92 protein-coding genes, 1 rRNA gene and 1 riboswitch are annotated in these 98,340 nt (G+C 69.7%); of the genes, 51 read left to right on the top strand and 42 right to left on the bottom strand.

Going from position 1 to position 98,340, the window contains the following annotated elements; all coding sequences use genetic code 11:
• The first annotated feature begins 299 nt into the window (after window positions 1-299).
• Entirely contained in the window at window positions 300-1,238 is a 939-nt protein-coding gene (locus GVY64_RS30295; RefSeq protein ID WP_236567361.1) for an endonuclease/exonuclease/phosphatase family protein, read from the top strand.
• 153 nt (window positions 1,239-1,391) lie between these two features.
• On the opposite strand, the gene meaB is transcribed toward GVY64_RS30295, so the two are convergent.
• From meaB to GVY64_RS30280, 3 genes are read right to left on the bottom strand one after another with little or no spacing between them, the layout of a single operon-like run.
• Entirely contained in the window at window positions 1,392-2,435 is a 1,044-nt protein-coding gene (gene meaB, locus GVY64_RS30290) for a methylmalonyl Co-A mutase-associated GTPase MeaB (protein WP_159848925.1), read from the bottom strand.
• A complete protein-coding gene (gene scpA, locus GVY64_RS30285) occupies window positions 2,432-4,711 on the bottom strand; it encodes a methylmalonyl-CoA mutase (RefSeq protein ID WP_159848922.1) in 2,280 nt (759 codons plus the stop codon). Before scpA ends, meaB begins: the two co-directional genes overlap by 4 nt.
• On the bottom strand, window positions 4,711-6,567 hold the full coding sequence (locus GVY64_RS30280; RefSeq protein WP_159848919.1) for a methylmalonyl-CoA mutase family protein: 1,857 nt from the start codon (window positions 6,565-6,567) through the stop codon (window positions 4,711-4,713). The genes scpA and GVY64_RS30280 overlap by 1 nt, the downstream gene beginning before the upstream one ends.
• A gap of 245 nt (window positions 6,568-6,812) precedes the next feature.
• On the opposite strand from GVY64_RS30280, the gene GVY64_RS30275 reads away from it, so the two are divergent.
• On the top strand, window positions 6,813-7,490 hold the full coding sequence (locus GVY64_RS30275) for a TVP38/TMEM64 family protein (protein WP_442939648.1): 678 nt from the start codon (window positions 6,813-6,815) through the stop codon (window positions 7,488-7,490).
• 6 nt (window positions 7,491-7,496) lie between these two features.
• On the opposite strand, the gene GVY64_RS30270 is transcribed toward GVY64_RS30275, so the two are convergent.
• From GVY64_RS30270 to GVY64_RS30260, 3 genes are all read right to left on the bottom strand, one after another.
• The gene (locus GVY64_RS30270; RefSeq protein ID WP_201298224.1) at window positions 7,497-8,399 is read right to left on the bottom strand and encodes a S1C family serine protease; all 903 of its coding nucleotides are present in this window, start codon (window positions 8,397-8,399) and stop codon (window positions 7,497-7,499) included.
• Between the two features lie 146 nt (window positions 8,400-8,545).
• Complete coding sequence (locus GVY64_RS30265) at window positions 8,546-8,914, bottom strand: nuclear transport factor 2 family protein (RefSeq protein WP_159848913.1); 369 nt, start codon at window positions 8,912-8,914, stop codon at window positions 8,546-8,548.
• Between the two features lie 135 nt (window positions 8,915-9,049).
• The gene (locus GVY64_RS30260) at window positions 9,050-9,979 is read right to left on the bottom strand and encodes a CorA family divalent cation transporter (RefSeq protein ID WP_159848910.1); all 930 of its coding nucleotides are present in this window, start codon (window positions 9,977-9,979) and stop codon (window positions 9,050-9,052) included.
• 691 nt (window positions 9,980-10,670) lie between these two features.
• Between GVY64_RS30260 and GVY64_RS30255 the strand changes: the two genes are divergently transcribed.
• Entirely contained in the window at window positions 10,671-10,991 is a 321-nt protein-coding gene (locus GVY64_RS30255; protein ID WP_236567360.1) for an ArsR/SmtB family transcription factor, read from the top strand.
• 42 nt (window positions 10,992-11,033) lie between these two features.
• Here the strand turns inward: GVY64_RS30255 and GVY64_RS30250 are convergent, their stop codons facing one another.
• Window positions 11,034-12,059 (bottom strand): hypothetical protein, encoded by a 1,026-nt coding sequence (locus tag GVY64_RS30250; protein ID WP_159848904.1) that lies wholly within the window; start codon window positions 12,057-12,059, stop codon window positions 11,034-11,036.
• Between the two features lie 115 nt (window positions 12,060-12,174).
• Between GVY64_RS30250 and GVY64_RS30245 the strand changes: the two genes are divergently transcribed.
• The 5 genes from GVY64_RS30245 (at window position 12,175) to GVY64_RS30225 (ending at window position 17,962) form a co-directional block, all read left to right on the top strand.
• Window positions 12,175-12,792: a TetR/AcrR family transcriptional regulator gene (locus GVY64_RS30245; protein ID WP_159848901.1), complete on the top strand. Its 618-nt coding sequence runs from the start codon at window positions 12,175-12,177 to the stop codon at window positions 12,790-12,792.
• Window positions 12,793-13,149: 357 nt separating this feature from the next.
• Entirely contained in the window at window positions 13,150-14,445 is a 1,296-nt protein-coding gene (locus GVY64_RS30240; RefSeq protein WP_159848898.1) for a hypothetical protein, read from the top strand.
• Between the two features lie 71 nt (window positions 14,446-14,516).
• Window positions 14,517-14,966, top strand: a complete 450-nt coding sequence (locus GVY64_RS30235; protein ID WP_159848895.1) for a helix-turn-helix transcriptional regulator — start codon at window positions 14,517-14,519, stop codon at window positions 14,964-14,966.
• A gap of 5 nt (window positions 14,967-14,971) precedes the next feature.
• Window positions 14,972-15,382 carry a VOC family protein gene (locus GVY64_RS30230; protein ID WP_159848892.1) on the top strand — a complete coding sequence of 137 codons (411 nt, stop codon included), beginning with the start codon at window positions 14,972-14,974 and terminating at the stop codon, window positions 15,380-15,382.
• A 186-nt stretch (window positions 15,383-15,568) separates the two neighbouring features.
• The gene (locus tag GVY64_RS30225) at window positions 15,569-17,962 is read left to right on the top strand and encodes an ATP-binding cassette domain-containing protein (RefSeq protein ID WP_159848889.1); all 2,394 of its coding nucleotides are present in this window, start codon (window positions 15,569-15,571) and stop codon (window positions 17,960-17,962) included.
• 108 nt (window positions 17,963-18,070) lie between these two features.
• Here the strand turns inward: GVY64_RS30225 and GVY64_RS30220 are convergent, their stop codons facing one another.
• The 3 genes from GVY64_RS30220 to GVY64_RS30210 are packed head-to-tail and all read right to left on the bottom strand — an operon-like array spanning window position 18,071 to window position 19,341.
• Window positions 18,071-18,514 carry an SRPBCC family protein gene (locus GVY64_RS30220; RefSeq protein WP_159848886.1) on the bottom strand — a complete coding sequence of 148 codons (444 nt, stop codon included), beginning with the start codon at window positions 18,512-18,514 and terminating at the stop codon, window positions 18,071-18,073.
• Window positions 18,515-18,550: 36 nt separating this feature from the next.
• The gene (locus tag GVY64_RS30215) at window positions 18,551-18,892 is read right to left on the bottom strand and encodes an ArsR/SmtB family transcription factor (RefSeq protein ID WP_159848883.1); all 342 of its coding nucleotides are present in this window, start codon (window positions 18,890-18,892) and stop codon (window positions 18,551-18,553) included.
• Window positions 18,889-19,341 carry an SRPBCC domain-containing protein gene (locus GVY64_RS30210; protein WP_159848881.1) on the bottom strand — a complete coding sequence of 151 codons (453 nt, stop codon included), beginning with the start codon at window positions 19,339-19,341 and terminating at the stop codon, window positions 18,889-18,891. The genes GVY64_RS30215 and GVY64_RS30210 overlap by 4 nt, the downstream gene beginning before the upstream one ends.
• Window positions 19,342-19,512: 171 nt before the next feature.
• On the opposite strand from GVY64_RS30210, the gene GVY64_RS30205 reads away from it, so the two are divergent.
• Window positions 19,513-20,121, top strand: coding sequence for a TetR/AcrR family transcriptional regulator (locus GVY64_RS30205; protein WP_159848878.1), 609 nt, complete (start codon window positions 19,513-19,515; stop codon window positions 20,119-20,121).
• On the opposite strand, the gene GVY64_RS30200 is transcribed toward GVY64_RS30205, so the two are convergent.
• Window positions 20,099-20,278 (bottom strand): hypothetical protein, encoded by a 180-nt coding sequence (locus GVY64_RS30200; protein WP_159848875.1) that lies wholly within the window; start codon window positions 20,276-20,278, stop codon window positions 20,099-20,101. The two genes, GVY64_RS30205 and GVY64_RS30200, sit on opposite strands and share 23 nt — an antisense overlap.
• A 52-nt stretch (window positions 20,279-20,330) precedes the next feature.
• A complete protein-coding gene (locus tag GVY64_RS30195; protein ID WP_236567357.1) occupies window positions 20,331-20,954 on the bottom strand; it encodes an LppP/LprE family lipoprotein in 624 nt (207 codons plus the stop codon).
• A gap of 182 nt (window positions 20,955-21,136) precedes the next feature.
• Here GVY64_RS30195 and GVY64_RS30190 point away from each other — a divergent pair, with 182 nt between their 5' ends.
• On the top strand, window positions 21,137-22,726 hold the full coding sequence (locus GVY64_RS30190) for a bifunctional phosphatase PAP2/diacylglycerol kinase family protein (RefSeq protein ID WP_236567354.1): 1,590 nt from the start codon (window positions 21,137-21,139) through the stop codon (window positions 22,724-22,726).
• A gap of 14 nt (window positions 22,727-22,740) precedes the next feature.
• Here the strand turns inward: GVY64_RS30190 and GVY64_RS30185 are convergent, their stop codons facing one another.
• A complete protein-coding gene (locus tag GVY64_RS30185) occupies window positions 22,741-23,307 on the bottom strand; it encodes a hypothetical protein (protein WP_159848872.1) in 567 nt (188 codons plus the stop codon).
• Window positions 23,308-23,444: 137 nt separating this feature from the next.
• On the opposite strand from GVY64_RS30185, the gene GVY64_RS30180 reads away from it, so the two are divergent.
• Window positions 23,445-23,987 carry a YaeQ family protein gene (locus tag GVY64_RS30180; protein WP_159848869.1) on the top strand — a complete coding sequence of 181 codons (543 nt, stop codon included), beginning with the start codon at window positions 23,445-23,447 and terminating at the stop codon, window positions 23,985-23,987.
• A gap of 169 nt (window positions 23,988-24,156) precedes the next feature.
• On the opposite strand, the gene GVY64_RS30175 is transcribed toward GVY64_RS30180, so the two are convergent.
• The 7 genes from GVY64_RS30175 to GVY64_RS30145 all read right to left on the bottom strand — a co-directional run bounded on the left by GVY64_RS30175 (window position 24,157) and on the right by GVY64_RS30145 (window position 29,949).
• Window positions 24,157-24,630 carry a hypothetical protein gene (locus tag GVY64_RS30175; protein ID WP_159848866.1) on the bottom strand — a complete coding sequence of 158 codons (474 nt, stop codon included), beginning with the start codon at window positions 24,628-24,630 and terminating at the stop codon, window positions 24,157-24,159.
• Window positions 24,631-25,041: 411 nt separating this feature from the next.
• Window positions 25,042-26,763, bottom strand: a complete 1,722-nt coding sequence (locus GVY64_RS30170; RefSeq protein WP_159848863.1) for an urease subunit alpha — start codon at window positions 26,761-26,763, stop codon at window positions 25,042-25,044.
• Between the two features lie 47 nt (window positions 26,764-26,810).
• Window positions 26,811-27,122: an urease subunit beta gene (locus GVY64_RS30165; RefSeq protein ID WP_159848861.1), complete on the bottom strand. Its 312-nt coding sequence runs from the start codon at window positions 27,120-27,122 to the stop codon at window positions 26,811-26,813.
• A 50-nt stretch (window positions 27,123-27,172) separates the two neighbouring features.
• A complete protein-coding gene (locus tag GVY64_RS30160; protein ID WP_159848859.1) occupies window positions 27,173-27,475 on the bottom strand; it encodes an urease subunit gamma in 303 nt (100 codons plus the stop codon).
• Between the two features lie 75 nt (window positions 27,476-27,550).
• Entirely contained in the window at window positions 27,551-27,997 is a 447-nt protein-coding gene (locus GVY64_RS30155; protein ID WP_159848857.1) for a PaaI family thioesterase, read from the bottom strand.
• Window positions 27,998-28,039: 42 nt separating this feature from the next.
• Complete coding sequence (locus GVY64_RS30150) at window positions 28,040-28,855, bottom strand: carbonic anhydrase (protein ID WP_236567353.1); 816 nt, start codon at window positions 28,853-28,855, stop codon at window positions 28,040-28,042.
• Between the two features lie 386 nt (window positions 28,856-29,241).
• The gene (locus GVY64_RS30145) at window positions 29,242-29,949 is read right to left on the bottom strand and encodes a hypothetical protein (protein WP_159848855.1); all 708 of its coding nucleotides are present in this window, start codon (window positions 29,947-29,949) and stop codon (window positions 29,242-29,244) included.
• A 149-nt stretch (window positions 29,950-30,098) separates the two neighbouring features.
• On the opposite strand from GVY64_RS30145, the gene GVY64_RS30140 reads away from it, so the two are divergent.
• The 13 genes from GVY64_RS30140 (at window position 30,099) to GVY64_RS30080 (ending at window position 44,901) form a co-directional block, all read left to right on the top strand.
• Entirely contained in the window at window positions 30,099-31,127 is a 1,029-nt protein-coding gene (locus GVY64_RS30140; protein ID WP_442939647.1) for a FecCD family ABC transporter permease, read from the top strand.
• Window positions 31,124-32,215 carry a FecCD family ABC transporter permease gene (locus GVY64_RS30135; RefSeq protein ID WP_236567351.1) on the top strand — a complete coding sequence of 364 codons (1,092 nt, stop codon included), beginning with the start codon at window positions 31,124-31,126 and terminating at the stop codon, window positions 32,213-32,215. The genes GVY64_RS30140 and GVY64_RS30135 overlap by 4 nt, the downstream gene beginning before the upstream one ends.
• The gene (locus GVY64_RS30130) at window positions 32,212-33,114 is read left to right on the top strand and encodes an ABC transporter ATP-binding protein (protein ID WP_159848851.1); all 903 of its coding nucleotides are present in this window, start codon (window positions 32,212-32,214) and stop codon (window positions 33,112-33,114) included. Before GVY64_RS30135 ends, GVY64_RS30130 begins: the two co-directional genes overlap by 4 nt.
• 71 nt (window positions 33,115-33,185) lie before the next feature.
• Window positions 33,186-33,584, top strand: coding sequence for a BlaI/MecI/CopY family transcriptional regulator (locus GVY64_RS30125; protein WP_040866505.1), 399 nt, complete (start codon window positions 33,186-33,188; stop codon window positions 33,582-33,584).
• A 43-nt stretch (window positions 33,585-33,627) separates the two neighbouring features.
• Window positions 33,628-34,566 carry a M56 family metallopeptidase gene (locus GVY64_RS30120; protein ID WP_159848849.1) on the top strand — a complete coding sequence of 313 codons (939 nt, stop codon included), beginning with the start codon at window positions 33,628-33,630 and terminating at the stop codon, window positions 34,564-34,566.
• 180 nt (window positions 34,567-34,746) lie between these two features.
• Entirely contained in the window at window positions 34,747-36,342 is a 1,596-nt protein-coding gene (locus GVY64_RS30115) for a DEAD/DEAH box helicase (protein WP_159848847.1), read from the top strand.
• A 4-nt stretch (window positions 36,343-36,346) separates the two neighbouring features.
• Window positions 36,347-37,192, top strand: coding sequence for a DMT family transporter (locus GVY64_RS30110; RefSeq protein WP_159848845.1), 846 nt, complete (start codon window positions 36,347-36,349; stop codon window positions 37,190-37,192).
• Between the two features lie 254 nt (window positions 37,193-37,446).
• Window positions 37,447-38,883, top strand: a complete 1,437-nt coding sequence (locus GVY64_RS30105; protein ID WP_159848842.1) for a GuaB1 family IMP dehydrogenase-related protein — start codon at window positions 37,447-37,449, stop codon at window positions 38,881-38,883.
• A 244-nt stretch (window positions 38,884-39,127) separates the two neighbouring features.
• Complete coding sequence (locus tag GVY64_RS30100) at window positions 39,128-40,510, top strand: hemolysin family protein (RefSeq protein WP_159848943.1); 1,383 nt, start codon at window positions 39,128-39,130, stop codon at window positions 40,508-40,510.
• A complete protein-coding gene (locus GVY64_RS30095; protein WP_159848839.1) occupies window positions 40,503-41,567 on the top strand; it encodes a hemolysin family protein in 1,065 nt (354 codons plus the stop codon). The genes GVY64_RS30100 and GVY64_RS30095 overlap by 8 nt, the downstream gene beginning before the upstream one ends.
• A gap of 46 nt (window positions 41,568-41,613) precedes the next feature.
• Window positions 41,614-42,543 carry a 3-methyladenine DNA glycosylase gene (locus tag GVY64_RS30090; protein WP_159848940.1) on the top strand — a complete coding sequence of 310 codons (930 nt, stop codon included), beginning with the start codon at window positions 41,614-41,616 and terminating at the stop codon, window positions 42,541-42,543.
• A 142-nt stretch (window positions 42,544-42,685) separates the two neighbouring features.
• Window positions 42,686-44,260 (top strand): LVIVD repeat-containing protein, encoded by a 1,575-nt coding sequence (locus GVY64_RS30085; RefSeq protein WP_159848836.1) that lies wholly within the window; start codon window positions 42,686-42,688, stop codon window positions 44,258-44,260.
• 14 nt (window positions 44,261-44,274) lie between these two features.
• The gene (locus tag GVY64_RS30080) at window positions 44,275-44,901 is read left to right on the top strand and encodes a DUF305 domain-containing protein (protein ID WP_236567348.1); all 627 of its coding nucleotides are present in this window, start codon (window positions 44,275-44,277) and stop codon (window positions 44,899-44,901) included.
• 8 nt (window positions 44,902-44,909) lie between these two features.
• Here the strand turns inward: GVY64_RS30080 and GVY64_RS30075 are convergent, their stop codons facing one another.
• Complete coding sequence (locus GVY64_RS30075; protein ID WP_159848830.1) at window positions 44,910-45,668, bottom strand: NAD(P)H-dependent oxidoreductase; 759 nt, start codon at window positions 45,666-45,668, stop codon at window positions 44,910-44,912.
• Window positions 45,669-46,071: 403 nt separating this feature from the next.
• Between GVY64_RS30075 and GVY64_RS30070 the strand changes: the two genes are divergently transcribed.
• Window positions 46,072-46,806 carry a PaaI family thioesterase gene (locus tag GVY64_RS30070; RefSeq protein ID WP_159848827.1) on the top strand — a complete coding sequence of 245 codons (735 nt, stop codon included), beginning with the start codon at window positions 46,072-46,074 and terminating at the stop codon, window positions 46,804-46,806.
• A gap of 121 nt (window positions 46,807-46,927) precedes the next feature.
• Here the strand turns inward: GVY64_RS30070 and GVY64_RS30065 are convergent, their stop codons facing one another.
• A complete protein-coding gene (locus GVY64_RS30065; protein WP_159848824.1) occupies window positions 46,928-47,434 on the bottom strand; it encodes a hypothetical protein in 507 nt (168 codons plus the stop codon).
• Window positions 47,435-48,094: 660 nt separating this feature from the next.
• Entirely contained in the window at window positions 48,095-50,275 is a 2,181-nt protein-coding gene (locus GVY64_RS30060; protein ID WP_159848822.1) for a malate synthase G, read from the bottom strand.
• Window positions 50,276-50,519: 244 nt separating this feature from the next.
• Between GVY64_RS30060 and GVY64_RS30055 the strand changes: the two genes are divergently transcribed.
• The 4 genes from GVY64_RS30055 to GVY64_RS30040 are packed head-to-tail and all read left to right on the top strand — an operon-like array spanning window position 50,520 to window position 54,233.
• Entirely contained in the window at window positions 50,520-51,260 is a 741-nt protein-coding gene (locus GVY64_RS30055) for an SDR family NAD(P)-dependent oxidoreductase (protein ID WP_159848819.1), read from the top strand.
• Window positions 51,257-52,306: a zinc-binding dehydrogenase gene (locus tag GVY64_RS30050; protein WP_159848816.1), complete on the top strand. Its 1,050-nt coding sequence runs from the start codon at window positions 51,257-51,259 to the stop codon at window positions 52,304-52,306. The genes GVY64_RS30055 and GVY64_RS30050 overlap by 4 nt, the downstream gene beginning before the upstream one ends.
• Window positions 52,303-52,941 (top strand): TetR/AcrR family transcriptional regulator, encoded by a 639-nt coding sequence (locus tag GVY64_RS30045; RefSeq protein ID WP_159848813.1) that lies wholly within the window; start codon window positions 52,303-52,305, stop codon window positions 52,939-52,941. The genes GVY64_RS30050 and GVY64_RS30045 overlap by 4 nt, the downstream gene beginning before the upstream one ends.
• A gap of 2 nt (window positions 52,942-52,943) precedes the next feature.
• Window positions 52,944-54,233, top strand: coding sequence for an acyl-CoA dehydrogenase family protein (locus GVY64_RS30040; RefSeq protein WP_159848810.1), 1,290 nt, complete (start codon window positions 52,944-52,946; stop codon window positions 54,231-54,233).
• Window positions 54,234-54,248: 15 nt separating this feature from the next.
• Here GVY64_RS30040 and GVY64_RS30035 read toward each other — a convergent pair whose 3' ends face one another.
• A complete protein-coding gene (locus GVY64_RS30035) occupies window positions 54,249-54,947 on the bottom strand; it encodes a winged helix-turn-helix transcriptional regulator (protein ID WP_159848807.1) in 699 nt (232 codons plus the stop codon).
• Between the two features lie 89 nt (window positions 54,948-55,036).
• On the opposite strand from GVY64_RS30035, the gene GVY64_RS30030 reads away from it, so the two are divergent.
• The 7 genes from GVY64_RS30030 to GVY64_RS30000 all read left to right on the top strand — a co-directional run bounded on the left by GVY64_RS30030 (window position 55,037) and on the right by GVY64_RS30000 (window position 60,685).
• The gene (locus GVY64_RS30030) at window positions 55,037-56,179 is read left to right on the top strand and encodes an acyl-CoA dehydrogenase family protein (protein WP_159848804.1); all 1,143 of its coding nucleotides are present in this window, start codon (window positions 55,037-55,039) and stop codon (window positions 56,177-56,179) included.
• Window positions 56,180-56,297: 118 nt separating this feature from the next.
• Window positions 56,298-56,834 carry a DM13 domain-containing protein gene (locus GVY64_RS30025; protein WP_159848801.1) on the top strand — a complete coding sequence of 179 codons (537 nt, stop codon included), beginning with the start codon at window positions 56,298-56,300 and terminating at the stop codon, window positions 56,832-56,834.
• Between the two features lie 313 nt (window positions 56,835-57,147).
• On the top strand, window positions 57,148-57,693 hold the full coding sequence (locus GVY64_RS30020; RefSeq protein WP_159848798.1) for an HNH endonuclease: 546 nt from the start codon (window positions 57,148-57,150) through the stop codon (window positions 57,691-57,693).
• Window positions 57,694-57,721: 28 nt separating this feature from the next.
• A complete protein-coding gene (locus tag GVY64_RS30015) occupies window positions 57,722-57,994 on the top strand; it encodes a WhiB family transcriptional regulator (RefSeq protein ID WP_063019924.1) in 273 nt (90 codons plus the stop codon).
• Window positions 57,995-58,113: 119 nt separating this feature from the next.
• Window positions 58,114-59,775 carry a VWA domain-containing protein gene (locus tag GVY64_RS30010; RefSeq protein WP_201298223.1) on the top strand — a complete coding sequence of 554 codons (1,662 nt, stop codon included), beginning with the start codon at window positions 58,114-58,116 and terminating at the stop codon, window positions 59,773-59,775.
• An 89-nt stretch (window positions 59,776-59,864) separates the two neighbouring features.
• A complete protein-coding gene (locus tag GVY64_RS30005) occupies window positions 59,865-60,206 on the top strand; it encodes an ArsR/SmtB family transcription factor (RefSeq protein WP_201298222.1) in 342 nt (113 codons plus the stop codon).
• Window positions 60,203-60,685 (top strand): SRPBCC family protein, encoded by a 483-nt coding sequence (locus GVY64_RS30000; protein WP_159848792.1) that lies wholly within the window; start codon window positions 60,203-60,205, stop codon window positions 60,683-60,685. Before GVY64_RS30005 ends, GVY64_RS30000 begins: the two co-directional genes overlap by 4 nt.
• A gap of 26 nt (window positions 60,686-60,711) precedes the next feature.
• Here GVY64_RS30000 and gcvP read toward each other — a convergent pair whose 3' ends face one another.
• The 8 genes from gcvP to GVY64_RS29960 form a co-directional block, all read right to left on the bottom strand.
• Window positions 60,712-63,522: an aminomethyl-transferring glycine dehydrogenase gene (gcvP, locus tag GVY64_RS29995; RefSeq protein WP_201298221.1), complete on the bottom strand. Its 2,811-nt coding sequence runs from the start codon at window positions 63,520-63,522 to the stop codon at window positions 60,712-60,714.
• 157 nt (window positions 63,523-63,679) lie between these two features.
• A riboswitch (glycine riboswitch) is annotated at window positions 63,680-63,779 on the bottom strand.
• Between the two features lie 93 nt (window positions 63,780-63,872).
• A complete protein-coding gene (locus tag GVY64_RS29990) occupies window positions 63,873-65,225 on the bottom strand; it encodes a M14 family zinc carboxypeptidase (RefSeq protein ID WP_159848786.1) in 1,353 nt (450 codons plus the stop codon).
• Window positions 65,226-65,364: 139 nt separating this feature from the next.
• Entirely contained in the window at window positions 65,365-65,922 is a 558-nt protein-coding gene (locus tag GVY64_RS29985; RefSeq protein WP_039797830.1) for a MerR family transcriptional regulator, read from the bottom strand.
• A gap of 187 nt (window positions 65,923-66,109) precedes the next feature.
• Window positions 66,110-66,583, bottom strand: coding sequence for a bifunctional nuclease family protein (locus GVY64_RS29980; RefSeq protein ID WP_159848783.1), 474 nt, complete (start codon window positions 66,581-66,583; stop codon window positions 66,110-66,112).
• Between the two features lie 159 nt (window positions 66,584-66,742).
• The gene (ftsR, locus tag GVY64_RS29975) at window positions 66,743-67,546 is read right to left on the bottom strand and encodes a transcriptional regulator FtsR (RefSeq protein WP_159848934.1); all 804 of its coding nucleotides are present in this window, start codon (window positions 67,544-67,546) and stop codon (window positions 66,743-66,745) included.
• 95 nt (window positions 67,547-67,641) lie between these two features.
• Window positions 67,642-68,127: an oxoglutarate dehydrogenase inhibitor Odhl gene (odhI, locus tag GVY64_RS29970; protein ID WP_043690204.1), complete on the bottom strand. Its 486-nt coding sequence runs from the start codon at window positions 68,125-68,127 to the stop codon at window positions 67,642-67,644.
• Window positions 68,128-68,295: 168 nt separating this feature from the next.
• Window positions 68,296-68,694 carry a glycine cleavage system protein GcvH gene (gcvH, locus tag GVY64_RS29965; RefSeq protein WP_159848780.1) on the bottom strand — a complete coding sequence of 133 codons (399 nt, stop codon included), beginning with the start codon at window positions 68,692-68,694 and terminating at the stop codon, window positions 68,296-68,298.
• Between the two features lie 42 nt (window positions 68,695-68,736).
• Complete coding sequence (locus GVY64_RS29960) at window positions 68,737-69,384, bottom strand: CDP-alcohol phosphatidyltransferase family protein (RefSeq protein ID WP_159848777.1); 648 nt, start codon at window positions 69,382-69,384, stop codon at window positions 68,737-68,739.
• A gap of 164 nt (window positions 69,385-69,548) precedes the next feature.
• Between GVY64_RS29960 and GVY64_RS29955 the strand changes: the two genes are divergently transcribed.
• The 3 genes from GVY64_RS29955 (at window position 69,549) to GVY64_RS29945 (ending at window position 73,701) form a co-directional block, all read left to right on the top strand.
• Window positions 69,549-71,243, top strand: a complete 1,695-nt coding sequence (locus tag GVY64_RS29955; RefSeq protein WP_159848774.1) for a GMC oxidoreductase — start codon at window positions 69,549-69,551, stop codon at window positions 71,241-71,243.
• A gap of 50 nt (window positions 71,244-71,293) precedes the next feature.
• Complete coding sequence (locus GVY64_RS29950) at window positions 71,294-72,691, top strand: DUF2252 domain-containing protein (RefSeq protein ID WP_159848771.1); 1,398 nt, start codon at window positions 71,294-71,296, stop codon at window positions 72,689-72,691.
• A gap of 113 nt (window positions 72,692-72,804) precedes the next feature.
• Entirely contained in the window at window positions 72,805-73,701 is an 897-nt protein-coding gene (locus GVY64_RS29945; protein ID WP_159848768.1) for a nuclease-related domain-containing protein, read from the top strand.
• 31 nt (window positions 73,702-73,732) lie between these two features.
• Here the strand turns inward: GVY64_RS29945 and GVY64_RS29940 are convergent, their stop codons facing one another.
• Complete coding sequence (locus tag GVY64_RS29940; RefSeq protein ID WP_159848765.1) at window positions 73,733-75,685, bottom strand: acyl-CoA dehydrogenase family protein; 1,953 nt, start codon at window positions 75,683-75,685, stop codon at window positions 73,733-73,735.
• Between the two features lie 102 nt (window positions 75,686-75,787).
• On the opposite strand from GVY64_RS29940, the gene GVY64_RS29935 reads away from it, so the two are divergent.
• The 3 genes from GVY64_RS29935 to GVY64_RS29925 are packed head-to-tail and all read left to right on the top strand — an operon-like array spanning window position 75,788 to window position 79,004.
• Window positions 75,788-76,441, top strand: coding sequence for a TetR/AcrR family transcriptional regulator (locus GVY64_RS29935; RefSeq protein WP_159848762.1), 654 nt, complete (start codon window positions 75,788-75,790; stop codon window positions 76,439-76,441).
• Window positions 76,441-77,373, top strand: coding sequence for an ABC transporter ATP-binding protein (locus tag GVY64_RS29930; RefSeq protein ID WP_159848759.1), 933 nt, complete (start codon window positions 76,441-76,443; stop codon window positions 77,371-77,373). Before GVY64_RS29935 ends, GVY64_RS29930 begins: the two co-directional genes overlap by 1 nt.
• Window positions 77,370-79,004, top strand: coding sequence for an ABC transporter permease (locus GVY64_RS29925; RefSeq protein ID WP_159848756.1), 1,635 nt, complete (start codon window positions 77,370-77,372; stop codon window positions 79,002-79,004). Before GVY64_RS29930 ends, GVY64_RS29925 begins: the two co-directional genes overlap by 4 nt.
• 144 nt (window positions 79,005-79,148) lie before the next feature.
• Here the strand turns inward: GVY64_RS29925 and GVY64_RS29920 are convergent, their stop codons facing one another.
• Window positions 79,149-80,003: an LLM class F420-dependent oxidoreductase gene (locus tag GVY64_RS29920; protein WP_159848931.1), complete on the bottom strand. Its 855-nt coding sequence runs from the start codon at window positions 80,001-80,003 to the stop codon at window positions 79,149-79,151.
• 138 nt (window positions 80,004-80,141) lie between these two features.
• Between GVY64_RS29920 and GVY64_RS29915 the strand changes: the two genes are divergently transcribed.
• The 4 genes from GVY64_RS29915 to GVY64_RS29900 all read left to right on the top strand — a co-directional run bounded on the left by GVY64_RS29915 (window position 80,142) and on the right by GVY64_RS29900 (window position 86,535).
• The gene (locus GVY64_RS29915; protein ID WP_159848753.1) at window positions 80,142-81,662 is read left to right on the top strand and encodes a threonine/serine exporter family protein; all 1,521 of its coding nucleotides are present in this window, start codon (window positions 80,142-80,144) and stop codon (window positions 81,660-81,662) included.
• Window positions 81,663-81,769: 107 nt separating this feature from the next.
• Window positions 81,770-82,426: a biliverdin-producing heme oxygenase gene (locus GVY64_RS29910; RefSeq protein ID WP_159848750.1), complete on the top strand. Its 657-nt coding sequence runs from the start codon at window positions 81,770-81,772 to the stop codon at window positions 82,424-82,426.
• An 84-nt stretch (window positions 82,427-82,510) separates the two neighbouring features.
• Entirely contained in the window at window positions 82,511-84,205 is a 1,695-nt protein-coding gene (locus GVY64_RS29905) for a bifunctional metallophosphatase/5'-nucleotidase (protein WP_159848747.1), read from the top strand.
• Window positions 84,206-84,504: 299 nt separating this feature from the next.
• A complete protein-coding gene (locus GVY64_RS29900; RefSeq protein ID WP_159848744.1) occupies window positions 84,505-86,535 on the top strand; it encodes an SDR family oxidoreductase in 2,031 nt (676 codons plus the stop codon).
• Between the two features lie 63 nt (window positions 86,536-86,598).
• Here GVY64_RS29900 and GVY64_RS29895 read toward each other — a convergent pair whose 3' ends face one another.
• Together GVY64_RS29895 and GVY64_RS29890 are read right to left on the bottom strand one after the other, a co-directional pair.
• Window positions 86,599-87,255 carry a cutinase family protein gene (locus tag GVY64_RS29895; RefSeq protein ID WP_159848741.1) on the bottom strand — a complete coding sequence of 219 codons (657 nt, stop codon included), beginning with the start codon at window positions 87,253-87,255 and terminating at the stop codon, window positions 86,599-86,601.
• A 146-nt stretch (window positions 87,256-87,401) separates the two neighbouring features.
• On the bottom strand, window positions 87,402-88,406 hold the full coding sequence (locus tag GVY64_RS29890; protein WP_159848928.1) for a zinc-binding alcohol dehydrogenase family protein: 1,005 nt from the start codon (window positions 88,404-88,406) through the stop codon (window positions 87,402-87,404).
• Window positions 88,407-88,615: 209 nt separating this feature from the next.
• Here GVY64_RS29890 and GVY64_RS29885 point away from each other — a divergent pair, with 209 nt between their 5' ends.
• Together GVY64_RS29885 and GVY64_RS29880 are read left to right on the top strand one after the other, a co-directional pair.
• Complete coding sequence (locus tag GVY64_RS29885; protein WP_159848738.1) at window positions 88,616-89,254, top strand: TetR/AcrR family transcriptional regulator; 639 nt, start codon at window positions 88,616-88,618, stop codon at window positions 89,252-89,254.
• On the top strand, window positions 89,251-90,930 hold the full coding sequence (locus tag GVY64_RS29880) for an FAD-binding dehydrogenase (RefSeq protein ID WP_201298220.1): 1,680 nt from the start codon (window positions 89,251-89,253) through the stop codon (window positions 90,928-90,930). Before GVY64_RS29885 ends, GVY64_RS29880 begins: the two co-directional genes overlap by 4 nt.
• A gap of 3 nt (window positions 90,931-90,933) precedes the next feature.
• Here the strand turns inward: GVY64_RS29880 and GVY64_RS29875 are convergent, their stop codons facing one another.
• The 3 genes from GVY64_RS29875 to GVY64_RS29865 form a co-directional block, all read right to left on the bottom strand.
• Window positions 90,934-91,737 carry an expansin EXLX1 family cellulose-binding protein gene (locus GVY64_RS29875; RefSeq protein ID WP_159848732.1) on the bottom strand — a complete coding sequence of 268 codons (804 nt, stop codon included), beginning with the start codon at window positions 91,735-91,737 and terminating at the stop codon, window positions 90,934-90,936.
• A gap of 158 nt (window positions 91,738-91,895) precedes the next feature.
• Entirely contained in the window at window positions 91,896-92,633 is a 738-nt protein-coding gene (locus GVY64_RS29870) for an IclR family transcriptional regulator (RefSeq protein ID WP_328821023.1), read from the bottom strand.
• Window positions 92,634-92,775: 142 nt separating this feature from the next.
• On the bottom strand, window positions 92,776-93,036 hold the full coding sequence (locus tag GVY64_RS29865) for a three-helix bundle dimerization domain-containing protein (RefSeq protein WP_159848726.1): 261 nt from the start codon (window positions 93,034-93,036) through the stop codon (window positions 92,776-92,778).
• A 243-nt stretch (window positions 93,037-93,279) separates the two neighbouring features.
• On the opposite strand from GVY64_RS29865, the gene GVY64_RS29860 reads away from it, so the two are divergent.
• A complete protein-coding gene (locus tag GVY64_RS29860) occupies window positions 93,280-93,756 on the top strand; it encodes a nuclear transport factor 2 family protein (protein WP_159848723.1) in 477 nt (158 codons plus the stop codon).
• 84 nt (window positions 93,757-93,840) lie between these two features.
• Window positions 93,841-94,893, top strand: a complete 1,053-nt coding sequence (locus tag GVY64_RS29855) for an aminotransferase class V-fold PLP-dependent enzyme (protein WP_159848720.1) — start codon at window positions 93,841-93,843, stop codon at window positions 94,891-94,893.
• Window positions 94,894-95,080: 187 nt separating this feature from the next.
• Here GVY64_RS29855 and GVY64_RS29850 read toward each other — a convergent pair whose 3' ends face one another.
• Entirely contained in the window at window positions 95,081-96,157 is a 1,077-nt protein-coding gene (locus GVY64_RS29850) for an NAD(P)H-dependent amine dehydrogenase family protein (RefSeq protein ID WP_159848717.1), read from the bottom strand.
• Between the two features lies 1 nt (window position 96,158).
• Window positions 96,159-96,950: an SDR family oxidoreductase gene (locus GVY64_RS29845; protein ID WP_159848714.1), complete on the bottom strand. Its 792-nt coding sequence runs from the start codon at window positions 96,948-96,950 to the stop codon at window positions 96,159-96,161.
• A 100-nt stretch (window positions 96,951-97,050) separates the two neighbouring features.
• Between GVY64_RS29845 and GVY64_RS29840 the strand changes: the two genes are divergently transcribed.
• Window positions 97,051-97,932 carry a helix-turn-helix domain-containing protein gene (locus GVY64_RS29840; RefSeq protein WP_159848711.1) on the top strand — a complete coding sequence of 294 codons (882 nt, stop codon included), beginning with the start codon at window positions 97,051-97,053 and terminating at the stop codon, window positions 97,930-97,932.
• Window positions 97,933-98,033: 101 nt separating this feature from the next.
• On the opposite strand, the gene rrf is transcribed toward GVY64_RS29840, so the two are convergent.
• Window positions 98,034-98,150, bottom strand: a 5S ribosomal RNA gene (gene rrf, locus GVY64_RS29835).
• Window positions 98,151-98,340 lie beyond the last annotated feature (190 nt).

The following is a 98,340-nucleotide window of genomic DNA, read 5'->3' as shown; positions in this document are numbered from 1 at the left end:
ACAACGCCGCCCTCATCTGCCTGGCCCGGCGACGCTGCGACGTCCTCTACGCGATGCTCAAACACGGCGAACTCTACCGATCACCCACGACCTCAGCGGCTTGACGAACACCATAGGGACACCCCCCAGCGACAGCACCGCAGTGCGCACGGGCGTTTCCGCTTCGCGCCCCGGGCGCGGTCCGGTCGCGCCACCACCCACCGCCTCGGCACAGTTCACCGGCCGGAACACCCGCCCGAGCGTCGACATGTAATGTGCCGCCGGTGTATTCACGCGCGCTATCGAAGCCGGTTCGGGCCGTGGTCCACCTGCCGGCATGGTTTGCGGTCCTCGCGGCAGCCATCGGAGTCGCTCTGCACTTCTCCGAATCCTCGGCTCGGGTGCTGGTGCTGGCGGCTTCGGTGGCGCCCTATCTGATGGGCTCCGCGCTGGTGGCAGCGGTGGCTTTCCTCGCGATGCGGCGCTGGAGTGGTGTGGCGGTGGCGGTCGTCGTCCTGGCGACCGGGATCGGGACCCAAGCGCCGCTGTACGTCGGGCGCTCCGGCCACGAGAACGGACGAACGATCACGGTGATGCAGGCCAATCTGCTCTTCGACGGAGCCGATCCGGCAGCGCTGATCGAGCAGTTGCGCGCGCGGGACGTCACCGTGCTCACCGTCGAGGAGCTCACGCCCGCGGCGATCGAGGATCTCGGCCGTGCGGGCATCGACCGATTGCTGCCCTACCGGCATCTCTCCCCGGGGAGGACGGCAGCCGGCACCGGCATCTGGAGCCGCCATCCCCTGTCGGAGACCGTCGAGTACGACGGCTATGTGCTGAACCAGCTCTCGGCGACCACCGACATCCCGGGCATCGGGCCGGTCACGGTCTACGCTTTCCATCCGGTGCCGCCGGTGTACGACACGCAGGTCTGGGCCGACGAATTAACGCGCCTGGGGACGATTCTCGACCGATCACCCGCCGATCGACCGGCGATCGTAGGCGGCGACTTCAACGCGACCTACGATCATCGGCAGTTCCGCGCGCTGCTCACCGGCCGCTTCGCCGACGCCGCCGAGCAGGCCGGGGCAGGACATCTGGTCACCTATCCCACCGACAAGCGCTGGCCACCTCTCGTCGGCATCGACCACATCCTCGTTGCCGGCGGTAGCGCGGTCACGGTGGAAACCGTAAGCCTTCCGGGAGCGGATCACCGCGCGCTGGTAGCGCAGGTCCGCTTGCACGGTGAGCAGCGGTAAGGCGCACCGCGCCATCGGCGGGTCATCGATCCGAATCCGTCGCGTGCCGCTGCTCGAACGCGTCACGCGGGTCGAAGTGTCCCACGTGCGCGCCGACGCCCCGCGAGCACGCTGCCGTAAGGCGCGGCGTTCCCTACGGCCCTGACGCGCGCGTCAGCGTCCGTCGAAGGCGCGCAGTAGCTCCTCGGCGGCGAGCGCGGCGGTGAGGGTGCCGTCGCGAACCTGCTTTTCCACCTGCGTCCGAATGGCTTTCACCTGCGGGTTGTCCGCCAGCCTGCGCAGCAACTGGTCGTGCACCATGGTCCAGGTCCAGTCGACCTGCTGCCGACGGCGCTTCTCGGCGAACTCGCCGGCGTCGGTGAGCACGCGGCGGTGTTCGAGCACCGTGTCCCAGAACCGGTCCAGCCCGATACCTTCCAGACCGCTCATGGTCAGCACCGGCGGCCGCCACATCGCGTCGTGCGGATGGATCAGGCGCAGCGCACCCGCGAGTTCCCTTGCGGCGGACCGGGCCTCGACCTCGTGTTTGCCGTCGGCCTTGTTCACCGCGACCAGGTCGGCGAGTTCGAGCACGCCTTTCTTGATGCCTTGCAGCTGGTCACCGGTCCGGGCCAGGGTCAGGAAGCAGAACACGTCGACCATGTTCGCGACGGTGACCTCCGATTGCCCCACCCCGACGGTCTCCACGAGGATGACGTCGTAGCCCGCCGCTTCCAGCAGCACGATGGTCTCGCGCGTCGCCTTGGCCACGCCGCCGAGCGTGCCCGCCGTGGGCGACGGCCGGATGTAGGCGTCGCGTTGCACCGACAGCCGCGCCATCCTGGTCTTGTCGCCGAGGATCGAGCCGCCGGTCCTGGTAGAGGACGGATCCACCGCGAGCACCGCGACGCGGTGCCCCTGCTCGATCAGGTACATGCCCAGCGCGTCGATGAAGGTGGACTTGCCGACGCCGGGAACGCCCGTGATGCCGACGCGGTTGGAGGGCGCGTTGCCCGCGCCCGCCTCCGGCGACACCTTCAGCAGCAGTTGCTGCGCCAGCGCCCGGTGATCGGCCCTGGTCGACTCGACCAACGTGATCGCCCGCGCCAGGGCGGCCCGCTCGTTGGCGCGGACCGCCGCGGCGAGGGCGTCGACGTCGATGGTCCGGCGCGCGGCCGCCGCACGGGTAGGACGCGCCGCGGAACCCGCTTCGCTCATTCCGTCGCGGCGGAATCCGCGGCGCCGCTGCCGAGTTCGTGGCCGAGTTCGGCGCCGAGCTTCTTCAGCAGGTCGATCGCCGCGTCCGCGATCACCGTGCCGGGCGGGAAGATCGCCGCGGCGCCCGCCTGATAGAGCTCGTCGAAGTCACCGGGCGGGATCACGCCGCCGACGATGACCATGATGTCGGGACGCCCGACATCGGCCAGCGCCTGCCGCAGAGCGGGCACCAGCGTGAGGTGGCCCGCCGCCAGCGACGACACACCGACGACGTGCACGTCGTTGTCGGCCGCCTGCTGCGCCACCTCTTCCGGAGTCTGGAACAGCGGGCCCACGTCGACGTCGAAGCCGAGGTCGGCGAAGGCCGTGGCGATCACCTTCTGGCCCCGGTCGTGGCCGTCCTGACCCATCTTCGCGACGAGGATGCGCGGCCTGCGGCCCTCGGCCTCGGCGAATTCCTCGACCAGCTCGCTCGCCTTGGTGATGTTGGTGACCTTCCCTGCCTCGTCGCGGTACACACCGGAGAGCGTACGGATCTCCGCCTGGTGCCGGCCGTACACCTGCTCCAGCGCGTCGGAGATCTCGCCGACCGTGGCCTTGGCCCTGGCCGCGTCGATGGCCAGCGCGAGCAGGTTGTTCGCCATGCCGCCCTCGGAAGAGGCCGCGGCACGGGTCAATTCGGCCAGTGCCCGGCGCACCGCGTCGGGGTCGCGCTCGGCGCGCAGGCGTTGCAGCTTCTCGATCTGCTCGGCGCGCACCCGCGAGTTCTCGACCTTGAGGACCTCGACCTGCTGATCCTCCTCGACCTGGTACTTGTTGACGCCGATCACCGGCTGCTGACCGGTGTCGATACGCGCCTGGGTGCGCGCCGCGGCTTCCTCGATGCGCAGCTTCGGGATGCCCTCGCCGATCGCCTGCGCCATGCCGCCGTGCGCCTCGACCTCCGCGATATGCGCGCGGGCGCGGTTGGCCAGCTGGTGGGTGAGCCACTCGACGTAGTAGGAACCGCCCCACGGGTCGATCGGGCGGGTGGTGTTGGACTCCTGCTGGATCAGCAGCTGGGTGTTGCGGGCGATGCGCGCGGAGAAGTCCGTGGGCAGCGCCAGCGCCTCATCGAGCGCGTTGGTGTGCAGCGACTGCGTGTGGCCCTGGGTGGCGGCCATCGCCTCGATGCAGGTGCGCGCGACGTTGTTGTAGGCGTCCTGTGCGGTGAGCGACCAGCCGGAGGTCTGCGAATGGGTGCGCAGCGACAGCGATTTCGCGCTCTTCGGATTGAACTTCGCGACCAGCTCGCTCCACAGCAGCCGCCCCGCGCGCAGCTTCGCCACCTCCATGAAGAAGTTCATGCCGATCGCCCAGAAGAACGACAGCCGCGGCGCGAACTTGTCGACCTCCATGCCCGCGTCGATGCCGGCGCGGATGTACTCGACGCCGTCGGCGAGGGTGTAGGCCAGCTCCAGATCCGCGGTCGCGCCTGCCTCCTGGATGTGGTAACCGGAAATGGAGATCGAATTGAACTTCGGCATCTTCGCGCTGGTGTAGGCGAAGATGTCGGAGATGATCCGCATCGAGGGCTTCGGCGGGTAGATGTAGGTGTTGCGGACCATGAACTCCTTCAGAATGTCGTTCTGAATGGTTCCGGCCAACTGCTCGGGCGCGACGCCCTGCTCTTCGGCGGCGACGACGTAGAGCGCCAGAATCGGCAGCACCGCGCCGTTCATCGTCATCGAGACGCTGACCTGGTCCAGCGGGATGTGGTCGAACAGCTGGCGCATGTCCAGGATGGAGTCGATGGCCACCCCTGCCATGCCGACGTCACCTTGCACCCGCGGGTGATCGGAGTCGTAGCCGCGATGGGTCGCCAGATCGAACGCGACCGACAGGCCCTTCTGGCCCGCCTGCAGATTGCGGCGATAGAAGGCGTTCGAATCCGCGGCGGTGGAGAAGCCGGCGTACTGGCGGATGGTCCACGGCTGGTTGACGTACATCGTGGGGTACGGCCCGCGCAGGAACGGCGCCACGCCGGGCACGCTGTCGAGCGGATACCCTTCGGCCGCCACGGCGTCGCGGTCGGCCTTGGTGAACACCGGCGGCACGTCGATGCCTTCGGGCGTCGACCACACCAACTGGTCGGGTGCGTACCGGTTGGCCGCCGCGGCCGCGCGCACGTACTCCGTCACCTGCGCCGGGTCGACGGCGGCGGGCTCCGGCGCCCGCTCGGCCAGCGGCACGTCGGCGAAACTGCCGATCGCGTGCTTGATCTCACGAGTAGTCATCAGGCTCCCACCTTCTCCAGCAGGTCGGACAGCGCGGCGACGGCGTCGATGCGCGCGGCGAGGAATCCGTCCGGGCGCTGCGCGTCGTCCAGATCGGCGACGGCTTTCGCCGAGCCGGCCAGCAGCACGGTGGCCACACCCGCGGCCCGCAGTTGCGTCACCGCCGCACCGGCTTCGGATTCGTAGCGCGCATCCGATCCACACAGCACCGCGATCGGCGCCCCGGCGTCGGTGGCGGACGCGGCGATCGCGTCCACCGCGAGCGGTCCGGGATTGATCGACTCGATGCCGCCGGAGGCAAGCAGGTTCGCGATGAAGGTGACCCGAACGTTGTGCTCGGCCACCGAACCGAGCGGCACCAGCAGCGCTTTCGGCCGCGTCCCATGTGCGGCGAGATAGGCGTCGGAGCGGTTGCGCAGCTCCTCGAACGCGGCGCCGTAGCGGGCGACGCGACCGGCCTGGCGCGCCGCTTCGGACAGCGGCTGCTCGGCCAGGTTCGGGAATTCGTTCACGCCGGTGACGGCGGTCTTGCGATGCGCGACATCGGCGTCGCGGGCGGTCTTCGTCTCCGCGACGCGTTCGGCGAGCAGCCCGGACTCCAGCGCGGCGAGGTAACCACCCGCCGCCTCGATCTCCTGGAGGAATTCCCACGCCTTCGCCGCCAGCGCGGCGGTGAGGTCCTCGACGTACCAGGAGCCCGCACCCGGGTCCAGCACGTGACCGAGATGCGATTCCTCGAGCAGCAGCAGCTGGGTGTTGCGGGCCATGCGGTCGGCGAACGACTTCGAGACGCCGAGTTCACCGGGCGGCAGGGCGCAGTCGAACGGCAGCACGGTCACGGTGTCGGCGCCGCCGATGCCCGCGCCGAAGGCGGCAAGCGTGGTGCGCAGCATGTTCACCCACGGATCGCGCTGACTCATCATGGCGGCCGAGGTGACAGCGTGCTGCGGCGCGCCGCCGAACTCCGGTGCGCCGCAGACCTGCGCGACCCGTGCCCACAGCTGCCTGGCGGCGCGGAACTTCGCGATGGTGGCGAACTGGTCGTCGGTGGCCGCGAACCGGAATTCCAGCTGGCCCAGCGCGTCGGCGAGATCCAGGCTCTCGGTCAGCGACCGCAGGTAGGCCAGGCCCGCGGCGACGGCCGCGCCCAGTTCCTGAGCATCGGACGCGCCCGCGTCGTGGAAGACCGTGCCGTCCACGGTGATCGCGCGGATTGTTTCCGGCCGCACCGCCGCCCGTCCGGCCAGCGCGACGGCCTCGGCGAGACCCACATCGGCCAGATCGGCGAAACGGCTGGTCAAGGGAGCAGCGCCCAGGGCGATCCGGATGTCCTCGCGGGCGGGGGCAGGGTAGGCGTCGAGCACCGCGAACACTTGCGCCGCCGCGTCGGCGACGTCGCCGCCCGCATCCAGCGTGAGCGGGGCCAATTCGAACAACAGGCCGTTCAACGCGGCGGGCAGGTCGGCCACCGGCACGCCGCGTTCGCCCGCGCCGAGCCAGACGGCGCTGATCCCGTTCTCCAGCCCGGCCAGGATCTCCCGGTTGGCAGCGGCGGCGTCGCGCTGGGCGACCTGCGCGCCGACGAACCAGCCCCGGTGCACATCGCGGGTGGCGTCCCGGCCGCGCACAAAGGGGAAAGTTCCCGGCAGCGGCTGCTCCGGCAGCTCGTCGCGCCGGGTGTAGAGCGGGGCGATGGTCAGCCCGTCGTAGGTGGTCTCGTCGAGCAGCCGCTCGGGCTCCTCGGGAAGTTCGCTGACCTCGACGCGGCGGGCCTTCGCCAGCACCCCGGCAACACCCTTGCGCCATGCACCGTATTCGGGCACCGGGTCGGCCCCGGGATCTGAAGCAATCGGCATAGCTTGCTGTTCCTCTTCCTCACCACGGGCGCACCGACAGTGCGCGCCCGATACCCTCACATTCGCCCAGCTCAGCGACTACTTCGGTTAACGGGCATTCGTCCCGCTTCCACTGATGCTAGCGGGCGCATCCGCAGCCGTTACCCCTGCCCGCCACTACCAACCGGTAACCTGTCGCGGTGATCGACCGCAGCATCGAGGGGCACGACGCAGCCGAGCGCAGGCGCGGCGGCGTCGCGGCCAGGCTGATCCGTGACCCGCGTTTCGTCGCACTGGTCGTCGGCGCGGTGGCATTGTTCGGCGCGGCCCTTCTGGTTCCGCTGCCTTCTCCCCGTCAGGTGCAGGAGTGGGCGACGTCGGTCGGCCCGGTCTTCCCGCTGGTGTTCTTCTTGGTGCACGCTGTGGTGACGGTGGCGCCGATTCCCCGCACCGTGTTCACCGTCAGCGCCGGGCTGCTTTTCGGCCCGCTGCTGGGCATCACGCTGGCGGTCAGCGCGACGACCGTGAGCGCGGTGCTGGCGATCCTGCTCGTGCGCGCGCTGGACCGGGAGCAGGTCGCCGCCCGGCTCACCCATCCCGCGGTGCGCGCGATCGATGAACGTCTCGCGCGACGGGGCTGGCTTGCGGTCGGCTCGCTCCGGCTCATCGCGGCGGTGCCGTTCTCGGTGATCAACTACTGCTGCGGACTGTCCTCGATCCGGTTCTGGCCCTACCTCGTCGCCACGGTGCTCGGCGTGCTGCCCGGCACGATCGGCACCGTCGTCCTCGGCGACGCGCTCACCGGCACAACCCATCCGGCGATGCTGATGCTGTCCGGCGTCTGCCTGGCCATCGGCCTGGCGGGTCTTGTCGTCGACGCACGCTGGAGGACGGCGCCACCTGTCCCGGTGGACGTCCCCGAGCCCGTCCCGGCCGCCGACTGACGACGCTCAGTCGGCTACCAGTTCCACCGGAACCGCGATCACGTCCACCATCGCCCCGTTGCGCAGCACCGTGACGGGCAGCTGCACGCCGATCGCCTCGGCGAAAAGCTGCCGCTGAATGCCCTGAGCGTCCCGCACTTCCGACCGCGCCACGCTCAGTACCAGATCACCGCGGCGCAGGCCCGCTTCCTCGGCGGGGCCACCGCGGACCACCTCCACGATGCGCACCCCGGCCGCCTGCCCGGTGCGCGCGGCGACCGGCTCGGGCAGCGGCGCGGGCACGCCCACCAGGCCCAGATACGCGCGCCGCACCCGCCCCTCGGTGTGCAACGTTCCGATGATCCGGCGCGTCGTCGCGTTGATCGGGATGGCCAGGCCCAGACCGATCCCGGCGACCGCGGTGTTGATGCCGACCACCCGGCCCGCCGAATCCGACAGCGCACCGCCGGAGTTACCCGGATTGAGCGCCGCGTCGGTCTGGATCACGTCTTCGATGACTCGCCCGGCGCGGCGGGAAGCCACCGGAACCGCCCGCCCGAGCGCGCTGACCACGCCCGCGGTGACCGAGCCCGCCAGACCCAGCGGACTGCCGACCGCCACCACCAGCTGGCCGACCACCAATCGATCGGCGTCGCCGAGCGGCACCGCGTCCGGCGCGCCGTCGCGGGCGCGCAGCACCGCCAGATCCGACAGCGGATCCACCCCGACCACCTGGAATCGGGATTCCACCCCGTCGGCGAAGACCACTTCGCCCTCGCGCGCCGCGCCGATGACGTGCGCGTTCGTGAGCAGGAATCCGTCGTCGGTGAAGACCACCGCCGATCCGCTCCCCCGCCTGGTCCGCACACTCGCGACGTGCGGCGTCACCGACGCCGCCACCGCGATCACCGTGCGGGAGTAGGCATCCATCGCGGCGTTGTCCACGCCGACCACCACCCTGTTGCCGGAACTGCACTACTGCGTCCAGGATGCCCCCGCGGCGCCCACGACGCACCGTGTTCGCCGCAGGCGCAAACGGACTCCGGTGCGCCGGGCGTGTCGCGGACCGACGGCCGTCAAGCCGACGGCACCCGGTCCAGAAAACCGTGCACACTCGCGATCCGGCCGTCGGGCCCGAGGGTGATCACGTCCGAGCCCGCGACCGGGGCGCTACCGTCGGCCGCCGAGACCAGCTCCCAGGAGAAGCGGGCGATGTCGTGGTGGCCGTCGACCGCGCCGAGGCGGCGGAACTCGAAGCCGGGGAACTGCGCCTGCACGCCACCGATGGCCGCCGTCAGCTGGGCGTGCCCGCGAACCTCCGCGAGCGGATCGGTGTACGCGCCGTCCTCGGCCCAGGCGGCCGCGACCGCGGCGGCCCTGGCGTCCTCGTCGGTGGCGTTCCACGCGGCGAAGTACCGATCGACCGCATCCTCGTAGCGCGACATGTTGAACCTCCTGTGCTGCAATGGTTTCCGTCAGCCGAATCGGGTTCTCCGATCGGCTGTCCCCAACCTTGCCGTGCCGCGCGTCCCGCGTCGATTACGCGCGAGGTAATGATCCCGGGACGCGAGCGACGGGTCTCAGCGCAGCAAGCCCTTGTTCTTCAAGTAGGCGAGGGGAATCAGCGCGGCCGCCAGCGTGAGCAGACAGGTCACCAAAAGACCGGTTTGCCAGGACAACTCGGAGATCAGATCCACGGCGTAGCAGGTGGCGATCAGCGTGGGCGGCAGGAACACCGCGGTGACGGCGAACGCCTTGACGATCTCGTTCTGCCGGGCGTCCAGCCCCGCCAGCGCGGACTGCTGCCGGTACCGAACCTTGTCGTACGCCACACCCGCGTGCTGCCCCACCCCGTCGATGTCCGCGAGCAGCACGCCGATCGCGCCGTCCAGTTCGACGCGGGCGGACGGGGCGTCGGCCCGCAGGTGGCGTGCCGCGCGAGCCAACTGCAGTTGCGTCTCCCGAGTGCGCGCGATGATTCGCTCGGTCGCGTTCAGCCGCGACAGCGCGCCGCGCACGTCCGAGGTCGCGAAGTCGCGCCGGTCGCCGGTGGAGATCGCCCGCTCGATCTCTTCGCCCGTCGCCGCCAGCGCGTCGCCGGCGTGGTGGAGTACCCGCTCCGACGCCTCGTTCAGTGCCCACAGCAGCGCGTACATCACGCCGTGCGCGGAGCCGGCGAGTTCCGGGTTGCGGCGCATCTTGGCGACCGCCTTGTCGAACGGGACGAAATGCTCGGACGGCTGCAGCGTCACCAGGAACTCTCCGCCCAGGGCGAAGATGATTGTCGCCTGTTCGATGGTCTCGCCGAGCTGATAGTTGGCGACCACCGGCAGATAGACGAAGTTGCCTGCCTCCCAGACCTGGTTGTGTGCGGCGGTGAAGTCGATGCCGAGCCGTTCCCGGAGCACGGCCGCGGTGTCGGCGTCGTCGGCGGCGACGGGAATCCAATGCTGCTGAAGCACTTCCGTGTCGAAGTGATCGGCGGTCACAGCGCTGAGAAAGGTCGTCATCGACTACCGCTGCCCGGAGAAGGGTCGCACGGGCGAGTCCGGGAGAAAGCCGGTCTGCTTGTGCTCCGGACCCGGTGGGCGAGAGAGTGTTTCGTCTTTCTCGGGCGGTATGGCCATAGCGGGGGCTCCAATACTTACTATCGTGCGGGGGTGGCGCACCCCTGCTGGACAGAGGACGCGCACACGGGCGGGGCAGCGTCGATCCGCGACGAGACCATCGGTGCGGACCCAGAAGACCACGCATCGGTCGAACCCGGACGCGCCGCCCTCACGCGTCGGAACAACGAAGGTGGAAGTACGTGCCGCGTCGGCCGATCAGGGCACCGTTGCCCGGTCGCCGATCACACACGCGGATCAACGGCGCGGCGGCGCAACCCGTTTCTCGAGGGTGGCCCGGCTGTAGATGTCGATACTGTCATCCGGCACCTGCCGCTCACCTCGCTTCGTTGGTCGACCGGCGCACGAATTGCGCCATCCATCATTAGAAACCCGCCGATCGGGGTACGTCAATCAGTTGCGCAAGTATTCGACAGCGCGCCACCCGGTGGAAATCTTGCGGCACGGATGGAGCCGGACGCGGGCGCACGACAGCGGTTTTCGGTCCGATGCCGCGCGGGCCGGACACCGGCGGCCACACGGTTGCACAGCCGGATACGGCCGTGTCACCCTACCGACAGCTATGGAGGCGGACGTGACGCAGCAGGGCGAGCCGCCGGGACCCATCCCGGCGGACCGATTACAGGACGCGGCGGCCGTTTTCGGCATGCTCGCGGCCACCGCGCGCCTGCAGATACTCTGGCTCCTCGCCCAGGGTGAGCGCGACGTCGGCTCGCTCGCCGCCGCCGTCGGCCAGTCCGTGCCCGCCGTGAGCCAGCACCTGGCCAAGCTGAAACTCGCCGGTCTGGTCCACGCGCACAAGGACGGCAGGCGTCACGTCTACGCGATCGCCGACCCGGACATCGCCGACCTCGTCCGCCTGGCCTTCCGCCACCACCGCGCCCACCACGACTGACCCGCCCTCACTCCGCCACGATCGGCCGATACCTCTTGGGGCTCACCGACTCCGGTAATAGTCGGCGAGGGTGGTGAACGCGGCTTTGGGTTCCCAGGGGAGGTCGGGGTAGGTTTCGCCGGGGCGGTCTTCGAGGACCTTGACCACACCGTAGCTGGCCAGGTCCAAGTCGTCGCGTGGGTCGCCGCCGGGGCGGTGTACGTGGTCGTAGAGCGCGAGGACGAAGACGAATGCGCTGTCGACGCCCTCCGCGTCGAAGATCTCCAGCAGCTCGCGCAGATACCGCGCCTGCCCGGCCTCGTCGCGGGCGTACTCGCCGTTCAACCGGACCGGCCCGCGGGTGTCGTCGTATTCGACGATCCGCAGGCCTTGCGCTCCGAGATCACCCGCGCCCGCGAAGGTCGCCGCACCGAATTCGGTGATCGCGAGCGGCTTTCCCGTGGCGACGAGGGTGCGAACGCCCTCGCCGAATCGGTCGGCGATCTCCGCCGTCCGGTACAGGTCCACCGACACGATGTCGAACGGCGTCCAGTCGACGCGCTCCAGGGGGACGGAAGCGTAGGTGACAAGGCCGCCGAAACGCTCGCGAACGGTCGCTACGGCCTTGTCGAGGAAGTCGTTCACGCGCCTGCTCGCCTCGCCGACGAGTTCACCCAGGTCATCCGGCCGGGCGGTCAGCAACCGCACACGGTCGTCGATGCTGTCCCCCGGGAGGAACCCGGGGTGCATCAAGCTCAGCTCGGCGCCGGTCACGAAGACCACCTCGGCTCCGCGCTGCCGGATCCGCTCGGCCCGCTCGGCACAATCCGCGAACAGGGCCGACATCTCCTCCGTTGTCGATTCGAGAGGGTACGGCGAGAACCATATTTCGAGCCCGAGATCGGCGGCTATGTCAGCCGCGATTTCCAGCCGTCCCGGATCACCCCCGATGACGCGAACCGCGTTGCAGTGCAGATCGTCACGAATGACGCGCAGTTCTTCGGTCACCGTTTCGGCGTCGAACCGAACGCGGGAGAATCGTCCGCCATGGACGAATCCGGTCTCGTAGCTGATGCCTTTGGCACGCATCGACTCCGTCCTTCCAACGTGAAATAGAGTACTCCAAGTACCTTAAAGCTTCGAATGTGGTCGAGCAAGCACGCCCGGCAAGTAGGATCGGCGTCGATCGCGGAAAGGGGCCGAGGTGGAAGATGCGGTCCGGCAGCCGAGCGCCGGGCAGACGCGCCGACGTGGGGCCGCTCTCGAAGAGGCGATCCTGGGCGCCGCGGCGGACGAACTGCTCGAATCCGGATACGCCGCGCTGACCATGGACAAGGTCGCCGCCCGGGCCGGAACCAACAAGAACGCCATCTACCGCCGCTGGCCGAACCGCCTCGCGCTCGGCATCGCCGCCTACCGGCAGCTGGCCACGACGACACCACCGCCGGACACCGGCAGCCTGCGCGAAGACGCGCTGGAGCTGCTACGGCGCGTCAACCGCCATTGGAGCTCACCCTCGGGCGCGATCCTGCGCGAACTCCTGGCGGCCACCGGCGGCGCATCCGAACTCCTGGCACAGCTGCCGGATCAGTCCGGCGACGCCGCCGCAGCCCCGTGGCTCACCCTGCTCGGCCGTGCCGTCGCCCGGGGTGAAGCCGCTCCCGAGGCGCTGCATCCGCGCGTCGCCACCGTGGCCCTGGTCCTGCTCCGCAACGAATTCGTCATGCGCGGCGCGCCGACCGCGCCCGACGACGTCCTGGTCGACATCGTGGACGAGGTCTACCTGCCGCTGATCCGCGGGCGCGATCCGGCCGCGCGCTGACCGCGCCCGCACCGCCGGCTCGTTGCTGAAGTGGTCGCCCGTCCAGCTCCGCTGCCGGTATCCGGCCGGTTCGCCGCATCGGTTGGCCCCTGCCCCGCTTCCCGCGCAGGTGGCGAGCGGATTCTCGTCGGCGCAGCACAGCGGACCAATAGGTACCGTTCACACCGCACCGCCGGGCCGCCACCACCGAACCCGCGAGTAGGGTTGACCATGGCGTTGCCAGGCCGGATGCTCTTGGTTGGCCGAACAGCTCGAACCGGACATTCGAACGATCCTCATCGTCGTAGCGCCGAGTTGTGGCGGCGACGACGCCGGCGCGGACCCGCCCCGGCGTCCGGAACTCGAGGGGAGATTCGCGTGACCTACCGCCTGACCGATATCGATTGCGTGAGTGCACGGGGGCACTCCGCGCTAGGGGGAACCCTGGCGATACAAGCGGTCTGGCGTTACGACCGTCCGGTGGATGTCGCGGCGCTGGAGCGATTCCACGAGACATTGCGCCACGGCAGGCTGGGCAGGGCGGTCGCGCCCGCGACGATCCCCGCCGCCGGTGATCGCTGGACCACCCGAGTCGAATTCAGCCCGCTCGAGGTCGCGGACGAACCTATTCCCTCCGATGCTCTGGAGGCCTGGATCGCCGAACAGGGGCATGCCGAGTTGCGCACCTTCGGCGGGCCCGCATGGCGACTGGCGGCGACCCACCTCGACAACGGGGAAAGCGTGGTGTCGCTGTTGGTTTCGCACACTCTCGCCGATGGCCACGCGTTCTGCGCCGCGGTCACGGACGCGGTCGCGGGAAAGCGGCTCGACTTGGCGTACCCGAGTGACGAATTCGGCCGGATGCGCTTGTTCGCCGACGATCTTCGCGATGCCGCGCGGCGAGCCCGGTCGTTGCCCTCGGCGGCCGGTCTGGCGCTGCGGTTGGCCACCGCAAGGCGCGGCGGGCCCACCGGCGACGCACCGGACTTCCGCCTGCCGACGATCACCGCGACAGTCCCGGCGCAGCCATGGCATGCGGCGGCACGGGCGCGGGGCGGCACCGGTACCACCTTGGCGGTGGCGATGATGGCCGCCATCGCCACCGAGCTCGGCCGCACCGACGAGGCGGGCCGGGTTCGCATGATGATGCCGGTCAGCACCCGCACCGCCGATGATCTCCGCGCGAACGCGCTGACCTCGATCGCCTTCGAGCTGGACGCTCGCGAGGGTGAACCGGCCGATCTCGCCTCGCTGCGCGCTGTGATGAAGGAGAAGCTCGCGGCAGCCGCGGCGAGCGGGCAGGATGTCCCGCCGCTGGTTCCGGTCGCGGTGGCGCTGCCGCGCGGGCGCTATGCCCACCTGGCGCGGCAAGCCGCCACCGACCCCATCTCCACGGTCTGTTCCAGCCTCGGCAAGCTCGACCCGGAGATCCTCCGCATCGACGGCCGCCCGGCTTCGGCGATGATGCTCGGCTTGGTCAATCAGAGCTTGAACTCGCGAGCCGTCGTGACCGAACGCGGCGGCACCCTCTATGTCGCGCTGATCGAGGCCGCGGAGACGATCACGCTGCGCGTCATGGGCTTTCACCCACCGACCCTGCTCGACGCCGAGCGGCTCACCGAGCTGGCGCGGTCCGCGCTCGCCGAGTACGAGCTCTCGGCGACCTTCTGGTAGCGCCGGGCGTCCCGCGAGAGGCGCGGGCCGGCATCGGCCGCTTGTCACCGCGATGTGGCACCATCTGGTGAGTGACCAGTAGACCCGCCGCGGCGCAGCACCTGCACGACCTCGCGCGGCTACGCAGGGTCCGCGACCGCATCGATCGGGAGTACGCGCAGCCCTTGGACGTGGAGGCGCTCGCGCGCGACGCGCACATGTCGGCCGGGCACCTCAGCCGCCAGTTCCGGCTCGCCTACGGCGAGTCGCCGTACTCCTATCTGATGACCCGGCGCATCGAGCGTGCGATGTCGCTGCTGCGCCGGGGCGACCTGAGCGTCACCGAGGTCTGTTTCGAGGTCGGCTGCTCCTCGCTGGGCACTTTCAGTACGCGCTTCACCGAGCTGGTCGGCATACCGCCCAGCGTCTACCGGCGCGAGGCGGCGCGTGCGACGGCGGGGATACCGTCCTGCGTGGCGAAACAGGTGACCAGACCGATCAGGAATCGAGAAGCGCCGGTTACCGAGCCGCAATTAGCCTGACTGCCATGGACATCACCATTCACGCGAGCTTCCTGCCGCACGACGATCCGGACGCGGCGCTGGCCTTCTACCGTGACCTCCTCGGCTTCGAGGTCCGCAACGACGTCGGATACGAAGGGATGCGCTGGCTCACCGTCGGCCCCGTCGGCCAGCCCGGGACCTCCATCGTGCTGCACCCGCCGGGCGCCGACCCCGGCATCACCGACGACGAGCGCCGCACCATCGCCGAGATGATGGCCAAGGGCACCTACGGCGGCATCCTGCTGGCAACCAAGGACCTGGACGGCGCCTTCGAGCGCCTGGTGGCCGGCGACGCGGAAATCGTCCAGGAACCCACCGAGCAGCCGTACGGGGTTCGCGACTGCGCCGTCCGTGATCCCGCGGGCAACCTGATCCGCATCCAACAACTGCGCTGAACCCCCCGGCGCGCTCAGCCGCGACCGCGCACCGGCCCGATTGCCGTCGCCGGCCACGGCAGAAGCGGCTGGCCGCCGGGCGGCCCGCAGACAAGTCAGCAGCCATATCGGTCACCTGGTTGGATCGAGCCAGGCGACGCCGACCCAGGACCGCCCACGCGGCCCCGCCCGACAGATGGAGACCCGATGAGCACGGCCACGACGCCGGACACGCAGTCGCCCGCGCTGCCCGCTGCCGACAGCCACGACCTGATCCGCGTGCACGGCGCGCGGGAGAACAACCTGAAGGATGTCAGCATCGAGATCCCGAAGCGGCGGTTGACGGTGTTCACCGGCGTCTCCGGCTCGGGCAAGAGTTCGCTGGTGTTCAGCACCATCGCCGCGGAGTCGCAGCGGCTGATCAACGAGACCTACAGCGCCTTCGTCCAGGGCTTCATGCCGACGCTCGCCCGGCCCGATGTCGACGTGCTCGAGGGCCTGACCACCGCGATCATCGTCGACCAGCAGCGCATGGGTTCCGACCCGCGCTCGACGGTCGGCACCGCCACCGACGCCAATGCCATGCTGCGGATTCTCTTCAGCCGGCTCGGGAAGCCGCACATCGGCTCCCCGCAGGCGTACTCCTTCAACGTCGCCTCGATCAGCGGCGCGGGTGCGGTCACGACCGAGCGCGCCGGAAGGACCGTCAAAGAGCGCCGCAGCTTCAGCGTCACCGGCGGCATGTGCCCGCGCTGCGAGGGCAGGGGCTCGGTCTCCGATATCGACCTGACCCAGCTCTACGACGACTCCAAGTCGCTCGCCGAGGGCGCGTTCACCATTCCCGGCTGGAAGTCGGACAGTTTCTGGACGGTGCGGGTCTACGCGGAGTCGGGTTTTCTCGACCCGAACAAGCCGATCCGCAAGTTCACCAAGAAGGAGATGCGGGACTTCCTCTACAAAGAGCCCACCAAAGTGAAGGTCGAGGGCGTCAACCTCACCTACGAGGGGCTGATTCCCAAGATCCAGAAGTCGTTCCTGGCCAAGGACCGGGAGGCGATGCAGCCGCACATCCGGGCGTTCGTCGACCGGGCGGTCACTTTCACCACCTGTCCCGAGTGCGACGGCACCCGGCTCACCGAGGCGGCCCGCTCCTCGAAGATCGCGGGCATCAGCATCGCCGACGCGTGCGCGATGCAGATCAGCGACCTGGCCGAGTGGGTGTCCGGTCTCGATGAGCCGTCGGTCGCGCCGCTGCTGGCCGCGCTGCGGCACACCCTCGACTCGTTCGTGGAGATCGGCCTGGGCTACCTGTCGCTCGACCGGCCGTCGGGCACGCTGTCGGGCGGCGAGGCGCAGCGCACGAAGATGATCCGTCATCTCGGCTCCTCGCTCACCGACGTCACCTACGTCTTCGACGAACCGACCATCGGCCTGCACCCGCACGACATCCAGCGGATGAACGGCCTGCTGCTGCGGCTGCGGGACAAGGGCAACACAGTGCTCGTCGTGGAGCACAAGCCGGAGGCGATCGTGATCGCCGACCACGTCGTAGACCTCGGCCCCGGAGCCGGTGCGGCGGGCGGCACCGTCTGCTTCGAGGGCAGCGTCGCAGGGTTGCGGGCCAGCGGTACCGTCACCGGCCGCCATTTCGACGACCGGGCCGAGCTCAAGGAGACGGTGCGCGAGGCGCGAGGCAAGTTGGCGATCCGCGGCGCGAACGCGAACAACCTGCGCGACGTCGACGTCGACATTCCGCTGGGAGTGCTCGTCGCCGTCACCGGTGTGGCCGGATCCGGCAAGAGTTCGCTGCTGCACGGGTCTGTTCCCGCGAGCGAGGGTGTGGTGTCGGTGGACCAGGCGCCCATCCGTGGCTCGCGGCGCAGCAACCCGGCGACCTACACCGGCCTGCTCGAACCCATCCGCAAGGCGTTCGCGAAGGCGAACGGCGTCAAGCCCGCCCTGTTCAGCGCCAATTCGGAAGGCGCATGCCCCACCTGCAACGGCGCGGGCGTCGTCTACACCGACCTGGGAATGATGGCCGGCGTCGCCACCACCTGCGAGGAGTGCGAGGGCAAGCGGTACCAGGCATCCGTGCTGGAGTATCACCTGGGCGGACGCGACATCAGCGAGGTGCTCGCGATGTCGGTGCTCGAGGCGCAGGAGTTCTTCGGCGACGGTGAGGCGCACACGCCGGCCGCGCACGCCGTCCTGGGCCGGCTCGCCGATGTCGGACTGGGCTATCTCAGCCTGGGCCAGCCGCTCACCACGCTGTCCGGCGGCGAGCGGCAGCGGCTCAAGCTGGCCACACACATGGCCGACAAGGGCGGCGTCTATATCCTCGACGAGCCGACCACCGGCCTGCATCTCGCCGACGTCGAGCAGCTGCTCGGCTTGCTGGACCGGCTCGTCGACTCCGGCAAGTCGGTCATCGTCATCGAACATCACCAAGCGGTGATGGCGCATGCCGACTGGATCATCGACCTGGGCCCCGGCGCGGGTCACGACGGCGGCCGGGTCGTCTTCGAGGGCACTCCCGCCGACCTCGTCGCCGCACGCTCCACCCTCACCGGCGAGCATCTCGCGGCCTACGTGGGCGCGTGATCCGCACGGCGCGCCGACCGGCCATGCGCGACAGCATCGTCACCACGGGTGACGATGCTGTCGCGCGGCCGGTGCCGCCGCGACCGGCGCGGACTTCCATGCGCCGGATCAGTTCCAGTTGTCGATCTTGACGTCGTGCGGGTCCGGCGCGCCTTTCCCGGTCTCGACCAGCGACTTCAAGCTCAGCAGGAAGACCGCCCACTTCGTGCTGCAGTGGTGCATGAACTCCACCGGCTCCTTCCAGCCTCGGTGCGCGAAGAGCACGACGGTGTAGTCGCCCGCCTGATCGAGAGTCCAGTCCACTTCGGTGCCGATCCACTCATCGGGTCCGCCGACCACCTCCCACAGCACGCGCTTACCGGGCTCGAGCGCGCGCACTCGCATGTCGAATCCGCCCGCGCCGAACCGGAACTCGATCAATCCGCCGAGTTCGTCGCTCGTGCCGCGGGTGTCACTCGCCCACCAGCCTGCCAGCCCCTCGGTGGTGGTCAGGGCGGCGTAGACCTCGTCCACCGGCGCTTCGATGCCGACTCTGTGCAGGATGTCCACCATTGTCGCTTCCTCTCTTCGATTGCTTTCGGTTCGATTTCACTGTTGGTCCCGACCGCGCTGGATCGCCTCGGCGATCCGCTTGATACGGCGGAGCCTGGCGTCCCACGCCGCCCCTACCGAGGACAGCTGGGCGACCGCTCGGGCGAGTTGCGCCTCGTCCACGCGATACCGCCGCTCCCGCCCGGCAGACGTGGCATGCACCAAGCCGACGCGGTCGAGCACGCCGAGATGTTTGGCGACCGCCTGTCGCGTCACGGGCAACTGCTCGCTGAGACTGGTGGCGGTGCCCCCGCCGTCCACGAGGAGCAGGTCGAGCATCCGCCGACGGGTCGGATCCCCGATGGCGGACCACAGGTCGTCGTCGACTGCCGCGGTCACCGGGTCGACACCAGCCGGGCGATGTATTCCCCCAGCCGGGGAACGTAGGTGTCCCATCCCACGGTGTGCTCGCGGTACTGCTCGGCCAGCTTCGCGGCCTCCCAGCCCGTCTCCCGGAAACCGGTCTCGGTGAGCCGGATCCGGGTCCCCGCACCCGAGGCAACGAGTTCGAAGGTGACCAGCAACGAGCCCGCGGAGTCATCGACCTCGCCGTCCGGGTAGCACCAGCGGAACGAGAACACCCGAGGCCGCTCGGCCTGCACCACGGTGATCGGAGCGACCTGCGCCCGGTCACCCCAGACGAGTTCACCGACCGCACCGGGAGTCACGTCGAAATCGGCGTCGTCGCTCCACCATTCCGAGATGTGCTCCGGGCTGCTGACGACCTCGAACACCACCTCGGGCGAGGCGTCGACGTAGATCTCCCGTTCGATGCTGCCGTACTCCATACTCGCCGCCCTTTCCTGACATGCAACATTTGGTTGCGCATGACGCTAGCCCACCGACCGCCAGGACGCAACCATCGGTTGCACATTGGCAGAACTCGTCGCGGTAATGGCCGAAGCCGGGCCCTCCGTCGCGAACCGGCCGCCGTCGATCCGCATGAGGTGGTCGACTTCGTGCACGATCGCCGCAATCAGTTCACCGGGCATCACCAACCCGGACACGTAGATGCACCGATCCTGCCCGCCGGTGGGGGCGCAGCTGCAGCCCCGCGACGTCATTCGCACACCGGTACGCGGATCGACGCGGACGACGTATCCCGCGCCGGCCTGCACCGCGCCACCGTCTACCGGGCCCTTCCCAGCAAGGACCTGCTCGTCACCACCGCTCTGACCGTCTGGCTGCGGCGCGTCCTGTCCGGCATCACCACCGCCGTGGCCGACTACACCGATGGCCGTGACCGCGCCGCCGAGGGCTTCGCGATCGCTCTGCGCACGCTGCGCGCCGACCCGCTCACCAACCGCATCCTGCTCGCCGACGAAGGCGGTCAACCCTTCGTCCTCACCTACGGCTCGACCCTGCTCGCCGCCGCACGCGGGTTCTTCGCCGATCAACTCCGCCGAGCCGACGACATCGGCGATATCGACCCCGAGGCCTCCGCCGAGATCGCCGCCCGCCTGTCGCTCACCCTCCTGCTCATCCCGGACAGCTACTTCGCGCTCGACACCGACGACGACGCCCGCCGCTTCGCCCGCCGCCATCTCATTCCCACGGCCATCCGATAGCGCCGGGCACGACCTGCCGACCTGCGGCGAGATGCGGAAAGAGGTTCCGGGTGCGTCCGCGAGTGCCGCCGTGGGTTCCGTTGCGCGCCAGTGCCCAGCCGTTCACACAGCCGATCTCGTCTTCCAGCCCGACCGGGTAGGCGTGGTTGGTATGCACTGCTCTGCACGGTTGCGGCAGAACGCCTTTCGCGATCGGGCAGCCGCCGGGGTCACCCGGCCGGGTTGCCGACCTGGTCCGGGACAGCCGGACTCGGAGTCACCGTGCGGCCGTCGCCGCCGAGTGTGAAGGTGATCACGACCGGCCCGCCCGAGGGGCAGCAATTGGCGTCGCGGCCCTCCAGCCACCGGTACTGCACCTGCACAGCGCGTGCGCTCGAACCGACCACCTGCGTGTAAGACGTCGCTTTCGCCGTAGCGGTGCCGAGATAACCGTCGTGACCGAAGAACAGCACATGCCATGGCGAACTCGCCGTCCCACCGGGTGTCGCGGCCAACACCCACAGCAGGTCGGGGCAAGCCCCGTCCGGCGCGTCGGTGGCGCTGTCGACGACGTATGACGCGCCGCCCGGCGCGGGCCCGAGCGAAGTCATCGCGTGGATGACCACGTTCGAATCCGGATCGACGCATCGCCCCTTTCCGCTGGTCGCGGGCACATTCGCGGTGGGAACGCGCGTGGTCTCGCCGTCCGGTGCGGGTGTCGTCCGCGTGACCTCGACAGTAGCTCGGCCGGGTGGCCCCGTTCCGGTCGAAGGCCCGCTCGATCCGCCCTGACAACCCCCGACAGCCATGCACACCGCGATGGCCGTCGCCAGTGCGCCGATGATCGGCTTCATCCGCCTCCCTTTCGAATTCCCGACAATGGGATGTCGGCGCTACGAGGACGGCGTTACGCCCGAAATGCCCGGGCTCTGCCCGTATCCCGCGGCACCGCTCGCGGAGAGCCACGTCACGGTAGACGCCGGAATGGCATGGGATGGCACGTTTCGCGATGTTCGCGATCGGTAATCTCGGACGAGTGAGTAGCTGGGTGCGCCGGAAGTTCCACGGCATCGGACGAATCGATCGGGCGATCGGCGGCGCGGTCGCCGAACTGCCGGCCTCGGTGGCCGACCACGGCCTGTTGCGACTCACCAACAGCGCCGATTTCAGCGGCTTGTGGCTGGCTCTCGCCACACTGCTCGCCACCCGCCAAGGCGCGCCGCGCCGGGCCGCGCTGCGCGGTGTCGTCTCCGTCGCCGGAGCCAGCCTCGTCGTCAATGTCGGCCTCAAGTCGCTCATCGCACGACGCAGGCCCGCCGCCGAACTGCTGCCGGCGCACCGGCGGCTCACCCCTGCTCCGAGGTCGTCGTCGTTCCCCTCGGGACACAGCGCCTGCGCCGCCGCGTTCGCCACGGCCGTGGCCATGGAAAGTCCGCGCACCGCACTGGTTGTCGCCCCGCTGGCCGCCACCGTCGCCTACTCGCGGGTGCACACCGGCGTGCACTGGAGTTCGGATGTGGTCATCGGCGCGGCCGTCGGTTCCGGTGTCGCGCTGGCCACGCGACGCTGGTGGCCGGTGCGCGAATCCGATGAGGCGCAGGCCGGCACGGTTTCCGAGGTGCCGACGCTGGTGGAGGGCAAAGGCCTGGTCGTCATGGTCAATCCGATGTCCGGCGATCCGAATTACGATCCCACCGACGACGTCGTCGAGGCCCTGCCCGCCGCCACCGTGCTGCGCACGCGGCCCGATGTCGACTGCGCCGACCAGCTCGAGCAGGCCATCGCCGACCACGGCGAACCGGTGCTGGCGGTCGGTGTCGCCGGTGGCGACGGCACGGTGGCGGCCGTGGCCGCGGTCGCGTTGCGCCACGAACTGCCGCTGGTCGTCATCCCCACCGGCACGCTCAACCACTTCGCCCGCGATCTCGGCGTCTACGACCTGCGCGAAGTGATCGATGCGACCGGCGAGGGCGAGGCGGTCGCGGTCGACATCGCCAGCGTCGAATGCGAGGACGAGAGCGGTTCGCGCACCAGGCATCTGATCAACACGGCCAGCCTCGGCGCCTATCCGGATCTGGTGCAGTTGCGCGAACGATGGCAGTCACGCTGGGGCAAATGGCCGGCGTTCGCCGCCGCGCTCGTGGTCACCCTGCGCCGGGCCGAGCCGATCGAGATCTGCTTGGACGGACGCTGGCAGCGGGTGTGGTTCCTGTTCGTCGGCAACGGTCCCTACCATCCGCACGGCGCGGTGCCCGCTTTCCGCGACCGGCTCGACGCCGGGCTGCTCGACGTGCGCTGGCTGCGCGCCGATCTGCGCTGGTCGCGCACCCGTGCCGTGCTGGCGCTGCTGCTGGCGGCGATCGGCCACAGCAAGGTCTACGGCGAACGCCAGCTGCCCGAACTCTTCGTGCACCTCCCGAAACCGGAGGCACTGGCCACCGACGGTGAGGTGGTCGGCAAGGCCACCCGGCTGCACTTCGCCATCGCGGGTCAGCTCGCCGTCTACCGCCGGGACGAATCCAATCCGCTCTGGGCCGACCGCAGCCGCCCCCACCACCGCCGATCGCCCTGGCTCCGCGACGCTTTCCGGGTTCGGCCGTTTCAGCGACGTGCGGGCGAGGACTGACCCACGTCCGCGCCTTACTTCATGTAGCGCAACAAACCGAGGTCCGGCTCCAGCGCGCCGTCTTGGCCCAGAGACAGGAAATCCGCCTCGACGGCGTCGCGCTCCAGCACCCCGGCCCGCACCGCGTGGTAACGCACGATCGACCAGAGGAAGACGTCGAGATCGTCGAAGCGAGTGCCTCCCTCGACGACTTCTTCCTCGTGGAACCAGATCGCGACCTGTCCGTTGGTGAGCACCAGGTACAGGTTGCCGCCGCCGTCCGCGCCGATCGAGTACACGTCGTCGTCGGTCAACTCGGTCTCGTAGTCGGAATCCACCAGTCCACAGTCGTTGCCGGCGAAATCGAAACCGTAGGACCAGGAATGGATGTCGAGGAACTGCGGCATCCGCCCGGACCGCACCCGGCGATCGAACGCCGCCAGGGCCGCCGCGGACGCGGGCGCCAACCGGTCGAGAAAGGGCGCCACGGGACGGGTTTCCTCCGGCACGATGACCGGCGGCCGATCGGCGAACCATCTCGCCAGATCGGCGTCCAGGTCGCGCTCGACATAGCCGATCAAGTCGTCACGAGTAAGTTTCACCAGCGAATCCTAGAAGCCGACAACCGCATTCGCCGTGTCGTCCGCATGTCGCGCTGCACCTGTCGGCAGCCGGAACGCACGTCCGCCGCCGTCCCCTGCGCGGACGCATGTGGTAGCCCAGGCAAACTGCTGCACCTATGGCACTCAGCGCGACACTGCACAACTTCGCCGTCCACTTGGCCGACGTCGATCGCGGCGTCTATCAGGAGCTGGAGCTGCGGGTGGCGCGTCACCCGTCGGAATCGGCGGAGTTCATGCTGACGCGCGTGCTGGCTTACTGCCTCGAGTACGAGGAGGGCATCGCCTTCAGCGACGGCGGGGTCTCCTCCACCGACGAGCCCGCGGTGCTGGTCCGTGACCTCACCGGACGCGTCACCGCGTGGATCGAAGTCGGCGCGCCCGACGCGGAGCGAGTGCACCGGGGCAGCAAGCTGGCCGGACGCGTCGCCGTCTACACCCATCGCGACCCGGTCAAGGTGCAGGCGCAACTCGTCGGCAAACGCATTCATCGCGCCGGAGAGATCCCGCTGTACAGCTTCGACCGCGACTTCATCGATTCCGCCGTCGCCGCGGTCGAACGGCGCAACGCTGTCACCCTGTCCGTCACCGAGCGCCTGCTGTATCTGGATCTCAACGGCACCGGACTGAGCACTACGGTCCACGAGCACCGGCTCACATAGAGTTCTTCGATCCGGACCGTTCGCGGTAGGCCGCCGACGCTGGTCGTCATGGTGCACGCGGGCTGTTGTACGCGACCGATCGAAGCAGTTCCCCGACCTCGCCCACGGGATCGGCGCGGCCTTCGAGTACCAGCAGGACCACCCGGACGGCGACCTTGTGGCGCTCGGGTCACCGCATCCGGCGTTCACACTCCTCGAATTCGGCGCCCGTCTCGAAGCAGTCGAAGCGGCCGCTCTGCACGTCGCCGCTGGTGGGCGGCTCGCCGCAGAGGATTCCGCAGCGTTCGTAGTTCGGGACGGCGGTGCCGTCGGGCCGGTGGCAGACGTCGCTGTCACAGGTGTAGCCACGTGTGTGGGGGTCGCGCGGGATCGGGTTACGGCTGTAGGACCACACGAATGTGTCGGTGTTCTGCACTTGCGTGCAGTAGACGGTCCGGCCGTCGGCGAGGTGGCCGACCGCGCCGGGATCCTGGCAATAGTCGTTCAAGGTGACCGTGGAACCATTCGAGGGTCCGGCCGAGCCACTGCCCGACGGCAGCGGCGCGGCCGCGGAGGTCGCGAACATCGCCGCCAGGAACGTCGCCCCGCCGACGATGCCGATCAGAACTCGACGCGCCCTCCCCCGCTCGCCCGGTTCAGCCATGCCGCCCTCCCTTCCTCGAGCTCCGGCAGGCTACCGGACTATACGCTCCTCTTCCGATCGCGTCCGTACGAGCGGCGCAAGACCGAGGCCCCCGCACTTCTTCACAGCCGTGCGTAATCCGCGGGCTCAGGCGGTGGTGAAGGGAGGGTAATCGTCGGTGGTTGTCCGCGCGGCCGCCTCGATGTAGTCGGCGAGAGCTGTGCGGGATCGGGCGAGCCCGGCGATCTGGTCGTCCAGTCGGTTCAGCCGTGATCGCCTCGCGGCCGGCAACCCGGAGCACCCGAGCAGTTCCGGCGTCTCGCCGACCGCGCAGGGCAGCAGGTAGCGATGTCCGCCGACCGCGGCCGACGCGCATCCTCCGGCGCTGCCTCGCGACGGGCGCGACGGAAGCGGGGTCGAGCTCGCCGGCGCTCAGAACAGGAAATAACGCTGTGCCATGGGCAATTCGGCAGCGGGTTGCTCGCGCCAGACCTCGCCGTCGATGCGGACGGTGAAGGTGTCCGGTTCGACCTCGATGCGCGGCATGGCGTCGTTGTGCGGCAGATCCGTCTTCGTCACGCCGCGCACGTTGCCGACCGGCACCAGTCTGCGCTGTACCCGCAGCCGGTCGGCGAGGCCGTCCTCGATCGCCTGCTCGGAGACGAAATGCAGTGAGGTGGCGGCGGCGGTCGCCGGGGCGGCGCCGAACATCGGTCGCGGCAGCACCGGCTGCGGTGTCGGGATGGAGGCGTTGGCGTCGCCCATCGCGGCCCAGGCGATCGCGCCGCCCTTGAGCACGGCGTGCGGGCGGACGCCGAAGAACGCGGGCTCCCACAGCACCAGATCGGCGAGCTTGCCCACTTCGACCGAACCGATCTCGTGGTCCAGGCCGTGCGCGATGGCCGGGCAGATGGTGTATTTCGCGACGTAACGCCGCACCCGTGCGTTGTCGGCGGCGCCGTCGCCCGGCAGGGCGCCGCGGCGGCGCTTCATCACGTGCGCGGTCTGCCAGGTGCGCAGCACGACCTCGCCGATGCGGCCCATGGCCTGCGAGTCGCTGCCGATCATCGAGATGGCGCCCAGATCGTGCAGCAGGTCCTCGGCCGCGATGGTGGACGGGCGGATGCGGCTCTCGGCGAAGGCCAGGTCCTCGGGGATCGACGCGCTCAGGTGGTGGCACACCATGAGCATGTCCAGGTGCTCGTCGAGGGTATTGACCGTGTGCGGACGAGTCGGGTTGGTCGAGCTGGGCAGCACGTTCGGATGGGCGGCGACGGTGATGATGTCCGGCGCGTGCCCGCCGCCCGCGCCCTCGGTGTGGTAGGCGTGGATGCCGCGTCCGGCGATCGCCGCGAGGGTGTCCTCGACGAAACCCGCCTCGTTCAACGTGTCCGAGTGCAGCGCGACCTGGACCCCGGCCGCGTCGGCCACGGTGAGGCAGGCATCGATCGCGGCCGGTGTGGAGCCCCAATCCTCGTGCAACTTGAATCCGGCTGCGCCGGCCCGCAATTGCTCCCACATGGCCTCGGCGCTGACGGTGTTGCCCTTACCGAGCAGCACGATGTTCACCGGCCAGCCGTCGGTGGCCTCGAGCATCCGCGCCAGATGCCACGCGCCGGGCGTCACGGTGGTCGCCTTGCTGCCCTCGGCCGGACCGGTGCCCCCGCCGATGAGGGTGGTGATGCCGCCGCCGAGCGCCTCCTCCAGGAGCTGCGGGCAGATGAAGTGCACGTGGCAGTCGATCGCGCCCGCGGTGAGGATGCGGCCGTTGCCCGCGATGATCTCGGTGGACGGGCCGACGACGAGATCGGGGTGCACCCCGGTCATGGTGTCGGGATTGCCCGCCTTGCCGATCGCACTGATCCGTCCGTCGCGAATACCGACGTCCGCCTTGACGATTCCCCAGTGGTCGATGATCACCACGCCCGTGATCACGGTGTCGGGAGCGCCTTCGGCGCGCGTCGCCCGGGATTGGCCCATCGATTCGCGCAGCACCTTGCCACCGCCGAACACGGCCTCGTCGCCCGCGCGCCCCGGTCCCCCGCTACGGTCCTCGGTGATCTCGATCAGCAGATCGGTGTCCGCCAATCGAATCCGGTCGCCCGTCGTCGGCCCGAACAGTTCGGCGTACCGGGCCCGGCTCAGCTCACTCATCGCGTCCTCCTGCACCGGGCTTGCCGGGGATCGGCCGGGCCCACCGACTAGTCATCGAGACGCCCGGGTGGGGTGCGGCTGATCCCGTGGACCTCGCGTGCGCCGCCCAGCGGCACGAGCCGCACGCGTTGCCCGAGACCGGGTTCGAAGCGCACCGCGGTCCCGGCCGGGATGTCGAGGCGGTGTCCGTGCGCGGCCGCCCGGTCGAACCGCAGCGCCGCGTTCGCCTGCGGGAAGTGCACATGGCTGCCGACCTGCACCGGCCGATCGCCGGTGTTCAGCACGTCCAGTTCGAGGCGCTGCGCGCCGGAATTCAGCTCGATGACGCCCTCGGCGCAGAAGTATTCGCCCGGTATCACGCCGGGCCTCGATTCGCCTGGGCGGCGTCCGGATACCACATACCGCCCGCCTAGCCGATCGGATGGTGCACGGTGACGAGCTTGGTGCCGTCCGGGAAGGTCGCCTCGACCTGGACATCCGAAATCATCTCCGGCACGCCTTCCATCACGTCGTCACGGGCGAGGACCGTCCGCCCCGAGGACATCAGCTCGGCGACGGTACGGCCGTCCCGTGCGCCTTCCAGCACGTGATCGGTGATCAGCGCGACCGCCTCGGGATGGTTCAGCTTGAGTCCGCGCGCTCGCCTGCGCCGGGCCAGCTCGGCGGCGTAGCTGAGCAGCAGGCGCTCCTGCTCGTGCGGTGACAGTCGCATCCGGGCTCCTCACCGGTTCACAGAGGCGGGTGACGGCCATTCTGGCACGCCCGTTCCGCCCTCGCCCCGTGACGGTCAGGAACGATGCGGCAGATTCTGCAACCGCACCTGGCCGCGGGCCACGGTGCGGTTCTGCTCGTCGGTGATGACGACCTGCCACAGCTGCTGCAGTCTGCCCCGGTGCAGCGGCGTCGCCTCGCCCGACAGCGTGCCCTCGCGCACCGCGCGCAGGAAATCGGTGTTGTTGTTCACGCCGACCACCGTGCCCTGGTCGCCGAACCAGATGCCGCCGGCGATGCTGGCGAGCGTCTCGATGACGGTGCAGTACACACCGCCGTTCTGGATGCCCGCGGGCTGGTAGAGATGCGGCTTGACGACCCACTCGCCGCGCACGCGGTCGGGGCTCAGCTCGGTGTAGCGCAGGCCGATCAGGTCGGCGAAGGTGCCTTCGCTGTAGGCGTTCATCTGCTCGGGCGTGACGTCCGCCAGCGAGCCGAACTGCTGCGTTTCCTGCTGTGTCATGTATTCACTGTCGCACAGCCCCCACCGCCCGCCGGCGCTGCCTCATCCGCCGGTCAGCGTGACCGACCGGCCGTTCAGCGGCTGGGTCGGCCGGTTGCTGTGCGTGAACAACGTCCGGTACCGGTCGGCGTCGGCGGGGGCCACCGCGACCGGACTGCCGAGCACCGTCCACGAGACGCCCTCGCTGCACGGCGGTGTGGTGAGTGAACCCTGATAGCGGTACTGGTCGGTGACACCCGGCAGCATCGAGCGCAAGTCGATCGGGCCCGGCACGACCGTCTCGGCGTCCACCGCCCGCGGCGCGACCGAGAGGATCGGCGCGAAGCCCGACGGCCCCGGCCCGGCCTGCAGCAGCACACCGAGCACAGCCACCTCGCCTGTCGCGCTCTTGTGCACGAAGTGCGCTTCCATCGTGGTACCCGCGCCGTCCACGGTGTGCTCGCTCGGCAGATGGAAATGGAATTGCACGAGCTCGAACGGCACGCCGTCGACCACGAGGCGATTTCCGTTGCCTGCCGGGAGATTCGCCTGCACGGTGTGCCCGTTGTTCCGCAGCGTCACAGTGCGCACCGAGTGGTAGTCGACGGTGGTGTGCTCGTGCGGCTCGAGCCGGGCGTGACGGGGCAGATCGACGGGCGACTGCTGATGGCCGCTCTTGCAGGTCAGGAAGTCCCGGTCCAGGTCGGCCCAATGGTCGGGGCCCTCGGCGTCGTAATCCCAGTGCGGCGCGGGGTGCGGGGAGGGTTCGCCCGCCGGTACCCGCTGCTCGCCGGAGCCGCAGGCGGGCAGCACGAGTACCGCGACCGCGGCCAGCACCGCTGCGATCGATCGGGGACGAAATGATGTGCTGATGGGCAAGTCGACAATCCCTCGAACTTCCGGCGAGCCACCGTGGAAGCTCGTGCGGAAGGGCAAGCGGGCGTCATCGACGACTCGGAGCAGGCGCGCGAGGGTGCGCACCGATGACCGTGACACGGCACCGGGCCTGATCCGCGACGCGGCGGTGACCCGCCGAGGACGGCCGCACGACGAATAACCCTGTTGCGCATCGGGTCCCGGCGTTCGTGTCGGCGTCAGACTAGATCCGGCAACGCGTGGCACGCCAGGGCGGGCGACGCAGGTCACAGGAGACAGAGCGGCGGGCCCCACCCGGAGGTGGAGCCCGCCGCGGCACGGGATCGGGGGTCACCGCAGCCCTCGGGACTCACGCGCGATCCGTACGCCGAAATCAGTATAGGTCAGGCTTACCTAACTAAGCAAGATGCCGAGCGTCGCACCGGGAGTCCGCGCTCGGCCATCGCCGCCAGCAGGGCCTGACCACGCCGCGCACCGGTCGCCGAATCGGTTCGCGCGAGGTCGGGCACGTAAGTGGAGGCCCCCGCGACGGATTCGCCGACCAGGGACCAGAACCGCCGGGCGCTCAGACCGGAGCAGCGGGCCATGCTCTGCTGGACGACCGTCAGCGCCGATTCGCAGCGATGCGCGAGCCAGACGTACATCGCCTCCGGACACGGCAAGGCGACCACACCCCGCCCACCGGTAAGCGGGTCCCCGTCGACCACGCGAATGGTCGTGTCCGACAAGCCCGCCCAGTCGATTCCGCCGTCGTTGTCGGTATGGATCCAAAGATTCTCCACGCCCGGATCCCAGGCCCGCCCCTCCGCGACGAGCAGCGCGACCACGCGTCCCACGATCGCGTGGATCAGCGCGGTGGCAACGACTTCCGCCGCGATATCGGCGCTGATCATCTCCGCGGCGTGCCGCCGGTACATGAGTTCGACGCGCCCCTCGCGCACCCCGTCGGCCAGCTGCCACCAGCGCCGCTTGCCCTGCTCCGCCATCGACGCCACGGCGTAGACCCGCGGATGTTCCGGTTGCAGCGCGCGAAGGCGGGCACAGGCGCGTCCGAACGCCGTCGGCGAGCGATGTGGCGTGGTGATGAGCTCGGTCATCGAACCTCCTCGGGGATCGGCTCCGTCGCGCGGCGCGGCGGACACTCGGCCATGCCCGTCTGTAGCGAAAGATAGGTTAGGCTTACCAGACCTAGCAACCGTATCGCTGATTTCAGGAGCAGCTCGTCGCCGTGATCTTTCTTTCCACCGTGAGGCGACGACGTCTTTCCGGACTGCTCATCTCGACCGCCCTGCTGGCGCTCGCCGTGGTCGCCGGTGTCGCGGTGGGCGCTCGATCGCTCGCGCCCGGCACCGTGTACGACGCCGTGCACCATGCGCTCACCTGCCCCGGCGGACCCTTCACCTGCGCCGCCGATTCCACGGAGGAACAGATCGTGCGCGGCCTGCGACTTGCGCGCACGGCGCTGGCGCTGGTCTGCGGGGCGGCTCTGGGCATCGCGGGCGCGCTCATCCAGGGCTACACCCGCAATCCGCTCGCCGACGCCGGGTTGCTCGGACTCAACGCGGGCGCGGCGTTCCTCGCGGCACTGAGCGTGTACCTGTTCGCCTTCAGCGCACCGGAGCAATACATCTGGTTCGCGCTCGCCGGAGCGCTGGTCGCCGGGGTGGTGGTGTTCGCGACCTCGTCCGTGGGCGGCGGGAAGGCCGGCCCGCTGAGCCTGGTGCTCGCGGGCGCGGCGATCACCGCGTTCCTGCAGGCGATGACGAACGCCGTCGTATTGTTCGACGCCGCGGCACTGGACACCTATCGCTTCTGGGTGATCGGCACGGTCGCGGGCCGGGACGCCGCGGTGTTCTGGCAGGTGTTGCCGTTCCTGGCGGCCGGCATGCTGCTGGCGGTGCTGGCGGCGCCGGGGCTGAACCTGCTCGGCCTGGGCGACGACGTCGCGCGCGGGCTCGGCGTGCACGTCGGCCGCAGCCGCGCGCTCGGGCTGGCGGCGGTCGTACTCCTGGCGGGCGCGGCCACGGCGGCGGTCGGGCCGATCGCCTTCCTCGGCCTGGTGGTCCCGCATCTCGCGCGGACGATCACCGGACCGGACCATCGCTGGCTGATCCCCTATTCCGGACTCTTCGGCGCTTTACTGCTGCTCATCGCCGATATCGCCGGCCGAGTGGTGGCCCGGCCCGGCGAGTTGGAGGTCGGGGCGATGCTGGCCGTGCTCGGCGTGCCGTTCTTCCTGGCGGTCGTGCGTCGGCGAAAGCTGGTGAACCTGTGACGATCTCGCTGCGGACCACGACCGGGCGACCCGCGCTGCGCGTAGGGCCGGTGTCGGCGGTGCTGCGACCGAGGATGGTGGTGATCGTCGCGCTCCTGGTAGCGCTGGCGCTCGGACTGTTCTGTCTGGACATCGCGGTGGGCGAGTCGCATCTGCCGCTCGGGCGCGTGCTGGACGTGTTGACCGGCGGCGGCACCAAGGCGCAGCGGTTCATCGTGCTGGAATCCCGCCTGCCCCGCGCGCTGACCGCGCTCGTGGTCGGTCTCGCGCTCGGACTGTCGGGCGCGATCACCCAATCGATCCTGCACAACCCGCTGGCCGCGCCGGACATGCTCGGCATCACGTCGGGAGCGAGCCTGGGCGCGGTCGCCGTGCTGGTCGGCACCGGCGGCGCGAGCACCGGACTGGCCGCCTCGGTCGGCGCGCCGATGGCGGCGCTGGCAGGCGGCCTGCTCACCGCCGTCGCCATCTACGTGCTCGCCTGGGGGCGCACTGCCACCGGCGCGTACGGCGCCACCGGCCTGCGACTGGTGCTGATCGGCGTGGGCGTGAACGCCCTGTTGACCGCGGGCATCAGCTGGCTGCTCACCCGCGCCGACCTGGTGGACGCCCAGCGCGTGCAGCTGTGGCTGACCGGGTCGCTCAACGCGGCCGACGCCGCGCACCTGATCCCCGCGACGATCGCCGCTGGGGTGGCCGCCCTCGTCGCACTCGCCTCCGCCCGCACTCTCGCCGCGCTGCGCCTCGGCTCCGACACCACGCGCGCGCTCGGCGTGCGCATCCAGACCCAGCAGGCCATCCTGATCGGGGCGGCCGTGGTGTCCGCCTCGGTGGCCACCGCCGCCGTCGGGCCGGTGGGGTTCGTCGCCCTCGCCGCGCCGCAGGTCGCCCGGCGCGTCTTGGGCACGCCCGGCGAACCGCTCGTCGGCTCCGCGGTCACCGGGGCCGTCCTGGTGGTCGGCGCGGACATCGCGTCCCGCACGGTGTTCCCGGTCGACCTGCCCCTCGGTGTCGTGACCGCGGCGTTCGGCGGGCCGTTCCTGCTGTACCTGCTCGTGCGTATGAACCGGAAGGCGACGCTGTCATGACGATCGCGGACATCTCCAGCACCCCCGAAGCCACGGGGCAAGCGAGCACTCCGGGGCACCGGCTCGGCGCCGAGAACGTCACGCTCGGCTACGGCGACCGGGTGGTGGTCGACGGGCTGAGTTTGAATATCACCCCCGGAGTGGTGACGACGGTCATCGGACCGAACGGTTGCGGAAAGTCCACCCTGCTGCGTTCACTCGGCCGGTTGCTGCGCCCGCGGGACGGCCGAGTGCTGTTGGACGGCAAGGCGATCTCGACGATGAAGACGAAGGACGTCGCTCGCATCGTCGGCATGCTGCCGCAGTCGCCGGTGGCTCCGGAAGGGCTCACCGTCGCCGATCTGGTCGCGCGCGGACGCCACCCCCACCAGTCCTGGTTCCGGCAGTGGTCGGGCACGGACGAGACCGAGGTGACGACCGCGCTGGAACAAACCGGGATCGCCGACCTCGCCGACCGTCCGCTCGACGAGCTGTCCGGCGGGCAGCGGCAACGCGCCTGGATCTCGATGGCGCTGGCCCAGGGCACCGACATCCTGCTGCTCGACGAGCCGACCACGTATCTCGACCTGGCACACTCCATCGAGGTGCTGGACCTGGTGGACCGCTTGCACGCCGATCTCGGGCGCACCGTCGTGATGGTGCTGCACGATCTCAATCTGGCGATTCGCTACAGCGACCAGCTGGTCGTCATGCACGCCGGGCGTGTCGTGGCCGCGGGCGCGCCGGGCGAAGTCGTGTCGGTGGAGTTGCTGCGCGAGGTGTTCGACTTGGACGCCACAGTGCTCGAGGACCCGGTGTCGGGACGGCCGATGATCGTGCCGATCGGCGCCAGGCACGTGCGCGGAAAAGTGGGTGGACCCGCTACCGGGAAGCCCGGATCCGCGCCCTATGACAAATGACACACCAGCTACTTCATGGTTACGACACCCTGTAGTACGCATCTTCGTCGTTGAGTCCCTAAAATTAGGGAATGGCAGGTCTTGGTGAACTCGAGAAAGCGGTCATGGACCAGTTGTGGTCGGCCGACGAACCACAAACGGTCCGGCAGGTGCACGAGGCTCTCGCCGCACGCCGCGAGCTCGCGTACACCACGGTGATGACCGTGCTGCAACGCCTCGCGAAGAAGAACCTGGTGGTGCAGCGGCGCGATGACCGCGCGCACCGGTACGCGCCCGTGCACACCCGCGACGAACTCGTCGCCAGTCTGATGGTGGACGCGCTGCAACAGGCCGACGCGGCGGGCAGCCGCGCCGCCGCGCTGGTCCACTTCGTGGAGCAGGTCGGCAAGGACGAGGCTGCCGCCCTGCGCGAAGCACTCGCTAAGCTCGAAGCTACCGAGGACGAGGACTCGGCGCCGCCGCCGCAGTAGACTCCTCGGGCGCCCTGGCCCCACAACGCAGTGAGCTGAGTCGATGAACGCAACCGCGCCGGTCTTCGCCGGACTCGCATTGCTTCTCGCGGGGCCTGCCCCGGCCTTGCTCAGCCGGGCGACCTGGACCTACCGGACGCCCCGAGCAGCGCTGGTGCTCTGGCAGGCCATCGCGCTCGCCGCCGTGCTCAGCGCGTTCGGCTCCGGACTGGCCATCGCCGCCGAGTTGCTCGTGCCCGGCCCCGACGGCCGCCCGACCACCGCCCCGACCAGGGAGATCGACGCGCTCGGCCTGCCGCTGTGGCTGGCCTACGTCTTCGTCTTCGCGCTCACGCTGCTGGTCGGCGCCCGGCTGATCTACGCGATCGTCCGGGTCGGCGTCCATACCCGCAGGCGGCGGGCGCGCCACCGCATGCTCGTCGATCTGCTGGACCAGAGCGGTCCGCACCGGCGTGCGGCTGACATCCGGGTACTGGCCTCGACCGAGCCGATCGCCTACTGCCTGCCCGGCCTGCGCCAGCGCGTGGTGCTCAGCGAAGGCACCCTGACCAGTCTGGCGGACGCCGAGATCACCGCCATCGTCAGCCACGAACGTTCGCATCTGCGGGCCAGGCACGATCTGGTGCTGGAGGCGTTCACGGCGGTGCACGAGGCGTTCCCCCGAGTGGTGCGCAGCAAGGCCGCGCTCGGCTCGGTCAAACTGCTCATCGAGTTGCTCGCGGACGACTCGGCAGTCAAGGTCACCGGGCCCAAGCCCCTGGCCCGCGCCCTCGTCGCGTGTGCGAAATCCACCGCGCCGCAAGGCGCGCTCGCCGCGGGCGGCCCGACCACGCTCATCCGCATCCAGCGGCTCAGCGAGCGGATCGGTGACATCCGCATCGCCACGGCCGCCTATCTCGGCTCCGCCGCCATCCTGGTGGTGCCGACACAGGCCGTGGCCGTACCCTGGCTCGTGGAACTGAGCCGGCTGTTCCACGGCTGAGCCCGCGGCACGTATCCTGGAAATTCGGTCCGCCTCCGGTCGGCCGCACCCTCTCGCTCCACCAGGCGCGCGTCATCGCCCGCGCCGCAGCGCGGTGAACCGCATCGTGCACCGCCCTCCACCCCACCGAACAGCGCGTTCCGCTGGAACGCGCCGTGCGACGAAAGGCACATCTTCCTCGTGACCCCCTCGACCACCGTCGCCGCGGCGCCCACCGCGACCTTCGCGGATCTGGGCCTGCCCGCCGTGCTCGTACAAGCACTGCGACGCGACGGCATCGAGACGCCGTTCCCGATTCAGGCCGCCACTGCGCCGGACGTCTTGGCCGGTAAGGACGTGCTCGGCCGCGGACCCACCGGTTCCGGGAAGACGCTCGCCTTCGGCCTCCCGATGCTCACCCGCCTGACGGGCGCTTCGGCCAAGCCCGGCCGCCCGCGCGGACTCGTCCTGGTGCCGACCCGCGAACTGGCCGCGCAGATCGAGCGGGCGCTCGACGAACCCGCGCTCGCGCTCGGCTTGCGGGTCGCCTCGGTGGTCGGCGGCGCCCCGATCAAGCGCCAGGCCGACCGGCTCGCCCGCGGCGTCGACCTGCTCATCGCCACGCCGGGACGGCTCGCCGACCTCCTCGCACAGGGGTCCGCCGATCTGTCCGACGTGCTGATCACCGCCCTGGACGAGGCCGACCACATGGCCGACATGGGCTTCCTGCCGCAGGTGACCAAGCTACTGGACCGGACCCCCCGCGACGGACAGCGCCTGCTGTTCTCGGCCACGCTCGACGGCGAGGTGGACAAGCTGGTCAAGCGCTATCTGCGCGCCCCCGTCACGCATTCCACCGCGCCGCCGTCGGCGTCGGTCACCACGATGTCGCATCACCTGCTGTACGTCGGTGACAAAGTGGCCAAACGGGCGATCGCCACCGAGATCGCCGCCCGCGAGGGGCTGACCATCATGTTCGTCCGCACCAAGCACGGCGCCGATCGGCTCGCCAAGCAGTTGCGCGGGGCGGGCGTCGCCGCGGGCGCGCTGCACGGCGGCAAGGCGCAGAACAACCGCACGCGCACCCTCGCCGCGTTCGCCGACGGCTCGGTGCCGGTGCTGGTCACCACCGATGTCGCGGCGCGCGGCATCCACGTCGACGGGATCTCCCTCGTCGTGCACGTCGATCCGCCGCCGGAGCCGAAGGCCTATCTGCACCGGGCCGGGCGCACCGCCCGCGCGGGCGAGGACGGCGTGGTCGTCACGCTGGTGATGGACGAAGAGCGCCGCGACGTCGAGGCCATGGCCCGCAAGGTGGGTGTCGAGGTCGACGGGGTCGCGGTCCGTCCCGGTGACCGTACGCTGATCGAGATCACCGGCGCCCGCCGCCCGTCCGGTATCCCGGTCGCGGCGGCCGCGCCGGTGGCCACCCCGGCCGCGGCACCCGCGAAACCGGCACGGCGCAAGTCCGGCAAGCGTGGTACGCCCGCGACCGCCGGTGGCCGGGGCACGGCGGCCGAGCAGCCCGGGACCCGGTCGGCCGCAGGAGCGGGCCGCGGTAGCGAATCGGTCACCACGCCCGCACGCCGACGCGGCGACGCAAAACCCGTCGTGAGCAAGACCGGAGGCCGCGGCGCTGGTTCGGCCAAGGGCACGCCCGCTCGCACCTCGGGCACGAGGAGCGGTTTCGCCGGCCGCGCCGCCACTTCCGCATCCGGCGACACGGCGGGCCGACCTCGGCGACGCGCCGTGCGAGCCCAGCAGTCTCCCACTCGAAGCAATCGAGCAGCAAACTAGTTGGGTGTCGACCCATCCGGCAGCCGCCGTCGGCTGCGCACTGCTGGCCGCGCTCCTGTTCGCGGTCGCCGCGGTCGCGCAGCAGAGTGCGGCGGCCGCGGTGCCGGAGAGCCAGTCGCTGGTCCGCTCGCTGCTGCGCGCCCCCCGCTGGTGGGCCGGCGTCCTCGGAGACGCGGGCGGGTATGCCATGCAGGTCGCCGCCCTCGCCCTGGGCGCGGTCCTGCTGGTGCAGCCGATCTTGGTGAGCGCGCTGGTATTCGCACTGCCGCTGTCCGCCCGCCTCAACGATCGCCGTGTGGCGCCGCGCACGTGGGCGACCGCGCTCGCGCTGACCGCCGCGCTGGCCTGCTTCGTGCTCGTCGGCGATCCGACCGAAGGTGATACCGGTGCGCCGCTGCGCGAGTGGCTCCTGCCGCTCGGCCTCCTGGTCGGCCTGATCGTGGCCGCCACGGCCGCGGGAATCGCGGCGCGCGAGCCCGCGTGGCGCGCGCTGCTGCTGGGGGCCGCGAGCGGCGCGCTGTACGGGCTGGCCGCCGCACTCACCGACTACGTCACCGGTCTGTTCGAACACGGTGTGGCAGACGTGCTGAGCGGCTGGCAGACCTGGGCGCTGGTCGCGGCCGGCGTGACCGGTGTCTACCTGCAACAGCGCGCCTATCAAGTAGGGCCGCTGACCGCTTCGCTGCCGGCCGTCACGGTCGCCGAGCCACTGGCCGCCGCGTTCATCGGCATCGCCGTGCTCGACGAGCGGTTGCGCGCGGACACCGCCGGGCTGGTGGTCACCGCGGGTGCGGTGGTCGTCATGGTCGCCACCACGATCATGCTCTCCCGTTCCGAAGCCGTCGCCTGAGACCACGACCGGATCGGCCGGCGCGGAAGACACCGGCGGGGCCGGCATCGGCTATCCGTCGCGCCCGACAGGCGTCGGCATCGCCCGGCCACGGTTGCGGTGCAAGCGTCCCGCGCGGCCTGCCATCGCTACGACGCAGCAGTGCTCGGCGCCCGGAGCCGCGCGGGCGGCGTTCGCACGAGGTAGCGGGGGAAATGCGGCAGCACCGCCGAAGAACGGCGCGCACCGGTCGGCGCCCGGATATCATCGGTCGAGTGCGCTTTCTCCCCGGTCATCAGCCGCCGTACGACCTGACCTACGACGACATCTTCCTCGTCCCGAATCGGACGGATGTCGCGTCGCGCTTCGACGTCGATCTCTCGACGGCCGACGGGTCGGGCACCACCATCCCGATCGTCGTGGCGAACATGACCGCCGTCGCCGGACGCAGAATGGCCGAGACCGTGGCCCGTCGCGGCGGCATCGTCGTCCTCCCGCAGGACCTGCCGATCACCGCGGCCGCCGACACCATCGCCTTCGTCAAGAGTCGCTCGCTCACCGCCGACACCCCGGTCACCCTCGACCCCGACCGCTCGGTCTCCGAGGCCGTGGCCCTGATGCACAAGCGCGCGCACGGCGCGGTCGTGGTGGTCGACGACGGCCGCCCGGTCGGCGTGGTGACCGAGGCCGCCTGCGCCGACGTCGACCGCTTCGCCCGGCTCCGTGAGGTCGCGGTCACCGATTTCGTCCGGGCCCCCGCCACCACAACACCGCGCGACCTGTTCGACCTGCTGCACACCGAGCACGCCGACTTCGCCGTGCTCACCGCCGAGGACGGCACGCTGGCCGGGGTGCTGACCCGCACCGGCGCGGTGCGCGCGGGCATCTACCAGCCCGCCGTCGACGCCGCGGGCAAGCTGCGCGTCGCGGCCGCGGTGGGCATCAACGGCGACGTGGCGGCCAAGGCCAAGTCCCTCGTGGACTCGGGCGCCGACCTGCTGGTCATCGACACCGCCCACGGTCACCAGACCAAGATGCTCGAAACCCTCACCGCGGTGCGCGATCTCGGACTCGGTGTCCCGCTGGTCGCGGGCAACGTGGTCTCCGCCGAAGGCACCAGGGAGCTCGCCGAGGCGGGCGCGGACATCGTCAAGGTCGGTGTCGGTCCGGGCGCGATGTGCACCACCCGGATGATGACCGGCGTCGGTCGCCCGCAGTTCTCCGCTGTGGCCGAGTGCGCTGCCGCTGCCAGGGAACTCGGCGTGCACATCTGGGCCGACGGCGGCGTGCGCCATCCCCGCGACGTGGCGCTCGCGCTGGCCGCGGGCGCGTCCAACGTGATGATCGGCTCCTGGTTCGCCGGCACCTACGAGTCCCCCGGCGACCTGCGCGTCGATCGTGACGGCAACGCCTACAAGGAGAGCTTCGGCATGGCGTCCAAGCGGGCCGTCGCCGCCCGTACCGCCTCCGACAGCGAATTCGACCGCGCCCGCAAGGCGCTGTTCGAAGAGGGCATCTCCAGTTCCCGGATGCGGCTGGACCCCGAGCGCCCCGGGGTCGAGGACCTCCTCGACCACATCTGCTCCGGCGTGCGCAGCGCGTGCACCTACGCGGGAGCGCGGACGCTCACCGAGTTCCACGACAAAGCCGTGCTCGGCGTGCAGTCCGCGGCCGGGTTCGCCGAAGGTCGCCCGCTGCCAAGCGGTTGGTGAGCGCCGACACGCGCCCCGAACCGCTACCGGCCCACGCCGCTCGGCGCGTGGGCCGGTAGCATGGTGATTGCCGGATAACGGCACCACGACTCATTTGCGAAAGGATCCAGTTGTCACCCGCGTCCGAGGGCGCCACTCAGGAGGGCTCCTCTACCGAGCCGGGTGACCGACCCGGCGTCCTCCTCCCCGCAGCAGTCCTGATCCGCACAGGCCCCCCCGCAGCACCGTCCAGGTGGTGCTGACCATGTCCGTCGCGCTCACCGCGCTCAGCCTGATCGGTTTCATCGCACTCACCGTCGGCACGGCCCTGTTCGTCGCCGCGGAATTCTCCCTCACCGCCCTCGAGCGCAGCACCGTCGAGGCGCACGCCCGCTCCGGTGACGTTCGCGCTCGCATGGTCCGCAGGGCGCACCGCACGCTGTCGTTCCAGCTGTCCGGCGCCCAGCTCGGCATCACCATCACCACGCTGATCACCGGTTACATCGCCGAGCCGGTGCTGGCCCGGCTGCTGGATCCGGTGTTCACCGGTCTCGGGCTGAGCGACGCCGCCGCGAGCGGCGTGGCCCTGACCCTGGCGCTGATCCTGGCCACCTCGCTGTCGATGATCTACGGCGAGCTGGTGCCCAAGAACATCGCCATCGCCAAACCCCTGGCCACCGCCCGCGTCACGGCCGGACCGATGATCGGGTTCTCGGTGGTGTTCAAATGGATGATCCACTTCCTCAACGGCACCGCCAACTGGGTGGTCCGCAGGCTCGGCGTCGAGCCCGCCGAGGAGTTGCGCTCGGCCCGCTCGCCGCAGGAACTCGGCTCCTTGGTACGCACGTCCGCGCTGCGCGGCGCGCTGGACCAGCCCACCGCCCAGGTGATGGACCGTTCCTTGCAATTCGGCGAGCGCAGCGCCGAGGAACTGATGACGCCGCGGGTGAAGATCGAATCGCTCGACAAGGACGACACCATCGCCGATCTGATCGACGCGGCGGGCCGCACCGGCTACTCCCGCTTCCCGGTGATCGACGGCGATCTCGACAACACCCTCGGCTTCGTGCACGTCAAGCAGGCGTTCACCCGCCCGGTGCACGCGCGCCGGACCTTCCCGCTGCACCGGCTCGCGCAGCCGGTCCCGATCGTGCCCGCCAGCCTGGACGGCGACGAAGTGCTCGAACGCGTCCGTGCCGACGGCATGCAGGTCGCCTTGGTCGTGGACGAGTACGGCGGCACCGCGGGTCTGGTCACCATGGAGGACATCATCGAGGAGATCCTCGGTGACGTCCGCGACGAGCACGACGAGGAGGAGCGTGACGTACGGCGCGTCTCCGACGGCTGGGACTGCTCGGGGCTGCTGCGCATCGACGAGGTCTCCCGGGCGACCGGATACGACGCGCCCGAAGGCGAGTACGAGACGCTCGGCGGCCTCGTGCTGACCAGGCTCGGGCGCATCCCGGTGACGGGCGACGAAGTCGTGCTCCCGAATCCCCGCTCGCAGCAGTGGACGGCGCCCGAGAGCCATGGCACGGGGGGCTGGATCGCGCGCGTGGAGCGCATGGATGGACGGCGCATCGACCGGGTCCGGCTGATCCCGGTCGATGCCGGCGCCCTCGCGACCAAGGAGCACAGCCATGGGTGACCTGTTCGGCGTCCTGCTCACCGTCGTGCTGCTCGGCGGCAACGCGTTCTTCGTCGCCGCCGAGTTCGCGCTCATCTCCGCCCGCCGCGACCGGCTCGAAGCGCTCGCCGCGCAAGGCAAACGCAACGCGAACACCGTCATCCGGGCGGGCGAGAACCTCTCGATGATGCTGGCGGCCGCGCAGCTGGGCATCACCATCTGTTCCATCCTGCTCGGCCGCGTCGGCGAGCCCGCCGTCGCGCACCTGCTGGAAGGCCCGTTCGAGCTGCTCGGACTGCCCGACCAACTGCTGCACCCGGTGGCGTTCGCTCTAGCGCTCACCATCGTGGTCATCCTGCACATCCTGTTCGGCGAGATGATCCCGAAGAACATCGCGCTGGCCGGACCGGAGCGCAGCGCGCTGCTGCTGGTGCCGGTGCACCTGATGTGGTTGCGGCTGGCCCGTCCGCTCATCGCGTTCTACAACCTGGCCGCCAACCTGTCGCTGCGCCTGCTGCGGATCGAGCCGAAGGACGAGCTCGAGGCCACCGTCTCGACGGTCGAGCTGGCCGAGATGATCGGCGAGTCCCGCTCCGAGGGGCTGCTCGACGAGGAAGAACACCGCCGCCTGACCCAGGCGCTCGGCACCAGCGACCGGGTGGTCGCCGACGTGATGGTGCCTCGGGACGCCACCCGATCGATCCCCCTGCGCGGCAACGGGACCACGCTCGGCGACATCGAGTCCGCCGTCGCCGAGACCGGCTTCTCCCGGTTCCCGGTGCGGGCGAACGACGGCTCGCTGGTCGGCTACCTGCACGTCAAGGACGTGCTGGACAAGGTCGCCGACGAGAGCGCCGGACCGGGTACGCCGATCCCACGCACCGATATCCGCCCGCTGCCCACGGTCGGCATGAACACCACGCTCTACGAGGCGCTGGCGCGGCTGCGACGCACGAACAGCCACCTCGGCCGCGTGGTCGACGACCGGGGCAACACCACCGGCATCGTCGCACTGGAGGACCTGGTGGAGGAATTCGTCGGCACCGTCCGAGACGGAACGCACCGGGTGGGCGAATGACGACCTGGGCAGCGCGTGACGCCGCACCGCCCGGAGCGCGGTGAGCATGCGGGTGTTGTCCGGTGCGCAGTGGCAGGCGGCCGCCGCCGCGCACCGGGCCCGGCTCGACGGATTGGTCGGGCCCTATCTCGAACGGCGGGCGCAAGGTTCGTCGCACCCGGTGATCGACTTCTTGTTCACCTATTACGGGCACAAACCCGCCCAGTTGCGACGCTGGCATCCTGGCTACGGCCTCGGGCTGGCAGACGCCGCCGAGTACCAGGGAGCCCGTGGGTATCACCGCGTCGGCGCAAGGCCGGATGCCGGGGAGCGCGCGGCGTACGTCTACACCGCCGATCCCGCCTACCTGGAAAAACGCCGCGATACCCTCGCTTTCGTCGCGGATCTGTTGCGTGCCACCGCTTCCCGGCCCGCCCAGCTCTCCTGCTTCGGCCTGCACGAATGGGCTATGGTGTATCGCTCCGACGACATCCGCCACCAGAAGGTGCCGCTGCGGCTCGGACGAGCGGGCACCGACGCCGTGGTCGACTCGATGTCCCTGCGCTGCACGCATTTCGACGCCTATCGCTTCTTCACCCCGGATGCCGTCGGACGCAATGCCGAACCGCTCACCCGCGCCGGCCAACTCCACCGCGAGCAGCCGGGCTGCCTGCACGTGAACATGGATTTGTACAAGTGGGGCTTCAAGCTCGTGCCGCTGATCTCCTCGCAGTTGCTGCTGGATTGTTTCGAGCTGGCTTGCGCCGCCCGCGAACTCGACATGCGCGCCAGCCCCTACGACCTGTCGGCGCTGGGCTACAAGCCGGTGCGCATCGAGACACCCACCGGGCGCGCGGAATACGTTCGCGCCCAGTCCGCGCTGGCCCAGCGCGCCGCCGAGCTGCGACGCACGTTCCTCGGCGTCTGCGACGATCTGCTCGCCTCGCATACCGACACGGACGCAGCCCGACGCACCGAACCGACCCATCCACGCTGACGCCTTCGGCCGGAAAACTTCGCGAATCCGGCTGCGATTCGGCGAAACTCCCCCTCGTGACGCTGGGAATCCCTACCATGCAGTGACTGTCCCAGTCACCCTGGGGAGCCGAACTCGACGACGAAGTTGGGGGGTCGCGACGATGCGCCCACTGGCCGGACTGTGCCGCACCAAACCGCTGGCCCTGCTCATCATCGGCGTGGTCACGGCCATGCTCCTGCCCGCGAGCGCGTCGGCCGATCAGCATTCGGATCTGCCGAGCGCCGTGCGGGAGTTCCTCGACGTCGGGCGCACCTCGGTCCCTCGCGCCGAATGCGGGCCCGGCGCCGCACCCGAGAACGGCTTGCAGGGCGATGTCACCGCCGCCGACCGCGACAGCGGCCGCAGCACCTCGGGCTACCGGTGCAACATCTCCTTCGTCGGCGGCTACGCGGGTCGCGGGGCGGGCATCACGTCCACCAGCTTCGAGCACTGCGCCTACCTCGGCTCGTTCTTTCCCGGCGACCTGATCGGCGAGGGGCGCGGCGTCCAAGTGCTCGACGTGTCCGACCCTGCGCACCCGCGCCCGACGGTGACCTTGACCGAGCCGGCCATGCTCGCGGGCACCTGGGAGAGCCTGAAGGTCAACACCGAGCGCAAACTGCTGGTCGGCACGGGCGTTCCGGTCGGCGAAGGCGTGGGTTACCTGTCGGTCTACGACGTCTCCGATTGCGCGCATCCGCGACTGCTCAATCCCGGCCCGGGGACGAATCTGCTGATGCCGCTGCCGATCACCACCCACGAGGGCGGCTTCTCCCCGGACGGCAACACGTATTGGGCCTCCGGGATCGCACCCGGTTTCGTCAGCGCGGTCGATTTGACCGATCCGGCGAAACCGCACGTGATCTGGCAGGGACTGACCGGCATCGAGGCGCACGGCTTCGGCATCAGCCCCGACGGCAACCGGATGTACCTCTCCGCACTCGGTGGTTTCACCGTCCTCGACATCAGCGCGGTGCAGCGCCGCGACCCGAACCCGCAAGTGCCGCACCTCGGCCGGGTGTTCTGGACGGACGGCTGGGCAACCCAGCACAGTGTCCCGGTCAGTTATGACGGCAAGCCCTACCTCTACACCGTCGACGAGGGCGGCTCCGGCGGCGTCAAACTCATCGACATCTCCGACGAGACGGCGCCCAAGGTCGCCAACAAGATCAAGCTCGAGATCAACCTGCCCGAGCACATCGACAGCAATATCGGCTCCTCCATGGGCGGTTCCGCCTTCGCCTACGAATCGCACTACTGCGCCGCCGACCGCCAAGTCGACCCGACCGCCCTGGCCTGCGGGTGGATCTCCTCCGGCATCCGGGTGTTCGACATCCGCGATCCCTATGCCATCCGGGAGATCGCCTACTACAACCCGCCCGCCCGCACCGGCCAGAACCTGAGTCTGTGGAACTCGCCGCACGCGCTCGCCTCTCTCATCGGCGTTCCGCTGATGAGCGCGCCCTCCGCGGTGCGCGCCGTGCTGGAGGGACGATTCGACCCGTTGGATGCCACCACTCCGCGCACCGGCAGGCTGGCCTTCGGCGACGTGTCCACCGATTGGTGTCTCTCGCCGCCGGAATGGCGCGGGTCGCAACTCTACGTCGCGTGCTCGGACAACGGATTCATGGTCCTGCGATTGGACGACGAGGTGTACTCGCCGCCGGCGAATCAGCGATCGATCGTCGGGTCGTAGCGATGCCGCACTGGATGCGTATCGCGGCTGCGGCGTCGGCGGCCTTTGCGCTGCTCGTGCTCGGCGCCGCACTGCGCCCGTTGATGTTTCCCGAAAGCCGTTCCGCCGCACCAGTTCTCACCGACGTCGAAATCGCCTTCGCCCAGGATATGACCACCCATCACCAGCAAGCACTGCTCATGGTGCAGCGGCTCGATCGCTCGATCGATCCGGTGATCGCCCGGCTGGCCGAGCAACTCGACCGGACCCAGCGGCTGGAGATCGGCACCATGCTCGGCTGGCTGCGCCTGGCGGGCGCGCCGCCCGGTGCCGCACACCCGATGGCGTGGATGCCCAGCGCGGAGGCGTCGCATCGACATGCGGCAGCGGTCGCGGGTGCGGCGCCACCGATGCCGGGGATGGCGAGCACGGCGGAGCTGGACGATCTTGCGGCGGCGCGCGGCGGGTCTGCGGAAATCCTGTTCCTGCAGTTGATGTTCCGCCACCATCAGGGCGGCATAGCGATGGCCGAGGCGGCCGACGGCCTCTTGCGCTCCGGACCGGTCAAGGAGATGGCCCGTGCCATGATCCACGGGCAGAGTCAGGAAGCAGGGGTGATGGGCATGCTGCTCACCCGGCGCGGGGCCGCGCCCTTGCCGTGACCACTCGGTCACGACGCCACATGCAACCCGAACCCGCTCGCTCCCCGCGCCTCGCGACCCGGCAACAGACGCAGGCTGCGGTCGTAGTCGCCGCCGCCTTGCGGCCGGTATCGAATCGGCTCCAGGTCCGCCAGTTCCGACATCCGCCGCCGCAACTCGTGTGCGACCTCGTCGAAGCGCTCGGCGCCGAGCCGGATCGTGTCGTGCGCCACGAACGGTGGCAGCACGTCCATGCCGGTGTAGTACAGGATGCCGTGGTGAATCGGGAACAGCAGATCGTCGACCGGGCCGTTGATCCCGCGATCGGAATACGACGGCTGCTTGCCCCCGACGGAGACCACGAGCATCGCGCGCCGCCCGGCCAGGACGCCCGCCCCGTACCTGGGCAGCGCCTTGCCTCCGGCTCCGTAAGCGAAATCGCAGGTGAGAACTCGGTCCACCCAGCCCTTCATGATCGCGGGCATGCCGAACCACCAGAGCGGGAAATGCAGGACGACGGCGTCGGCCCACAGCAGTTTCTCCTGCTCGGCGCGGATGTCGGGGCTCAGCGTCCCGTCGCGATAGGCCACGCCCGAGGCCAGCATGAAATTGGGCTCGGCGACCGGGCCGAAATCGTCGGTGTCGGCGGCGGCCTTCCAGCCCATCGCGTAGAGGTCGGTGATGCGTACCTCGTGGCCGTCCGCCCGCAACTGCCGCACGGCCACGTCTTTCAAAGCGCCGGTGAGTGAGTCCGGCTTCGGGTGGGCGTACACGACCAGTACGTTCATTCCTGCTTTCGTCACGTCTCGGCGCAACGGCGTTCGCAGGGACGGATATTCCGCCGTTGCCTCGACCTGCGCGGAGCTCGCGGCAGACGGCTGCCTCGCGGGTGTGCGATAGCCAGGGGATACGCCGCGGTGCCCGAAGCCGCGCTCGCGGTCGCCGAGCCGGGGCGGCGAGCGTCGTGATCGCCGCCTGCGCGTCGCCGGGCGAGGTCACCCGACCGGCACCTGGCCGTGGCACGGTGCGCGCCGAGGTGACCACCGAGGCGAGGCGAGGCTGTTGCCCGGGCGATCTGCCACCGCAGCGGCAGGCGGGTGACAGGCGGCCCGGCGACGGTCTGGCGTCGGCGCGGCGGGTATGGTCGGCTGAGCCGGTCATAAGCGTCGGCCGGGAGAGGTTCAGCAACACATGATTCGGACCGATTCGTTCACGGTGCCGGGCCACGTGCGTGGTTACCCGGGAGTGGCGTTCGGCGGATACGTGGCGGGGCTGCTCGCTGCCGCCAGCGGTGCCGCGCAGGTGCGCGTCGACTTCCGGCGCGCGGTTTCCGTGGACACGCCGGTAGTGCTCGCCACCGACGGCTCCGGCGGCGTGTCGCTCACCGACCTGGACGGCGCGGTGCTGGCCGAAGCATCCGCCTCGGCGGTCACGGTGACGCCGCCACCGGCGCCCACGTGGGCAGCGGCACGAGCGGCGAGTGCTACCGCCGACGTGCTGCGCAAGATGAGCCACTGCTACGGCTGCGGCGCGGCGTGCGCGCCCGGCCGCGGGTTGCGCTTGTCGCCCTGGGCGATGTCCGCCCACGACATGGTCGTCGCCGCATGGACACCGGATCCGCTCCTCGCCGGACCCGACGGCTTCCTCAGCACCGAGAACGTCTGGGCCGCTCTGGATTGTCCCGGCGGCTGGGCGGCGATGGCCCTCCGTGATCTGCGGCCGGGAGCGGTCACCGCCGCCCTCACCGCCACACAGTTCGAACCGGTCCGCGCCGGCGACTCCTACCTCTCCTACGGCTGGCCGGTCTCCGCGAACGGCCGCAAACACACGGTAGGCGTGGCCTTGGCCCGCCCTGACGGAACGCTCTGCGCCCTCGCCGAAGCCCTCTGGATCGAGCCCCGCCAACCCCTGCCGTTCGAGTGGTGATCCACCTCACCCGGATTTGTCTGTGGCTATCGGTAACGTCCGCGTCAGGCCCTCGTCGGTACACGAAGTCCTCATCGAATTGGTCCGGCGCAGACCAAGTCTGGTCGCGGAACTGCTGTGGTCAGTGGGTGTCGACGAAGCGGTACCATTGGCCGTCGAAGGCAGAGTATTCGATACCGTTGGTGGCCGGTGGCCCGAGGTGGGGTGGGGTGGCCGGGTCGCGGAAGAAGGCGAAGCCTTCGGTATTCGAGTCGCCCTTCTGGGTGTAGAACAGGCAGCCGCCGTCGCGGGGCGTGACGAAGGTGATGGTGTAGACGCCGAGCCGGTGCCGCTGGCCGGGGTGTGCGCATTCGGCGGCCTGGTCTTCGAGGATGCCGCGGGAGAGCCGCCAGCCGGTGTCCTCCGGGACGTCGTAGAGCGACAGCGCCACCAGGACGCCGATGAGCACCGGCGAGGCGAGGCTGTGGAAGAAGGCGCGGTAGCGCAGCAGGCCGAGCAGTCCGAACAGGACGGCGATGCCGCCCAGCACGCCGAGGACGGCCCAGAGCACGACGAGGGTCGGAAACGTGCCCTCCGCGGCGAGTTGCCAGAACAGCGCCGCGCAGCAGATCGCCACCAGGGCGGTCACCAACCCCATCCACAGTACGAACCAACGAGGAACACGAGACCGTGTGCGCGAGGACCCTGCGGAGTTCACGTGTTCAAGATACGAGGCGCACGAGCTTCGCGCGCGGGATCGACGGCGGAATCGCCCTGCCCCCTGGCGATCACGACGACGCGCCGAGGCCCTGCGAACAGCGGCTGGACGCCGCGTAACCGGCACACGGGCCGATTTCCCGAGCCGCGCTCTGCAGTTCCCATACGCCGAATCCGGCGCGGATCCCCGAATTCCGGCGCGCCAGGCGCGCGTACGCGCCCGGTAGTACGGTCCGCCGGTGTGAAAACAAACATTTCGGAACGTTCTTCGATTTGGTCCCGAATCGCAGAATCCCCCGGCCAGTAGACCTGACCAGGGGATTCGCTACTCGAAACAGTTCGTGCACCGCACGCTCACAGCGGCGGGAAGCCCGCCGATCCGGTGGCCATCCAATTCCAGAACATCGCCGCGCGATTGGCGAGCAATGCCACGATGTCGAGCACAACGCTTCCCATGAATCTTCCTCACAAATCGACCGATCTCGTGCGGCACCCAGGGTAACGGACCGATAAACGGGAGTCGAAACTCCCGTTGCCCCGAAAGCGCGAATCCCCCGGCCGACGCGACCGGGGGATTCGTTGCACGCGGAGATTACACGCAGGCCAGCGCCTTCGCCTCGCGGCGACGGCGGTGCAGGATCGGCTCGGTGTACCCGTTGGGCTGCTTGGTGCCCTCGAGGATCAGCTCCTTGGCCGCCTGGAACGCGATGCTGCCTGCGAAGTCCGGCGCCATCGCCCGGTAGTTCGGGTCGCCCGCGTTCTGCCGGTCCACGACCGGAGCCATCCGCTCCAGGCTGGCCACCACCTCCTCGGCGGTGACGATGCCGTGGCGCAGCCAGTTGGCCATCAGCTGGCTGGAGATGCGCAGGGTCGCCCGGTCTTCCATGAGCGCGACGTCCTTGATGTCCGGCACCTTGGAGCAGCCGACGCCCTGGTCGATCCAGCGCACCACGTAGCCGAGGATGGACTGCGAGTTGTTGTCCAGCTCCTGGCGCTTCTCCTCGTCGGTCCAGTTCGGCGCGGCGGCCAGCGGGATCTCCAGGATCTCGTCGACGGTGGCGCGGCGGCCGCCCTTGGCGATCTCCTGCTGCCGCTTGAACACGTCGACGAGGTGGTAGTGCGTCGCGTGCAAGGTGGCGGCGGTCGGCGAGGGCACCCACGCGGTGTTGGCGCCCGCGCGCGGGTGGCCGATCTTCTGGACGAGCATGTCGGCCATCAGGTCCGGCATGGCCCACATGCCCTTGCCGATCTGCGCCTTGCCGGGCAGTCCCGCCGCGAGACCGGTGTCGACGTTCCAGTCCTCGTAGGACAGGATCCACTGCTGGGACTTCATATCGGCCTTGCGGACCATCGGCCCGGCCTCCATGGAAGTGTGGATCTCGTCGCCGGTGCGGTCCAGGAAGCCGGTGTTGATGAACACCACCCGCTCGGCGGCGGCCTGGATGCAGGCCTTCAGGTTCACCGTGGTCCGGCGCTCCTCGTCCATGATGCCGACCTTGAGCGTGTTGCGCGGCAGACCGAGCACGTCCTCGATCCGGCCGAACAGCTCGTTGGTGAAGGCGACCTCGTCGGGGCCGTGCATCTTCGGCTTCACGATGTAGACCGAGCCGGTGCGGCTGTTCTTCAGCTTCGCGTCGTCGGCCAAGCTGTGCTTGGCGATCAGCGAGGTGATCAGCCCGTCCATGATGCCCTCGGGCACCTCGTTGCCCTCGGCATCCAGGATGGCGTCGGAGGTCATCAGGTGACCGACGTTGCGCACGAACAGCAGCGAACGGCCGTGCAGCACCAGTTCGCCGCCGTCCAGCGCGGTGTACACGCGGTCGGGGTTCATGGTGCGGGTGAAGGTCTTCTCGCCCTTGCTGACCTTCTCTGCGAGGTCGCCCTTCATCAAGCCGAGCCAGTTGTGGTAGCAGAGCACCTTGTCCTCGGCGTCGACCGCGGCGACCGAGTCCTCGAAGTCCATGATCGTGGTGACCGCGGACTCCAGCACGACGTCCTTGACCCCCGCGGTGTCGGTGCTGCCGATCGGGGACTGCGGGTCGATCTGGATCTCGATGTGCAGGCCGTTGTGCTTCAGCAGCACCGAGCTCGGCGCTTCCGGGTCGCCCAGGTAGCCGACCAGCTGGGAGGCGTCGGCCAGGCCGATGCTGGCGCCGTCCTCCAGGCCGACCTCGAGTTCGCCGTCGACGATCTTGTAGGACGTCGAGCCGATGTGCGAACCGGTGATCAGGGTGACCGAGTCGTCGAGGAAGTTGCGCGCCCACTCGATGACCTTGTCGCCGCGCACCTTGTTGTAGCCGGTGCCCTTCTCCGCGCCGCCCGCCTCGGAGATGGCGTCGGTGCCGTAGAGCGCGTCGTACAGCGAGCCCCAGCGCGCGTTGGCCGCGTTGATCGCGAAGCGGGCGTTCATCACCGGCACCACCAGCTGCGGACCCGCGGTGGCGGCGATCTCCTCGTCCACGTTCTGCGTGGTGATCTGGAAATCGGCGGGCTCGGGCCGCAGGTAGCCGATCTCGGTCAGGAAGTTCTTGTAGGCGGCCTTGTCGTAGTTCGCGCCGGGGTGCTCCGCGTGCCAGGCGTCGACCTTGCCCTGGATCTCGTCGCGTTCGGCCAGCAGGGCGCGGTTGCGCGGAGCGAGATCGTTGATGACCTGCTCGGCGCCGGCCCAGAACGCGGCGGAGTCCACGCCGGAACCGGGGAGCGCCTCGTTCTCGACGAACTCGTGGAGAACGCGTGCCACCTGGAGCCCGCCGACCTGAATCCGCTCTGTCATCTACTGCCTCACTTCCGAGAAAGCCGAGTGGGAAAACAGTGCCATGTTACCCGCGGGTAGTGGGGTTGCCGCGCGCCGGGTCGTCCAGGGCCTGTGCCCGAATCCGTCCGCCACGCCGGTGTGCGCTGGTCTTTCACCCGGCGGGTCCTCGCGCCGTCGACGGTCGGCCGGACAGCCCCTTGATCCTAACCCGCGGCCGATTTAATGTACTGATCGGAACATTTCTTGACATGCAGGAGTTCAGGTGCCACTCACCGACAAGGTCGCCGTCGTCACCGGAGGAAGCCGAGGGCTGGGCAAGCAGATGGTGCTCGCGTTCGCCGAGTCCGGCGCGGATGTGGTGATCGCCAGCCGCAAACTGGACGGCTGCGCCGCGCTGGCCGAGGAGGTGACCGAGCGGTTCGGACGCCGTGCCTTGCCAGTGGCCTGCAACGTCAGCGACTGGTCGCAGTGCGACGCTCTGGTGGAGACCGTCTACGACGCGTTCGGCCGGGTGGACGTGCTGGTCAACAACGCGGGCCTGTCGCCGCTGTATCCGAGCTTGGACCAGGTCACCGAGGCGTTGTTCGACAAGGTCATCGGGGTGAACCTCAAGGGACCGTTCCGGCTGTCGGCTCTGATCGGCAGCCGCATGGCGGCCGACGGCGGCGGCTCGATCATCAACGTCTCCTCCATCGAGGCGAGCAGACCGGAGCCCTTCGCGGTGCCGTATTCGGCGGCCAAGGCGGGACTCAACGCCCTGACCGGCGGGCTGGCCCAGACGTTCGCCCCGAACGTCCGCGTCAACACCATCCAGTGCGGCCCCTTCGACACCGATATCGCCACCGCGTGGCCCGACGAGTTGCGCGCGCAACTCGCCGAGCACAATGCCCTGCGCCGGGTCGGCAAACCGGCGGAGATCGTCGGGGCGGCGCTGTTCTTCGCGACCGACGCCTCGGCGTTCTGCACCGGCGCCACCCTCGCGGTCGACGGAGGCTGGCGATGAAGGCACTGACTTACCAAGGCCCGCAGCAGATCTCGTATCAGGATCGGCCGGACCCGGCCCTGCCCGGACCGGACGGCGCGATCGTCCGGGTCACCGCGGCGGGCATCTGCGGCAGCGATCTGCACATCTACGCCGGACACGGATTCGTCCCGGGCGCAGGCTACGGCGTCGGGCACGAAGCGGTCGGCGAGATCGTGGAGCTGGGCCCACACGCGCGCGGGTTCGCCGTCGGTGACCGCGTGCTGGTCGCCGCCTCGGCGGGCTGCGACAGCTGTGCGCAGTGCCGCGCCGGGATCGTCACCGCGTGCGCACGCCATCCGCTGCCCGTCGACGCCTGTTATGGGCTCGGAGGCTCGCTGGCCGGATGCCAGGCCCAGTTGCTCGCCGTTCCGCACGCCGCCGGCAACCTCGGGAAGTTGCCGGACGAGGTGAGCGACACCGCTGCCGTCGTGCTCACCGACAACGCGCCCACCGGGTGGTACGGCGCCCGGCGCGCCCGGATCGCGCCCGGTGACACCGTGGTGGTGATCGGGCTCGGTCCGGTCGGTCTCATGGCGGTGCAGTCCGCCTTCGCGATGGGAGCAGCACGCGTGCTCGGCGTGGACCTGCTCACCGAACGCCGCGAACGCGCCGCCGAACTGGGCGCGGAGCCGATCGACGCGGACGACCCCAAGCAGGCGATCCGTGACATGCTGCACGGCGGAGCGGATGTCGCGATCGAGGCGGTCGGGGCCGACGCGACCATCAAGCTGGCGATCAGCGCTGTCGGGCACGGTGGCCGGGTCAGCGTGATCGGCGTCAGCCACAACCGCGCCTACCCGTTCCATTTGATGGCGGCGCAGGTCAAGGACCTCGAATTCCACATCGGGCTGTGCTCGATCCAGTACGAACTGCCCGCCCTCCTGAAGCTCACCGCGGGCGGCAGGCTGCGGCCCGAGGCGGTGGTCACCCACCACCTCCCGATGTCCGAGGGGCCGGACGCCTACCGGATGTTCGCCGAGCGCGCCGACGGGGTGGGCAAAATCGTCCTGGACCCGTCGCGATGAGCGCGCCATCCCGCAGGCGCGGCCGCCCGCCCGCCGCCGAGTCGACGGCGAGCGACACCAGGGCGCGCATCGTGCGGGCGGCGATCGATCTATTCGCCGAGCAGGGGTTTCACGGCACCGGCGTGGCCGAGATCGGCGAGCGCGCCGACGTGCAGCGCGGCGCCCTGTACTACCACATCGGTTCGAAAGAGGAACTGCTCTGGCAGATCCTGCGCGACTACATCCAGCCGATGCTGACCGAGGCCGAAGCGATCGCCGACGGCTCCGACGATCCGGTCACCAAGCTGCGCAAAATGATTCACAGTCACGTCCGGCTGATCATCCGTCATCAGCGCGAGGTGGCCATCCAGCTGCGCGATGTCGGCGCGCTCACCGGCGAGCGCGCCGCGCAGTTGCAGGAGCTGCGCGACCGGGTGCAGCACTGCTGGCAACGCGTCATCGACGCCGGCCACGCCGAAGGACTGTTGCGCACCGGCGACCACGTGGTGACCAACAGCATGCTCGGCATGGTGAACATGGTCTCGTTCTGGTACCGCCCGCACGGCGACCGCTCCCCCGGCGAGATCGCCGACATCCTCGCGACCACTTTGCTCGACGGCGTGGTGACCGGCACCGCGCGGGACACGAAAGGCTGACCATGGCTTGGGATTTCGCGACCGATCCGGAGTACCAGCGGAAACTGGACTGGGCGGCGGAGTTCGTCCGCACCGAGGTGGAGCCGCTGGACCTGCTCTACCCCAATCCGTACGACCGCACCGACCGCGAGGCCACGGCGCTGCTGCGCCCGCTGCAGAAGCAGGTCAAGGACCAGGGCCTGTGGGCCTGCCACCTCGGACCCGAACTGGGTGGCCCCGGCTACGGTCAGATGAAGCTGGCCCTGCTCAACGAGGTGCTCGGCACGTCGGTGTGGGCGCCGTCGGTATTCGGTTGCCAGGCACCGGATTCCGGCAACGCCGAGATTCTCGCGCACTACGGCACGCCGGAGCAGAAGAAGACCTACCTCGAGCCGCTGCTGGCCGGTGAGATCGGTTCGTGCTACGTGATGACCGAGCCGACCGGCGGTTCGGACCCGACGCTGTTCCGGACCCGCGCGGTGCGCGACGGCGACCACTGGGTGATCAACGGCGAGAAGTGGTTCAACTCCAACGCGCAGTTCGCCGCCTTCCACATCGTCATGGTGGTGACCGATCCCGAGGTGAGTCCGTATCGGGGCATGTCGATGTTCATCGTGCCCGCCGACGCTCCCGGCCTGGAGATCGTGAAGAACTATCACGTCGCCGGATTCAGCGAGCACGAGGGACATCTGCGGTTCACCGACGTCCGCGTCCCCGCCGATCACCTGCTCGGCGCGGAAGGCGACGGCTTCGTCGTCGCGCAGACGCGGCTGGGCGGCGGCCGCGTGCATCACGCGATGCGCACCGTCGCCATGGTCCGTAAGGCGTTCGACATGATGGCCGAGCGAGCGGTCTCTCGTCCGATGCGCGGCGGGCCCCTGGCCGGGTTGCAGATGACCCAGGAACGCATCGCCGACAGCTGGATCGAGATGGAGCAGTTCCGGCTGCTGGTCCTGCGTACGGCGTGGCGCATCGACAAGGAGCAGGACTACAAGAAGGTCCGCAAGGACATCGCGGCCATCAAGGTCGCCATGCCCAAGGTGATGCACGACATCGCCCAGCGCGCGCTACACCTGCACGGCGCACTGGGCGTCAGCCAGGATCTGCCGTTCGTCGACATGCTCACCTACGCCGAGGTGATGGCCATCGCCGACGGCCCCACCGAGGTCCACAAGATCACGCTCGCGAAAGAGGTGCTGAAGGACTACGCCCCGGCCGACCCGGTGTATCCGAGCGGATACCGGCCCGCGCTGCGGGACAAGGCGCGCGAGCTGGTCGCCCGGCGCCTCGAGCACGTCGTCGGGAATCTCTGAGGTCGGCGCGCGGGTTCAGGACGCGCGTCGGGCCGTCGCGTCCATGTGCGAGGTGTCCGCGTAACCGGCCACCGGGCTGAGCCGCAGCACCGACGGCATCCGGCGGGTGAGCGCGGGCGGGCCGGTGAACGTCACCCGGCCCGTCCGCAGCGCGTGCGCCAGCGGCAGCCGCCCCAGCCACACCTGGTAGAGCGAGGCGACGTCGGCGCCGATCGCGACGTCCACGGGATAGCCGGGGTCGGACTCGCACACCGACGGCACCCCTGCCTCGACCACGATCCAGAAGCGGCGCAGGTCGTCGGTGAAGCGCACCAGCAGGACGTGCCGGCGGCCGGGGAACGAGGAGGTGTCCACTCGCGTGTGCATCCACCACACCAACAGAGCGGGATCGCGCTCGTCCTCGCGGGGCGCGCCGAAACTCCAGCGCGCGCCCCATTCGCCGAGGCCGAACAGGATCGGCTCGAGCTCCCGCCCCGCGTCGGTGAGCAGGTACTCCCCGGCCGACCTTTCCACCAGCCCGGCCCGTTCGAACTGCCGCAGGCGTTTGGCGAGCAGGCTGCGAGACAGGCCGGGCAGGCCGCGCGCGAGGTCGTTGAACCGGGTGGTGCCCAGCAACAGGTCGCGCAGGATCAACAGCGACCAGCGCTCACCCACCAGGTCGAGTGCGCGGGAGATCGGGCAGTACTGGCCGTAACTCGGCGTCGGAGTCGTCATGGCACCTCGCGAACGGGGTCTCGTTTCTGAACCGGGTAGGTCCACTTTCTGCACTATCCGGTTATCGCGGCCGTTCTTAGTTTCGAAACATGACCACTACAGCTCCTGCCGTCACCGATACCACCGCCATCGACTGGATCGCCCGCGCACGCCGCGTCGGCGAGACCCTTCGTCCCGGGGTCGCCAGCCGTGACCGCTCCGGGGAGATCTCGCTCGCCGCGTTCGACCTGCTGCGCGAGAGCGGACTGTCGGCCGCCCTCGTGCCCGCCGAGTTCGGCGGCGGCGGGGTCACCCACCGCGAGATGGGCGAGATCCTGCGCGAATTGGGCCGTCACGACCCCTCCACCGCGGTCGCCTTCGCGATGCATACCCACTTGGTCGCCGCCCAGGTGTGGCGGCACAACCACGGCATCGACGCCGCGCCGCTGTTCGCCAAGGTGGTCGCGGGCGCGATCCTGGTCAGCACCGGCGCCTCCGACTGGGTCGGCTCCAACGGCCGCGCCGAGCGGGTCGACGGCGGCTACCGGGTGCACGCGCGCAAAGCCCCGGCCAGCGGATGCGAGGCGGGCACCGTGTTGGTGACCAGCGTGCGCTGGGACGACGCACCCGACGGGCCGCAGGTGCTGCACTGCGCCATACCGTTCGCCGCCCACGGCGTGCGGATCGAGCGCACCTGGGACACCCTCGGACTGCGTGCGACCGGTTCGCATACCGTCGTGCTGGAGGACGTGTTCGTGCCCGACGCGGCGGTGTCGCTGACCCGTCCCGCCACCGTCTGGCCGCCGCTGCTGAACGTCGTGCTCGGCGCCGCCATGCCGCTGGTGATGGCGGCCTATCTCGGCATCGCCGACGGCGCGGTCGACCTCGCGACCACGCTGGCGGCGGGGCGGGCCGACGCGCCGACCGTCCAGATGGCGGGTGAGATGGCCACCGCGCACACCACCGCGGGCGACCTCGTCGACGCGATGTTCGCCGCGTCGGAGAACCTGCGCTTCGCCAACACCGATCAGCACGCGAGCCGGACGCTCAGCCGTAAGACCGCCGCGGCGGACGCGCTCGTGCGCACCGTGCGCTCGGCCATCGAAACCGTCGGCGGCCTGGGCTATTCCCGCACCTGCGAACTCGAGATGCGTTACCGCGACGTGCACGGCTGCCTGTTCCACCCGTTGCCCCGGGCCAAGCAGACCCATTTCACCGGCCGCGTCCTGCTCGGCCGGTCCCCGATCGCATGACGCCGATCCGTTCCGTCGACGCCGCTGCCGCTTCGCCGCCATAATCGGACGGGGGCGAGCGCCCCTGCGCAGTGCACCGGGCCTTTCCGGTCACGCGACGACGCTCCGAGGAGAAGCCATGGCGTCCGCACGCGGAATCGCTCGATCGCCGATCACCTGGGTCGTCGCGGTGCTGCTGGTGGCGGCGCTCGGCGTCGGGCTGGCCGTGTTCCAGCCCTGGCGGCTGTTCACCGACACCACCGTCGAAGAGGCCGCGCCGTCCGTCGCCGCGACGCCGGGGCAGGGCGGCACGGAAGCCCAGCCGCGCACTCTGGCCAGGGGCACGTTCGTCTCGCACGAGCACGCGACCTCCGGCACCGTGGTGATCCTGCGGCTGCCCGACGACAGCAGAGTGTTGCGCGTGCAGAACCTCGACACTTCCGACGGACCCGACCTGCACGTCTGGCTCACCGACGCGCCCGTGCGCGAGGGCCGCGACGGCTGGTTCGTCTTCGACGACGGTCTCCACACCGACCTGGGCAAGCTCAAAGGCAATCAGGGAAGCCAGAACTACGCCATCCCCGCCGACGCCGACCTGGCCCGGTTGACCAGCGTCGCGATCTGGTGCGACCGGTTCAACGTCTCCTTCGGCGCGGCCGAGCTGCGACCGACCTGACCCCGGCGTGCCCCTGCTGCGCACCGCCGAAAAATGACCCGACAACGGCGGGTGCGCTGTGCCACCATGTTTTTCGATACCGGCCACCGCCTCGAGGTGGTCCCGAGCAGTAGAGAGGAGGGGCGGCAGTGAATCCGGAGACGACCACGCGAACGGCCACCTGGGCAGCGCAATCGTCGGCCACAGTCGGCACGTTCGGCAGGCCGATGCGCGCACGGCACGGTGAATCGGACCACAGCCGCCTCCAGGCCATCGGCTGATCGCCGCATCCCGTTCTCGTTCGCTCGATTCCGCATGAAACATGGTGATTCCCATGACGTTCCGCCGTGCCGCCGACCAGGCGGCGATAACCGCCGACAACTGGATACACACCGGGGTCCTCGTCCTGAACGCCTCCTACGAGGCGCTCGACGAGGTCAAGGCCGACCGGGCCGTGGTGCTGCTGGTCGCCGGAGCCGCGGAGTCGGTGGCCGACCGGGAGCCGCACTTCCCCATCCGGTCGCGACACAGGGAAATCGCATTGCCGCAGACGATTCGGCTGCTGCGCTACGTCTTCCTGGAGCACACCGTGCTGGTGCACGACGAGAGCAGGGCCACGCTGGCGGGGGTGCTGCGCCGCGACCGGAACCGGTGCGGCTACTGCGCCGGGTGGGCACGCACCGTGGACCACGTCCGGCCCCGGTCTCGGGGCGGCCCGAACACCTGGAGCAATCTCGTGGCCTGCTGCGCGCCGCGCAACGCGGCCAAGGCCGACCGCACCCCGGAGGAGGCGGGCATGCGGCTGCTCTGGGAGCCGAAGGCCCCGACCCATCAGGTCAGGCAGCAGCGCCGGATCTGGAAGCAACTCGCCGCGACCTGACCACGACCCGAGAAAGGAGAAGATCGCGATGACGCGCACCGAGACCACCGCCGTCGCGGAGCTGACCTTGGCCGACCTGCTCCCGCTCTCGGATTCCCGAGGGTGGCACCGGGCGGCCTGCCGCGGCGACCCCAACCACGAAGCCTGGTTCCCGTACCCGTCGCAGGACTTCGATTACGCCCGCGAAGTGTGCGCACGCTGCCCGATCCGGGACGCGTGCGGCGACTTCGCCGCGCGCACCGGGCAGTCAGGGGTCTGGGGCGGACATGAGTTCGACCGCGGACGAGTGATCCGCCACTGAAGTCCCGCCGTCGCGTCGTTCCGGATACGACGGCGGCACTCCGGATGCCGCTTCCGCTCGTGCCGGTCAGGGGAAGCCTCGCCGAATTCGCGCCGAGCGGGTGACCATACACTGAGCGCGTGGGCACTCATCGCAGCGGAACCAGATCCCGGGGCGTCAGCAAGGGTCCGGTTATCGCGGTGGTTGCCATTGCGTTACTGGCCGCGATCGTCGTCGGCTGGTTCCAGCTGCGCGATCGCGCGGCGGATCAGGACAGCGCGGCGGCGGCCGAATGCGTGGAGGGTCCGGCGACGCTCTATGTGACGGCCGATCCCGGCATCGCGGCGCAGGTGCGGGCCGCCGCGGACGGTTACAACGCCACCCGGCCGAAAGTGCGCGACCACTGCGCCCGGGTCGAGGTGACCGCGCAGCCCTCCGCGGCGATCGTCGCGGCGTTCACCGGCGGCAAGCCGTGGGACCAGGCGCTCGGCCGGCAGCCGGCGTTGTGGATCGCCGATTCCACCCGCTCCATCGAGTCCATGCGCGTCCCCGGCCTGATCGAGGGCACGCCGATGTCCATCGCCGCGAGCCCGATCGTGCTCGCGGTGCCGGAAGACCTGCGGCGTGCACTGGAGCAGGCCGACGTCTCGTGGGCGGATCTGCCGCGATTACAGCAGGGCTCGCTCGGCGAGATCGGGCTCAGCGGGTGGGGCGGACTGCGGATGGCCCTTCCCTCGGGCGACGCCACGCTGGCCGCGGCCGCGGCGGTCGGATCCGCGGTGTCGGGCGCCGAGCCGCTCAGCGAGCAGGCCGCACAGTCCGGCCAGGTGGTCGCCGCGATCTCCGGGCTGGCCGCCGAAGCCCCCGAGGCCGCCGACACCGTGACCGCACTGGCGGAGATCACGGCACAGGACGCCCCGGTGCACGCGATTGCGGCAACCGAGCAGCAATTGAAGGGCGTCGCCGGAGTCGCCGCCTTCCGCCCCGCGGGCTCGGCGCCCGTTGCCGACTACCCGGCCGCGTTGATGTCCGGCGCGTGGGTGGACAAGACGCAGAATCTCATCGCCGGACGGTTCGCCGACTACCTGCGCAAGCCCGAGCAGGCGCAGGCCTTCCTCGCGGCGGGCTTCGGCAGTGCGCCGCCGGCCGCGGCCGTACCCGCGCGTGGCGCACTCGACAGAGTGCGCGCCACACTGGCGAATCCCGTGCTCGGCGTGCGATCGACCGTCCTGGTCGACGTGTCGGCGTCGATGGGAACCGCCGAGGGCGCGACGACGCGCCTGGCGAACGTCCTCGCCGCGCTGAACTCCACGATGACGGTGATGCCGCCCGAGTTCGGCCTCGGTGTGTGGACCTTCGGCAAGAACCTGGACGGCAACACCCCGTACCGGGTGGCAGCCGCCACCGCCCCACTCGACGCCGATCAGCGGACGAAGATCAGTACCGCGTCGACCTCGATACGCCCGAGCGAAACCAAGACCGACCAGGCCTATCCTTCTCTGATCGCGGCATACAAGAGCGCGGTGGCCGGGTACACGCGCGGCCGCACCAACTCGGTGCTGCTGATCACGGACGGACCCGATGACGACTCCACGGTCACCGGCACCCAACTGGCCGCCGACATCACCGCCGCCACCGACAGCGCGCACCCCGTGCGCGTCGACGTGATCGTGCTCGGCGGCAGCGGCACTCAGACACTCCAGGCCCTCGCGCAGCAGACCGGTGGCCACTACACCCGGCTGGCCACCTCCGACGACATCGGCTTCGGCAACGCCGTCGTCCGAGCGCTCACCACGCCGTAGCCCATCCGGCGTTCGCCCGCCGGAATTCGCGGATATCACTCGTCCTGCGCCGTAGACATCCCGAATTGGTAAGTTTAGACTTACGGTTCGTGGGGACTTACCGAGATGCGGCACTGGACGCGCTGGGCGATCCGACGAGGCGGGCGATCTTCGAACGCCTCGGCAAGGGGCCGTGCGCGGTGGGAGAGCTGGCCGCGGGCCTTCCGGTGAGCAGGCCCGCCGTCTCCCAGCACCTCAAGGTGCTGGAACAGGCCGGATTGGTGACCCACGAGGCGGTCGGCACGCGCCGGGTCTACCGCTTGAACCCCACCGGCATCGAGGCGCTGCGCGCGTATTTCATCCACTTCTGGACCGCCGCCATGTCGGCTTTCCAGGACGAGGTGCACCGGCGGGCCACCGAAAAACGAGCCACCAGCGAGGAGCAGTCATGACACAGCAGGCCAGCGACAAGGACGTGCGCGTCGAACTCGTCGTCGACGCCCCCATCGAGACCGCGTACGAGGTGTTCACCACCGGCATCGACAGCTGGTGGCCCCGCGAGCACCACATCGGCACCGGCCGGCTCACCGAGGAAGTGATCGAGCCGCGGGTGGGCGGCCGCTGCCTCGGCCGCGAGGAGGACGGCACCGAATGCCCGTGGGGAACCGTGCTCGTGTGGCAGCCGCCCACCCATTTCGCGTTCTCCTGGCAGATCGGGCTGGACTGGAAGCACGAGCCCGATCCCGAGCGCGCCAGCCGCGTCGATGTCACTTTCTCGGCCGTCGCTCCCGAGCGCACCGCCGTCACGCTGGTGCACTCCGGTTTCGACAAGCACGGCCCCGGCTGGGAATCCATGCACGACGCGGTCGGCAGCGCGGGCGGTTGGCCGGACCTGGTGAACACCTACGCGAAGGCGGCTGCCGCGGGATGACCGCGGATGCGCCCCGAGCCGGTGGTTCAGCCCGCGTACGCCTCCAGCGGCGGGCAGGCGCACACGAGATTCCGGTCACCATAGGCGCCGTCGATCCGGCGCACCGGCGGCCACACCTTCGCCCGGGCATGCGCGAGCCCTCGCGGATACACGGCGACTTCCCGGCTGTAGGGGTGCTCCCACGGCCCCACCAACGACGCCGCCGTGTGCGGCGCGCCGCGCAACGGATTGTCGGTCACCGGCCACACGCCCGCGGCGACCTGGTCGATCTCGGCGCGGATGGCGATCATCGCCTCGATGAAGTCGTCCAGCTCGGCGAGGTTCTCGCTCTCGGTGGGTTCGACCATCAGGGTTCCGGCCACCGGAAAGCTCATGGTCGGTGCGTGGAACCCGTAGTCGGCGAGGCGCTTCGCCACATCGTCGACGGTGACGCCGGTCTGCTTGGTGATCTCACGCAGGTCCAGGATGCACTCGTGGGCCACCATGCCGTGCTCGCCGGTGTAGAGCACCGGGAAGTACTCGTCGAGCCGCCGCGCGATGTAGTTCGCCGAAGCGATCGCCGACAGCGTGGCGCGGCGCAACCCGTCGGCGCCCATCATGCGAATGTAGGCCCAGGTGATCGGCAGAATCGAGGCCGAGCCGTACTTCGCCGCCGACACCGCCTGCGACCCCGCTTCCAGCGGATCGCCGGGCAGGTAGCGCGCCAGGTGCGCGCGCACCGCGACCGGCCCGACGCCGGGACCGCCGCCGCCGTGCGGGATGCAGAAGGTCTTGTGCAGGTTCAAGTGGCTCACATCGCCGCCGAACCGGCCCGGCCGGGCGAGGCCGACCAACGCGTTCAGGTTGGCGCCGTCCACGTAGACCTGGCCACCCGCGTCGTGCACCAGCGCGCACAACTCGGCCACCTCGTGCTCGTAGACGCCGTGCGTGGACGGATAGGTGATCATGATGCAGGCCAGGCGATCGGCGTGATCGGCGATCTTGGCGCGCAGGTCGTCGAGATCGACGTCGCCGTTGGCGCGGCATTTCACCACCTCCACGCGCAGCCCGGCCATGGCCGCCGACGCCGCGTTGGTGCCGTGCGCGCTGGAGGGAATGAGGCAGGTGTCGCGATGGGTGTCACCTCGATCGAGGTGGTAGCGGCGGATGGCCAGCAGCCCGGCGTACTCCCCCTGGCTGCCCGCGTTGGGTTGCAGGCTCACCGAGTCGTAGCCGGTGATGTCCGACAGCCAGCGTTCCAGGTCGGCGATCACCTTCAGCAGGCCGGGCGCGTCCTCGACCGGCGCGTAGGGATGCACGCGCGCGAAGCCCGGCCAGGTGATGGCCTCCATCTCCGCGGCGGCGTTGAGCTTCATGGTGCACGAGCCGAGCGGGATCATGCTGCGATCCAGCGCGATGTCCTTGTCCGACAGTGCGCGCAGATACCGCAGCATCGCGGTCTCGGTCCGGTACTTCGTGAACGCGGGGTGGTTCAGGAACTCCGAGGTGCGGTTCTCGATCGCCGCGACCGGCGCGGACGCACCGGACTCCGTCGACACCGTGGTGCCGAAGGATTCGAGCACAGCCGCGACATGCGTCTCGGTGGTGGCCTCGTCGCAGGCGATGCCGACGTGGTCGGCATCGACCAGGCGTAGATTGATGCCGCGCGACTTCGCTTTGGCCACGACGGCTTCCGCGCCGCCGGGCACATGCGCGAGCACGGTGTCGAAAAAGCTGTCGTGCACGACCGCGCCGTCCAGCCCGGCCGCGATCGCCGCGGCGTGCCCGTGCACCCGGCGGGCGATCGCCCGCAATCCGTCGGCGCCGTGGTAGGAGGCGTACATCGCGGCCACGATGGCCAGCAGCACCTGCGCGGTGCAGATGTTGGAGGTCGCCTTCTCCCGGCGGATGTGCTGCTCGCGGGTCTGCAGGGCGAGCCGGTAGGCGACCGCGCCGTCCGCGTCGACCGAGACGCCGACCAGGCGGCCGGGTAGCTGGCGGGCCTGCGGCTGCCGCACCGCGAGGTATCCGGCGTGCGGGCCGCCGAAGCCGAGCGGGACCCCGAAGCGCTGGGTGGTGCCGAAGCACACGTCGGCGCCCTGCTCACCGGGCGGCGTGATCAGGGTCATGGCCAGCAGGTCCGCGCCGATCGCCACCAGTGCGCCGCGCTCGTGCGCCGCCGCGATCAGACCGGTCCGGTCCACAACGCGACCGGAGGCTCCCGGCGTCTGCGCCAGGACACCGAAGAACTCGCCGTCGGGCAGCTCGCCGGTGGACAGGTCCGCCTCCACGATCTCCAGGTCGAGCGGCTCGGCTCGGGTGTACAGCACCGTTCTGGTCTGCGGGAACAGATCGGTGTCGATCAGCAGCCGCCGGGATTTCGCCTTGCTCGCCCGACGCAGCAACGTCATCGCTTCGGCGGCGGCGGTGGCCTCGTCGAGCATGGACGCGTTGGCGACGTCCATGCCGGTCAGCTCCGACACCATCGTCTGGAAGTTCAGCAGCGCCTCGAGCCTGCCCTGGCTGATCTCGGGCTGATACGGCGTGTAGGCGGTGTACCAGGCGGGATTCTCCAACAGGTTGCGCACGAGCACCGGCGGGGTCAGCGTGTCGTAGTAGCCGAGCCCGATCATCGAGGTGGCCACGGTGTTGGCGTGCGCCAGTTCCGCGAGTTCGGCGAGCACCTCGTGCTCCGAGCCCGCCGCGGGCAGCCCGGCCAGGCCCGCACCGTCCAAGATGCTCGCGGGCAGCGCCGCCGCGGCCAGGTCGTCCAGCGACGCCACGCCGACGACGTCCAGGATCCGCGCCAGTTCGTCCCGGTCGGGTCCGATATGGCGGTCGGCGAATGAGCGAGTCACAACAGCTCCCAAGGTCGGGCGGGGTCGGCCAGGCGGTCGACGGGTACCGGCCCTCCCCCTCTGTCGTGGCGCCTGAGAGATTCGGGTGCCGCGACCGGTGGCCGAGACCCTTTCCCCATGGGCGGGCAGCTCGAAGCCACCGCTTTCCAGAGGCGCCGAAGCCCGCACGGTCCTTTTGCCTGAGAGATTGACGGGGAGGTGCTGCTCCTTCGGCGCTCGGACTCTTTTCGAGACCGAGACTCTCCCGCACGGCGGCGACGCACCGTCAGTTTATGCCGACGCCACGCCGGAGCGCGTCACGGGACCCCGCCCGCGCCGTGTTGTTCTGGTCACTCGACCGGCCAGCGCCGTCAGATCGGCAGCCCAGCCCGCAGCCTCGTGGCGGCCAGCATGATCGACTCCGCTTGAATGCCCACCAGACGAGCCAGCGGCACCGCGATACCCGGCGCGTTCTGCTCCACGTCCGCGCACCAATGCTCGAAGACCGCGGCGAACCGGTCCCGTTCGGCGGCCAGCACGGGCGCCCCGCCGCGCGCGTATTCGTCCTCCAGCAGGCGCAGCAGCATGCCGCCCAGCCGCAGGCGCAGCATCGCGGTCCAGTCGTACTGCCCGACGAAGATCTCGCCCCTGGTCGCGATCCGATCCCGTTCCGGCACAGTCTGTCTGCTCACCGCGAGACCGGGCAGCCCGGCGACCAGCGCGCGCACCGACCGCTCGAACGGGCTGCGGCCGCTCAACTCGCCCTCGACGCCGGCGAGCACCTCCGAGGCGACCTCGGCCATGGCCCGGTAGTCGGCGGCCGTGGCGTCGAGCAGGTCGCCCAGCACACGGTCGCCCGCCGAACCGTCGCCGATGCGCGCGTCGACCCACAGCGGCAGTTCGCACACCAGGATCGCCGTGCCGTAAGGCGCCGCGTAGTCCCGGCAGCCGCCCCCGCCCAGCGCGGTGACCGAGTCCAAGCCCTGGGCCGCGAGCAGATCGGCCATCGCCTCGAACCGCGGCAGTTCGAAGACGCCGGGGGCGAGCGTCCGAGCGCCCGGCGCGTCGGGCTCGCCCTGGTAGATCGGCACGTCGGCAGCGGAAAGGCGGGCCGTCAGCGCGGACCAGTAGCCGGGGTCGCCGCCGGAGGTGTAGAAGAAACCGCCGCCGAATTCCGCGTTGTGCAGGGAGGCGATCAACGCAGGCCGGGTCCGGTCGATCAGCGACATCATCGCCTCGGTCTCGGGGAGCGGTACTCCGACGAGCCTGCCGTGCCACTCGGTCGGGAAGCACCATTCGGGCTGCTCGACGGCGGGCGGCCGGTAGAAGCCGCGCGCGACGCCCGTCCTGGTGTGCGGCCCGGCGAACCAGCCCTCGTTCAATCGCGTCCCGTCCGGGTCGACGCACAACAGGAAATGCCACGTGGCGCCCACGGTCACCGATTCATCGGCGGCCATCCGGCCCAGCAGATGGCGAATGGTGGCCATGCCGATGGGTTCGTTCGGGTGCGGATTGCCGAAGACCAGGATGTGCCGATCGCCCGATCCGACCGTCACCTCGCGGATCGGATCGCCGCCGCGGGACCGTCCGAGTTCGGTGATCGAGACTCGGTCGGGATGACCAGCGGCGAGCGCGTCGGCGAACGCGTCGAGTTCGTCGACGGTGGGAAACGCCTCGATCCGGCCGATCGGCCCGACCAAGCCGGTGATGTCGCCTGCCTGCACGGCGCCCCCCCTTCTCGCTGCCCCAGCCCCTCGTCCCGCCGCCGATGACGCTGTCGCACACCACGGCCGGGGCGGCTGCCCGCCTCACCCGGCCGTGGAAGCGTTTGTTCCTGGTGTTCCGCGCTGGACCGGCCGAATTCTAGCCCGTCTTGCGGTTCATCCGCGCCTTCCGACGGAACGACAGCTCGTCCTCCGGGCGTTCGGTGATCGCCGACGCGCGCTCCGCGGGGAAATTGGCGATGGCGCCCGTCAGTTCGCGCATGGCGCCGCTGACGGCGATTCCGAAGACTCCCTGCCCGCCCTGCAGTAAATCGACGACCTCCTCGGCCGAGGTGCACTCGTAGACCGAGGTGCCGTCGGAGAACAGGGTGATGCCCGCGAGATCCTGCACGCCGCGGCTGCGCAGATGATCGACGGCGATCCGGATGTTCTGCAGCGAGATGCCCGCGTCGAGCAACCGCTTGACGATCTTCAGGACCAGGATGTCCTTGAACGAGTACAGCCGCTGGCTTCCCGAACCCGCGGCGCTCCGGATGGAGGGCACCACCAGACCGGTGCGCGCCCAGTAGTCGAGCTGCCGGTAGGTGATTCCGGCCACCTGGCACGCACTGGGAACGCGATAGCCGACCAGATCGTCAGGTACCGAATCGTCGGGGAACAGGCCTGGCTGTACCACATCCTGCGATTGCTCTGCCACTGACCACTCCCTTGCTTCGCCGACGCATTCCCAGCCTCATCGATGACCCGGCTCCGTCACCGACCGAATCGGTGCGGATTCGGCCGAAACGGTCGTGGCCCAACTGTCGAGATTACTCCCCCCGATTGTCCAGGGAGCGGCGTCATCGAGCCAAACGCGACGCGCGGGAAAAGTCTCGACCTCTACTTCAGCTATCGGTCGCCTTGAAGTCGTCGGGGGACACCGACTCGAGGAACTCCTTGAACTTCTCCACCTCGTCCTCGCGCTCATCCGGCATCACGAGCCCGGCTTCCTCGAGCACCGACTCCTCGGCATGGATCGGGCAACCCACCCGCAAGGCGATCGCAACCGAATCCGACGGCCGCGCCGAAATCCGCAGATCGTTCTCGAAGACGAGATCGGCGTAGAAGGTGCCCTCCTGCAGATCCACGATTCGCACCTCTTTGAGGGTGTGCCCCAGCTCGGTGATCAGGACCTTGATCAAGTCGTGCGTCAGCGGGCGGATCGGGGTCACACCCTCTTGTTCCAGCACGATCGCCGTCGCCTCGGCCTGCCCGATCCAGATCGGCAGATACCGGTCACCCGCCACTTCCCGGAGCAACAGCACGGGCTGGTTCTGTGGCTGCTCGACACGGATGCCGATCACGCGCATTTCGCTCATCGCACTGCCTCCCATACTCGCCGCCGGCCCGGCATGACCGCTGCAGAGCTCGCCGTACCACGAGTCTAGGCGAACCCGCACCGGTCCAGCGATCCGTCTGCACAGCCGAAATCACCGTGTTGGGTCGCCGAAACCTCCGGACCGGAAGCCCGCCAGGGGTCAACCCCCGAGCGAGCCCCGGACCGAGGACTTCACCAGACAGGTATGCAAGGTCAGCGACAGCGCGGCCAGTTCGCGCACCGTCTCCTCCGCACGGGCGCGCGCATCCGCGTCCCGGCTCTTCGCGATCGGGGCGACGATCTGCGCCACCAGCGCGGCCTCCCGGTCGGCAGCCAGCTTGAACGCCCGCAGATGCCGTGCCTCCAAACCGAATTCGGCCATCGCCCGGGCGGTCTTGGCCAGCGTGACCGCGTCCGCGTCGAAGTACCCCGCCGCACCTGGCGTGATCAGGTTGGCCCGGATGAGGTCGTTGAGAAACTTCTCCTCGATCCCTGCCTGGTCGAGCAGATCGGCCCGGGTGATCCGGATTTCGGGATCGAACCGCAGATCATCCGGGGAGATCTCGCTCGGCACGACGCCGAGCCGACGAGGCGCGGCCACCGGGCGCACGCCACGATCGGAATCCGGTGCGGCCGGTCCGGCCTCGGGCGTGCTGCGCCCGGAATCCGGCGCCCCGGACCGGACGGAATGCGCTCGGGCGCGGGCTTCCCGCACGCCGAGCGTCGCCGCACCGCTGTCGATTGCCTCGAGCTGTTCCTTGATCACCTTCAACGGCAGGTATTGATCGCGCTGCGCGGTCAGCACGAAACGAAGCCGTTCCACATCCGCCACGGAGAACCTGCGGTAGCCCGAAGGCGTCCGCTCCGGCCGGATCAGACCCTCCGCTTCCAGGAAGCGGATCTTGGAGATGGTGACGTCGGGAAAGTCGGGGCGCAGCAGGTCGAGCACGGAGCCGATCGACATTCCTCCGCGTGCCCACTGCGCCGCACCGGTCACAGCGCTGGGTCCTTCATGACTCCGAGCCTTTCATGAGTGGGCGCGACCCGGCGCCGACGCCGTCATAGACTCCCCGCGCCCGCCGACGAGTCGGTCACCTGGGCGCGCGGCCCGGTGAGGAACACCAGCCGGAACTTGCCGATCTGGACCTCGTCACCGTTCTGCAGTTCCGAGGAGTCCACCGGCTCCCGGTTCACATACGTGCCGTTGAGGCTGCCCACATCGACGACCTGGAACGAATCGTCGTCCTGACGGAACTCGGCGTGCCGACGGCTGACGGTGACGTCGTCGAGAAAGATGTCACTGTCGGGGTGGCGCCCCGCCGACGTGGTCGGCTGATCCAGCAGGAACCGCGAGCCCGCGTTCGGGCCGCGCTTGACGACCAGGAGGGCCGCGCCAACGGGCAGACCCTCGACCCCTTGGACCGGCTGCTCGCCGGTCGGCTCTCCGGAGCGCGACGCGTCGACCTCGTTCAGGAAATCCGCGCGGAAGACCGACGTCGTCTCGGCCGCGGTCTCCCCGTAACCCGGGTCTTTGTTCTCGCTCACCGTTTCTCTCCTCCTCGAACCTGATTATCCCTGCAAGCAGGTGATACCTCTGGTACCACGACCTGCCGTCGAGTCTCTAGATTCCCGGCGCGACCGCCGGGTGCATCTGTTGGCATTGACCGTACCCTGCCGGGCCGCACCCGTGCAGGTAGAACTGGGAAGGCTGCTTCAGCCCCCGATAACTCCTTGATAACCTGCGGCATCCAGCAGTTCACCGAGTGTCACGTCGAGACTCGCCGCGTCACCCACCTCCAACTCGAACAGCCACCCGTCACCGTAGGGATCGGTGTTCAACGTCTCCGGCTCCGAGTTCAGCAAGTCGTTCACCGCAACGACTTTCGCGCTCAGCGGGGCGTAGATGTCGGACACGCTCTTGGTCGACTCCACCTCCGCGATGCTGTCCGCGGCGGCCACCTCCGCGTCCGCCTCGGGCAGCTGCACGAACACAACGTCACCGAGTTGAGACTGGGCGTAGTCGGTGATGCCCACCCGCACCCGGGTCGGTGCGATCCGGCGTACCCACTCGTGCTCCTCGGTGTAGCGCAGATCCTCGGGGGTCTGGGTCACAGGCCGTCCTTTCGTTTGAACGTTGCACGCAAACTCTATCGGCTACGCCGTCCGGTGCCCCACAGCCGGTATCGCTCTTGCGATCGCGATGGCTCTGCCGGTATAGAGCACACCGGTCCAGAGGTAGACCGCGGTGCCCCAGATCAGAAGTGCCCCGCCGAAGGCACGCCCGAAACCGGCGGCGGCCCAATCCATCTGCCCGGCCAGCAGCCAGGGCAGCGCGGACATCAGCGCGAAAGTGGCCGCCTTGCCCAGATAGATCACCTCCGGCGGGGGCAGTTCGCGGCGTTTGTACACCGAGAGCGTGGCGGTGAGCACGAGGTCGCGCCCGACCAGCAGCGCCGCCACCCACCACGGCATCAGACCGCGGATGACGAAGGCCGCCAGCGTGGTGACCAGATACAGCCGGTCCACGAACGGATCCAGCAGCGCCCCCAGCCGCGAGGACTGGTCGAGCAGGCGGGCGAGCTTGCCGTCCAGGAAGTCGGTGACGCCGCTGGCGACCAGCAGGGCGAACGCCCAGCCATCGGCCCGCTCGATCAGCAGCAACCACAGGAACAGCGGAACGCCGAGCAGCCGCAGCACGCTGAGCACGTTCGGCACGGTCAGGACGCGGTCGGCGAACACGCCTCGCCGTGCGCCGTCGGCGGGGCTCTCCTCCGGTTGCGCTGTGCCCGAGTCGGTTGTCACGCCCCGTGCATACCCCACCGACCCCGGTTCCCGCCATCGCCACGCGCCGATTTTCCGCACATCGGCACGGCGCGCCCGTGCGAGGATGGTTTCCGCCACAGCGCGGCGATGACAGAATGACACGAAAGTCATCTCACCGCGTGGCCGGTGAGCGAGAGGAAGTCATGTCCGCATTCGACTACGACGTGGTGGTGATCGGTTCCGGCTTCGGCGGCAGCGTCAGCGCCCTGCGGCTCACCGAGAAGGGATATCGGGTCGGCGTGCTCGAGGCGGGCCGCCGCTGGCGCCCCGAGGACATCCCGCGCAGCAATTGGAATGTGCGCAAATCGATCTGGGCTCCGCGCCTGGGCCTGACCGGGCCGCAGCGGATCAGCCTGCTCGGCAAGTGCGCCGTGTTCTCCGGCGCCGGCGTCGGCGGCGGCTCGCTGATCTACGGGAACACGCTCTACGAACCGCTGCCGAACTTCTACACCGATCGGCAGTGGGCCCACATCACCGACTGGCGCGCGGAGCTGGCTCCGTTCTACGACCAGGCCAAGCGGATGCTCGGTGTCGCGCCGAATCCGCGCACCACCCCGGCCGACGAGGTGATCCGGGAGATCGCCGAGGACCTGGGCGTGGCCGACACCTACCACCCGACCGAGGTCGGAGTGTTCTTCAACGAAAGCGATCCCGGCACCGAGGTCGACGACCCCTACTTCGGCGGCGCGGGCCCGCGCCGCACGGGGTGCGTGCACTGCGCGCGCTGCTTCACCGGCTGCCCGCACAACGCCAAGAACACCACCACCACGAACTATCTCCACCTGGCCGAACAGGCCGGGGCGCAGATTCACCCGCTCACCACCGCCACCGCCGTGCGACCGCTGCCCGGCGGCGGGTACGCCGTGGACACCCAGCGGTCGGACCGCTGGATCCGCAAGCAGCGCAGCACCTTCACCGTCGAGCAGGTGGTGTTCGCCGGGGCCGCGCTCGGCACCCAGAAGCTGCTGCACAAGATGCGGGACGACGGTGTGCTGCCGCAGTTGTCACCGCGGCTCGGCGAACTGACCCGGAGCAACTCCGAGGCCATCTTGAACGTGGTCAGCCGCGCCCGCCGTGATTTCGCCGAGGGCATCGCGATCACCTCCTCGATCCATCCGGAGCCCGACACCCACGTCGAGGTGTGTCACTACGGCAAGGGCCAGAACGCGCTATTCCCGATGTCGGTGCCCATCGTGGACGGCGGCGCGTTCCGCTTCCTGCGATTCCTGCTGGCGATCGTGCTGCACCCCCTGGTGTTCCTGCGCAGTCTCGACGCACGGCACGCCTCGGAGAAGTCGGTCATCCTGCTGATCATGCAGTCGCTGGACAACTCGCTGACTTCCTTCCGCCGGCGCGGGCGGCTGCGCACCAGGCAGGGCACCGGTGAGCCGAACCCGACCTGGATCCCGCTGGCCCACGACATCGGCCGGCGCTTCGGCGCGAAGGTCGACGGCGACACCCACGGGCTGATCATGGACGTGTTCGACATTCCCGCCACCGCCCACTACATCGGCGGCTGCGTGATCGGCGACAGCCCGCAGACCGGCGTGGTCGACCCGTACCAGCGGGTCTACGGCCATCCCGGCCTGCATGTGGCGGACGGCTCGGCGGTGACCGCCAATCTCGGCGTGAACCCGTCGCTGACGATCACCGCGCAAGCCGAGCGCGCGATGGCGTTCTGGCCCAATCGCGGCGAGCCCGACCCCAGGCCGGAACCGGGGTCGCCCTACCGGCGCATCGCTCCGGTCGCACCGGCGCATCCCGCGGTGCCCGCGGCGGCGCCGGGAGCGCTGCGCCTGCGGATCGAGCCGGCGCCGCCCCGTGTCCCGGCGCAGTGAGGGCGATACCACACCGCATGGCGGGACCGCACCGGCTAGCGTGACCCGTTGTGTCAGACAGTGGTATCGACCTGCGCTCCTACGTGCCGGCGGAGGAGGTCCTGGCCCGCGGACGGGCCTTACGTCAGCGGGTTCCGGTCATCGCCAGGGACCGGGAGGCCACCAGCGTGCGGCGCCCCGAGGTGCTCGACTTCGTCGCGGCGAGCAACGCCGGTCGGCTACCGCACCTGATCCCGCTGCGGATCGGGCGGATGATCGCCTCGCCGTTCACCTTCTATCGGGGCGCGGCGGGTCTCATGGCGGCCGATCTGGCCGGTGGCCCGGACAGTGGGCTCGCCGCCCAGTTGTGCGGTGACGCGCACGCGGCGAACTTCGGCCTGTACGGCACCGCGCGCGGCGAGATCATCATGGATATCAACGATTTCGACGAGACCGTGCCCGGCCCGTGGGAGTGGGATCTGGAGCGCCTCGCGGCCGGCCTGGTGCTGGCCGGGCGCGAGGCGGGCGCCGACGAGGACGAATGCCGCACCGCGGCGCGCGACGCCGCCCGCTCCTACCGCCTCGCCGTGGACGAACTGGCCGCGATGCCGTTCATGGCGTCCTGGTGCGCGCTTCCCGACGAGTCGGTGATCGCCCGCGCCAAGGCCGACGACCTGCTCGACGACTTCAAGAAGGCGGCCAAGAAGGCGCGCAAGAACACCAGCGCCAAAGTGGTCGCCAAGTGGACCGAGCACCTCGAGGATCACCAGACCGGGATCCGCAAGCACCGCTTCGTCACCGATCCCCCGATTCTCACCGCGGTGGACGAGCAGGTCGCGGAGGCGGTGATCGGCGGGCTCGAGCGCTACGCGGGCACCCTGCCCGAGTCGCGGCGCACCCTGCTGAGCCGCTTCGCGGTGTCCGACGTCGCCTTCCGGATCGTCGGGACCGGCAGCGTCGGCCTGCACAGCTACCTCGCGCTGCTGCACGGCAACGACGGAGAGGCACTGGTCCTGCAGGTGAAGCAGGCGGCCCCGGCGGCGCTCGCCCCGTTCCTGCCCGCGCCCACCACGCGGCACGAGGGTGAGCGAATCGTCCAAGGCGCCAGACTGGTCCAGTCCGAGTCGGACATCCTGCTTGGTTGGACCTCTCTCGACCCGACCGGTGACGGCACCGAACTGCCGTTCATCGTCCGGCAGTTCCGCAATATGAAGGGCAGCATCGATCCCGCCGAACTGCCCGCCGCCGATCTCGACGACTACGGACGGCTGGCCGGTGCACTGCTGGCCCGGGCCCATTCGCGTTCGCTGGATCCGCGGCTGCTCTCGGGATACCTGGACGGCGACGATCGCTTCGACGACGCGGTGGCCGCGTTCGCGGTGCGCTACGCCGACCGCACCGAGGCCGACCATGCCGAATTGGTCGAGGCGGTGCGAACGGGCCGGATCGAGGCCGCGGACCCGGAGTAGAGCGTCCGCCGGGCCGCGTCCGACACGCCGCTGCTCGGCACGGGCGCGGCGAATCCGTTGCGGCACCTCGTATCCTGTCCACTGTCGAGTGTCGACGTGAAGGGTGGCCGCCAATGCTCGTGCGAGTCCAGAACGCCGCGGGAACGAATGCCGAGCGCACGCTGATCGATTGGCTGCGCACCTGGAAGGACTCCGCGAGTCCGCACGGCGTCGCGACGATCACCTGCAGCCTGTTCCACAAGGATCGGCTGCACCAGTTCGACGCGGTGATCTGGACGCCGACCAGCTGCGTGGTGATCGAAGCCGACGCGCTGGTCGCCCGCCAGGACGGCGTCCTCGAGGTCCCCTTGAACGGCGAGTGGACCATCAACGGCGAGCCGGTCGCCACCGAGAGCCGCGATCGTCGCACACCGCTGGACAAGTCGCGCGAACACACCTTCGCGTTGCAGGAGTGGCTGGCCGCCCGTGGTCTCGGGCAGCGCGTCGTGCACGGCGTCGCGCTGCTCGTCCCGCTGCCGGGCGCCCAGCTGCAGCTCGAACAGCGGTGGGCCGATCCGAGTTTCGACGTCGTCATCGGCGACGACCCGGGCCGGCTCCGGCACTATTTCGACGCGCTCGCCACCGAAGAGAAGTTTCTCTGGACGGCCAACGACGTCGCCGTCGCGTTCCGCGGGCTGGGCATCCTGCCCTACCTGCCCGCACCGCAGGAACTGCTCAACGAGGGCTTCCTCGGCCCGATCGACATCACCCTCTGGCACGGCGGCCCCAACCAGGCGCAGGCGGAGGCCTACGCGGAGGAACTCGCGCAGGCCGAGCGAGAGGCGCAGGCGTCCCGCTTCGCTGTCCGGGCACCGTGGTACAGCCCGTGGAAGCTGTATCCGCGGGAGTCCGGCGATCTCGACTTCGGCCGTGCCGTGATGCGCACCGTCCTGGCCATCGGCATGGTCATCGCCTTCGTATGGGTGCTGTGGTTCGTGGTCACCGCGCTCGGGACGTACGGACCCGGCTGATCGGCGACGAACGCGCGCGACGGCCCGGCCGCTACGACGCGGCCGGGATGGGCTGCTCCCGCTGGAAGACGCTCGCGTCGTCGAGCATGGCCGCGCGCAGCATCGGCACCGGCACGCCCATGGCCTCGACCAGCGTCAGCGCGTGCGGGCGCAACCGGTCGACCAGCTCGTTCACGCCGCGGCGCACGGCCTTCGCCCGATCCACCGACATGAACCGGTGCATGATGTACCACGCCTGGTTCTCCTCGATGGTGGTGTAGACGAACAGGTCGCACATCCAGTCGGCGAGCTCGCGCGCGTCCGGATCCTCGATGTCGGCGATGCCCTCGATGAACGCCTCGAGCACCAGCCGATCGATGTGCGCGGAGCCCGCGGCCAGGATGTGGTCCTGGGCGTTGTTGAACGCCTCGAACGGACCGGTCTCCTCGGCCCTGGCGCGCAGCCGGTGCGCCGCGGTGCGGACCAGGTAGTCCTCGCGGTCGGCGAACAACTGCAGCTGCACCGCCCGGCGCGACAGGTCGCCCTCGTCGATGGAGTCGTCGCCGCGGTCGCGCAGGGTCTGGATCAGCTGGCGCACGCCGGACCGCTTGCGTACGACGTCTCCGGCCATGGTCGCGGCGAAACGCACCCAGCCCAGAGCGTCCAGGTCGCGCACCTCGTCGGCGTAGGAGGTGAGCAGCTCCTTGGCGACCAACTGGGTGAGCACGACGTTGTCGCCCTCGAAGGTGGTGAACACGTCGGTGTCCGCCTTCAATGTGACCAGCCGGTTCTCGGTGAGATAACCCGCGCCGCCGCACGCCTCGCGGCATTCCTGGATCGCGCGGGTGGCGTGCGCGGTCTGCGCAACCTTCAGACCCGCCGCGCGCTTCTCCAGCGCGCGCTGCGCGCCCGCCTCCAGGTTCTGGCCGGTCTGCACCAGGTGCATCCGGCGCACCAGATCGTTCTGCGCGAACGCGAGCGCGTAGGACTTCGCCACCAACGGCAGCAGGCGGCGCTGATGGCTGCGGTAGTCCAGCAGCACGGTCTCCACACCGGTGTCCGGATTGGAGAACTGGCGGCGCTGCAGCGCGTAGCGCACCGCGATGCTCAGGGCGACGCGCGCGCCCGCGGCCGCGGCGCCGCCGACGCTGACCCGCCCGCGCACCAGGGTGCCCAGCGTGGTGAAGAACCGGCGGCTGGGGTTCTCGATCTCGGAGCTGTAGGTGCCGTCCGGTGCCACGTCGGCGTAGCGGTTGAGCAGGTTCTCCCGTGGCACCCGCACGTGATCGAAGATGATGCGCCCGTTGTCCACCCCGGGCAGGCCGCCCTTGAGGCCGTCGTCGTAGGTGGTGACGCCGGGCAGGTCGGCGCCGTTCTCGTCGCGGATCGGCACCAGCAGGCAGTGCACGCCCTTGTTCTCGCCGCGCGTGATCAGCTGCGCGAACACCGCGGCCATCCGGGCGTGCTCGGCCGCGCCACCGATGTAGTCCTTGCGCGCCGACGGGGTCGGCGAGTGCACCACGAATTCCTGGGTGTCCGGGTCGTAGGTCGCCGTGGTCTCCAGGTTCGCGACGTCGCTGCCGTGGCCGGACTCGGTCATGGCGAAGCAGCCGAGCAGATCCAGTGAGATCAAGCGCTCGATGTACTCCCGGTGCCGTTCGGTGCCGAGGTTCTCCACGGCGCCACCGAACAGTCCCCACTGCACCCCGGATTTCACCCACAGCGACAGGTCGGCGTACGCCAGCATCTCCAAGCCGACCACCGCGGCGCCCGGTTCACTGGTCCCGCCGTTCTCCCGGCGGAAGCCGCGCTCGGCGAAACCCATCGTGGAGATCGCCTTCATCTGCTCGAGCACCCGCGCCCGAGCGGCCTTGTAGTCCTGATAGGGATCGGCGGTGAACTCGTCCCCTGCCAGCAGCGTCCGGGCTTCCTCCCGGACGGCCGCCCAAGGTCCGTCGAGTGCCGCGCGTAGATGGTCCGCCGTCGTCGCCGTGCCGCTAGTCATGTCTCGACGATAGCCCGGTGCACCGGCGGCAAACCGTGACGCACGACAAGTCCGCCACAGCTCTTGCTCGACCGTTGAACGACTGTTTAATATACTGAACATGTGTTTAACCAACAGCCCGTTCCGCAAGGATCCGCCGACGATCTGACCACCGCGGCCCGCATCCGCGATACCGCGATCGAGGTGTTCGGCGAACACGGATTCCAAGTGGGAGTCCGCAAGATCGCCGCCGCCGCCGGCGTCTCCCCCGGGTTGGTCAACCATCACTTCGGTTCCAAGGACGGCCTGCGCGCCGCCTGCGACGACCGGGTCCTGCAGTTGATCCGCGACGAGAAGGTCAAGGCGATCACCGCATCGTCGGTGAAGGCGGGCATGCTCGACGCCCTCGCCGAGGTCGAGTCGTACGCCCCGCTGGTCGCCTACATGGTGCGCAGCCTGCAGGCGGGCGGACCGATGGCGGAATCATTGTTCGATCACCTGGCCGCCGATGCCGAGGGCTATCTCGAGAAGGCGGTGGAGGCGGGCAGGATCAAGCCGAGCCGTGATCCGGCGGCTCGCGCCCGCTATCTGATGATGCTGAACGTCGGCGCGACCATGCTGTACATGCAGATGCGCCAGCACCGCGACAAGAAGATCGACTATCGCAAAGCGATTCGCGAGCTCACCGAAGAATTGACCCCACCGGCCCTGGAGTTCTACACCCAAGGGCTGCTCACCGATCCCACGATCTTGGACACATTCACCAAGGAGAAGTGATGTCCGACATCATCGAAGTCCGCGACCTGCGTAAGACTTTCGGTCACGTCAGCGCGCTGGACGGCCTCGACCTCACCGTCGCCGAGGGCGAGATCCACGGCTTCCTCGGCCCCAACGGAGCGGGCAAGTCCACCACCATCCGGGTCCTTCTGGGGATCCTGCGCGCCACCGGCGGGCAGGCCCGGCTGTTCGGCCGCGACCCGTGGGCCGACGCCGTCGCCCTGCACCGCGAATTAGCTTATGTCCCAGGCGATGTCACGTTGTGGCCGTCGCTGTCGGGCGGCGAGACCATCGATCTGCTGTCCCGGATGCGGGGCGGCCTCGACGAGCGACGGCGCGACGAGCTGATCGAGCGCTTCGACCTCGACCCGCGCAAGAAGGCGCGCACCTACTCCAAGGGCAACCGCCAGAAGGTCGCGCTGGTCGCGGCGCTGGCGTCGGACGCGCGGCTGCTGCTGCTCGACGAGCCGACGTCGGGCCTGGACCCGCTGATGGAGCAGGTCTTCCGGGAGTGCGTGCACGAGGCGCAAGAGCGCGGCGCGACCGTCCTGCTGTCCAGTCACATCCTGTCGGAGGTCGAGGCGCTCTGCGATCGGGTGACCATCATCCGCGCCGGGCGGACGGTGGAGAGCGGGTCGCTGGCGGACCTGCGCCACCTGTCGCGCACCTCGATCACGGCCGAATTGACCGGTGACGCAGGCGATCTGAGCCGCATACCGGGCGTGGAGGACATCGAGCTCGACGATCACACGCTGCGCTGCCAGGTCGACAACGAACACTTGGGCGAGCTGATCCGGGTACTCGGCGACGCCGGCGTGCGCAGCCTGACCAGCACCCCGCCGACGCTCGAGGAGCTGTTCCTGCGGCACTATCACGTCGACGGTCACGACGCCGCGTCCTCCGCGGACACCGGGGAGAAGGTGCGAGCATGACCACCGCCATCGCCGGCCGCACCGCGGCGGCGCCGGTCTTCGCCGTATCCGGCGACTTCGCGGGCACCGGGCGATTGCTGCGGCTGTATCTGCGGCGCGACCGGATCGTGCTGCCGCTGTGGACGCTGTTCATCGGCCTGATGCCCGCGTTACAGGTCGTCAGCATCAAGGATCTGTACGACAACCAAGCGTCCTTGGACAGCTTCGCGCGCACGACGGCCGACAGCCCGGCGCTGATCGCCATGTACGGTCCGGTGTTCAGTTCGGCGCTCGGTTCGATCGGCACCTGGAAAGCCGGCGCCATGTACACCATGATCGCCATCGCCACGGTGCTCACGGTGATCCGGCACACCCGGGTCGAGGAGGAGACCGGACGCGCGGAACTGGTGGGCGCCACCAGCATCGGGCGTTTCGCCGGTCTCACCGCCACCCTGATCATGACCTATGCGGGGGCGTCGGTCGCCGGGGCCGTGTGCGCCTTGTCGCTCTATGGCACCGACCTCCCCCTCGCGGGATCGATTGCCTTCGGCTCCGCCCTCGCCGCGTCGGGCCTCGTCTGGGCGGCCGTCGCGGCGGTCGCCGCGCAAGTCAGCGCAGGCGCGCGGGTGGCGCGCGGCGTGGCGTTCGGCACCCTCGGCGCGGCCTTCGCCCTGCGCGCGGTCGGCGACGCCGGAAACGGCGTGCTGTCCTGGTTCTCGCCGATCGGATGGTCGCTCCAGATCCGCCCGTACGCCGAGGAACGCTGGTGGGTGTTGCTGCCCTTCGCCGCGCTCGCGGTGGGAGCGACCGCGCTGGCGTACGCGTTGCTCGGTAACCGCGACATCGGTTCGGGACTCATCGCCGAGCGTCCCGGGCCGCCCACCGCGGCGGGCTCGCTGTCCGGCCCGGTCGGGTTGGCCTGGCGGTTACAGCGCGGCACCCTGCTGGCCTGGACGGTCGGCTTCGCCCTGTACGGCCTGCTGATCGGCGGCGCGGTGAACAGCGTCGGCGACATGCTCGACGGCAGCGCGTCCATCCGGGACATGGTCACCCGGATGGGCGGCTCGCAGCAGTTGCAGCAGTCGTTCATCACCTACGCGATCACGATGCTGGCCGCTGCCGCGTCGGCCTACTCGATCTCCGCCGCACTGCGGCTGCACGACGAGGAGACCAGCGCCCGGGTCGAAGCCACGCTGTCCGGCGCCGTCGGCCGCGTCCGCTACGCGCTCAGCCACATCGGTTTCGCGCTGCTCGGCCCCGCCGCGGCACTGCTGGTCTCCGGTGGGGCGATCGGCATCGTGTACGGCGCCACCGGCGGCGACTTCGGCTCGCGACTCGGCCAGTCGCTCGCCGCCGCCGCCGTCCAGGTGCCCGCGGTCTGGGTCGTCACCGGCATCGCGGTCGCCCTCTACGGCGTCGCACCGCGGTTCGCCCCCGTCGCCTGGGGCGTGCTCAGCGCCATGGTGGTGATCTTCTTCGTCGGTTCGCTGGACGGGCTGCCGCAAGGGTTGGTCGATCTGGTGCCGTTCGTGCACCCGCCGAAGGTGCCCGGCGCCGAATTCCAGGCACAGCCCCTGGTGTGGTTGCTCGCGATCGCCGCACTGCTGCTCGCCGTCGGTGTCACCGCCTTCCGCAGACGCGACCTGCGCTGACCCCGCGCCCTCCGTGGCCCGCGCGAATTCACTTCGCGCGGGCCACTTTTCGTTCACAGGGCAGTTCGGTCCGGTGGTTGCAGACCTTCCGCGCGCCCGCTGATCATCCGATTCGTCGCCGCACCCGATGGCGCGCCGGACGGGTCAGCCGCTGTGCTCGATTCCGAGCTTCCCGGCAAGGCGCGCGAGGTAGGCCCGCACGTCCTCGGTGGGACGATCGGGCAGTCCGAAGACCGCTTCGGTGACACCGGCTGCTGCCCAGCGCGCCAGCTGTGCCGCGTCGTGGCGACCGGCGAGCGCGACGACCTCGGGGCTGTCCGCACGCCCGTGCTCGCGCCAGATCCGGCGCAGCAGCTCGATTTTCTCGTCGAGGCCGTCCTCGGTCGGCGTGGTGATCCATCCGTCGGCGTGCTTCGCCAGCCAGGTGAAGTTCTTCTCGGTGCCCGCCGCGCCGAGCAGCACCGGGATGCGTTTCTGCACCGGCTTCGGCCACGACCAGCTGGCGCCGAAGGTGACGAACTCGCCGTCGAAACGGGCTTCCTCTTCGGTCCACAGCACCCGCATGGCCTCCAGATGCTCGCGCAGCACCGTCCTGCGCTTGCCCGCGGGCACGCCGTGGTGGGCGAGTTCGTCGGTGTTCCAGCCGAATCCGACACCGAGGCTCACCCGGCCGCCGGACAAGTGGTCGAGCGAGGCGATGGTCTTGGCCAAGGTGATCGGATGGTGTTCGGCGGGCAGCGCCACCGCGGTGGACAACCCGATGCGCTCGGTCACGGACGCCGCGGTGCCGAGCGCGACCCACGGGTCGAGCGTCCGCAGATACCGGTCGTCGGGCAGGCTCGCATCACCGGTGCGCGGGTGCGCCGCGGCCCTGACCACCGGGATGTGGGTGTGCTCGGGCACGTGGAACGTGTCGAAACCGGCACGTTCGGCGGCCAGCGCCGCATCCGCGGGGGTGATGCCCCGATCGCTGGTGAACAACACGATTCCGTACCGCACCGCACGCGCTCCCATCGCCGAAATTAGAACAAGTTCTACCACGATTCGTCCGTGCCACCAAGGGTGCGGGCGTAGCCGGCACGCTCGTCGCGACCCGCGCGGATGCCGAGCAGTCATCGGATGACTAGGTTCGCGTCCATGAGTCCTGACGCACCTTCCGTACGAGATGTCACCACCGCGCGGGTGGACCACCTCGGCTGGCGTCGCGGGCTTCGCCTGCGGCGCGCCCGGCCCATTCCCGTCGTCACCCAGGCCGTCGGCCTGCTCGTGGCGGACCGGCAGGCGACCGCGGACACCATCGTCACCGCGCCGACGCCGTTGCAGCCGATCGACCTCACCGACGACGCCAGGGTCGCCGAAGTCCTCGAGCTCGCGGTGCGCGTCGGCGAGGTGGTGCTCGCCTCCGGCACCGGCGTGGTGGACACCACCACGACGGTGCGCTTCATCGCCGCCACCTACGGGCTGTCCCGCTGCAGCATCGACGTCACCTACGACGCCATTCGCATCTGGGCCGACCGCGGGCCCGCGCTGCCCCCGGCCAGCACCATGCGGATCGTGCACTACCGCGCCCTGGACTTCACCCGGCTCGCCGCCGTGGACCGGCTGACCCGCCGGATCCGCAACGAGGTGGTTCCGCCGGACCAGGCCCGCGCCGCACTGGACGCGATCACCTCGGCGCCGCACCCGTATCACCGGTGGACCGCCACCGCCGCGTGGTCGCTGATGGCGGCGGCGATCGCCGCGCTGCTGGGCGCGGGCGTTCTCGTGGCCGCGGTCAGTTTCGCGACCACCGCGGCGATCGACCGCACCAATCGCGTTCTCAACCGGTACGGGCTGCCGTTCTTCTTCCAGCACATGGTCGGCGGCGCCATCGCGGCGATCCCGGCCATCGTGCTGGCGAGCCTGGCCGCGCGCCTGCGGATCGATGCCGACCCCACGCTGATCATCGCGGCGGGAATCACCGTGTTGCTCAGCGGCTTGCAACTGGTCGGCTCGGTGCAGGACGCGATCACCGGCGCCCCCATCACCGCCACGGCCCGCATGCTCGAGGTGATGATGATGACCGGCGGCATCATCGCGGGCATCGCGCTCACCCTGCGCATCGCCGACCTCCTCGACGCCACGGTGCCGCCGGTCTATCTGACCTCCGCCCGCGACATCACCGACCTGCCGGTGAAGATCCTGGCCGGTGCGGTGGCGGCGCTGGCGTTCGCACTCGCCTGCTACGCCGAACGCCGGGCTCTGGCCGCCGCCGCGGGCAGCGGCGCCGCGGGCATCATCTGCTTCCTCCTCGTCCAGGAGGCGGGTTTCGGCCCGGTGATCTCCTCCGGCGCCGCGGCGACGCTGGTCGGCCTGGCCGGTGGCCTCATGGCCCGCCGCGCGCTGACTCCCCCACTGGTCGTCGCCGTCGCGGGCATCACCCCGCTGCTGCCGGGGCTGAAGGTCTACCGCGGGCTCTACGCCCTGCTCAACGACGAACTGCTGATCGGAGGCAACCAGTTGCTGTCGGCCTTCGGCATCGGCTGCGCGCTGGCGGCCGGAGTGACCCTCGGCGAGTGGTGCGACCGCACCGTGCGCAGGCCGCGGATCCTGCGCCGGTTCGGTTCCCTGCGCCGCCCGATCGTCCGGCGTCGCCGCCGATCGTCGCCCGCCCACTGAGCCGCGAGGCGCATGCGCGCCGCACGGCCGCCCGGTAACCTCTTATCGAACTGGTCAGGGCGCCGCGCTCCGGTGGCGGCCCCGGTGTGAGGTGAGGTGGTTCTGACATGTCGGAAGCAGTGCCGTTCTCGACGCAGATCCGCAGCGCCACCGCGCAACAGCATGCGGAGGCGGAGAACTCCCGCTTCATGAGCGAGATGCTCGGCGGATCCCTCGGCGTCGACTCCTATCACCGCTACACCGGTCAGCTGTGGTTCATCTACCGGGCGCTCGAACAGCGCTGGGGAACGCTGTCCGGCGACCCGGTCGCCGGGCCGTTCATCCGGCCCGAGCTCGCCCGCACCGCCGAACTCGAGCGCGATCTCGCGCATCTGCTCGGTCCGGACTGGCGCGCCGGCCTGGAACCGCTGCCCGCCACCGCGGCCTACGCCGAACGCATCGACGAGTGCGCGCGCGACTGGCCGGCCGGGTACATCGCCCACCACTACACCCGCTACCTCGGTGACCTCTCCGGCGGACAGGTCATCCGCGGCACCGCCGAGAAGCTATGGAATCTGCCGCATCGCGGCGACGGCGTCCGCTTCTACGTCTTCGACGGCGTCGGCAACCCCGCCGCCTTCAAGCGGGAATACCGCGGCCTGCTCGATCGGCTGCCGCTCGACGATCTGGAGCGCCGCCGTGTGCTCGACGAAGGCAAGCGCGCCTTCGCGATGAACACCGCGGTCTTCGAGGAACTGGCCGAGGAATTCCGCGCCGCGCAATAGCCGGATCGATCACCACGCTTCGCCTGCGGCACGCGATATTTCGACCGTCATGCGCGAACGCCGCGGACATGGGACAGTCGTGGTATGAGAGCGCGCCGTCGCATCGCCGTGGTTCTTGCCGGTCTCGTCGGTGTCGGTCTGGTGGGGGGTTGCGGCACGACGTCCGATCCCGACTCCTCGACCGCGGACCGGATCGTGCCCTTGGTCTCGACCGACGACCTGCGTCCGGCGCAACCGGACGAGGTACACCTGTTCGGCTTCAACGATCTGCACGGAAACCTGCAACCGCCGGGCGGGTCCAACGGCAAGATCGCGAAATACGACGCGGGTGGAGCCGCGTACCTGGCCACTCATCTGGCGCGGCTGAAAGCCGCCTATCCGTCCAGCGCCGTGCTCGCGGCGGGGGACGACATCGGGGCCAGCCCGTTGATCTCCAGCCTCTTCCATGACGAGCCGACGATCACCTTCCTGAACCATGTCGGAGTCGCCGCATCCGCGGTCGGCAATCACGAGTTCGACGACGGCGTACTGGAATTGGCCCGGCTGCAGCAGGGCGGGTGCGCGTACGACGGATGCTCGCCCGGCGCCCCGTTCACCGGCGCGAGGTTCCCCTATCTGGCGGCCAACGTCACCGACGCGCAGGGCAACCCGCCGCCCGCGCTGCGCCCGTGGGCAGTGCTGGAGGTGGGCGGGCACCGGATCGGCGTGGTCGGCACGGTCACGCCCGACACCGCGAATATCGTCTTGCCCGAAGGCATCCGGGGTTATCTCTTCGGCGACGAAGCCGCCGCGATCAACCGCTATGTGCCGGAACTGAAAGCGGCCGGCGCGGAGGCGATCGTGGCGCTGGTGCACGACGGCGGCTCCCAGCGGCCCGAGCGGCACGCGCCGGTGGACTACAACGGATGCGCGAACATCACGCCGAACGTGACGGGGCTGGCCGAGCGGATCGACCCCGCCGTCCGGGCGGTGTTCACCGCGCACAGCCATCAGCCCTACGTGTGCACCATCGCGGGCAAGGTGGTCACCCAGGCGTCCTCGTACGGACGGCTCGTCACCGACGTCACGCTGCGTTTCGGCGGTGACGGCGTGCAGGCGTCCGCGGTCAATCGCGTCGTGACCCGCGAGGTGACGCCGGACGGCCCGACGACCGCGCTGATCGACTTCTACACCGAGCAATCGCGGCCGCGCGCGGGCCGTGTCGTCGGTGCGACCGCGAACGCCCTGCCGCATGACCCGGGTCCGGCGGGCACCTCACCGCTGGGAGACGTGATCGCCGATTCCATGCTGTCGGTCACCGCGGGCCCGGCCGCCGCCGTCGCCGCCTTCATGAACCCCGGCGGCGTACGCGCCGATCTGAAACAGGGGCCGATCACCTATGGCGACCTGTTCACCGTTCAACCGTTCGGCAACCAGGTCGTCACGCTCACCCTGACCGGCAGCCAGATCCTGCGCCTGCTGGAACAGCAGTGGACCGCCACCGCGGGCAAACCGACGATCCTGTCACCGGCGGGCATCGGCTACGCCTACTCCGACACCGCCCCGACAGGCGCGAAGGTGATCGCCGACAGCGTTCGCATCGCAGGTCAGCCGCTCGATCCGGTCGCCACGTATCGAGTGACGACCAACAACTTCCTGGCTTCGGGAGGCGACGGATTCACCGTCTTCACCGAGGGCGCCGATACCGCGGTGGGGCCGACCGACCTGGACGCCTTCGAGACGTTCTTGCGCGACAAGCCCCCGCTGCAAGCGCCGCCCGCCCGGGTCGAGAAGAAGTAGCCGGACCGGACGCTGCCAGGTTGCTGGACACTCGACCAGAACGCGGGTAACTGGAAATCTTTGTAACACATACCGTTTGACCTGCACAGACGGTGACCAGCCCCACAGGCCGAACGGGTCATGATCGCTTGCCGGGCCCGTACGAGGTCGGTTACTGTTCAGTAATAAGTCAGGACGAAGGTGTTCCTACTTTCGGCCCGACGTCTGTCGCTGGGGGCCGAATCACGCTGTCCGCATCCATTGCCGCATGCCGGATGACTTGTGCGACAACAGGTTCGAGTGAACAGCAGGAGTATGCGATGGCCACTTACATCGTGACGGGCGGAACCGGATTCTTGGGCAGGCGGGTCGTGCAGGATCTGCTGGATCGCGACGCCGACGCGATCGTCCACGTGCTGGTGCGGGAGACGTCGCTGGCGAAATTCACCGACATCGCGGCGGGCTGGCGCGGCGCCGAACGGGTGTTCGCGCTGATCGGCGATCTCACCGCGGAGGGCCTCGGGCTGGCGTGCGAGGCGCCGCAGGCCGACCACATCGTCCATCTGGGCGCCGTCTACGACATGACGGCCGACGAGGACACCGCGCACGCGGCGAACGTCAGCGGCACCCGCTCGGTGCTGGCCTTGGCCCGCGAGGTCGGCGCGGTGCTGCACCACGTCTCCTCTGTGGCGGTGGCGGGCGACCACAAAGGCAAGTTCTTCGAGGAGGACTTCGACCTCGGGCAGCGGCTGACCTCGCCGTATCACCGCACCAAGTTCGCCGCCGAGAAGCTCGTCCGCGAGTCGCGCGGCGTGCGCTGGCGGGTGTATCGGCCCGCGATCATCGTGGGCGATTCCCGCACCGGCGAGATGGACAAGGTCGACGGGCCTTACTACTTCTTCGGTGCGATCGCGAAGCTCGCCGCGCTGCCGTCCGATCTGCCCTTGCCGCTGCCCGATCTCGGCGCGACGAATATCGTTCCGGTCGACTATGTTTCGGCCGCCATGGTGGAACTGATCCGTCGGCCCGGCCTGAACGGACGCACCTTCCACCTGGTCAACCCGCAGCCGCAGCCGTTCGGCGAGGTGTACCGCGCGCTCGCCGCCGCGGCGGGCGCACCGACCGGCGTGGGCACCGTGCCCGGCAGCGGGCTCGCGCTCAGCGGCCTCGCGCAGCTGCCCGGTGTCACGTCCGTGCGCGATTTCCTGCTCGAACAGGTGGGCATCCCGGCCGAGGTCGCCCCGCACACCTCGTTCTCCGCGGAGTTCATCAGCGACTCCACCCGCGCCCAGCTGCGCGGCACCGGCCTGACCGTGCCGTCGTTCGACAGCTACGCCGAGCGGCTGTGGCAGTACTGGCGCGACCACCTCGACCCGCAGCGCGGACGCGTGTCCGTCACCGGCGATCCGCTCGCCGGCCGGGTCGTGCTGATCACCGGAGCGTCCTCCGGGATCGGGCTGGCCACCGCGCACGCCGTCGCCCGGCGCGGCGCCACGGTTCTGATGGTGGCCCGCGGTCACGACGACCTGGCGGCCGCCGCCGAAGCAGTGCGCGCGGAAGGCGGTGTCGCGCACACCTATCCGTGCGACATCACCGATTCCGAAGCGGTCGAGAAGCTCGTGCAGTGCGTCCTCGACGACCACGGCCGCGTCGACTACCTGGTGAACAACGCCGGCCGTTCGATCCGCCGCTCGGTGCTCAACTCCACCGATCGCATGCACGATTTCGAGCGCACCATGGCGGTGAACTACTTCGGCGCCGTGCGCCTCATCCTCGGATTGCTGCCGTCGATGCGGGCGCGCCGCTTCGGGCACGTGGTCAACATCTCCTCGATCGCGGTGCAGACGAAGGTGCCCAGGTTCGCGGCGTATGTGGCCAGCAAGTCGGCGCTGGACAACTTCAGCGAGATCGCGGCGGTGGAGAACCGGGATGCCGGAATCACCTTCACCTCGGTGCGGATGCCGCTGGTGCGGACCCCGATGATCGCCCCGACCGACCTGTACCGCTCGCTTCCGGTGCCGGATCCGGAGCAGGCCGCCGCGATCGTGGTGCGCGCGCTCGAGGACCGGCCGCATCGCATCGACACGCCGGTCGGCACCTTCGCCCAGGCGGTGGAGTTGCTGATGCCGTCGGTGAAGCGTCAGATCATGCACCAGGGCTTCCGGTTGTTCGGGGAGTCGCAGGCGGCGCGGGGTGACTCGGACCGTCGTCCGGCCGATTCGTCGCCCGCCCCGGCTCCGGCAGCGGGCGGCGGCCCGTTGTCCGCCCTGGCCCCGGTGATCATGCCGCTCATGGCGCTGCCCACGCCCGCGGCGCGCCTCGCCCGGGTCGTCCCCGGCTTGCAGTGGTAGCTACGCACGACCAGGGGTGGGCCGAGCTGTCGGCCCACCCCTGGGGTCCCCGGTCTCGCGACCTCACACCCGGTTCACCGTGAATTCCACCGCGGGCCACATGGCCCACCGGTAGTCCGTGTGCGCGGCCGGCCGGATGCCCGCCTCGCAGACGGGATCGCCGCTCGCACAGTAGTTTCCGGTTCGCCAGGCGTATTGGTCCGGCACGCTCCAGCCGATCAGCCGGATCGGGTCACCGAACAACAGCACCGCGGCCACCCGGGAGGACAGATCCGGGGGCAAGGTGTGCATGCCACCGAGCGAGGTCACGATGCCGGTGCCGAGCACCCCGTGCGTCACGATGGCTCCCTGCGAGAAGCCGACCAGGATGAACCGCTGGTCCGGGCACCTCGCCGCTTGCCACAGCACATGCGCGGTCATGTCCTGGGTGCCGCGGCTGATCGAGGACGGATCGAGCAGATCGGCCGGATAGTCCACCCGATAGGCCTGCGAATCGACCGGAAGCGCCTGCCACAGCGCGTCGTACAGCGGATCGCCCACCACCGAACCCAGATACCCGGGTTCATGGGTGCCTCTGGCGACGACGACGTCGACTGCCGCACAGGACGTCGCCCATGCGTTCAACCCCGTCGCCGCCCCGAATCCCGCGACGAGCAGTAGCACGGCGAATGCCCTTACTACACGCCACTTTTCGAAGTGAATTACCTTCCGGTTGGCCATCGTACTCACCTACTCACGCCGTTGTGAGACAGCCGAGCGACACTTGTCAGTGACAATTCTCGGCTATATCCGCGAAGGTAAGAACGGCTCCGAGGACCGTCAAGCAACTCCACCCGACCGATACGGACTCAGCGCCGAATCGTGTTCTAAGGCAGCAGAACCGCCGCACCGGCAAATCGTCCGTGCGCCAGATCCGCCAGCGCTCGATCGGCCATGTCCAGGGAATACCCGTGCGTGGTCAGATGTATCCGGTGTTCCCCTGCGAAAGCCAGGAATTCGCGGGCGTCCGCGCGGGTATTGGCGGTCACCGAGCGAATCTCCCGCTCCTGGAACAGGTGCCGCTGGTAGTTCAACGCGGGAATGTCGCTCAGATGGATACCGGCGAGCGCCAGGATTCCGCCGCGATCGAGTGCCGCCAGGGCGGGCGGCACGAGGTCACCGACCGGCGCGAACAGAATCGCCGAATCCAGCAGTACCGGAGGGGGATCCGCCGCGCCCTGCACCGAGGCGGCTCCGAGCGCGGTCGCGAGTTCGCGCGCCGCCGGGTCCCGGGTCATCACGTGGACTTCCGCTCCGCGGGCGGCGGCTACCTGGGCGGCGATGTGGGCGCTGCCGCCGAAGCCGTAGATTCCCAGCCGCCCGCCCGACGGCACGGAAGCCCGCAGCAGCGCCCGGTACCCGATGATGCCCGCGCACAGCAGCGGAGCGGTGTCGGCATCGGTGTAACCGGCGGGCAGGCGCAGCGCGTATGCCGCTGGGACGCAGGCGAATTCGGCATAGCCGCCGTCGGCGTCCCAGCCGGTGTAGGCGGAGTACGGGCAGAGGTTCTCCGCTCCGCGCAGGCAGAACTTGCACTGCCCGCAGGTGTGCCGGAGCCAGGCGACGCCCACCCGGTCCCCTACGCCGAAACCTGCCACCTCCGCACCCTGGCCGATCGCGACGACCTCGCCGACGACCTCGTGCCCCGGCACCACCCCGGTGCGACGCACCGGAAGGTCGCCTTCGGCCACGTGCAAGTCGGTCCGGCACACCCCGCACGCGAGGACGCGCACGGTCAACTCGCCCGGAGCGGGCTCCGGGACCGGCGCGCGCTCCGGGTCCAGCGGACCGCCATCGATCGGGCCCGGCCTGCGCACCCGCCAGCACCGCATCGAACTACCACCGCCGCGGATCTCGCTCATCGTCGGATCACCTCGCACCGATCGGATCGACACGCATCGGGCATCCCGATCGCGTCGGGTGTGCCGGGATCACCCTACTCGGCGAATTCGGCCACACCGCGCACCGCGTTCTGATACGTTTCTGTATCGAGTACATTTCTGTATCCGAAATGGTCGAGGCCACATCGAGGAGGCGCCCCATGGCATACGATGCCGCGCAGGCCGCGCCCGTCCGGGTCACCCGCCGTCGCGCCGAGACGAGGAACCGGTTGCTGACCGCCGCCTACGAGGCGTTCGCCGAAGAAGGCTTCGGGCGCGCCACCGTGGAGCGGGTGTGCGAGCGCGCCGGATTCACCCGCGGGGCGTTCTACTCGAACTTCAGCTCACTGGACGAGCTGTTCCTGGCCATGTGGGAGCAGCGTTCGACGGCGATGCTCACCCAGGCGAGCGCCATCCTCGACGAGATCGCGGCCGACGGCGCCGATGACGTGCGCAGCGCGGTCCGGCGACTGGAACGGGCGGTCCCGGTCGACGAGGGCTGGTACCGGATCACCGCCGAATTCACCGCACACGCGCTGCGCACCCCCGCGCTGCGCCGGGTGATGGCCGCCCGCGAGGAGGCCATCGTCGCGGCGCTCATGCCCACCATCGTCGCGGCGCTCGCGCGCGGCGGCCGCACCGTGCCGGACCCGGAGGCGTTCGGCCAAGCACTCATCGCCGTCCACGACGGCACCAGCGTGCAGGTCCTCATGGAGCCGGACAGCCACGCCGTGCGCGAGCGCCGCACCGAACTCTTCCACCACGTCGTGCTGGCCTACAGCACCGCAACCGAAGGATGAACATGTCCCACAGCAGCCCCGAGGCGGACGTCCTCGTCGTCGGCGCCGGGCTGGCCGGCCTGGTCGCCACGCACGAACTGGTCAAGGCCGGCCGCACCGTGCACGTACTGGACCAGGAGAACCGCAACAATTTGGGCGGCCAGGCGTTCTGGTCGCTGGGCGGCCTCTTCTTCGTCGACAGCCCGGAGCAGCGACGCCTGGGCATCAAGGACTCCTACGATCTGGCCCTGCAGGACTGGCTCGGCTCCGCCGGGTTCGACCGCGACGACGAGGACAAATGGGCCCGGCAGTGGGCGCAGGCGTATGTGCGGTTCGCGGCCACCGAGAAGCGCGAGTACCTGCGCGAGCTCGGCTTGCGGGTGACGCCGCTGGTCGGATGGGCCGAGCGCGGCGGCGACCGCGCCGACGGACACGGCAACTCGGTGCCGCGCTTCCACCTCACCTGGGGCACCGGCCCGGAGGTGGTCCGGGTCTTCGCCGAGCCGGTTCTCGAGGCCGAACGGCGCGGATCGGTCCGTTTCGGGTTCCGCCACCGGGTGGACGAACTGATCGTGGAGGACGACGCGGTGGTCGGCGTGCGCGGCGTCGTGCTCGAGGAGACCGACCTCGACCGCGGACGCGCCTCGTCGCGGACCGTCGTCGGCGAGTTCGAGTATCGCGCCGAAGCCGTGATCGTGGCTTCCGGCGGCATCGGCCACAACCACGACCTGATCCGGCGCAATTGGCCGACGGAGCGGCTCGGTCCGTGCCCGCAGACCATGATCTCCGGCGTGCCCGCGCACGTCGACGGCCGGATGCTCGCCATCACCGAGGCCGCGGGCGGCGCCATCGTCAACCGGGACCGCATGTGGCACTACACCGAGGGCATCGTCAACTGGGATCCGATCTGGCCCGACCATGCCATCCGGATCATCCCCGGGCCGTCCTCGATGTGGTTCGACGCGAACGGAAAACGCCTGCCCGCGCCGTGTTTCCCCGGATTCGACACCAACACGACGATGAAGGAGATCCTGAAGACCGGCTACGACTACTCCTGGTTCGTGCTCACGCAGTCGATCATCGAGAAGGAGTTCGCGCTGTCGGGCTCCGAGCAGAACCCGGACATCACCGGCAAGGACCTCAAACTCACCCTGAAAAGCCGCGTCGCCAAGGGCGCGCCGGGGCCGGTCGAGGCGTTCAAACAGCACGGTGTCGATTTCGTGGTGGCGGATACGCTGCGGGAACTCGTCGCGGGCATGAACAAGATCGCGCGCGGGCCCGAGCTGGACTACGACGATCTGGAACGCCAGATCGTCGCGCGCGACCGGGAACTCGCGAACAAGTACAGCAAGGACAGCCAGCTGATGGCGATCGACAACGCGCGCCGGTATTTCGGCGACAAGGCGGGCCGGGTCGCCAAACCGCACCGGATCCTCGACCCGGACGCGGGCCCGCTCATCGCCGTGCGGCTCAACATCCTCACCCGTAAGACCCTGGGCGGCTTGCAGACCGACCTCAACTCCCAAGTGATCCGGCCGGACGGCACGCCGTTCCCGGGCTTGTACGCCGCGGGTGAGGTCGCCGGTTTCGGTGGCGGCGGTGTGCACGGATACAACGCGCTGGAGGGCACCTTCCTCGGCGGGTGCATCTTCTCCGGCCGGGCGGCCGGGCGGGCGCTGGCCGCGAAACGGGCCTGATCGCTATCGGCGGCAACCCGACGCGACGGTGGCGGGCTCCGTCGCAGTGGCGAGCGACGGCGTCGACGTGAACGACGGCGCGCCGGAGTAGAGCCGGGTACCCGCCGCGTACCGGCCCGGCTCTACCAGCACCCGGGTGATCTCGGCCTCGTTGCCGAAGACATCGGTCACGCGCGCGGTGAACGGGCCCCGCCCCGCGCCGGAGAGCGTCCAATAGTTGTCGGCCCGCCGGGTGAGCGGTCGCCACGGCCCGCCCTCCGCGGGACGAACAGCCGCTTCGCGCAACGGATTGCCCGTGCCGCCGAACAGGACGCCGAGCCAGGACGCGGACGAATCCGGCTTCACCTCGTAGGTCAGCTCCTGCGCCGGCTGCGGGTCGCGGACCAGGCGGTAATCGACCCGCGCCACTCCGTCGTGCGGATCGGCGATCCGCTCGAATGCTGCCGCGCTGAGAGCCAGTTGTCCCGGAGCGCAGGCCGGGCAGTGGTCGACCACCAGCGCCCGGACCGTCCCGCGAGCACCCGTGATGTCCAGATACGCACCGCAGAGGTCGGCGCGGCCGTAGTCGGGAGTGGACAGCCCCGCATAGTAGCCATCCATCGCCAACTCGCGGAAGGAACACGACACCTGGGCGCCGAACACGAAATAACGCGCCTGGGCCGACGTGGCCGGCCCGATCGGTGCGAAAGTCACCACGGAGACGGGTAATCGGGACGGCGCGGGCGCCTCGGGCGGCGGGTTCGCCGCACCACAGGTCGGCGCGGACGGCCGCACCAGCCACACGACCACCGCGACGGTGGCCAGCACGCCTGCCGCAAACCATAGCCATTCGGAACGGAATGGCCGCTCTCGGATCGGTACCCGGTGCATCGCTTCCCCGACTCCGGCTTGCCGACTGTCCATCCTGACCTCATCAGGAAAGCAGCCCGGCCGCTCGCGCGCAGCGCGAACGGAAATTCTTCACGTCAACGCCTACGCGCGTGCCGAGGGAAGAGGTTTCGTCCCGCCTCCTGAGCGACCTCGGCCAGCGCGCGGGCCAGCCGCGCGGTGTCCGGCACCACACGATCGGCACCGGCCCGGCCCGACAGCGACACCGCGGCGACCGCCGCGCCGCGTCCGCGGATCGGCACGGCCACGCACGCGAGGCCTGCCACGGACTCCTCGTTGTCGACGGCGACACCCTGGCGATTACGGATGCGGCCGAGTTCGCGATGCAATTCCGCCCGGTCGGCGAGAGTGCGTGGGGTGAACTGCGGCAGGCGATCCCGGAAGGACGCCTCCACGACGCTCGGGTCCAACGTCGCCAGCAGCGCCTTGCCGAGCGCCGTGCTGTGCGCGGGCATCCGGCCGCCGAGCCGGGTGGGCACGCTCGCGGCGACCCGGCCGCCCACCTTGTCCAGATACAGCACGTCGCGCCCGTCCAGCACGCCCAGGTGGCCGACCATCCCGGTCTGCTGGCACACGTCGTGCAGGAGTGGGCTCACCGCGTCCCGGATCTCGTTGTGGTCGGCGGCGAGCCCGCCCAACTCCAGCGTGCGCAGGCCGAGCCGGTAGCCGCCGGGGGCGTGCGCGAGCCAGCGCAGCCGGATCAGCTGGTCGAGGATGCGGTGCACGGTGGAGCGCGGCAGCCCGGTGCGCTCGGACAGTTCGACGAGGGTGAGCGCCGGCGTCGCGCCGTCGAACGCCTCCAGGATCAGTGTCATCCGCTCGATCATGGACACGGGGGGCCGACCCGGCCGTGCTGCCTGTCCGGATCCGGTGGATAACTCTCCCGGCTCGGGTTCGGTCATCACCTCGACCGCCAATTCCAACCTCCACGCGTGCTCGCGTAGAGCTTAAAGGCCGCTAGGCGGGCCCGTGCGCGGAATCCGCGAGGCTCAACAGCCACTCGCGGGTGTACCGCTCGGCCAGCAGTGGCAAGAAGTTCGCGATGGTGGCGTTGTCGGCGACATGGTCGTACGACGAGTGCAGATGGTCCTCGATCGCGGCTTCGCTTGCCACGCCGTCGAATTCGTTCTCCAAGCGCTGCGCCGCCGCTTTCAGGGCGAGGTCCTGGTCCAGTACTGTTTCCTGATTCGGCTCGTGGGTGGCGGGACGGTCGGTCATCGCAGATTCCCCTGGTCGTGACGAGATCGGTACCTGGGCGCCGTCGTGGCCGCACGTCGGCATCCGTCCTCCGGGTACCCGGTCGAGCCGGTTCGACACCCGCGGACGGCCCCGGCCGGACAGCCGCGTCTGCTCGCCATCCCGGATGCCGCGCTCCGTCCGCTCGACGCCGCGGAACAGCCGACCGGGCCAGAAGTAGAACACGTTCTTGTCTGTCGCCTCCGCGCGTGCCAGGCTCTACAAATGGATCTCGACGCCATCGAAGCCGTCCGCCAGCTCAAGTACCGCTACTTCCGGACGCTCGACCTCAAAGAGTGGGACGATTTCGCCGACACCCTCGCCGTCGACGCGCGGGGACGCTACGGCACCCACGCCATGGGCGAGCCGCTGCACCTGGACGGCCGCGACGCCATCACCGCGTTCATGCGGGAGAATCTCGGTCCCACGCTCGTCACGGTTCACATCGCCAACCACCCCGAGATACGCGTCGAGGGCGACACGGCCACGGGGTCGTGGGCCTTCGAGGACACCGTGATCGCGACCCAATACGGGGTGCTGATTCGCGGAGCCGGGTATTACACCGACAGCTACCGCCGTGACGTCGACGGCAAGTGGCGGATCGCCTCCACCGAGTACCGCCGCATCTACGAGTCCATGCAGTCGCTGGCGGACACCCCCAGCTTCAAACTGCTGTCCAACATGTGGACACCGGAGACGTGATCGGCTCGCGCCGGGCCCGAAATCGGTCCACTATCGGCCCGGTGGCGCTGGACGATCCGGCGCGGGCCGGCGGATGCTGCGTCCATGCCCTCCCTAGCGCCTGACGAATTCACGCCCGAAACCACCTACCTGAACACCGCCTCCTTCGGCCTGCCGTCCGCCCGGGCCATGGCCGCGGTGCGCGCCGCGAGCGCGAGCTGGGCGTCCGGCCGCCGTGCGCCGACAACCGAGGTGGATCGGCTGGCCCCGGCCCTCCGGGCCGGATTCGCCCGCCTGCTCGACGGCGCGACGGCCGACGACATCGCGCTCGGCAGCGGTGTCGCGGGCCTGATCGCCCCCGTGGCCAACGCATTGCCGTCCGGCGCGGAGGTCTTGCTGCCGGAAGGCGAATTCGCCTCGGTCTCCATGCCTTTCGTCTACCGGGACGACCTCGTCGTGCGCTTCGTCCCCTTGCCGGAGCTGGCCGCGCAGGTGCGCCCGCAGACCGCGCTGGTAGCGGTGAGCGTGGTCCAATCCGCGGACGGCCGTGTCACCGATCTGGCCGAACTGCGCGCGGTCACCCGGGCCAACGGCGCACAGCTGCTCGTGGACGCCACCCAGGCCGCGGGCTGGCTGCCCCTGCGCTTCGCCGACGCGGACTACTGGGTCTGCGCCAGCTTCAAATGGCTCATCGGCGCGCGCAGTGTCGCGTTCCTCGCCACGCCGCGCGAGTTCGTCCCACGGCTGCGTCCGATCGGATCCAGCTGGTACGCCGCCGAGGACCGCTGGGCGGAGCTGTACCACCCCACCGCGCTGCCCACCACGGCCCGCCGCTTCGACACGACACCCGATTGGCTCGGCGTCGTGGCCGCGCTGGAAGGACTGTCGCTGATCGAGGAATTGACGGTCGACAAGATCGGCGCGCACGACGTCGAACTCGCCGACCGATTCCGCGACGGACTGCGCGAACTGGGTTTCGAGCCGGTCACGGCGCGTTCCCCGATCGTCTCCGTCCCGGGCGCGGCGGACCTGGCACCCCGCCTCGAGCAGGCCGAGGTGATCGCCTCGGCGCGCGGCGGCGGTCTGCGCTTCGCCTTCCACCTCTACAACAGCACCGAGGACGTCGAACGGGCGCTATCGGCGCTGCGGGCCGGATAGCCTGTCCACGGCTCGTGGCCGCGCGCCGGCCGGGATCGGGCCGGAACGTGACGACCACCGGAAAGCCGAGTACGCACGTCAGCGCCGCAAGCCGGCTCCTCTTACCACGCGTGGGCCGCACGATCGTCGGGACGTGTATCCACACGAATCGGTCGCCGGTTACCCACGCCGTCGGGTCGCGGTCGGTTCACCGACCGGTCCGTTGCGCGGGTGCGGTGATCAGCGGTAGATCGAGCGCGGTGAGGATTCCAGGGGGAGCGGCGACCACCGCGGGGACCGCGTTGACGATGCGCATGCCGGTCGCCAGCAGGGTCGCGTGGTTGTGGTCTCCGTTGCGGCTCGAGGTCACCAAGTCCATCGCGTAGCTGGGCTCGCCGGTGATCTCCACCCGGTAGGACCCTTCGGGGTGCGCGGGCTGCGGCCATTCCGGGCACAGGTCCTGGCGCAACCGCGTCACGTGCTCGAGCACCGTGACCGGCACGTCGCCGACCATGCCGCGTACTTCGAAACGCAATGCCGCCGCGGTTCCCTCGGCGATGTGCCCGGTCGCGATGTCGAACGACTCCGGCGCCGGGACCCGCTCGTAGGTCTCGGTGACCGCATCCAGGGTGACCCCGATCCCCGCCGCGAGCTGACGGACCGTGCCACCCCAGGCGAGCGAGAGCACCCCGGGCTGCAACAGCATGGGGATCTCGTCGAGGGGCTTGCCGAAGCCCATGATGTCGAACATGACCTCCCGGTTGTCGTAGCTGGCATAGTCCACGATCTCCAGGCAGCGCACTTCGTCGATGCGCAGACAAGTCCCCGCGAGGGCGAGCGGCAGCAGATCGTTGGCGAAACCCGGGTCGATGCCGTTCACCCACAGCGACGAATTCCCTTGCGCGGCCGCCTCCTGCACCGGCTTCAGCAGCTCGTCGGGCAGCACGCCGTAGGGGTACTGGAAGAACACCGGCGCGCAGGCGACGACATTGATGCCGGCGGCCAGGATGCGCTGGAGGTCCTGCACGGCCTCGAAGAGCCGGTTATCGGTCATCGAGCAATAGACGACGCAGTCCGGACGCGCCGCTAGCAATGCGTCGGCGTCGGTCGTCGCGGTGACGCCGACCGGATGATCGAGTCCTGCGAGGGTCCCCGCGTCCTTTCCGTCTTTGGCCGGGCCCGAGACCCACAGGCCGGTCAGTTCCAATTCGGGATGGGCGATGACGCCGGCCAAGGCATGCCTGCCCACATTGCCGGTGCCCCAGTGCACTACGCGATATGTCATGTCACAGATCCGGGATCGGGAGGTCGAGGTTCGGGAAGATCAAGCCGCCGTCGGGCTCGAGAATCTTGCCGGTGAGGTATTTGCCCGCGGGCGACACCAGGTATAGCGCGGCCGCGGCGATGTCCTCGGGTTCTCCGATGCGGTGCAGCGGTGTCTTCGACTCCAATTCGGCACGCATGGCGTCATTTCCGGCGACGATCTCCAAGGCGGAGGTCAGGATGGAGCCGGGCGCGATGGCGTTCACCCGGATACGCGGATTCAGGTCGAGAGCGGCGAGCTTGGTGTAGTGGGCCAGCGCCGCCTTCGCGGTGCCGTATGCCGCGAACGCACGCCCCGGCAGCCGCCCCATCGTGGACGTGATGTTCAGGATCGAACCGCCACCGGCCGTTTCCAGCATGCGCGGCACCGCGGCCCGCACGAGCGCGTGCGCGTTGGTGACATTGAAGTCGAACGCCTCCCGCAGCGCCTGCGGCGTCGTGTCCAGCAACGGGCACGGCAGCGCTCCACCGACGTTGTTGACCACGATGTCGAGTCGTCCGAAGCGGTCGACCGCCGCCGCGGCCAGCGCCGCCGTCGCCTCGGCATCGCTCAGGTCGGCAGGCACCACGTGCGCCTGGCGTCCGGCGGCCGCGACGCGCTCGGCGACCTCATCGAGCTGACTCTTGGTCCGTGCGGCGATCACGACGTCCGCGCCCGCCTCCGCGAACGCGACGGCGATGGCCGCGCCGAGGCCGCGCCCCGCGCCGGTGACTATTGCGACCTGATCGTCTATCCGGAACCGATCCAGAATCATTCGCGCTCCCTACCCGTCGACCGTCGAATATTCGACGGTGTCTGATGTAATATTCGTCATCGTAAGTCGCTCACCCGAGCTGGGACAAGGGGTTGCCGCCATGCCGGACCGATCCGCGTCGCCGCCCACGCGACGCGTCGTCGACATCGTGTCGCTGCTGGCGACGTCAGGAGAACCGATCAGCGTCGCCGGCATCGCCGAGCGGCTCGGCATCGCCCGCGCGACCGCGACCGCCATCCTCGCCGAACTGGACGAGGCGGGGTGGGTCGTCCGCGATTCGGCTCGTGGCTACGGCATCGGGCCCGCGCTCGCCGGGCTGCACGGCGCCGCGCTTCCCCAGGGGGTGGGCGATCTGCTCGTCGGCCTGGCCGCGCGGACCGGGTACGGCGCCACCTTCAGCCGCATCGAACCGGATCGGCTCACCGTGCTCGACGTCCGGCACGGCGTCGACCGCGTTGTGCCCGGAATCCCGGTAGGGCATCGCATTCCGCTCCAGTTCCCGGCCGGTGCGAGCGTGATGCCGTGGCGTTCCGCGCAGGAACAGAACACCTGGCTGGGTACTGCCACCGACGCGGATCAGCGTATGGCCGCTGCGCTGCTGGCACTGGTGCGGGAACGGGGGGTCGCGGTCTTCCGGCCCCGGGCCGACGACGCGGGCATGGTCGATCTGCTCGCCGATCTGCTCGGCGCGGTCGGATCCGAACTCCTGAGACCGCATCTGCGTACGCGCGCACTTCGCCAGCTCGCCGCGCTCACGTCCCGGCCGTTCACCCGGGCGGAGCTGGATTCGGACGAGATCTTGCCGCTGAGTTATCTGGCGGCGCCGGTTTTCGACGCGAGCGGCACCGCGGCCTACGAAGTGCAGCTGGGACCGTTGCGCGCCGCGACGACGCGCGTGGAACGCGAGGAATTCGTCGATGCGACGCGTAGTGCGGCGCGGGAATTGACGGCCGCGCTCACCGCAGGCCGGCACGGAAAGTAATTGTCCGGATGAATGGCGGAAGCGATCGACGATGAGCGTCGAATGGCCCCGCAAACGGCGAAAGGCCCTCGACGGTGTCGAGGGCCTTTCGGGAAAGGATGTTCCGGCGGTGTCCTACTCTCCCACACCCTGTCGAGTGCAGTACCATCGGCGCTGGCAGGCTTAGCTTCCGGGTTCGGAATGGGACCGGGCGTTTCCCCACCGCTATGGCCGCCGTAACTCTATGAAACTGTCCACCACACCCCGAACCCTGTTCACCACACCCACCGACCCCGCAATGACCGGGATCGAATGTGGGTGACACGGTGAATCGTGTCGCGGGGTGTCTGTGTGTTGTTTCAGATACCGCACAGTGGACGCGTAGCAACCTTTGTTGGTAAGTCCTCGGCCGATTAGTACCGGTCACCT

The organism is Nocardia sp. CY41 (assembly GCF_009829325.1).
Taxonomy (GTDB): Bacteria; Actinomycetota; Actinomycetes; order Mycobacteriales; family Mycobacteriaceae; genus Nocardia.
This window is presented reverse-complemented; position numbering and strand designations above follow the sequence as displayed.

Bases quoted from the DNA above. Each gene is read 5' to 3' on its own strand.
- GVY64_RS30085 (WP_159848836.1), top strand. From the start codon at position 42,686: ATGCGCCCACTGGCCGGACTGTGCCGCACCAAACCGCTGGCCCTGCTC.
- GVY64_RS30100 (WP_159848943.1), top strand. From the start codon at position 39,128: ATGTCCGTCGCGCTCACCGCGCTCAGCCTGATCGGTTTCATCGCACTC.
- GVY64_RS29870 (WP_328821023.1), bottom strand. From the start codon at position 92,633: ATGACACTGATCCTGGAGGCGTTCGACGGCGCGACGCCGGCGCTCACC.
- GVY64_RS30225 (WP_159848889.1), top strand. From the start codon at position 15,569: ATGAGCACGGCCACGACGCCGGACACGCAGTCGCCCGCGCTGCCCGCT.
- GVY64_RS29940 (WP_159848765.1), bottom strand. From the start codon at position 75,685: ATGACTAGCGGCACGGCGACGACGGCGGACCATCTACGCGCGGCACTC.
- GVY64_RS30170 (WP_159848863.1), bottom strand. From the start codon at position 26,763: ATGAGTGAGCTGAGCCGGGCCCGGTACGCCGAACTGTTCGGGCCGACG.
- GVY64_RS29865 (WP_159848726.1), bottom strand. From the start codon at position 93,036: ATGACCGACCGTCCCGCCACCCACGAGCCGAATCAGGAAACAGTACTG.
- GVY64_RS30180 (WP_159848869.1), top strand. From the start codon at position 23,445: ATGGCACTCAGCGCGACACTGCACAACTTCGCCGTCCACTTGGCCGAC.
- GVY64_RS30250 (WP_159848904.1), bottom strand. From the start codon at position 12,059: ATGCGTGCCAAAGGCATCAGCTACGAGACCGGATTCGTCCATGGCGGA.
- ftsR (WP_159848934.1), bottom strand. From the start codon at position 67,546: ATGTCGATCGGCTCCGTGCTCGACCTGCTGCGCCCCGACTTTCCCGAC.
- GVY64_RS29855 (WP_159848720.1), top strand. From the start codon at position 93,841: ATGCCCTCCCTAGCGCCTGACGAATTCACGCCCGAAACCACCTACCTG.
- GVY64_RS29880 (WP_201298220.1), top strand. From the start codon at position 89,251: ATGAACATGTCCCACAGCAGCCCCGAGGCGGACGTCCTCGTCGTCGGC.
- GVY64_RS30020 (WP_159848798.1), top strand. From the start codon at position 57,148: ATGACGTTCCGCCGTGCCGCCGACCAGGCGGCGATAACCGCCGACAAC.
- GVY64_RS30130 (WP_159848851.1), top strand. From the start codon at position 32,212: ATGACGATCGCGGACATCTCCAGCACCCCCGAAGCCACGGGGCAAGCG.
- GVY64_RS29915 (WP_159848753.1), top strand. From the start codon at position 80,142: ATGAGTCCTGACGCACCTTCCGTACGAGATGTCACCACCGCGCGGGTG.
- GVY64_RS30090 (WP_159848940.1), top strand. From the start codon at position 41,614: ATGCGGGTGTTGTCCGGTGCGCAGTGGCAGGCGGCCGCCGCCGCGCAC.
- GVY64_RS30050 (WP_159848816.1), top strand. From the start codon at position 51,257: ATGAAGGCACTGACTTACCAAGGCCCGCAGCAGATCTCGTATCAGGAT.
- GVY64_RS30060 (WP_159848822.1), bottom strand. From the start codon at position 50,275: ATGACAGAGCGGATTCAGGTCGGCGGGCTCCAGGTGGCACGCGTTCTC.
- scpA (WP_159848922.1), bottom strand. From the start codon at position 4,711: ATGACTACTCGTGAGATCAAGCACGCGATCGGCAGTTTCGCCGACGTG.
- GVY64_RS30015 (WP_063019924.1), top strand. From the start codon at position 57,722: ATGACGCGCACCGAGACCACCGCCGTCGCGGAGCTGACCTTGGCCGAC.
- GVY64_RS29885 (WP_159848738.1), top strand. From the start codon at position 88,616: ATGGCATACGATGCCGCGCAGGCCGCGCCCGTCCGGGTCACCCGCCGT.
- GVY64_RS30125 (WP_040866505.1), top strand. From the start codon at position 33,186: ATGGCAGGTCTTGGTGAACTCGAGAAAGCGGTCATGGACCAGTTGTGG.
- GVY64_RS30280 (WP_159848919.1), bottom strand. From the start codon at position 6,567: ATGCCGATTGCTTCAGATCCCGGGGCCGACCCGGTGCCCGAATACGGT.
- GVY64_RS29930 (WP_159848759.1), top strand. From the start codon at position 76,441: ATGTCCGACATCATCGAAGTCCGCGACCTGCGTAAGACTTTCGGTCAC.
- GVY64_RS30120 (WP_159848849.1), top strand. From the start codon at position 33,628: ATGAACGCAACCGCGCCGGTCTTCGCCGGACTCGCATTGCTTCTCGCG.
- GVY64_RS30155 (WP_159848857.1), bottom strand. From the start codon at position 27,997: ATGACACAGCAGGAAACGCAGCAGTTCGGCTCGCTGGCGGACGTCACG.
- GVY64_RS30175 (WP_159848866.1), bottom strand. From the start codon at position 24,630: ATGGCTGAACCGGGCGAGCGGGGGAGGGCGCGTCGAGTTCTGATCGGC.
- GVY64_RS30145 (WP_159848855.1), bottom strand. From the start codon at position 29,949: ATGACCGAGCTCATCACCACGCCACATCGCTCGCCGACGGCGTTCGGA.
- GVY64_RS30095 (WP_159848839.1), top strand. From the start codon at position 40,503: ATGGGTGACCTGTTCGGCGTCCTGCTCACCGTCGTGCTGCTCGGCGGC.
- GVY64_RS29860 (WP_159848723.1), top strand. From the start codon at position 93,280: ATGGATCTCGACGCCATCGAAGCCGTCCGCCAGCTCAAGTACCGCTAC.
- GVY64_RS30045 (WP_159848813.1), top strand. From the start codon at position 52,303: ATGAGCGCGCCATCCCGCAGGCGCGGCCGCCCGCCCGCCGCCGAGTCG.
- GVY64_RS30230 (WP_159848892.1), top strand. From the start codon at position 14,972: ATGGACATCACCATTCACGCGAGCTTCCTGCCGCACGACGATCCGGAC.
- GVY64_RS30070 (WP_159848827.1), top strand. From the start codon at position 46,072: ATGATTCGGACCGATTCGTTCACGGTGCCGGGCCACGTGCGTGGTTAC.
- GVY64_RS30035 (WP_159848807.1), bottom strand. From the start codon at position 54,947: ATGACGACTCCGACGCCGAGTTACGGCCAGTACTGCCCGATCTCCCGC.
- GVY64_RS29890 (WP_159848928.1), bottom strand. From the start codon at position 88,406: ATGCGGTGCTGGCGGGTGCGCAGGCCGGGCCCGATCGATGGCGGTCCG.
- GVY64_RS30210 (WP_159848881.1), bottom strand. From the start codon at position 19,341: ATGGAGTACGGCAGCATCGAACGGGAGATCTACGTCGACGCCTCGCCC.
- GVY64_RS30260 (WP_159848910.1), bottom strand. From the start codon at position 9,979: ATGACGACCTTTCTCAGCGCTGTGACCGCCGATCACTTCGACACGGAA.
- GVY64_RS30270 (WP_201298224.1), bottom strand. From the start codon at position 8,399: ATGGATGCCTACTCCCGCACGGTGATCGCGGTGGCGGCGTCGGTGACG.
- GVY64_RS30075 (WP_159848830.1), bottom strand. From the start codon at position 45,668: ATGAACGTACTGGTCGTGTACGCCCACCCGAAGCCGGACTCACTCACC.
- GVY64_RS30040 (WP_159848810.1), top strand. From the start codon at position 52,944: ATGGCTTGGGATTTCGCGACCGATCCGGAGTACCAGCGGAAACTGGAC.
- GVY64_RS29945 (WP_159848768.1), top strand. From the start codon at position 72,805: ATGCTCGTGCGAGTCCAGAACGCCGCGGGAACGAATGCCGAGCGCACG.
- GVY64_RS29895 (WP_159848741.1), bottom strand. From the start codon at position 87,255: ATGGCCAACCGGAAGGTAATTCACTTCGAAAAGTGGCGTGTAGTAAGG.
- GVY64_RS29925 (WP_159848756.1), top strand. From the start codon at position 77,370: ATGACCACCGCCATCGCCGGCCGCACCGCGGCGGCGCCGGTCTTCGCC.
- GVY64_RS29850 (WP_159848717.1), bottom strand. From the start codon at position 96,157: ATGACATATCGCGTAGTGCACTGGGGCACCGGCAATGTGGGCAGGCAT.
- GVY64_RS29980 (WP_159848783.1), bottom strand. From the start codon at position 66,583: ATGAGCGAAATGCGCGTGATCGGCATCCGTGTCGAGCAGCCACAGAAC.
- GVY64_RS30220 (WP_159848886.1), bottom strand. From the start codon at position 18,514: ATGGTGGACATCCTGCACAGAGTCGGCATCGAAGCGCCGGTGGACGAG.
- GVY64_RS30265 (WP_159848913.1), bottom strand. From the start codon at position 8,914: ATGTCGCGCTACGAGGATGCGGTCGATCGGTACTTCGCCGCGTGGAAC.
- GVY64_RS30160 (WP_159848859.1), bottom strand. From the start codon at position 27,475: ATGCGACTGTCACCGCACGAGCAGGAGCGCCTGCTGCTCAGCTACGCC.
- GVY64_RS29900 (WP_159848744.1), top strand. From the start codon at position 84,505: ATGGCCACTTACATCGTGACGGGCGGAACCGGATTCTTGGGCAGGCGG.
- GVY64_RS29905 (WP_159848747.1), top strand. From the start codon at position 82,511: ATGAGAGCGCGCCGTCGCATCGCCGTGGTTCTTGCCGGTCTCGTCGGT.
- GVY64_RS29840 (WP_159848711.1), top strand. From the start codon at position 97,051: ATGCCGGACCGATCCGCGTCGCCGCCCACGCGACGCGTCGTCGACATC.
- GVY64_RS29845 (WP_159848714.1), bottom strand. From the start codon at position 96,950: ATGATTCTGGATCGGTTCCGGATAGACGATCAGGTCGCAATAGTCACC.
- GVY64_RS30030 (WP_159848804.1), top strand. From the start codon at position 55,037: ATGACCACTACAGCTCCTGCCGTCACCGATACCACCGCCATCGACTGG.
- meaB (WP_159848925.1), bottom strand. From the start codon at position 2,435: ATGAGCGAAGCGGGTTCCGCGGCGCGTCCTACCCGTGCGGCGGCCGCG.
- GVY64_RS29955 (WP_159848774.1), top strand. From the start codon at position 69,549: ATGTCCGCATTCGACTACGACGTGGTGGTGATCGGTTCCGGCTTCGGC.
- GVY64_RS29910 (WP_159848750.1), top strand. From the start codon at position 81,770: ATGTCGGAAGCAGTGCCGTTCTCGACGCAGATCCGCAGCGCCACCGCG.
- GVY64_RS30000 (WP_159848792.1), top strand. From the start codon at position 60,203: ATGACACAGCAGGCCAGCGACAAGGACGTGCGCGTCGAACTCGTCGTC.
- GVY64_RS30080 (WP_236567348.1), top strand. From the start codon at position 44,275: ATGCGTATCGCGGCTGCGGCGTCGGCGGCCTTTGCGCTGCTCGTGCTC.
- GVY64_RS30195 (WP_236567357.1), bottom strand. From the start codon at position 20,954: ATGAAGCCGATCATCGGCGCACTGGCGACGGCCATCGCGGTGTGCATG.
- GVY64_RS30025 (WP_159848801.1), top strand. From the start codon at position 56,298: ATGGCGTCCGCACGCGGAATCGCTCGATCGCCGATCACCTGGGTCGTC.